Source organism: Stenotrophomonas sp. CFBP 13718 (assembly GCF_014842145.1).
Classification (GTDB): Bacteria; Pseudomonadota; Gammaproteobacteria; order Xanthomonadales; family Xanthomonadaceae; genus Stenotrophomonas.
The window spans coordinates 342,482-457,824 of record NZ_JACYVC010000002.1; the positions used below are offsets into that span (position 1 = coordinate 342,482).

Here is a 115,343-nt window from a genome sequence, read left to right on the forward strand (position 1 = left end):
GGCTTCATCGAAGGGCGTCCGGTCAATGCAGACGAAGAGTCTTATTACGATACGCCGCTGATTTCGCCGCTTCGGCAGCCGTTCTACCAGCACTGTGTGCTCGCCCTGCGCCGCGGTTGCGAGCTCGTTGGCGAACGCGGACTGCCGCTGATGGGAACGGGTGACTGGAACGATGGCATGAACCGCGTAGGCGATGCAGGGCGCGGCGAAAGCGTGTGGCTGGGCTTCTTCCTGTTCGACACGCTGCAGCGCTTCGTCGGCCTCGCCCATGCCCGCGGTGATCAAGCCTTCGCGGACTACTGCAGCACGCAGGCACAGCGCCTGCACGATGCCCTGCAGGCCCATGCATGGGATGGCCAGTGGTACCGCCGTGCGTGGTTTGACGATGGCACGCCACTGGGTTCCACACAGAGCGATGAATGTCGGATCGATTCCATTTCGCAGAGCTGGTCAGTGCTGTCCGGTGCGGCGGATCCGCAGCGTGCCGACACCGCGATGGCCTCCTTGGCGGAACATCTGGTGGATCGCGATGCCGCGCTGGTGAAGCTGCTGGATCCGCCCTTCGACAGGACATCCACCGATCCGGGCTACATCCGCGGCTACGTGCCCGGCGTTCGCGAAAATGGCGGCCAGTACACCCATGCCGCGGTGTGGGCGGCCATGGCCTTCGCGCAGCAGGGCAACGCACGGATGGCCTGGTCGTTGGCCGACATGATCAATCCCATCCACCATGCCGTGGATGCCGAGGCGCTGGCGATCTACAAAGTGGAGCCCTACGTCCTGGCGGCCGATGTCTACGCGGTTGCCCCGCATACGGGCCGCGGCGGCTGGACCTGGTACACCGGCTCGGCCGGCTGGATGTACCGGCTGCTGACCGAGTCACTGCTCGGCCTGCAGCGCGAAGGAAATCAGTTGCTGCTGGCGCCCTGCCTGCCTGCGGCATGGACGCACTACACCCTGCGCTATCGCTTTGGCGGCAGCCTGTATGTGATTCGGATTGAACAAAGCGAAGATGCGACCACGCAGCTCCTACTTGACGGCATCATGCAGTCCGACCTGCGCATCGGGCTGCTTGATGATGGCGCTGTGCATGACGCCACGCTGCATTGGTGGCGCCCCGCTGCGGATGTTGGGTGAGCCCGCAACTGCAGCGGAGCGGATTGCATATCACCACGGCTGGCCCATCGTGATGATCTGACAGGGACCGGCACTGTAGTGGGTGACGTTGCCCGTGACGCTGCCGGTGATGGTGGTGCTGCCATTGGCGGATGTGCTTGTGATCACGGTCCTTTCACCGGACGTGTTACCCATCACGACGGTGTTTCTGGACGTATTGCTGACGCGTACCTGCACACGCTGCGCAAGGGCCTGCAGAATCGTCTCCAGCGGGGATGCTGGAGGTGGCTGTGGGCCAGGTTGCAGCCTCGCCTGCAGCGGGTGCGGTGGGTGCGGCGTGCTGTAGACGATGCGGGAAGCGCCTTCGATCCGTCCCGTCCGTGCAGTCGAGTGCATATACAGGGTCACCGGTGCCTCGAACACCAGTTGCCCGTCCACGCGCGAGTTGGCCCCGATGACCACGCGCGGCAGGTGCTGCATTTCGTTGACTGGGCGCTGCAGGTGGAGGTCACCATGAACATGGGATCCCCCTGTCACGGTCACATCGCCGCCCACGAAAGCGAGTCCGCCTTTGACATCGGTGCCGCGCAGCACGATGTTACCGCCGACCGACGCCACACGCCCCTTGATCCGGCATCCATGTTCTGCACGGATGTCGCCTGTGGTGGACTCCACCTGTGCTTCAACGTTCACGTTGAAGCCAAGCGTGATATCACCGCACGCCGTATTTACACTTCGTAACCGTACTCCATTGCCGACCACCACGTTGCCGTTGGTGCTGTGGACAGATCCCACTTCGGCATCGCCGTTGATGTGGACATTCCCATTGGTCGAGACCGTCCTGTCGACGACCGCGCGGTTGGCAATCTTGACGTTGCCGTTCGTCGATTTCAACAGGCCGTAGCGTCGCTCCGGCTGGATACGAATATCATCAGAGATACTGCGAATACCGGGTACCGGCTCATCGCGCAGGGGTAATCTGCGGGCGTTACCCGCAGTCGCAGAACCGTTGTTTGATGCGTACATGCGCGTGCTCCTGAGGCAAATGACAGGGTGCCGCCGCGGCGTGCGCCGCAACTACGCCTCACCTTAGCGGCGCCCACGCAGCCTGCCTGCCAGGAATGTGGCATTGCCGGCACACCCTCCCCACTCCGCTAGCCGCGCACGATATCCACGAACGCGCGCAGCGCCGAGGTCATCTGCCGCTGCCGTGGGTAATACAGCACGAACCCCGGAAAGGGCGGACTCCAGTCTTCGAGCATGCTCACCAGCTGGCCCGAGTCCAGCCATGGCCGCGCGGCGTCTTCCAGCACGTAGGCGATCCCCAGTCCATCCAGCACGGCGCGCACGATGGTGGTCTGCTCACTCAAGGTCAGTCGACCCTGCACATCGATCTCGAAGGTCTCTGCGCCCTGTTCGAACTGCCACTTGTAGAGGTGCCCGCTGGCGAAGCGGAATCGCACGCACTGGTGCTGCAGCAGATCGCGCGGGTGCAGGGGCGCGCCGTGCACGGCCAGATAGGCGGGCGACGCGACGATCATGCCGCGCAGCGGTGGCCCCAGGGGCACGGCCACCATGTCTTCCGGCACGAACTCGTGCAGGCGGACGCCCGCATCGAAGCCCTGCGCCACGATATCCACCAGACCGTCGTTTTCAGTCACCTCGATGCGCACGTCCGGATGCGCCTGCAGGAAACGGCTGAGGCGTGGACTGAGCTGTGTCGGCACGGCGGCCCGTGCGGCATTGATGCGCAGCAGGCCGGCCGGGGTGGCGCGGAACTGGTTCATTTCCTCCAGCGCGTCACTCACCTGCCCCAAGGCGGGTTGCAGGCGCTCCATCAACCGCTGCCCGGCTTCGGTGAGCGATACGCTGCGGGTGGTGCGGTGGAACAGCCCTACGCCCAGCCGCTCCTCCAGCGCGCGGATGGCGTAGCTGACCGCCGACGTGGACAGCGCCAGTTCGGCCCCGGCACGGCGGAAGCTGCAGTGCCGGGCCACGGCGGCGAAGGCCGCGAGGTGGGTCAGGTTATCGGTTGCCATTGTGCAGTGCGCCTTGATGAATCATCCCGATCAACGGCCTATGTCGCCCGCCCGAGCCGGCGTATTGTAAAGCGCCTTTCCATAAACCCTGCCAAGGATCCCCCATGTCCCTCGCCAAATCCTACGCCGTGCATTCCAACACCGCGCCGCTGGTGCCGTTCTCCTTCGAGCGCCGCGCCGTCGCCGCCGGTGATGTGCGCATCGAGATCCTGTACAGCGGCATCTGCCATTCCGACCTCCACCAGGCCCGCGACGACTGGGGCGGCGCCAATTACCCGATGGTCCCCGGCCACGAAATCATCGGCAAGGTGGTGGAAGTCGGTGCCGACGTCACCACGCTGAAGGTCGGCGACTTCGCCGGCGTCGGCTGCATGGTCGATTCCTGCCGCCACTGCGACGCCTGCAACCACGATCTGGAGCAGTACTGCGCCGAGGGAGCGACCTTCACCTACAACGGTACCGACCGTAAGACCGGCGAAGCCACCCAGGGCGGCTACTCGGACCACATCGTGGTCGAACAGCGCTTCGTGGTGAAGGTATCGGAGAAGCTGGACCTGAAGGCCGCCGCCCCCCTGCTGTGCGCCGGCATCACGACCTATTCCCCGCTGCGTCACTTCAAGGTCGGCCCGGGCCAGAAGGTCGGCGTGATCGGTCTGGGTGGCCTCGGCCACATGGGCGTGAAGTTCGCCAAGGCACTGGGCGCACGCGTGGTGATGATTACCACCACCCCGGAAAAGGGCGCTGATGCCACGCGCCTGGGCGCTGATGAGGTACTGGTGTCGCGTGATCCGGAGCAGATGAAGGCGCATGCCGGCAGCTTCGATTTCCTGCTCAACACCATCCCGGTCGGCCATGACACCAACCCGTACATGGGCCTGCTCAAGCGCGATGCCACCATGTGTCTGGTTGGCGTGCTGACCGAGCTGGACCCGCCGCTGACCGGCGTGAGCGTGATCTTCGGCCGCAAGCACCTGACCGGTTCGGCGATCGGCGGCATGGCCGAAACGCAGGAGATGATGGATTTCTGCGCCGAGCACGGCATCGTCAGCGACGTCGAAGTGATCAACATCCAGGACGTCAACGAAGCATGGGAGCGGATGGCGAAGAACGACGTGCGCTACCGCTTCGTGATCGACATGGCCTCGATCAAGGGCTGATCATTGCAGCGAACGGCTGAGCCCCTCGTGGTGGCCGCGTAGAACCTTCTACGATTTGGGCCGGGCGGTGGGACTGGTCGGGGGACGCGCACAAGTACATCCATGTAGCGCTCGTTTCGCGCCATCCATGGCGCTCAACGCCCCCGCCCAGCCCCGCCGCCCGGCCCTGCCGGAATTCTGCGGCGGCCCCCCACGGAAAAGAAAAAGAAAAGCAGATCGGTAGCGCCGACCCATGGTCGGCGGAATGTTTCAGGCAACGGCCCGCTGCGCTCGCCGACCATGGGTCGGCGCTACCGCTTTTCCTTCTTCTTACGTGGCGGGACGCAGACAGTCTGTCAGGGCCGGGCGGGAGGGATTGGTGGGGGCGTTGAGCGCCATGGATGGCGTGAAACGAGGCCCGCATGGATGCGGTTTTTGCCGTCCCCCACCAAGCCCTCCCGCCCGGCCCGATCCCAGCAATCCGCTTCCAGCGACCCACCACGAGGGGCTTCACCGTTCGCAGCAATCAGTACGCGAACTCGCGGAACACGTGGTCTACATCCCCGTTCCAGCGGCCATGGAACAGCGCCAGCTTGCGTTCGGCCGGCGTCAAGCCGGACTCGACGATTTCCTGCAGCACATCCAGGTAATGGCTTTCGTCCATGCCGTCGGCGTTCAACGCCGCACGACGCTTCAGCCCACCCACCGCAATCTTGACCGCTTCGCGCGACAGGTCGCGCACGGTGCCGTTGCGGAACGGCAGGTTCATCGCATGCCGCGGCACGCCGTCGCGCAGTGCATGGCGCTCCACCAGCGTGAAGTCACGCACCAGATCCCATGCGGCATCCAGTGCTTCATCGTCATACAGCAGGCCTACCCAGAACGCAGGCAGCGCACACAGGCGGCTCCAAGGACCACCGTCCGCGCCGCGCATCTCCAGATACTTCTTCAACCGCACTTCCGGGAACGCGGTGGTCATGTGGTCCGCCCAGTCGGTCAGCGTCGGCAGCTGGCCCGGCAGCACCGGCAGCTTGCCGGCCATGAAGTCGCGGAAGCTCTGTCCGCTGGCATCGTGGTACACGCCATCGCGGTAAGAGAAGTACATCGGCACATCAAGCAGGTAATCGACGTAGCGCTCGTAACCGAACCCGTCGTCGAACACGAAATCCAGCATGCCGGTGCGGTCCGCATCGGTATCGGTCCAGATCTGCGAGCGGTAGCTGAGGAAGCCGTTGGGCTTTCCCTCGGTGAACGGCGAATCGGCAAACAGCGCAGTGGCGATCGGCTGTAGGGCCAGCGACACACGGAACTTTTTCACCATGTCCGCCTCAGTGGCGTAATCCAGGTTGACCTGCACCGTGCAGGTGCGCGTCATCATGTCCAGGCCGAGCGAACCGACCTTGGGCATGTAGTTCTTCATGATCTGGTAGCGGCCTTTGGGCATCCACGGCATTTCGTCGCGTGCCCACTTCGGCTGGAATCCCATGCCGAGGAAACCCAGCTGCAGTTCACCGGCGACCTGGGCCACCTCGTTCAGATGGGTGCCGGTTTCCACGCAGGTGTGGTGGATGGTTTCCACCGCGGCGCCGGACAGTTCCAGCTGGCCAGCGGGCTCCAGCGTCACCGATGCGCCATCGCGCAGCAGGGCGATGGTGCGGCCCTGTTCCTGCACGGCCTCCCAGCCGAATCGCTGCAGGCCCTGCAGCAGCGCCTCGATGCCGCGCTCGCCATCGAAGGTCGGTGCACGCAGGTCGTCCAGGCGGAAGCCGAACTTTTCATGCTCGGTGCCGATGCGCCAGGCGCTGCGCGGCTTTTCTCCCGAGGCAATCACTTCCACCAGCTGCGAACGATCGGTAATGGGCGTCTGCGCGACGTGGCTGGGGCTCGACAAGGGACAGGACTCGCTGGTGGGGTGGCCGATGGAATGGGGCTGCCGCCCCTTCATCACAAGGGCGCACTATAGCGTGCGGCCTGCCCGCGTCACGCCTCCGTGACGGACTTCAGCATCCCACCCGCGGGGGCTTGACCCTCGTACACTGGCCCGATGACACCCGCGCTTGCCGACCTTGCCGACCTTGCCGATTGCGACAGCAGCGACGTGCTGGCCGACATGGCCAGCCTGGCCGACTGCGCCCGCGCGGAGGGCTACGCCTGCATCACCGCCCTGCGCGAACACGGTGCACGGTCGGTGGAGATCCCCGCGCCGCAGTTCGCGATCCTGCTGGAGGGCGAAAAGCGCGTCCGCACCGCCAGCCAGTCACTGCGCTTCGTGCCGGGCGACATCTTCCTGATCACCCGTCGCTGCCGGATCGATGTGGTCAACGTGCCCGATGCCCGCAGCGGCCGCTATGTCAGTGCGATCGTGCCGTTCTGCGATGAGGCCCTGACGGCTGCACGCACGTTGTGGAATGAGCCGCTGCCTGCCGCAGGCGAGGTACTGGTCCGCTTGCCGTTGCAGGAACACCGCACGCTGCTGCGACGCTGGCGTCAGTCGCTGCAGGATGGCCACTACAGCGATGCACGGCTGGCCTTGGCGACGTTCGCGATGGCGCTCACGCGGCAGGGCCACGGCAGTCTGCTGCTGCCACCGCAACCGTCGCTGGCCGAACAGGTGCGCGACCGCATCGCCGCCGAGCCCGCGCGTGACTGGCCATCGCATGAGGTGGAAGCAGCCCTCGGCCTGAGCGGCGCCACCCTGCGCCGACGGTTGGCGGCCGATGGCACCAGCCTGCGGCAGCTGCTGATCGAGGCCCGTCTGGCCCACGCCATGGGGCTGCTGTACACCACCCGCTTGCCGTTGAAGTCGGTGGCAGCGCGCGTCGGCTACCGCTCGCTGCCCAGCTTCAGCAAACGCTTCGTCGAGCGTTACGGCCTGCAGCCGGCAGACATCGGCCGCGCTTGACGTTGCCGCGAGCGTTGCACGCACCAGCTTGAGCGCATCGCGCACACGACGCACGCCACGATGACGGCATGCGGCCATCGCCGCGCCATCGAGAACCCCCCATGCCCGTCTTCCCTTTATCCCGTGCCGTCCTGCTCGCACTGGCCTCGCTGCCGTTCAGCGCGCTGGCCGCCCCCCACTCCCCTGCCCCGACCGAACAGGTCGCCGGCGTTTACCACCACCGCATCGGCCAGTTGCAGGTCACGGCCCTGTTCGACGGTGTGGTGGCCCTGGGCCGCCAGGAACTCACCGGCATTGATCCCGCCACGGTGACCCGGGCACTGGAGGGGCGCTTCGTACCCGAAAGCACGAAGGGCCTGCAGACCGCGGTCAACGCCTTCCTGATCCGCGACGGTGGCCGCCTGACGCTGGTGGACGCGGGTACCGCCGACTGCTTCGGGCCCGGCCTGGGGCAGGTGCTCGGCAACCTCCGCGCGGCCGGTGTGGATCCGTCCGATGTGGACGACGTACTGCTCACCCACGCCCATCCTGACCACCTGTGCGGGATTCTCGATGCACAGGGCAAGGTCGCCTATCCCAACGCGACGGTGTGGCTGTCACAGGCTGATGCGGATTACTGGTTGGACCCCGCCAGCGACGCCACCGCACCCCAAGGCGTGCGCTTCGCCTTCGCGCTGGCACGCAAGGCAGCGGCACCCTACCAGGCCAGCAAGCACCTGCGCACGTTCGTGCCGGGACAGCCACTGCCGGGGCACGCCGTCGCGCTGGATACGCACGGCCATACGCCGGGCCACGTGTCCTACCGGTTCGACAGCGAGGGCGAGTCCCTGCTGGTGTGGGGCGATGTGCTGCATTACCACGCCGTCCAGTTCGCCTATCCACAGGCGTCTTTCGAAGCAGACAGCGACCGCCAGGCGGCCGTCGACAGCAGGCGCGCCATGCTGCAACAGGCCGCGGATGGAAAATGGTGGGTCGCGGGCGCCCACCTGCCCTTCCCGGGCCTGGGTCACGTTCGCAGCGAGCGCGGGGCATACGCGTGGGTGCCCGCGGAGTTCTCGCCGCTCTGACCGGGGTGAGGGCCGCGGGCCCGGTGGGAACCGCGCGCCCGGTGGGAATTGCGGCAGGTGGGCATCGCGCGGTAGTGCCGACTTCAGTCGGCACCGGGTTTCCACAGCCGACTGAAGTCGGCTCTACCCCGTCATTGCCGTCGGCTTACAGGCCCAGCCAGCCGCCGATGATGCCGCGCGCTTCATCCACGCCCAGCCGGCTTTCGCCGGAGAACACCTGCACGCCGACGGTATCGCCGAAGGCCTCGTGCAGCTCTTTCTTGACCTTGTTCAGCGAGATCATCTGCTGGCTGCGGCTGAGCTTGTCCGCCTTGGTCAGCAGCGCGTGCGCCGGCAGGCCACGCTGTACGGCATAGGTCAGCATCTGCCGGTCGTATTCCTTCAGCGGGTGACGGATGTCCATCACCACCACCAGCCCGCGCAGCGCCTGGCGGGTGCGGAAGTACTGGTCGATGAAGGCCTGCCAGTGCGCCTGAAGGTCCAGCGGCACCTTGGCATAGCCATAACCGGGAAGATCGACCAGATGGGCGGCAGGGGTGACCTGGAAGAACACCAACTGCTGGGTCCGGCCGGGGGTTTTGGACACCCGGGCCAGCGCGTTCTGGCGGGTAAGGGCGTTCAGGGCGCTGGATTTACCGGCGTTTGAGCGGCCGGCAAAGGCCACTTCGGCCCCCTCGTCAGGCGGCAATTGCCGCATGTTGTGGGCCGAAACGAAGTAATGCGCGCGTTCGATGAGAAGAGACATGCCCATAGGATCGCATGTTGCGACGCCGCGCGCCCGGGGAGCGATTGACCGTAGCGTGAAGCGGCGCTGATAATCAGGTGTATCCGGGCGGAGGGCCTGGCCGGACCAAAACGGAGCTTTAGCATGCGCCACGCTCGCGTTCTTGCCGTTTCCGTACTTGCTGTCTCCGTTCTGGCCGCCGCCGCTTGGGCGCAGACCAGCATCACACCGCTGCCCGACAACGGGCCGATTCAGACCGCGTCGCTGGAAATCGACTTCAGCAAGACCACGTGGGGCGACGCCAAAGCGGGACAGGGAAAGGCGGCTGCCTGCGCGGCCTGCCATGGCGTTGACGGCAACGCCAGCATCGAGATGTATCCCAGCATCGCGGGCCAGAGCGAGCGCTACAGCGCCCAGCAGATGGCCCTGATCGCCACCGGCCAGCGCACCTCCGGTGCCTCGGTGGCGATGGTGCCCTTCGTCAAGGACCTGACCGCGCAGGACATGCGCGATATCGGCGCCTACTTCGCTACGCAGAAGGCGGGTGCCGGCATCGCCGACGACGGCGCGGTCGCCGAGGGCCCCTACAAGGGGCTGAAGTTCTATGAGATCGGCCAGCAACTGTATCGCGGCGGCGATGTCGCGCGCGGACTGCCGGCGTGCATGGCCTGCCACGGCCCGACCGGCGCGGGCAATCCCGGCCCGGCCTATCCGCATATCGGCGGCCAGCACGCCAGCTATGTCGCGCGGCGCCTGCAGGAATACCAGGCTGGGCGCACCGGCGAGACCGACAAGGCCCACTTCCAGATCATGGCAACCATCGCTGCCAAGCTGACCGAGCAGGAGATCCAGGCCTTGGGCAGCTACCTGCAGGGCCTGCATGACCGGGCCGACGATGTGGCCGCGCAGGGTGCACCGCTCGCCGCTCCCTGATGACCGCCTGGCCGCTGCGGTATCCCCCGCGGCGGCCGCCTGAGGTATGTTCATCTCCGCGCCGGCACACCGCTGGCGATCGTTCCTTTGGAGATGTGTGTCGATGAGGTTGATTCCCCGTCTGTTGCTGTCCCTGCTGGCGCTGGCGCCGCTGGCCCTGTCCGCCGCGCCCGCCGCCACCACTGCGACCGACCTGCAGGAAGGTCGCGATTACGAGCTCATCGCCCAGCCCGGCCCCTTCCAGCCGCTGGCCGGCAAGATCGAAGTGGCCGAAGTGTTCGGCTATACCTGTTCGCATTGCGCGCATTTCGAACCGCAGCTGGTCGCCTGGGTCGCCAAACTGCCCAAGGACGTCCGGTTCACCCCGGTCCCGGCTGCGTTCGGTGGCCCGTGGGACACCTGGGCGGCTGCCTACTACGCCGCTGACCAGCTGGGCGTCGCCAAGCGCAGCCACAGCGCCGTGTTCAAGGCGCTGCACGAAGACCGCAGCCTGCCGATGCAGAACGTATCGCCGGAAGAGCTGGCCACCTTCTACGCGCAGTACGGCGTGAACGAAGCCGCCTACGTGGCGGCGCTGAAGAGCGATGCGGTGCAGGCGAAGGTAAAGGCAGCGCGCGAGTTCGCCCTGCGCACCAAGACCCCCGGTACGCCGACGCTGATCATCAACGGCCAGTATCTGGTCAAGGGCACCAGCGCCGCCGACCAGCTGCGCATCACCTCGGCACTGATCGCCCGGGCACGCAACGGCAAGGCCCGCTGAACCACACACCACCCACACGCGGAGGCAATGCCCCTGCGTGTCATCATTCGTTCCTGGCCGACGCACGCCGTCGGCTTCAACCATGGCTGGAGAAGCTTTGATGAAGACCCGTTTCGCCCTGACCCTGCTGGCCCTGCTGCCCCTCCTTGCCGCCTGCAAGGCGGACGATGGCTCGGCCAACGTGACCGCGCCGACCGAGACCGCCGCCACCGCCACACCGGCTGCCGATACCGCCGCAGCAGCCAACAGCGAACAGGCTGCAGGCACCGAGCAGGCCGCTGGCAGCGAGGCAGCCCCTGTGGCGGCCGATGCGCCCATGCGCCTGACCGGCCCGGAGCCGGTCGCAGGCACCGATTACATCGTGATCGAGAATGGCCAGCCCTTCCAGCCGGTCGCAGGGAAGGTCGAGGTGGTGGAGATCTTCGGCTTCGTCTGCCCCGCGTGCGCTGCGTTCCAGCCGCTGGTCGGGCCGTGGAAAGCCGGTCTGCCGGGTGATGTGAACTTCCTCTACGTGCCGGCGATGTTCGGTGGCACCTGGGACGACTACGCGCGTGCGTTCTATGCAGCGCAGACCCTGGGCGTGGAAGAGAAGACCCATGACGCGCTGTATTCCGCCATCCACACCGAGCAGACCCTGAAGGGTGAGCGCGGTCGCGATTCGGTCGAGGACATTGCCGGTTTCTACGCCAAGCACGGCGTTGATGCCAAGCAGTTCACCGCCGCCATGAGCAGCTTCGCGGTCAATGCCAAGACCAATGCCGCCAAGCAGTTCGCCCAGCGCAGCAAGATCTCCGGCACCCCGTCGCTCATCATCAACGGCAAGTATCTGGTGAAGGGCAACTCCTTCCAGGATTACCTGCGCATCGCCGACCATCTGATCGCGCGCGAGCGTGCGGCCAAGGCCGGCAACTGATCCCGGCACAGCGCATCCCGACGTGAACTCCCCCCACGCACGTACCCTGCGTCTGTTGACGGCCAACATCCAGGCCGGCTCCAGCACCCGCCGCTACAGTGACTATGTGACCCGCAGCTGGTCGCATGCACTGCCGGCCGGGCGCAAGCGGAGCAGCCTGGATGCCATCGCCACGCTGGCGCGTGGGCACGACATCGTCGGCCTGCAGGAAGCGGACCCGGGCAGCCTGCGCTCGGGCTTCACCAACCAGACGCATTACCTCGCCCAGCAGGCCGGCTTCAATTACTGGAGCCACCAGCCGAACCGGCGCATGGGCGGGGTGGCGTCGTCGGCCAACGGGCTGCTCAGCAGGCTGGAGCCGGTAGAAGTGCAGGACCACGCCCTGCCCGGCCGGATAGGCGGGCGCGGCGTGCTGCTGGCGAAGTTCGGCGATGGGGCCGAGGGACTGGCCGTGGCAGTGGCACACCTGTCGCTGGGTGCCGGCTCGCGTCTGGCGCAACTCTCGTTCATCGCCGACATGCTGTCCGACCACCCCAACGCCGTGCTGATGGGCGACTTCAATTGCCTGGCCGAGCGGCCGGAAATGCAGGTGCTGTACCAGAAGACCACCCTGCAGCCCCCCGGCTGCGTGGTGCCGACCTTCCCCAGCTGGCGCCCCGACCGCGCCATCGACCACATCCTGGTCAGCAGCAACCTGCAACAGCGCAGTGTCGAAGCGGTACCCGCCGCGTTCTCCGATCACCTGGCCCTGGCCATGGAGATCGAAGTCCCCGCCAGCGCCCTCCGCTGAAAAAAGGGGACGGAGGGGATTAAGTCGTTTTTGGCATGCAGGCAGGCCAAAAACGACTTAATCCCCTCCGTCCCCTTTTTTATCTATTGATGATGCGAATCACTCCCATTATCATGGCGCATCGTGACCGCGCAGGACCGTGCGGGACTGCGACAGCTCGCCCCCCACTCTCCGCTCCGCCCGGCCACCAGGGATTCCCGGCCAGGCGCTTGTAGCGACCTGCCTGGTTGAAGCCGATGACCCGTTCTGCCCCCCTCACCCTGCATCGCCTGCCGCAGGCGCTGCTGGTCGCCCTGTGCACCCTCGCTGCCGCACCTGCGTTTGCCCAGCAGGGTGTCGCACCCGACGGCGCCAGCCCCTCGGCGACCACCCTCGACGGCGTGGTGGTCAAGGGCGAGCGGGCCGAAGGTTATTCGGTGCGCCGCACGTCGGCCGGCACCCGCTTCTCGCTGGCGCCGCGCGAGATTCCGCAGTCGATCAGCATCATCAGCCACCAGCGCATCGAAGATCAGAACCTGGATGACATCCTCGACGTGCTGGCCAACACCACCGGCGTCAGCAGCACCCAGTCCGATACCGAGCGCACCGAGTTCTACGCGCGCGGCTTCTACATCGACAGCTACCAGTTCGACGGCCTGCCCACGCAGATGGTGCAGAACTGGAGCTATGGAGATTCCGGCCTGGATCTGGCCCTGTACGACCGTGTGGAAGTGGTGCGCGGCGCGACCGGCCTGCTGACCGGCGCCGGCAATCCGTCGGCCTCGGTGAACCTGATCCGCAAGCATGCCGACAGCGCCGAGCTGGCCGGCAGCGTGTCGGTCAACGTCGGCAGCTGGGGCCGCACCCGCACCACGGTGGACGTGGGCAGTGCGTTGAATGCCAGCGGCACGGTGCGCGGTCGAGTGATCGGCAGCTACCTGGATACCGAATCGCAGATGGACCGCTACAACCAGCACAAGACGCTGGGCTACGCCGTCATCGATGCCGACCTGACCCCGGACACCCTGCTCAGCGTGGGCTACGACTACCAGCAGAAGCGTGCCAACGGCGCGACCTGGGGTGGCTTCCCGATGCTGTTCTCCGACGGCAGCCCGACGCCGTTCGACGAATCGTTCAGCGCCAACCCGGGCTGGACCTACTGGGACACCACCAGCAAGCGTCTGTTCGCGACCCTGGAACATGCGTTCGCCAACGACTGGAAGGTCAAGCTCGGCGCTACGCATGACACCACCAAGGCCGACGACAAGCTGTTCTACCCCGCCTACAACGACTGGACCACGGGCGCCTCGCTGCTGGACAAGAATACCGGTGCCGGCGTCACGCCCTCGGCCGGTTTCTACAACACCGAGCGCAAGGTCAACGCGGTGGACGGCTTCGTGGAAGGTCCGTTCCAACTGTTCGGTCGCGAGCACCAGTTCATGGCCGGCCTGAGCTACAACAAGCGCGAGTTCGCCAACTACGGCGACTACCAGGTCGGCTGGGCGCCACTGGACAACTACCTGGCGGGCGTCGGCAATTTCCCGGAACCCAACTGGGCTGCCACCCTGCCGTTGCAGAGCGAAGGCACCATTACCCAGAAGGCCGGCTACGCGGCTACCCGTCTGTCGCTTGCCGATCCGCTGAAGCTGATCCTCGGCGCGCGCTACACCGACTGGGAGAGCACAGGCGAAGGGGCCGACCGCTCGCACAAGGTCACCACCCCGTACGCGGGCCTGGTGTTCGACCTCAACGATACCTACTCCACGTACGCCAGCTACACCGAAATCTTCCAGCCGCAGACCGCACGCGACCGCAGCGGCAGCTACCTGGATCCGGTGGACGGCAAGAGCTATGAGATCGGCGTCAAGGGCGCGTGGTTCGACAACCGCCTGAACGCCTCGGTCGCGACCTTCCGTATCGAGCAGGACAACGTGGCACAGGTCACCAGCGAGCTGATCCCGAGCCGCCCGGGCGAGTTTGCGTACATCGCTGCACGCGGTACGGTCAGCCGTGGCTTCGAGCTGGAGCTCAACGGCGAACTGACACCGGGCTGGAATGCCACCTTCGGTGCGTCGCGCTACGTGGCCAAGGACATCAACGACGCCGACATCAACACCAACCTGCCGCAGACCACGATCAAGCTGTTCACCAGCTACACCCCGCAGTCGCTGACCGCACTGACTGTCGGCGGCGGTGCAAACTGGCAGAACCGCATCTACTATCCGGTGCCCGCCTACGGTCGTATCGAGCAGGAGGGCTATGCGCTGGTCAGCGCGTTCGTGCGCTACCGCATCTCGCCGGAGTTCAGCGTGCAGGCCAACCTCAACAACCTGCTGGACAAGCAGTACCTGTCGCAGATCAACGGCTACGGTGCGTTCGGCGACGGTCGCAATGGCTCGCTGACGTTTACCTACAACTTCTGAGTTTCGTTGACTGAAGGAGGTCGGATCCCGCTCGATGGCGAGTGGGATCCGGCCTTTTTGTCTACAGTCGCTGGTTGGACCGCGCGACTGGATCGTGCGGCGGTAAATTCGACTTGAATCACCCACGCTTGCGTAGACGCTATCGGCGTCCGAGTCAAGGCCGACCTATCCAGCAACCATCATCGCAGCAGCAAAATCGACCAAGGTGCCGACGCTAGTCAGGGCAAGCAATGCTCTGGAACCGCTCAAGGTTGGTCACCTCATGACACTGGTGGGCGGCATGCAATCTGCACCCTGTAGCCTCACAGTGCGGACACAGGATCTTCCCGGGTAGTCGGCCACCTGCAGAGCACTTTCCTTCCCCCTACTGAATCAAGTACAGAGCCGCCGCCAAAGCTCGTTGTCGCATTCGGCCACTTCTTAGTCCACGTGCGCTGAAGGCAATGAGCCATAGGCCAGAAGCCAGGGTGATGCGCCCGCGAACGCGGCACACGTAGCTTCCTCGGATGAGCGAAACTCGCAAGACCGTGTTGGCGAAACGTGAGCTCATCAGCGCTGTGCGAGGAGGACAATCACGCCCATGTCACTCGCGAATCAGGCTAAAAAATCTGCACAACCTGTGCGCGTTACTGAGTGTGCATTCTGCGATTTTGATCACGGAACGGCCGTGTCAGTTGGAACAAAGAATCAGGCGCAACGATTTGTTGCTTACCTAGCGCAGGCTCAAGATGAAGAAGCTCATCCTCATCATCGCAGCGTTGCTGATAACGCCGACAATCCCGAACGCAGCAACCGCTCAGGAACCCGGCCGACCCGACATTGTCATCTGCAATGGGTGCCCATTCCCCCGTCAGGCCGCGATCAACACCCAATCGTCGGGCTTGAAGCTGGTCGTCGACTTCAGCCTGGCAAAACTGTATGCCTTTCAGATCGAGTACGACAGGGAAAGGAGACTCTGGTTGGCGTTCCCTCAACAGGTTCCCGAGCCCATCACAGCCGCGTTCTATAGGGTCATGGATTCAACTGCAGCTAATTCCATCGAGCAGAGCAACCGAGACCAAAGCAAACGCGATAGAAAACAGAACGGGGGTCCGCTTGTCACACTCCACCCCGACAATCCTGGAAATTCCAACAACATACGATTTCCAGAGGCCTACAGAGGCCTCAATGCCTACGACATCGTCGACTCCGCATCATCAAGGTCCAGACTGGGTCAGAACCTGGCCTTGGAGCTGGCAGGAGCAACCGGGAGTAGTCCAAACTGGAACTCCATCGCCCTGTCGCTACAACAAGCCGCTCTGTCATTCGGATCGATCTACGGAAGCGGGACGATAACCATCCGAATCACATGGCGTGATGGGTCCACCACCGTTTACACGATCACGGCAGCCAACGTCGCCGAGGCCAGTTATGCTCAGGGCCAGAGCAGGGACGCGAGCGGCAACATGGTCCCCGATCAGTCCATCACTGTGCCCGCCACAGCCCCCGCCTACGCAGGGTCCTACTATTTCGGACAGGCAAACGATCGTGCCCGCTGGAGCAGAAGTGCATCTTACTTCGGCGTCCCGGTAAGCGGCGGGAGTTCCGCAGGGCATCGAATGTCGTGCTCGTGGGACGGCCGCACCGTTACGTGCAAAGCGTTGTAGCAACAGTGCAATCAGCAAGCGGGCGGGGAGGCTGTGCTCTCCCCGCCCGACTCGTCGGTCGTTCAGAACCGCAGATCCGCCCTCGCATACCAGAAGCGGCCACGCGGGATGTCATACGTGGACGCGTCATAACCGTTCAACGAGCACGACAGGCAGATCGGTGGATCCTTGTCGAACACGTTGTTCAACCCCAGGCTCAGCTGCAGGCCCTTCATCCAGTCGACCTTGTAACCCACCTGCATGTCATGGAAGGTGGTCGCCGACAGCTCATTCGTGCCCTCGGCCTGGTTGCCGCAGATGGGGAACGCCACGGCATCGCCACACTGTTCGGTCAGCTTGCTGATATGGCGCACCGTCCATGAAGCGTTCCAGTTGTCCAGCGCCCACGACACGCTGGCGTTGCTGGTCCATTCCGGGATTGAACTATCGGCGACTTCCACGCCCGGTTCCTGCGGCTGCCGCTGCCCGGCTGCACCGAGTGCCTCGTAGCGTCCGACGAAAGTGTTCTGCCAGCCCAGCTTGAACTGCCCCATGTCGGTCTGCGGCAGGGTGTAGAACAGGTCCACATCCCAGCCATCGGTCTTGATCGAACCGAGGTTGGTCAGCCGGTTGTTGAAGCTGCTGATCGCACCGGTATTGGCACGGGTGATGCCACTGCAGTACAGCGGGTCCAGCGAATCCACGCACAGGTCCAGCTGGGTCTGCGCGTTGATGGCTTGAATCGCGCCTTCGATCGTGTGGCGATAGAATGTCACCTCCACATCAAAGCGCTCCGACCACTCGGTGTTGTTAGCGAACCAAGGGCTCCACACGAAGCCGGCGCTGAAGCTGCGCGAGTGCTCCGGATCCAGCTCAAGGTTGCCGCCGGTGGTGACCGAAATCTGCGAGTTCGCCGACTGGAAGCCGGTCGGCACGCCCAACGCCGCGCAGTTGGCAGCATTACCGCGCGGTGCATCGCCGCCCAGCCCGATGGAGCACGGATCGAAGATTTCCAGATCGCCGCGTGCCGCCGAACCGTACAGCTCGCCGATGGACGGTGCACGGAAACCTTCGGCATAACTGGTGCGCAGCACGAAGTCATCGGTCACCTGCCAGCGCAGGCCGTATTTCGGCGTGAACTCGCCGCCGAAGGTGGAGTAGTCCGAGTAACGTCCGGCCAGGCTCAGATCCAGCTTCTCACCCAGCGCGCTCTTGGCGAAGATCGGGATGCTCAGCTCGAGGTAGGCTTCGTTGACGTCGTAGGAACCGGATGTCGGCAGAGACGGAACACCGTTGTAATGGCCGATCACGGTCAGCGGGTCAGGCTGGTAGGAGCCCTCGTACTTGCGGTACTCGTAGCCTGTCGCGAAGGCCACCGGACCGGCAGGCAAGGTGAAGAGCTCGCTGGACAGGTTGGCGGTAAACAGGCTCAGCTCATTCTGGCTGCGGTCACGCACCACCGGCTGGATCCACTGCAGCATGGCCGGGGTAATGCTACCTTCACCACTGAAAATATCCAGTGGTACGCAACCCGGAGTCGCCGCGCAGATTGCCGGATCGCCGAGCGCGAGATTTACGTTGTAGATGTTGTAGCTACCGTAGTTGGTCTGTTCGGCCTTGTTCTTGCTGTACATGCCGTTCACGTCCCAGAACCAGCTCCGATCAGCCGCCTCGAAGTCGCCAACCAATCCCGTTGCTACGTAGCGGGTGTTGACCTCCTGTTCGAACACACGCGCGCCACCTTCCACCGGACGACGGCCGATGAACTGCATGTTTCCCGAGGAAATCAGATCGAAGCCGAACGGGTTGAAGGGATTCAGCGCCGACACGGTGATGTTGTCCGCCAGTGGATTTCCCGTGCCTGCGTTCGGTCCCAGACCCAGAGGTTCGGGCGCCGCCTGGTTCGTGGACTCGCGGCGATTTCCCAGTGCCTTGACGTACCACTGTACGTTGTCACTGATGTCAAACCGGAACTGCCCGAACACGCCCTTTCGCTCTGAGGGGGTCAACAGCAGGTTGTACTCGGCATAGTTGAAACGGTCCGAACTGCTGAAGCAATGGTAGTCGTCTGCACGGCTGCACCCTGCGCTGCCGTCATAGCGGGGTGCACCGGCGCCGACGTTGGGGACCAGATCTTGCACGGCGCCCGTGTTGGGATCGACGAACTGAAATCGCCCTTGGGGAATGCTCCCACTCCCGAACGAGAGTCCGGTGCCCGGCTTGGGCAAGCGCGACTGCTCCCGCGTATTGGCATACACCGGATCCTGCTTCGTATAACTGGCCCCCAGGAACAGGCTGTAGCGGTCCCCCTGCGTACCCCAGGCCAGGTCCACGCCCTTCTGCGCGCCATCGCCTTTGCTGTACTCACCGTAGTTCATCGTCACCTGCGCGCCATCGAAATTGCGGCGGGTGATGATGTTGACCACGCCGGCAATGGCGTCGGATCCGTACAACGACGAGGCACCGTCTTCCAGCACCTCGATGCGTTCCACAATGGCCAGCGGAATGGTGTTCAGGTCGGTTGCAGACCCCACGCCGGAGGCCGACGATTCGTTGACCCAGCGGATGCCATCGACCAGCACCAGCACGCGCTTGGCGCCCAGATGACGCAGATCCACCTGCGCCGAGCCCGCCCCCACCCCGCTGCCATCCGGCGGGAAACCGAAATTGCCGGACGAATTGAACTTCGCGTTGAGCGCCGACCCGGAACCGGTCAGCTGCTGCAGCACCTCGCCGATGGAGGTCAGGCCGGTGCGTTCGATTTCAGTGCGCGTGAGGGTCTGGATAGGCAGGTGGCCCTCCACTTCGGCCCGCTTGATGCGCGAGCCGGTGACCTCGACACGATCCAGGTCGGTGGCGACCCGCGGCGTCTCCTGTGCCATGACCATGGCCGATGACATCAATCCTACGCACAGCGATACAGCGACCGCCAAGGGGCGGCAATGCAGATTGTTCATTCGCTTCTCTCTCTCCAGATGGGCGGGCAAATCAACTGCTGGGATCACACAGCGTCCTAGTTGTAAACAAGTTGTAAAACGGGTGAAGTGATCCACGCCTCGCTTTCACCTGGATTGCACAAAGCCGAATGCGCATGAGCGGTCGCTGCAAACGCCCGTTGAAGTGCCTGCATGCAGCGTGTGCGAAACTGAATTCAGCCTTCCACCGCTATGCTGGGACCATGACTCGACATCCTTGCCCTGCCCTGTCCCTGCTCGCCGTGGCCACCTTGCTGTGTGCCGTTGTACCGAGCGCTTCCGCCCAATCCAGCGACGCCCAGCGCGCCCAACTGAAGGCGGCCATCGCCGATGCCGAGCGCGGCCAGTTCAACGCGGCCCAAGCCGGCACGCTCAGCCGCAACCCGGCGTATGGGTGGCTGGAGTACGCGAACCTGCGGCGCAACATCGAAACGGTCAGCAACGACCAGGCGCAGTCGTTCCTCAAACGCTATGACGGCCAAGCCGTGGCCACGACCTTCCGCGGCGTATGGCTGCCCGCTGTAGCGCGCCGCCAGGACTGGGCGACCCTGCTCGCCAACTGGGCGCCCACCGAGAACACCGGGCTGCGCTGTGCGCAGCTGAGCGCCCGCCAAGCCACCGGCAAGATCGACGCACAGTGGACCAGTGAAGCGCAGGAACTGTGGCGCAAGAACGGCAAGGCGCTGCCCGATGGCTGCGATGCCGTGTTCACCGCGCTGCAGGCACAGGGCGGGCTGAGCGATGCACTGCGCTGGGAACGGATCGATGCGGCGGCCGATGCCCAGCAGCCGGCGGTGATGCGCAGTGCGGCCCGTGGCATGCCCGCGGCCGATCTGGCGCTGGCTACCGACTACGCCGCGTTCGTCGATTCCCCCAATGCGAAGGCACTGAACTGGCCACGCAACGAGCGCAGCAAACGCATCGCCACCGATGGCCTGGAAAAGCTGGCGAAAGCCAACCCGGACGCCACCGAGCAACAGTTGCCGCAGTATGCGCAGGCGCTGGGGCTGAGTGCGGAGCAGCAGGCGCAGGTGCGGTACCAGATCGCCCTGTGGACGGTGGCGTCGTACCTGCCCGATTCGGCGCGTCGCCTCAATGCGGTGCCCGATTCGGCCTATGACGAACGCCTGCACGAATGGCGCGTACGTGAAGCGATGTCACGCGGTGACTGGCCGGCGACGTTGGCCGCCATCCGCAAGATGGGCCCGACCCAGCGTGCGGACTCGCGCTGGACCTACTTCGAAGCACGCATGCTGGAGAAAACGGGACAGGCCGCGCAGGCCAAGGCCGTGTTCGCGCGTGCCGCCAGCTCGCCGACCTTCCATGGCTTCCTGGCCGCCGACAAGCTGCAGCAGCCCTACATGCTGTGCCCCTGGAAGCCCAACGACAGTGCCTCGGCGCGTGCCGCCGTGTCGCGCGACCCGGCCATCGTGCGGGCCATGGAGCTGTACCGCATCGACCGCGCCAGTTGGGCAACGGCCGAATGGAACAGCGCGCTGGCCAAGTTCGATGACACCCAGCGCCGACTGGCGGTGGAAGTGGCACAGGAAAACGGGTGGTTCGACCGGGCCGTGTTCTCGCTGGGCAAGCAGCCCGACGAGCAGCGCCTGTATCACCTGCGCTTCCCGCTGCACCACGATGGCAGCATCCGCCGCGAGGCATCGCGCAACGCAATCGATCCCGCCTGGGTGGCGGCCGAGATCCGCGCCGAGAGCATCTTCAGCCCGAACGCACGCTCTCCCGCCAATGCGATGGGCCTGATGCAGGTGCTGCCCGCCACCGGCGCAGCGGTCGCCAAGAGCATCGGACTGACCAATTACGGCGGCGCGTCGAGCCTGTACGACCCGGACACCAACATCGCCATCGGCACTGCGTACCTGCGCCAGCTGATGAACAAGTACGACGGCCTGCCCTACGTCACGATCGCCGCCTACAACGCAGGCCCCACGCCCACCGCGCGTTGGCAGGGCCAGCGGCCCGGCTTCGATCCTGACCTGTGGATCGAGACCATCAGCTACAAGGAAACCCGCGAGTACGTCGCCCGCGTGCTGGCCTTCAGCGTGATCTACGACTGGCGTCTCAATGGCGATGCGCTGCCGCTCAGTGATCGATTGATGGGCAAGCTGGTGGACACCCGCAAGAAGTTCACCTGCACCGCTGCAGCGGGTTCCAAGGCGGATTGATCGCGCCGCACGCCGCGATGACCGATAGCGCCGAGCCCTGCTCGGCGAGCGCAGCGGAAAACACCCACAGCGGAAGCGTAACGGCCAGCAGCCGTCACTACCTTCGCCGAACCCGCCGTATCATGGGGTCATGAAGATCTATCTCGTCGGCGGCGCGGTGCGCGACCGCCTGCTGCAACGTCCCGCCGGTGACCGGGACTGGGTGGTCGTCGGTGCCACGCCGGCCGACATGCAGGCCCAGGGCTACCGTGCCGTGGGCCGCGACTTCCCCGTATTCCTGCACCCTGACAGTGCGGAGGAGTACGCGCTCGCCCGCACCGAACGCAAATCCGGGCGCGGCTACCGCGGCTTCGTGGTCGATGCCGATCCATCGGTGACGCTGGAAGAAGACCTGCTACGCCGCGATTTCACCATCAACGCAATTGCCTGCGATGAAGACAGCGGCACGCTGGTCGACCCCTATGGCGGTGTGCGTGACATCGAGCAGCGCGTGCTCCGCCACGTTGGCCCGGCCTTCGTCGAAGATCCGCTGCGCGTGCTGCGTGCCGCGCGCTTCATGGCGCGCTTCGCCCCCCTGGGCTTCAGCGTGGCGGAAGAGACCATGGCGCTGATGCGCGAGGTCGCGGCCAGTGGGGAACTGGATGCCCTCGTGCCGGAACGCGTATGGCAGGAACTACGTCGTGCGCTGGCGTGCGAGCGCCCTTCCGCGTTCCTGCGCACCCTGCACGATGCCCATGCGCTGGGCCCGATCCTGCCCGAGCTGGAGGCCCTGTACGGTGTCCCGCAGCGCGCGGAATACCATCCTGAAGTAGACACCGGAGTGCATCAGGAAATGGTCAGCGACATGGCCGCCCGGTTGGCACCCGGCGATGACCTGGTCGGTTTCGCGGCGCTGACCCATGACCTGGGAAAAGGCCTGACGCCACCGGAAGAATGGCCGCGCCACATCATGCACGAACAGCGCGGCGTCAAGCCGCTGAAGGCCCTGTGTGCACGCCTGAAGATCCCCGCCGAGCACCAGCAACTGGCCGAAGCGGTGTGCCGCGAGCACCTCAATGTGCACCGCATCGACGAGCTGCGCGATGCCACGGTACTGGAGCTGCTGGGTCGCTGCGATACGCTGCGGCGGCCCGAACGCATCGCCCGCATCGCGCTGTGCTGCGAAGCGGACAAACGCGGGCGACTGGGCTTCGAGGACAGCGATTACCCCCAAGGGGAGACGCTGAAGCGGCTTCACCGTGCCGCGCTGTCGGTGCAGGCCCGCGACCTCGACACCACCGACCTGCAGGGCCCCGCCATCGGCCAGGCCCTTGCCAGGGCGCGCATCACCGCGATCGCGGCGGCGCGCCGGCGCTGACTCAGCGCGCCTCGCCGCGGGTGAACGCGTCGGCGCGCTGCTTCAACTGGGTGACCGCATCGGGGATCATCTCCATGCCGATGTCGTAGCCCGGGTTCAGCACGATGCCCACGCCATCGGAGATAGCGCTCAGCAACCAGCGCATTTCCACCTGCAGCGCATTCTCGAACTGCGGCAACTGCTCACTCCAGGCGCTGGCACGTTCGACGGCGGAGAAGATCGCGAACATCGGCTCATCGCCTTCACTGGTCAGCACCAGCGGGTTGATCGACTCATCCCAGTCGGCGTCCGGGCCGACCGGCTTGTCCAGCAGCACGAAGACCTGGTCCGCCAGCAGGCTGTCCAGGAATTCCGGGGCCTGCAGCGTTCCGTCCTGGGCCTGCAGCAGTCGCACTTCCAGCTCGTTCAGTGGTTCAAAGGGGGCTTCGGCTTCCACGGTTACTCCTGCTTGCGTGCGGTCACGCGTGATCGTTGCCGCAACTTTAGCAGGCCGTGACGTTGTCATCCTGTGGAACAACGCAACCAATACCCCGGGCGTGGGGATCTGGCCGTGGGGATCTGGCCGTGGGGACTTGGTCGCGGGGATTAGGTCGTGTGGACCTGGTCGCGGGGATCTGGTCGCGGGGACCTGGTAGAGCCGACTTCAGTCGGCTGCTGTTGCGATGCGCGCAGGCGCAGCCGACTGAAGTCGGCTCTACCGGATAGGCGCTCTACCGGAGATTCCGTGGGCAGGAACCCGCCCTACCAGTCAAACCGCAGGCCGATGTTGCCCTCCACGCTCTTCCTTTCGCGGTTGCGGTCTTCCAGGTCGCGGGTGTAATCCGCGACCGCATACGCGCTCACGTTGCGGTTGAAGCGCCCGACCACGCCCACACCGACGTCCCATGCGCTGGTCTGCTGCCCGGACACGATGCGGTTGCTGCCGAAGTCGACGCGGTCATCGCCGTCCAGGGTCTTCCAGTAATTGAGCTTGAAGTACGGCTGCCAGCCGTTGTCCGCCAGTCCGTAATCGCCGGCAATACGCAGGCCGATGCGGCCGGTCCACGCGGTGTCCGCACCGAAACCGATCGCCGCCACCGCATCCGCTGCGTCGTCCAGCGATTGCCGCTGCCAGATCACCTGCAGTTGCGGCTCCAGCCACCAGGCTGATTGACCGAACCGCAGCAGCGGCTTGCCGGCCTCAAGCGAGGCACTGGTGCCGTCGCCGCGTACGTCGATGCCCAGCCCGCGCGTGGACCACGCCTCACCGCGGTAGCGGCTCTGCATCACCACCGCGTCCAGATAGCCGCCGGCAGATCCCACACCGGTCCAGCTCAGCCCAACGTGCTTGTCGTCCAACCGTGTCTGGCCAACCTGGACGTTCTCCCACCCGAGTGCGAGTCCGGTGATGCGGCCCGTGGCGCGGGTGCGCCCGACGAACACGCCCCACTGGCCGCGGAAGGTTTCGTCGCCACTGGCATACAGATCGATACCCGCCTGCAGGCCCTGCAGGTCACCGTCAAAGCCGGTCAGCGCGTCGCCGTTCCAGTGCTGCTCTTCGCTGCTGCCGATCAACCGGCCCCATGCGCCACGCGCCGCACCCTGACCCACCAGCAACCGCTGCTCACCCTGCCGCTCGTGGAAGGTACCCAGCGAGGCCTGGGACACCGTACGCAGCAGCGACGGCACCACCGCGTAGGCCGGCGTCTCAAGCCTGTAGATGGGCGTGACGGCAGCCTGCGAAGGGCGCGCGCCTGGCGTAGGCGGCAAGGCCAGCGGACCGGGAACCACGGCCACCTCATCCGGCACCACCGGCGGCGTCTCCAGAACCGGAGGCGGTACCGGCTCGGGCTCTGCGGGTGCCGGTGGCGGCGCAGGTTCCGGCGCGACCGGATCCGGATCCGGCGTGCCCGGATCCACCGGGACATCCGGCGGCGGTGGCGGTGCGGGCGGCAACACCGGTGGCGGTGTACCGATCGGTTCCGGCGGCGGCGGCTCGGGCAGCGGGGGCGTCACCGGCGGCGGCGCAGGTGCGGGATCTGCACTCGCCACGATGGTGGATCGCAGGTACCAGTTCTCACCTGTCCCGGCATTCACCCCGCCCTTGAACAGGAAGTACTCATACGCGCCGACAGACAACGGGCTGAACAGCGCGAAGGCATCGGCCGTGGTCGTTGCGCCATTGCTTGCCTGCACCAGCAGGATGCCATCGGACACGGTCGCCGCGCCACTACCACCGGCATTGAATACGCCGATGCCGGTCGTGCCGCTGGCGGTGCCACCGGACACCACCAGGCGGTCGCTGGCCGAACTGTCATCGCCCAGCACCGTATTGAGATACAGGCCGCCGCCGTTCCCGGTGTAATTGCCGTTGACGGTGAACACATCACCGGCGACGTCATTGCTGCTCATGTCGAGGCGTCCGGCGTTGATCACCGTCGCCAGTGCTCCCGCCGTGAAGGCAGAAATGCCGTTCGCACCGCTACCGAACAACGCACTGGTCGGATCGATATCCAGCGTACCGGTTGTCGTGCCGATGTCCCCCAGCACCAGCGTGCCATCGAAGGTCAGCTGGCTGTCGTTGCGCAGCGCGATGCTCTCCCAACCGGCGTAGCGCGCCACGGCGGTGCTCTTGACGTTGTCCATCACCAGCGCATCCACGCCGACGCCGCCCTCAAGACGCGGGACCGCACCGAGGTGGGATTCGTTGAGGTTCGCCAAGCGCGCGGTGTCATTGCCCTCGCCCATGTCGATCAGGTCATGCACCACCCCGCCACCGCTCCAGTCCAGCGTATCGTTGCCCACGCTCATGCGGATCTCGCCGCGCACGGTGCCACCGGTGAGGGTCACGCTGTCATCGCCACCACTGACGCTGATGTTGCCGCCGATATAGCCGTCGGACAGGATGATCGTGTCGCGTCCAAAGCCGGTCACCAGGTTGCCGTCGATGGTGCCGCCGGACATGTCGAAGACGTTGTTGTCGAGCTTCATGTTGACCCGTCCGATGCGCCCACCGGTCATCTCGGCGTAGTCGCCGTCCTCGAACGCACCGATGATGCGGCCGCCGGTCATGCGGAAGGAGTCGTAGTTGTCACCCTGCAGCAAGGCGCCGAGGGTGCCGTCGGTCATCAGGAAGTTGTCGGTGCCGTTGCCCTGCTGCACCGTCCCGGTGACGCTGCCACCGCTGATCTGCAGGCTGTCCACACCGTCGCCCTGGTCCAGCGAGGCCAGCGTGCCCGCGCTCAGCACTGCGGTGTCTTCGCCCGCGCCCTGCGTAGTAGCACCATTGACCACGCCACCTTGCACCTCCAGCCGATCGTTGCCGGCGCCCTGTGCAAGGGCCCCGGTGAGGGTCCCGCCGGCACGCAGAATCGCCGTATCGTTGCCCGCACCCTGGTCCACGCTGCCGTCGATGCGCCCGGACAGATCCAGCAGGTCATCGCCGGCACCGAGCACGACATTGCCGGTTACCAGGCCTGCATTGATGAAGTCCAGCGCGCCCCCGCCGGTAGCCGCTATCGCGGTGCCGTCGGCCTGGATGACACCGGTGCCGGTGTTGACTACACGGTTGCGTCCGGTGCTGTTGTTGAACCCGATCGCCGCCGCGTTGGTGGCGGTGAGGGAGCCGCTGTTGCTCAGCACATTACCCACGCCGGCGAAGCTGACCGCGCTGGCATTGCCGACCACGACGCCTGCCCCCGATTGCACCTCCACCGTGCGGCCGTCGTCGGGCCCGCCATCGCCGCTGCCCACCGTCGAGGTCCATGGATTCGGCACAGTGGCATCGCAGACCGTGGTGGTACCCGTCGTCACGCAGTTGGCACCTGCAGGAAGCGCTGCCACCAGCAACGCCGTACCGGCGAACGCGCGCCGTGTCAGCAGAGAAGCTATGCACAGGAAGAGGGGCGATCGCGCGGAACGTTGCATAGGACGTCTCCAACGGGGGAATGAACGAGCTACGAGGAACGTGGCAGTGCCGATGAATCTGAGTTCACATACGTGGACCCTACGTGTCAGGGCCCTGCAGCCGTCGATGACCGCTCAGTACCTTTACGGACCTTAAACTGGGGCCTGATATGCATGGACACTGTGAAAACCGTCAACGCTCACGCGCCGCGCACACGCGTGAATCACTTCATATCTTGACGTAGATGTGTCGACGATCCAGCCACCACGCCACGACCCACCACGCCCCCACGAAACCACACGCGACGAGCAGCGAGGCCAACGCGGGCTGCGTGGGCAACGCATCACGCATCAGTTGCCATGCACGTGCCCAAGCACCCGTAGCGCCCAATACGACCGACAGCACGGATGCCCCCAGATACACCGTGATCGCGTTCACGCCGAACCGCCGTCCCACGGCCGGCCAGCCTCGCCGGTCCACCAGCATGTGGGCGATCAGCAACAGCAGCGTCGCGAGCCCACCGCTCCACAGAACGTAGGTCGGCGTCCACAACGCTTTGTTGAAGGGCAGTGCGCCCGCTCCGGCGACGCCCAGCGCCGCGCTGGCCAACCCCACTGCCAGCAAGGCACCGTGGCGACCCGATCGCAACAGGCCACCGGCGATCACGCCCAGCAAGGTAGTCGCCAACGCACCCATGCTGCTCAGCAGCCCCTCCGGATCGTGGCCCCGCCCGCTGTCGGGATGCCACTGGTACACCCATGGTGCGAACAGCGCAGTATCGAGTCGGCTGGCCGGATCCAGCAGGGGCTGCAGCGTATCCGCGGCAAGCAGCAGCGCCGCATACACCGCCAGCAGCAGCACCAGCGCGATCCACTGCACGGTCGGCCGCGCGAACACCACCAGCACCCCCACCAGCGCGGAGCACAGGGCGATCCGCTGCAGCACGCCCCACAGGCGGTAATGCGGCAGGTCCAGCAGCCACCACGCCAGCGCATGCAGCAAGGCACCAGCGAGCAGGATGCGCGCTGCACGTTGCAGCACGCCACGCACCAACGCGGGACGCGCCGCCGGCAGCGCCGCACGTGGCACCACGCTGAAGGCCATCGACACGCCGACGAGGAAAAGGAAGAACGGGAAGATCAGATCGGTGGGCGTGCACCCGTCCCACTGCGCATGCAGCAGCGGCGCATAGACGTGGTCCCAGCTGCCCGGATTGTTGACCACCAGCATCGCCGCCACGGTGAGGCCCCGCAGCGCGTCGATGGACGCAAGGCGCAGGCCCGCGCCGGTGCTCATGCGGCCTCGTACTGCCCGGCGATCCAGGTCCCACGCACCTGCAGCGCATCATCCAGCACCACCAGGTCGGCCTGGAATCCTTCCGCGATATGCCCCATCCGATCATCCACGTTGAGGAACTGCGCCGGATAGGTGGATGCCATGCGGGCCGCTTCGGCCAATGGCTGGCCCAGCAGTTGCACCGTATTGCGCACGGCCGTCGCCATGTCCAGCGCAGACCCCGCAAGCGAGCCCGCTGCATTGCGGACGACACCTTCGATGGCGGTGATGGTTTCGCCGTACAGGACGTAGCTGGGGTCGGCCGCGCCCACCGGCGGCATGGCATCGGTGACCAGCAGCAGGCGCCCACGTGGCTTCGCAGCCAGCGCGACACGCAGGCTGCCCGGGTGCACGTGCACCCCGTCGACGATGATGCCGACCCAACTGTCGCGGTCTTCCAGTGCCGCCCCGACCGCACCGGGTTCGCGCCCCTGCAGCGGTGACATCGCGTTGTACAGATGGGTGAAGCCGCGGATGCCGGCATCCAGCCCGGCACGCACTTCTTCGTAGCTGGCGGCGGTATGCCCGGCGGCGACGATCACCCCGCGCTCCACCAGCGCGCGGATGGTCTCCAGCGGCACCCTCTCCGGGGCAAGCGTCAGCAGGGTCACGCCATTGTCCAGCGAGGCGGCCAAGGCGATTTCATCGGCATCGGGCACGCGGAATTTGCTGGCGTCATGGGTGCCCTTGCGCGCCGGTGCGATGTACGGGCCTTCCAGGTGGATGCCGAGTACGCCTGGCACCGCCTGCGCAATGGCGTCATGCGTGGCCGCGATCGCTGCACGCATCACCTCCAGGTCATCACTGATCAGCGTGGGCAGCATCGCGGTGGTGCCGAAACGCCGGTGGGCTGCGGCAATCGTGCGCAGTGTCGCCACGTCCGGCGTGTTGTTGAACAACGCGCCGCCACCGCCGTTGACCTGCACGTCGATGAAACCGGGCAGCAGCCAGCCCCCTTGCAGGTCCACCTGCTCGCCGGCATGGCCAAGCGACGGTGCCGCGTCGGGCAACACGGCGGTGATGCGGCCCGCTTCCAGCACGAGGGCAAGGTCATCGCGGAACTCATCGCCCACCAGCATGCGGGCATTGCGCAGCACCTGTTTCATCAGACGGTCTCCGTGACCTTGTTCAGATGCGGCGGCAGGTCCGGGTTGTGCCCGCGGCGCAGCGCCAGTGCGTTGATCGCGCGGTAGAAACTCTGCACCGTGAGCAGCGGGGCGCACAGGGGATGCGGTGCTGCCGCGACCGGCAACTCGCCGCCGGCACCGGCCAACCAGACCTGCGCGCCACGCGCGGCGAATTCATCGGCCACCGCACGCGTACCGGCGCCGGTCTCGTCAGGCTGGGCAAAGGCCAACACCGGGAAGCCAGGGCCGACCAACGCCATCGGGCCATGCTTGACCTCGGCCGAGCTGTAGGCCTCTGCATGCAGCCCGCAGGTCTCCTTGAATTTCAACGCCGCTTCCTGCGCCGCGCCCAGGCCCAGGCCGCGCCCCAGCACGAACAGATTGCTGGCTTCCACCAGGCCATCAGTCACCGCACTCCAGTCCGCCTGCCAGGCGCTGCGCAGTGCATCCGGCAATGCCTGCAGTGCTGCCCGCAGCGCGCTGTCCTGCTTCCAGTACGCTGCCAGCTGCAGCAGCGCGGCCAGCGAGGCCAGATAGCTCTTGGTGGCCGCAACACTGCGCTCGGCGCCGGCATGCAGCGGGATCACTGTATCGGCCAGCTGCGCCAGCGGTGAATCCTCCACGTTGACCAGCGCCACCACCCGCGCGCCTGCGGCCTTGGCCGCTTCCGCGTTGCGCAGCAGGTCCGGACTCTTACCGGACTGCGAGATCACGATGAACAGTGCGCCGCGCAGCTGCAACGGCGCAGCGTACACCGACCCGACCGACGGCGAGGCAGAAGCCACCACCACCCCCAGCTGGGTTTCCAGCAGGTACTTGCCGTAGGTAGCCGCATGATCCGAGCTTCCGCGCGCGCAGGTCACCACGAATGGCGGAGGCGACTGGCGCAGGCTGGCAGCCAGCGACTCCATCACGCCATGGTTGCGCGCGAACTGGGCGGCGATGACTTCCGCCGCTTCAGCGGCTTCACGGTACATCAGGGTGTCGGCAGGTGCGGGCAGCGTCATGACGGTACTCAGGGAGGATCGGAAGGAAGGGTGCGTGTTGCCGACGGACGCATCGGCGCAGTGGATCCGCGCACCACCAGCTGCGGCACGAAGCCCTGGTTGTGCAGCGGTGACGGCGTGTCGTCGTAGGCGTCGCTGCGCAGTTGCGCGATCAACAGGCGCGCGGCGTGGCGGGCGATGTCCTCGGTTGCCTGTTTGGCCGTGGTCAGCGGCGGCCACGACTGCCGCGAGAACGGACTGTCTTCGAAACCGGCGATCGACAGGTCGTAAGGCACGTTCATGCCAGCCGACTTTGCAGCGGCAAGCACGCCGGCCGCGATTTCGTCGTTGGAGCCGAAGATCGCCGTCGGCGGTTCACGCAGCGCCAGCAGCCGCCGAGCACCGCGGAATCCGTCGTCGAAGGTGTAATCGCCCTGCACCACCAGATGCTTGTCCACGGTCATGCCGTAGTCCTTCAGTGCGGCTTCGTAGCCGGCGTGCCGCTCCACCGAGGACCGGTGCGAACTGCCACCCCAAAGGAAGCCGATGCGCTGGTGGCCCAGCTGGATCAGGTGCTCGGTCACCTCATAGGCCGCTTCGCGGTCGTCGACGAACACGCATGCGCCATCGGCCGGGTCTTCGGTGGCCGCGATGATGCGCACCAGCTTGATGCCACGCGCGGTCAGTGCCTGCACCAGGTCGCGGCGCTCGGACATCGGGGCAGTCAGCACCAGTCCGGCCAGCCGCGAACGCGCCACCCAGTCCGCCAGCTCCTCGGCAAGCATCGGCGAGCTGGAGTCGCAGGGATGGATCTGCAGGCCGAAGCCGGTTTCCCGGCACGCCGCCAGCACGCCGTTCTGTACGCCGATGATGTGGTACGGATTGGGGTTGTCGTAGACCAGCCCGACCACGAAGGTCGTGCCGCTGCGCAGGTTGCGTGCCGACGGATCGGGCTCGTAGTCCAGTTCCGCCACGGCGCGCAGCACGCGCGCACGGGTGGCCTGCATCACCGATGGTTCGTTGTTGATGACACGCGATACGGTCTTCAGCGAAACCTTCGCCTTTTCGGCGACGTCCTTGATGGTCGCTCTGCGCATTGCCGTTCCCCGCGGTTGGTCTGGTGCGTCCATGATCGCCGATCAGGCCGCATCGCGCGGCAGGCCGGCGCGATGGCCGATCACCGAGTAGAACAGGATGTACAGGTAGCACGGCACCATCAGCAGCAGGAACACCAGCTGGAAGTCCGCATGCTGCTTCAGCACCGCGAATGCCTGCGGGATGATCGCGCCGCCGGCGATACCCATCACCAGCAGCGCCGATCCGGTTTCCGTGAAGCGTCCCAACCCACGGATGGCGAGCGGGAAGATGGCCGGCCACATCATGGCGTTGGCGAACCCGAGCAGGGCCACGAAGGCCACCGAGGCATAGCCGTGGGTGAAGTAGGCCCCCAGGCAGAACAGCACGCCCAGGCAGGCGGAGATGCTCAGGTAACGCGACTGCGAGACCACCTTGGGAATCAGCAGCAGGCCAACCACATAGCCCACCAGCATCGCGCCCAGGGTGAGCGAGGTGAACATCTTGGTCTGGTCCAGCGGCAGGTCGAAGCTGTGGCCGTAGGTGCCGATGGCATCACCGGCCATCACCTCCACGCCCACGTAGACGAACAGGCACAGCACGCCCAGCCACAGGTGCGGGAACTGGAAAATGCTGCTGCGCTCCACGCCGCCCTTGCCGGCGGGACTGGCATTGGCTTCAGCGGTCTTCAGCTCGGGCAGCGGCGAGAACAGCACGGCCACCGCCAGCACCACCAGCAGCGCCGCCATGCCCAGGTAAGGCGCATGGATCTTCGCAGCGAACTCGTTGAGCAAGGTCGCCCGGGTCGCTGCGTCCGCCTGTTCCACCGCAGTGGACAGATCCCCTATCCCATGCAGCACCAAAGTGCCGATCAGCAGCGGGGCCAGCATGCCCGCGATCTTGTTGCAGATGCCCATCATCGCGATGCGTCGCGCGGCCGTTTCGATCGGCCCGAGGATGCTGATGTAGGGATTGATCGCAGTCTGCAGCAGCGCCAGGCCACTGCCGATCACGAACAGGCCGCCCAGCGCACCGGGATACCAGCGCTGCGTGGCGAACTCGCCGAACAAGGCGGCGCCGGCCGCCATCACCAGCAGGCTCAGGCTCAGTCCCTTCTTCATGCCGGTGCGGCGCAGGATCCACGACGACGGCAGGGCGAGGAAGAAGTACGACAGATAGAACACCATCAGCACCAGGAACGCGCCGACTTCGTCCAGCTCGAAGGCCAGCTTGACGAAGGTGATCAGCGGCCCGTTGAGCCAGGTGAAGAAACCGATCAGGAAGAACAGGACGCCGACGATGGCGATGGAGGTCGTGACGCTGGTACGTGCAGGTGCAGCGGGGACAGCGGACATCGGCAAGGCTCCTGCTGCGACGCCGCGGTCTGCGTCGTCGACGAATGGCTGGGAACAACGTTGTCACATTCTTTCGACGAGCGCGGGGGATTTGTCAACTTGCTCGCGCTGCTGTCACCCCGGATGCTGCAGCGCCACATGCGACACAGGATTTCGATCTGAATACGTAGAAGGCCCTGTGCCACTGATGTGGAAGGCGCTTCTCCCGCCGCTGCTTGCCAGCAATGTAATCGTTTCCGGTCAAAACAATCTCTTGCAGCGCAGCAACGAAATATTCACAGGTTCGTTGACATCGTTGTCAACAGAGCGCCATATTCCGCTTCAACCGCGGGTCATTCTCGATCCGCACCCTGCAGGAGCCCGCGTGACCGCTGCCAGCCATCCCGCCCCCGCCCACGTGCTGTCCAGCGCTGCGCCGAGCTTCCTGGCCGCAGATGTCGGCGGAACCCATGTACGGGTGGCCCGCGTGCAGGCCAGCGGCGACGACGCCCATCCGGTCCGTCTGCTGGATTACCGCAAGTACCGCAACGTCGACCATCCGGGACTGGCTGCCATTCTTTCGGATTTCCTCGGCGACAGCACCCGCCCCGCTCATTGCGTTGTGGCCACTGCGGGTTACGCCCGCGAAGACGGCACGGTGATCACCGCCAATGTGCCGTGGCCGCTGTCGGCCCGCCAGCTCGAGACCGATACCGGCGTGCAGCACGTACATATCGTCAACGATTTCGAAGCCGTCGCCCATGCCGCCGCCCAGGTGGATGCCAGTGGCGTGCTTCACCTGTGTGGACCCGAAAGCGCGCCGCGCGGACCGACCCTGGTGGTCGGGCCCGGCACCGGGCTGGGTGCGGCGCTCTGGATCCCCACGGCCCATGGTCCGGTGGTCCTGGCCACTGAGGCCGGACAGGCCAGCCTTGCCACCAGCGATGAACTGGAAATGGCGATCCTGCGCCACATGCTGCGCGCACGGTCGCATGTGTCGGTGGAACACGCCCTGTCAGGTCCCGGACTGATCAACCTCTATACCGCGGTGTGCGCCGTGGAAGGCCAGCCCGCCACACTGCGCACGCCCGACGCCGTGACAGCCGCTGCGGTGGCGGGCACCGATGCGCAGGCACGCAGGGCGCTCGAAGTCTTCTGTGGACTGCTCGGCAGCACCATCGGTGACATGGCCCTGCTGTATGGCGCCCACGGCGGGGTTTACCTCGCCGGCGGCATCCTGCCGCAGATCCGCGATTTCCTGCGCGCCAGCACCTTCGTCGCGCGCTATCTCAACAAGGGTCCGATGAGCGAAGCGCTGCAACGGATCCCGGTGAAGGTGGTCGAGCACGGCCAGCTGGGCGTGATCGGCGCCGCCAGCTGGTACCTGGGCCAGCAATCCCGCTGACCGCTGCAGCGCGCGCAGGCGCGTGCAGGCAGCACCGAACATGCAGCACCGGAACACGCCGTACGCACCACCCGGACTACCCGATCACGCCGGCCGCGGCGCGATCGCACGACAGCAGCAACCACGCGCCGACGAGGCGAACATCGAGTGATGAGGAGAGACATCATGAATACCCGCAAGTCCGTACTTTCGGCCGCCGTCGTCAGTTGCCTGGCCTTCGCCGCCCATGCCCAGCAGACCCCGCAGGACCTCGACACGATCACCGTGGTCGGCATCCGTGCCAGCCTGGAGAAATCGCTCGACACCAAGCGCAACAACGTAGGCATCTCCGAAGCGATCACCGCCGAGGACATCGGCAAGTTCCCCAGCACGAACGTCGCTGAAGCGCTGTCGCAGATCCCGGGCGTGACCCTGGACCGCCGCTTCGGCCAGGGCGAGCGGGTCAGCATCGATGGCACCGATCCCAGCCTCAACCTGTCCTTCCTGGATGGCCACCCCGTCGCGCAGGCAATCTGGCTGTACGGCGAGCAGCCCAATCGCGGCTTCGATTACACCCTGTTGTCGCCGCAGATCCTCGGCCGTGCGGAGATCATCAAATCGTCCGAAGCACGCCTGACCGAAGGCAGCCTGGGCGGCACCGTGTTGATGCACACGCGCCAGCCGCTGGACCTGAAGAAGAATGAAGTCGCCGCTTCGGTGGGCTACAGCTACAGCCAGCAGGCCAGCGAGGGCAAGCCGAACGCGGCAGCACTCTACAGCTGGAAGACCGATGACGAGACCTTCGGCATCGCGGTATCCGCGCAGCACTATGAAGAAGCCGTCGACCGCCAGGGCACCGAAGTGTTCGGCTACGCCAAGGCCAGCAGCTTCCCCAACGCCACCGGTGTGGCGCCGGACGTGGACGTGCCCAACTCCATCAACGCGGCGTGGTTCCAGCAGGAACGCAAGCGCGACAGTGCCGTGGTGAACCTGCAGTTCAAGCCGAACGAAGACCTGGAGTTCAACCTCAGCGGTCTGTACATCAAGGAGAACTTCGACAACTACAACCAGTCGATGTACTCCTTCCTGACCTGGAACGATGGCACGCGCAACGCGGTCGATACGCTGGGCGGCGTGCGCAACGGGGTCGCCACCACGGGCCATTCCGGGGCCAACAGCGATCTCACCAGCGGCACGGTCATCTATGACAACAACGTGCGCGAATCCGAAGTCACCACCAAGGGCCTGGACCTGCGCGGTGCCTGGAAAGGCGAGACCTGGGGTGTCAGCGGCCAGGCGGGACAGAGCAAGTCCGAGAACAAGAACCTGGCGCAGTACTTCATCGAGCCCGTCTACAACGGGGCCTACGGCTGGAGCCTGGACAAGGGGCTGAGCTTCGATGATCCCGCCGCTGCACGCGACCCGGCCAACTGGGGCGCACCCGGCGGCTGGCTCGGCAACAACGGCGTGTTCGCCACCGAAAGCAAGGACACCTACGCGCAGCTGGACTTCAATGTGCAGTTCGACAGCATCTTCAACCAGCTGCAGTTCGGCGTACGCCACGGCAAGCATGAAGAGAACTTCGAGCTCAACGTGTATGGCGGCGTGCGTACCGGCAACCTGGTCGACGTCGGCACGATCGGCCTGACTGACATCCAGGGCTTCGGTGATGACCAGGCTCGCCACATCCAGGTCGGCCGTGACAACGTGCTCGCCTGGGTCAAGGGCAGCCCGCTGGACTTCGCCAATCCGGATCCGTCCAGCTACCTCAACAACAGCTGGGCCCTGGAGCAGACCAACAACGCAGCCTATGCTCAGTTGAACTTCTCCAACGGTCCGATGCGCGGCAACGTCGGCGTGCGCTACGTCGACTCCAAGACCCAGGGCAGCGGCTTCGTCTACGGCGGCACCCCCACGCTGACCGACCTGGACAGCAAGTGGCAGACGCAGACGAAGAAGGAAGACTTCGTCCTGCCCTCGCTGAGCGTGGCCTGGGATACCGACAGCGACTGGGTGTTCCGCTTCTCCGCCGCGAAGGTGATCGCCTGGGCGCCGTACAACCAGATGGTCAACAACACCTTCCTCAACGACACCCAGCTGACCGGCTCCGGCGGCAATGCTGCACTGTCGCCGTACGAATCCTGGAACTTCAACGTATCGGCGGAGTACTACTACGCGCCGCAGGCGGTCGCTGCGTGGTCGGTGTTCTACAAGAAGATCGACAACTACATCGACACCTCCGCCACCATCGAGCGCCAGTACAACTCGATCCGCGATACCTCGCCCACCACCTGGGCCAGCGTGGTTGGCACCAACGGCTGCACCGTGGATGGCTACTGCGATTACAGCATCCAGCGTCCGCGCAATGCCGGCAGCGGCCACGTCAAGGGCTTCAACCTCAGCCTGCAGCAGCCGTTCGGCGACAGCGGCTTCGGCCTGACCGCCAACTACACCTATGCCAACGGCGAGAACAACAGCGGCGATCCGCTGCCCTACCAGTCGCGCAACTCGATTGCCTTCAGCCCGTACTTCGAGAAAGGCCCGCTCAACGCACGCCTGACCTACAACTGGCGTGACAGCTACCTGGCCGGTGGCTACGTCGCGGGTGCGGCACCGGCAAGCGTGGACGACTACGCCGAACTGGGCGCCAGCATCGGCTATACGTTCAACGACAACTGGTCGCTCAACGTGGACGCGCAGAACCTGCTGGACGAGACCTACTTCCAGTACCTCGGCGACAAGGAGCACCTGGCGGGCAAGTACAAGAGCGGCCGCCGCTACATGGCGACCGTGCACTTCAAGTTCTAAGCTGACGTTGTTCCCTCGCAACGGGCCCGGTCATCCGGGCCCGTTGCATGAGGGGGTTTGGAAAAACGGCGACGCCCCGCAGGTCGCCCTTCACAGGAGTCTGTTCTGATGCGTCTGGTATCCCTGGCACCGCTGCTGCTGAGCATGGCGTTCGCGCCGCTGGCTCTGGCCAACGACCCACCCGCGATCGACAACGCACCCGGCCCGCAACTGCGCAGCGGCAGCGTGATGGTCATCCCCGCCCCGGCGCAGGTGCATCGCACCACCGGCGAGGGCTTCACGATCACCGCCGCGACGTCCCTGCAGGCCGAGGGAACCGCCGCACGGCGCGTGGCCGCGCAGTTCGCTGATCTGCTTGCACGCAGTGGTGGCCCCACGCTGGTGCCGGGGAAGGTCACCGCCCAAGGCGGCGTGCGCTTTGTGCTGGACCGCAGCGCCCCGGCCACGCGTCTGCCGGCGACACCGGATGAGCGCTATGTACTGGAATCCACGGCCCGCGGCATCACCGTGCGGGCGACCAGCGAAGCCGGCCTGTTCTATGGCGCCACTACGCTCGCGCAGCTCGCCACCGGTGGCAGCAACGGGTTGGTGCCACCGGTGCGTATCGAGGATGCCCCCCGTTTCACCTGGCGTGGCTTGATGCTCGATTCGGCGCGCCATTTCCAGAGCCTGGACGAGATCAAGCAGGTGCTTGATGCAATGGCCGCGCACAAGCTCAACACCTTCCACTGGCATCTCACCGATGACCAGGGCTGGCGCATGGAGATCAAGCGCTACCCGAAGCTGACCGAAGTCGGCAGCTGCCGGATTCCGGCCGGCGACGGCGGACGCGATGCGGTCACCGGCGCCCCCCGTCCTTACTGCGGCTTCTATACCCAGCAGCAGATCCGCGAGGTCATCGCCTACGCCGCGGCGCTGCACATCCAGGTGATCCCGGAGATCGACGTGCCGGGGCATGCGACGGCCGCCATCGCCGCGTATCCGGAACTGGGCGTACTGGACACCCCGCTGCAGCCGTTGAGCGAATGGGGCGTGTTCCCGAATCTGTTCAACACCGAGGAGAGCACCTTCGTCTTCCTGGAAAACGTGCTGGAGGAAGTGATCGATCTCTTCCCGGCGGCCTATGTGCACGTCGGCGGCGATGAGGCCGTAAAGGATCAATGGATCGCTTCGGCACGCGTCCAGCAGCGCATGAAGGAACTGGGGGCGACCGATGAAATGCAGATGCAGAGCCATCTGATCAAACGCCTGGAGACCTTCCTGGAACAGCACGACCGCCGATTGATCGGCTGGGATGAGATTCTCGAAGGCGGGCTGCCGCCGCAGGCCACGGTGATGTCCTGGCGTGGCACCGAAGGGGGATTGAAGGCGGCCAGCGAAGGCCACGATGTGGTGATGTCGCCGGTCACCGACATGTACATGGACTACCTGCAGACGGCATCGCCCAACGAACCACCGGGTCGGCCCCTGCTGACCACGCTGGCACGCACCTACGCTTTCGAACCGGTCCCGGCCACGCTGGCGGCGGACAAGCAGCACCATATCCTGGGCCTGCAGGCCAACATGTTCACCGAGCACACGCGCACCCATGCGCGCCTGCAGCACAACCTGTTCCCGCGCCTGGCCGCCGTTGCCGAAACCGGCTGGAGCCCGGTGCAGCAACGTGATTTCCGCGACTTCCTGGCCCGTCTGCCCGCACAGCTGCAGCGCTACCGCGCGTGGGGGCTGGCCTATGCGCAGACGCCCTTCGAGGTGGCGGTGGACCACCAGGACGACCGCCGTACCGGCAGCGTGCAGGTCCGCCTGGCAAATCCACTGGGCTACGAGGTGCGCTATCGCACCGATGGCCAGCCGGTCACCGCCGACGCGACGCTGTACACATCGCCGCTGCAGGCCACCGTACCGGTCACCGTGCAGGCGGCTGCTTTCTTCAACGGCCAGCCGCTCGCGGCTGCACCGACCCAGGCGGCCTACACCGCCCGATCGCTGCTGACCCGCCGCGATGATGAACTGCTGACCTGCCCGGGCCCCGGACAGCTGCTGCTGCGGCTGGAAGATGATGGTCCGGCCGATGGCCCGCGCGCCGTGTTCAACGTCAACATCTTCAATCCATGCTGGCGCTGGGCCGATGCAGACCTCACCGGTATCCGCACGCTGAAGGTCCGCGCCGGCCGCATCCCGTACTACTTCCAACTGGCCCACGACGAACCGCAGCGAAAGTTCGAGGCGGCCACGCGCCCACACGGCGAGATGAAGATCCGTCGCGGCGACTGCAGCGGGCCGGCGCTTGCCGAAGTCCCGTTGCCCGCCAATCTGGGCGCCGATGGATTCATCACCCTGGAAGCCGCGTTGCCCAAGCGACTCACCGGCAAGGGCGATCTGTGCATCAACTTCACCGGCGACACCCGTCCGGCGATGTGGGTGCTGGACGAAGTAACTCTGGCCGAATGACGGCAAGCCAGTAGCGCTGCGGCGTAGCTTGATCGCTACGCCACAATGGCACTTTCGGCCTGCGCATTCGCGGCAAGCGCTGACAGATGATGCAGTCCACTTCATCCAGGCTGTTGGAGCGGCATTTCCGCCGCTCCAACACGCTGGAAAAGACAATGAACAAGACCATCCTCGGCACGCTGCTGCTTGCCTGTGTATCCACGTTCAGTGCGGTGGGCAGCGCTGAGGCAGCAGAGACCAGAATGCTGTACGGCACCGCCTACGGTCCGTATCTCCATTATTACGACGTCGTCAACCAGGCCAAGCTGCAGGCCTGGGCAGAATGCGATTCCTTGTCCGGCACAACGACCGACTTCTTCACGATCGAAGATGCCGTCCGCGATGGCGAGAATGTCACCATCACCATTTCCCAAGGCTGCGTGATCTGAGCCAGCAACGGGAGGAGGCGGACGCTGCCAGCGTCCGCCTCAGCCGCGCAGGCGCAGCAGCAGGTCGCGCCACGGTGTCAACGCCGTGGCCACGCCGGCCAGTACGCCGATCGTGTTGGCCAGCGCATCGGCCGGATCGGCCATGCGGGTCTGGGTCAACGCGCCTTGAGCAATCTCGATAGCCACGCCCATCAGCACCAGGGCCGCGCCTACCCACGTCAGTGCACGTCCCCGCTGAAACAGCTGCACCGCGCTGCCCGCCAGCAGGAAATACGCCAGGAAGTGCTCCACCTTGTCACTGCCCTGCGGCAGCGCCAGCGGAGGCGGCGGAATCAGGCAGACCACGATCACCGTCAGCACGGCGGCCAACCAGGCAGCCAGCCAGAAACGGGGATGGCGCAGCGGCTTGAGCCACGGCTTGCTCACAGCCGCCAGCTCAGGTCACCCAGTTCAAAGGCGGGTTCGAAGTCGATGTCCCGTTGCAGGCCGATGACCTGGAAACGTTCGCCCATCCCGCTCGGCAAGGTGAGCTTTTTCACTTCCTCGCGCAGCTGCACGCGCCCCACTTCGTCGGTACGTTCGTCGGCCAGGGTCAGCACCTGATCCAACCCATTGCCGAGCAGAAAACTGGCCTGGCTGCAGTAACCGGCGAGATCGAAACCCGCATGCAGGCCCGCCTCGGCCATGGCGGTGAAGTCCACCGACGCGGTGATGTCCTGCAGCCCGGGCCACAGGTAGACATCGTTGTGAACATGGTGGCGGTAGAAGGCGCGAACCGTTCCATCGTCCCGCTCGGGCAGGTAATACTCACGCCGGGTGTAGCCATAATCCACGAACAACATCGCGCCGCGTTGCAAGCCGCCGGCCACCGCCTGCAGCCAGTAGGGCAGCTGCGGTAACAGTTCGGACCGGTAGCCTTCGGCGAAGGGGGCATCGAGGTAGCGCTCCAGGTGCCGCACGGCACCGCTGAGCAGCATGTCGGCCGGTTGCGCGCCGCGTATGAACTGCCCGTCCGCATCCAGCTGCACCGTTTCCTCATGCACCTCGCCATCGCGGATCAGGAAGCGCGGTGTGGGCAGCGCATCGATGACTTCGTTGGCGAACACCACGCCTTCCCAGTCGTCATCGAAGGGGCGGTCCAGCCATTCCACCCGGCTACCGATGTCCGCTGGGAGATTCTGTTGCAGGCGCTCACGCTGGCGCTGGCGCAGGTCTGCACTGGGTTCCAGGATGGCGTAGCGCGCCGGTAATGCCTGCAGCTCCGCCAGCCGCAGCAGCACGGCTTCGGCAAACGCGCCGCTGCCGCCACCGAGTTCGAGCAGGCGTGCCTGCGGGCCCAACTGACCCAGCACCGGGGCCAGCGCATTGGCGACCGTGGCGGCGAACAGCCCGCCCATTTCGGCGGCCGTGGTGAAGTCGCCACTGGCGCCGAATTTGCTGGCACCGGCGCTGTAGTACCCCCAGCCCGGTGCATACAGGCACAGCTCCATGAAACGCGAGAAGGGCATCGCCCCGCCCTGCGCGCGGATCTCTTCGCGCAGCGCGGCGGCCAGTTGTTCGCTGTGGGCCAGGGCATCGGCTTCGGGCAGGGGGATCGTGGACTGCATGGCGTCTTCAATTGCGGTGACAATGGTGCACAGGATAGCCGAGCCGTGGAGTACCCGATGACCGACACCGCCCCCGTTGCCCTGATCACCGGCAGCGCACGCCGCATTGGTGCGGCCATTGCCAGTCACCTGCACCAGTCGGGGTATCGGGTGGTCCTGCATGCGCATCGTTCCAGTGACGAACTGCAGCAGCTGGCGTTCGCGTTCGAACTGGCGCGTCCGGGCAGCGTGCTGGCGCTGCAGGCCGACCTGCGCGATGCCGAGGCGTTGCCGGATCTGGTGGAGCAGGCCGTGGCCCATTTCGGGCGGCTCGACGCGCTGGTCAACAATGCCTCCACGTTCTTCCCGACCCCGCTGGGGCAGATCACAGCGGAGGCCATCGACGAACTGTACGCAGTGAACGCACGGGCACCGCTGCTGCTCGGCCAGGCGGCTGCGCCACACCTGCGCCGCAGCTTGGGCTGCATCGTCAACCTGACCGACCTGCACGCCACCGATCCGATGCGCGACCATCCGGCCTACAGCATGGCAAAGGCCGCGCTGGAGATGGCCACGCGCTCGCTGGCGCTGGAGCTGGCGCCGAAGGTGCGGGTCAACGCCGTGGCGCCTGGCGCGATCCTGTGGCCGGAGAGCGGCAAGGATGATTTTGCCCGTGAAGCCCTGCTGGCGCGCACGCCCCTGGCCCGGATCGGCACGGTTGAAGAAATCGCCGAAGCCGTTCGCTGGCTGATTGCCGATGCGGGTTTCGTCACCGGGCACACGCTGCGGCTGGATGGCGGGCGCACCCTATCCTGAGTCACCGCTGTCGGTAGCGCCGAGCCGTGCTCGGCGAGCGCACAGCGCGGCCTGGGTCAGGCATCGCGATGACGGACGGCATCCGCCGAGCGTGGCTCGGCGCTACAGCGAGCGCACAGCGCGGCCTCGGTCAGGCATCGCGGTGACGGACGGCATCCGCCGAGCGTGGCTCGGCGCTACAGCACACGCACAGCGCGGCCTGGGTCAGGCATCGCGGTGGCGGATGGCATCCGCCGAGCGTGGCTCGGCGCTACAGCGAGCGCGCAGCGCGGCCTGGGTCAGCCCCCGCGGTGACGGACGGGAGCCCGTCGAGCGCAGCATCACCCTTCGGCGTCGGAACCCAGTTCCACGACATCAAACGCTTCGTCGTATTGCCGGTGGGCACGCCACAGGGCGGCCAGGGTCAGGCCACTGACCGGGTCAACGAAGGTCGGCGCGATATCGGCCAGCGGCTTCATCACGAAGGCATGCTTGAGTTCAGGCCGCGGAATGCGCAGATGGCCCGGGCCCTCGACGATCAGGTCGCCGTAGAACACCACATCGATGTCCAGCGTCCGGTCGGAAAACCGCGGTCCGCTGCGATCACGCCCGTGTTCGTCTTCCAGCGCATGGGCCCATGCATCCAGCGCATCCAGGTCCAGGTCGGTATCGATCGCCACCGCATTGTTGATGAAAGCAGGCCCATCAAAGCCCACGGCCGCCATCCGGTAGGCGGGCGACACGGTAATGTTGCCGAAACGTGCGGCCAGGGCCGCGACAGCGGCATGCAGGTGGCGGCGGGGCTGGATGTTGCTGCCCAGGCTCAGTAGCACGGTGGTCATGCGATCCATCAGAGGGAGGGGGGGAGATAATGCCGTCGTAACGGCAGTACCCTTACCATTGGACCGCACTTGATGGGGCGATGCCAATGACTTATTGCGTCGGAATCGAGGTGGACGAGGGCCTGGTCTTCGCCGCCGACACGCGTACCAACGCATCGGTTGACGATGTCCGCATACATCGCAAGCTGCATGTCTTCGACTATCCGGGCCAAGCGGTTTTCGTGCTGATGGCTGCCGGCAACCTCGCCACCACGCAGTTGCTGGTGTCGCGCCTGCAACGGGATGTGGAGGAACAGCGCGAGCCCAACCTGCGCAGCCTGCGCCACCTGTTCGAAGTCGCCGAGTACGTCGGCGCCCTGCTGGTGGACAGCCAGGTGAAGTGCCGCGACGTGGAGCATGGGCACGATGGGGTCAATACCCAGGCGACGCTGATCCTTGGCGGGCAGATCGCCGGCGAGGGACCAGGCCTGTACATGGTGTATCCCTTGGGAAATGCGATATCGGCTTCGCCTGAAACGCCCTACCTGCAGATCGGCGAATCCAAGTACGGCAAACCGATCCTGGACCGCATCATCCGGCCTCATACCCGGCTGGATGACGCAGCGCGGACAGCCGTGGTTTCCCTGGATTCCACCATCCGTTCCAATCTTTCGGTCGGCCTGCCCCTGGACCTGACGCTGATCCGCCGCGATGAACTGCACATCGGCGGGCAGTTGCGTCTGAGCGGCGACTCGCCCTTGTATGCGGACATCCATCACAACTGGGCGCACCGACTGGAGCAGGCGGTCGCCGCCTTGCCGCGGTTCCCCTGGGAACAGCAGATGTAGCGACGCGGCGGTGCGCGCCGGACGTGCTTGGCGCTACGTCGTCAATGCCGTTGCCACGGAGTGGAAGACCTGCTGCATGTCCAGCGGCTTGCGCAGCACGTGCACGTCAACGCCCTCGGCAACGGACAATTCGGCGTCATCGCCTTCATCAAGCATCAGCAGCGCCGTGCCTTGGAATCCCTGCGCGGCGAGTTCGGCCAGCAGTGCATGGGCAGGCAGCAACGCAGCGCCCCCATCCAGGATGGCCAGCGCCGGCATCGCATTGGCCTGCAGCATCCGCAGCGCAGCGGCGCCATCGGAAGCGAGGTGCAACAGATAGCCTTGGCTGGACAACGCATTCCCCAACAAAGACAAGCGGGTCGCCTCGCCATCCACCACCAGGACGGCGGGGCCAGTACCGCGCACTGCGGGCGGATGGGACACCTGATCCGCTTCGGACGGATCACTGAGGGGCAGGTGCAGGTCAAAGCGAGTGCCCTGCCCCGCCACGCTGGTGACCTCGATACGCCCTCCGCAGCTTTCGATGATCCGCTTGCACGACGTTAGCCCCAGGCCGGTACCGTCGGGCTTGGTGGTGAAGAAAGGACTGAACAACTGGGCGAGCGTCCCGGCATCCATGCCGATGCCTTCGTCGGTGACCGTAATGCACAACCAGAAGCGGCCCTCATGGCGCCCCGTGCGCTCGGCGCGAAGCCCCAGCCGTCCCCCGTGCGGCATGGCCTGCAGCGCATTCAACGCGAGGTTGAGCAGCACCTGCTGCAGTTCGGTGAAGTTGCCCTCCACCGTCAGGTCGAGGTCGTCCTGCCGCACCTCCAGTGATACGGCCGCAGGCAGGCTGCCTCGCAGCAGCAGTTGCACCGCCTCGAACAAGTGACCCACCGGTACCCGCTCGCTGGGCTTGCGTGACCCCCGCACGAACGACAGCATCGATTCGGCCATTTCGTGGCCACGGCGCCCGCACTCGGCGATGACATCGGCCATGTGTCGCAGTTGCGGATCGTCGGTGCGGGCCTTCAGCAGCTCCGGCATGATCAGCAGGGGCTGCAGGATGTTGCGCAGGTCGTGGCTGAGCCCTGCCGCCAGCAGCGAAAGACTCTCCAGGCGCTGCGCGCGCATCAACTCGCCTTCCACCCGCACCCGGTCGCTTTCGGTACGCGCATCGCGCACGGCGCGCGACACTGCCGCCGGCAAGCGAGCAGGCTGGTGCTTGAGAATGTAGTCGTTGGCCCCCCGTTGCAGTGCAGCCACCGCCGCCTCTTCGCCGGTGGTGCTGGTCAGGAACAGGAACGGCAAGGCGGGCTGGACCTGTCGCACCACGTCCAAGGCACGGAAGCCGGAAAAACCGGCCATGGTCAGCTCCGCGAGCACGACATCGGGCTGGAAGTCCTGCAGCGCGCCCAGCAACTGCGCTTCTTCCTCCACCCGCTGGAAGCTGGCCCGCATGCCGGCGGCGAGGATCTGTGCAATGACGCGGTCCGCATCCTCAGGCATGTCTTCGACCAGCAGGATGCGCAGATCGCCTGTTTCAGCCGCTTTTACTGCCATGGTGTCACCTGGCCTCCCTAGGCCGATCCCCTATCCCACTCCACGTCGCCGCCCCTCGCGTGCCCGCCGCCCCACCCGGCGGTTCGCGTGAAGCCACTATAGTCCAGGGTGACGGCGTCCGTGCAAGACCTACCCGGGTCAGCCGTGCGACTTGCGCAGGGTCTGGTCAGCTTGCCGCCAGCTGAGTGCGGCGCGCGATGAGGGTGTGGCTTGGGGGCTGCCTGCAGCCTGCGGTCCGGACATGTTGAAAATGGAACTGCCGAAGGTCCAATAGGCCATCGAACCCAGTGCGGCCAGTGTGGTCACCGCGACAAGTGCCCGCCGCCAGTTGACGCGGCTGGCTCCGTTCACCGGGACGGTTGCGCTGGGCATCGCCAGCGGGGCGTTGCCAGCATCCACCAGCAGCAGCCGATGCTCCGTCGGTTGAGTGCGCGACACCGACGGCGGCGCACTGTTCGCCGAGCCAACTGCCGACCCTGTGGAAACGACAAGCTTCATCACGACGTCCAATCAGCGAAACAGCCGATCATTTGACCAAGCGTCGGCTGGCCCGGCCAGCGTCAACAACGACAAAGGCGCCTTGAAGGCGCCTTTGTCATGAAGCAGGTTCAGCCACTCGGGAGACGGCTTACTTCATCGGGGTTGCAGCAACTTTCAGCTGCGCCGCATCCACGCGGGTCACGCCCTTGATGTTCTTGGCGGTGGCCACGGCCTTGTCGTGCTCGGCCTTGTTGGCCACGTTGCCGCTCAGGCTCACCACACCATTGACGGTGGTGACGCTGATATCGGTAGCCGGAACGTTGCTGCTGACCGCCAGGTCACCCTTCACCTTGGTGGTGATCCAGGTATCGGTTACCGGCTCGTTGGAGTCATGGCGATCTGCATGGGTCTTGTCGTGGCCGGCATGCATGTCCTTCTTGTCCTGATCATTGGCCATCGCCAGCGGCGCTGCCAGCAGCATGCCCAGGCCGATGGTCGCGGTGAGCAGTTTCGAGTTCGTCTTCATGGTGCGGTCCTCCTCGTTGGTGGGTGAAGTGTCCCGTAATGGGCGTCCAGCCCGTGTGCGGGCGCCGTCATGCCGGGGTGAACCACCGCGCCGCCAGCGACGACCGTTCATGTTTCATCCTCGGCGCCGGGGCCGTTACGCTGGGCATCCCCCCCATGAAGGAACCGCCATGGCGATCGACCTCCAGCTTGCTTTGATCGGCTACGGCCTCGCCGGACGGGTGTTCCATGCCCCGTTGATCCAGCACACACCGGGGTTGGCGCTGCACAGCGTGGTCAGCTCGCGACGCGATGAACTGCGGCGACACTTCACCGACGTGCACGTGCGTGCGCAACCGTCCGATGTGTTCGACGATCCCGCCGTGGATGCGGTGGTGATCGCCACGCCCAATGACCAGCATGCCCCGCTGGCCATCGCCGCCCTGCGCGCCGGCAAGCACGTTCTGGTGGACAAGCCCTTCGCGCTGGATGTGGCGCAGGCCGAGGCCGTACTGCGCGCGGCAGAGGAGGCGGAGCGCTGTGTCACCGTGTTCCAGAACCGTCGCTTCGACGCGGATTTTCTGACGCTGAAGGCGGTGCTGGACAGTGGCCAGCTGGGCGACGTCGCCGAATGTCATTCGCATTTCGATCGCTTCCGGCCGCAGGTACGTGACCGCTGGCGCGAGCGCGATCTCCCTGGCGGTGGCCTATGGTATGACCTGGGTCCGCACCTGTTGGATCAGGTGGTGCAGCTGTTCGGCTGGCCACAGGCCATTACCGCGGACCTGGACTGCCAGCGCGCGGCTGGCAGCATCGACTACCTGCATGCCGTGCTGCACTACCCGCGCATGCGCGCCATCGTGCATGCCGGCTCGCTGGTCAGCGTCCCCTCGCCGCGCTTCACCGTGCATGGCAGCGCGGGCAGCTGGATCAAGCACGGGCTGGACGTGCAGGAAGCGCAACTGGCTGCGGGAAAGGCGCCCGGGGCGCCGGGCTGGGGGCTGGATCCCCACCATGGCGAGCACAGCTGGGTGGATGGCGAAGGCAACCTGCAGCACCGTACCGTGGACAACCTGCCCGGTGACTACCGCCGGATCTACGCCGCCTTTGCGGCAGCGGTCCGCGGCGATGCAACGGCCGAGGTCCCCCCACGGCAGGCGCTGCAGCTGATGCAACTATTGGATGTGGGCAGGCGCAGCGCCGCCGAGGGCCGCACCATCCGGCTGGAACCTGCAGGGTAGCGCCGAGCCACGCTCGGCGGCGTTTCGGGGTGCGCCGTGGATCCGCCGCGCAGGGCGCGGCGCTACCTCGCGGATCAGCTTTTCTTGATGGCGTGCCCGCCGAACTCGTTGCGCATCGCCGACAACAGACGGTCACTGAAACTGTTCGACTGCCGCGAACGCAGGCGCTCGAGCAGGGCCAGGGTGATGACCGGCGCGGGCACGTCCAGCGCGATGGCCTCGGCGACCGTCCAGCGTCCTTCGCCGGAGTCTTCGACGTAGGGAGCGATACCGTCCAACGACGGATTTGCCTGCAGGGCCTTCGCGCTCAGATCCAGCAGCCACGAGCGCACCACGCTGCCATGGCGCCACACCTCGGCCACCTGGGCCAGGTCCAGCTCCAACGCTTCCTTGCGCTCCATCAAGGCGAAGCCCTCCGCATAGGCCTGCATCATTCCGTACTCGATGCCGTTGTGGATCATCTTGGTGTAATGCCCCGCCCCGCTGGGCCCCACGCGTGCCCAGCCCTTGTCGGCGGCGGGTGCCAACGTCTGGAAGATCGGCGCCAACGTTTCTGCTGTTGCGGCATCGCCGCCGATCATCAGGCTGTAGCCTTCCTGCAATCCCCACACGCCGCCGCTGGTGCCGCAGTCCAGATAGAAGATGTCATCGTCGGCCAGCGAACGGGCACGGCGGATGGAATCCTGATAGTTGGAATTGCCCCCGTCGATCACCACGTCGCCCTCGGCAAGGTGAGGCACCAACTGCGCCAACGTCTGGTCCACGGTATCGCCGGCCGGCACCATCAGCCACACCACGCGCGGTACCGGCAACGCCGCCACGGCCGCGGCCAGCGAATCGAACACCGCCATGCCCGTTTCCGCTGCGCGCGCACGTGCCGCTTCCATCGGATCGTGGCCGACGACGCGGTGGCCACCCTGCTGCAGACGCTGGGCCATGTTGGCCCCCATCCGGCCCAGGCCGATCATTGCAATATCCATCTGTTTCACCTTTGCGTTGGGGGACCGGGGCGGGGTGCGCCCTGCGATCCGGAATCAGAAGTCAGGCTGCCTGGCATGCCGGTCACCGCGCAGTGGCGCAACTGCGCCTGCTGCCAGCGCCGATACAGCGAGGTGTGCAGTGTGTGCATCGTCAGCTCCACGGTGAACGGCGTCCGCGGATTACGGTCCAGCAGGCGCGCGATATGGAAGCCGATGGGTTTTATACCGCGCGGGTGGACGAAGATCAGGAACTGCCGGTAGAACGGATCGTCCAGCAGGGCGTCCATGCGCGCTACCAGCGCGGCTTCGTCCGCGGTCAGCGACGCGCGCAGCGACGGATCGCGCTCCGCCAGCAGGCGCTCGAAGAAGCGCACGCCGCGTCGGGGTATCTGCCCGGACAGCGCCCACAGCGCCTGGTTGCGCTCGTCATACCAGCCCAGTCCGCCGTGCACACGCAGCGCCTCGGCGGCCTCGGCACCCACGTCCACCACGATGAAGTTCTCGGCCTGGTTGTTGAGGTCATCCAGCGTGTCGCGGCCGAAGGCATGGGTGATGTAGCCCGGCGCGCCCATGAACGCCTGTCGCCCCATCGCCGCGGTCCGCACCGCTTTGCCATCCGCGAACGGTTCAGTGGCCTGGCGGCCGAGCAGGATGCTGTCGGTGTCGTGCAGGCCAACGAAGGTGCCAATGCTCACCTCGCCCGCAGTGAACGCCTGATCGAAGCCTGCATCGCCATGCAGTTCGCGCTGTGTCGCCAGCTGGGCCACCTGGCGGCCAACCCCGCATTCGCTGCGTACCGCACCGTGGTAGAAGGCGTCCATTGCCGCGCTGTTGCGGGCAACAGGCTGGTAGCCACGGCCGAAGCTGCGCGTGCGCTCCCACCCCTGGTCAGCCGCCCCCCGCAGACCGAAACCGATCCAGCCCAGTTGGAGGCCGGAGAACCGGTAGCCTTCATTGTCTTCAAGCGCGTGGGCCGCCTGCCTCGCGGCGTCACCCACGCGCATCGCATAGGCGCACAGCGTGGCGGGATCGTCCAGAAGCTGTTGCATGAGGGCCGTCCGCGAGGGCGGGTCCAACTGCAGGGGCAGGACCACCTGGAGGTCACCGTGGGCGCGTGCGTCCTGCAGGTCAGCACGTGTGCAGACCGGCCCGCCCTGTACGACAGGCGTGCTGATCGACGCATCCGTGAAGCGCCATCCCAGCCGCTCCAGCAGCCCCTGCATGCAGTCCGCAGGCACGGGCGCAGCGATCGCCGGCATGGCCAGCAACACGCCCAGCAGGCTCGCTACTGCGCGCATGCTCAGCGCAGTCCGTCGTCCACCGTGTCGGCCGGCGGCGACGGCGTGGCGGCCGCAGGGGCGGTCACCGGCAGGTACTGCTGCAGGCGCTGGAAGAAACGACCGTAGAAATCGCCATCCTGCACCGTACTGCTGGCTACTTTGACCAGCGAATCATCATTGCTGCCGAAAGGCAGCGACACCGAGCCCAAGGCACCCACGCCCACGCTGGCCGAGGTCGGGCTTTTCTTGAGTGCATAGCGATCCTGCACCGCGCTGACGAAGACCAGTGCCTGGTCGGCACGCGGCGCGCAGGATATCCGCAGGACCAGCTGCTCGTGGTCATCATCGCGCGGTTGGAAGTTCTTGCTGCCTTCCACGGCAGTGTTGTCGGCACGCGCGATCGCATACCCCTGGCTGAGCAACGTGCGGCGCGCCGCTTCGCAGGCTTCGCCGGGGGATCCATCGACGGTACGGGAGTACATGTCGCCGGAATCGAACGACTCGCGCAGCAGCATGCTGTCAGCCGCACGACCGCCACCGCAGGCGCTGAGCGTCAGCGTAGTGAGGGCAGCGAGGAACGGAAGGCAGGGGCGCATGGGAACTCCGGGCAGATCCATCGGCATGAGGGTAGCCGGGTGCCTGTTGGCGTGAGGTCAGGGATGCCGGGGGAAAGGCCCTTTCGCGGTGGCGAAAGGGCCCCTGGTTCACTACTCAGTCTGCCCAGCGGCCAGCACCGGTGGACTGCGGCAGCACCTGGGCCGACAGCGGGCGGTCCACTTCCAGCAGATTCACGGCATCGGCCAGGATCGAAGCAGACTCGCGCAGCAGCGGGTCCGGGCGCTTCTCGGCGGCCTTTTCGCGTGCGGCATCCTTGACGATGTCGCGCTCGTTGCCGGTCAGGCCGTCATCGTTGCTGTCATCGGCCAGCGGATCCAGATCCAGCCCGAGCTCCTTGCGTACCGCCTGGCGGTCCGTGCGCTGCTTGTCCTGGCGTTCACGCTCGGTGCGACGCTCCGCTTCGTTCAGCGAGATGTACTTCTTCGCCTTCTCCGCACGGAACTGCTCGACATCTTCGTTCCACCACTGGAACTCCTTGTCGGCCGCGATGCGCGTGTCATGGCGGGTTTCCAGCTTCGGCAGCAACGGACCAAAATTGCCGTACTGGGTATGCGGCACGGCGGCGATGCGGGTCCACGGCAACGCGTTGTCGTAGGTGCTTTCGCCGTACTCGCTGGCATCCACGCTGGCCGGGAAAGCCAGATCCGGCACCACGCCCTTGTGCTGCGTGCTGCTGCCGCTGACGCGGAAGAACTGGGCGATGGTCAGTTTCACCTGGCCGAAGCGCTGGCTGTCGCCACTCGGCCAACGATCCAGGTCGACGATGTTCTGCACCGTGCCCTTGCCGAAGGTTGTTTCACCGATCACCAGCCCGCGGCCGTAATCCTGGATGGCGCCGGCGAAGATCTCCGACGCCGAGGCCGAGCCGCGGTTGATCAACACCGCCAGCGGGCCGTCCCACGCCACCACTTCACTGCGGTCGCTGTTGACGGTGACGCGGCCACCCGACTCACGCACCTGCACCACCGGGCCCTGTTCAATGAACAGACCGGTGAGCTCGATCGCTTCGTCCAGCGAACCACCGCCGTTGTTGCGCAGGTCCAGCACCACACCATCCAGCTTGTCGGTCTTGAAGCCGGCCAGCAGCTTGGCGACGTCGCGGGTGGCGGAGGCGTAGTCGGTCGCGTTGCGACGGCGTCCTTCGAAATCCTGATAGAACGTGGGCAGCTTGATGACGCCGACCTTGCGCGCGGGCTCGCCGTCCTTGCCCGGGATGGTCAGGGTTTCGCCCTTGGCAGCCTGTTCGGCCAGGCGCACCTTCTGGCGCGTCAGCACCAGCGTGTGGTGCTTGCCGTCCACGCCCTCTTCGGCCGGGATGAACTCCAACCGCACCTGGGTGTCCTTGCTGCCGCGGATCTTGGCGACCACGTCGTCGATACGCCAGCCGATCACATCTTCGATCGGACCCGAGGTGCCCTGGCCGACGCCGACGATGCGGTCACCGGGCTTGAGCTTGCCATTCACTGCAGCCGGGCCGCCGGCAATGATCTCGCGGATCACCACCATGTCGTCCTGGCGCTGCAGCTGCGCGCCGATGCCTTCCAGCGACAGCGACATCGCCTGGTTGAAGTTCTCGGCCGTGCGCGGGGTGAAGTAATCGGTATGCGGGTCGACGGCACTGGTATAGGCGTTGAGGAAGAACTGGAACACGTCCTCGCCCTTCAGCTCGCCCACCGACTTTTCCAGCGTGGCGTAACGCTTGTCCAGCGTGGTGCGGATCTCATCCGGCTTCTTGCCGGCCAGCTTCAGTCGCAGCCAGTCATTCTTGACCGACTTGCGCCACAGCTCGTCCAGCTCGGCGTCACTGGCCGCCCACGGCACATCCTTGCGGTCGTACTCGAACCGCTCGTCGGTGCTGAAATCAGGCTCGCGCTTGAGCAGGCTGCGGGCATAGCCCACGCGCTGCGCAACGCGCTGCTTGTACACCGCGAACACCTGGAAAGCCGGCTCCAGCTCGCCGCCCCGGATGGCCGTGGCGATGCCCGCCTCGAACGGGGCGAATTTCGCCACGTCCGCCTGGGTGAAGAACTGCTTGCCGCCGTCCAGCGACTCCAGGTAGCGCTTGAATACGTCCTTGGACGTGGCTTCGTCGAGCGCACGCGGCCGATAGGCGTACCGGCTGTCGGAGAGCAGCCCATACACAAGCTTGGAGGTGGTCGCCTGATCGGCCGTGGCCGCCGACGGCAGCGCGGGGGCATCCGCCTGCGCGGCCAGCGACAACGGGGCAGTCAGTGCCAGGGCAATCAGGAATACGGGGGCTTTGAATTTCATGGAGTTGCTCAGGGCACCTTGCCGAAAGGAAGACTGCGTGCATTTCAGACACCACGACAGTGCCGAAAGTTGCGCGCTTTGTCACCCGCGTTCATGCAACGCGGATTTCCAGCGTAGACCGGTGCCTGTAGCAAATTGTGAACGAGCGGCTTTTCCGCGAACGGCCCGCTGCGCACGCCGACCAGGGGTCGCTGAGCTCCGGTAACGCCGACCCAGGGTCGGCGAGCAATCCCTGGTAGCGCCGACCCATGGTCGGCGAGCGCAGCGGCGCAGAGCGTCAGGCGACGCCAGCGCCCTTGGCCTGCACGTCGGCGTGGTACGACGAGCGCACCATCGGGCCGGACGCCACATGGCTGAATCCCAGCGCGTAGCCGTAGTCTTCCAGCGCCTTGTAGTCCTCCGGCGTCCAGTACTTCAGCACCGGATGGTGGTGGGCGGTCGGCTGCAGGTACTGGCCGATGGTGATCATGTCCACGTCGTGCGCACGCAGGTCACGCATTGTGGCCTTGATCTGCTCGAACTCTTCGCCCAGCCCCAGCATGATGCCGCTCTTGGTCGGCACGCCCGGATGCTGCGCCTTGAAGTTCTTCAGCAGGGTCAGCGACCACTGGTAGTCCGCACCCGGCCGCACGTTGCGGTACAGGTCCGGCACCGTCTCGATGTTGTGGTTGAACACATCCGGCGGGTTCTGCGCCAGGATCTCCAACGCGCGCTCCATGCGGCCCTTGCCCCGGAAGTCCGGGGTCAGCACTTCGATACGGGTGCCCGGGGATTTCGCGCGGATGGCGGTGATGCAATCCACAAAGTGCTGGGCACCACCGTCGCGCAGGTCATCGCGATCAACGCTGGTCACCACTACATACTTCAACCCCATGTCGGCCACGGTCTGGCCCAGGGTCGCCGGTTCACTGGCATCGGGCGGCTTCGGCCGGCCATGCGCCACGTCGCAGAACGAGCAGCGTCGGGTGCAGACCTCGCCCAGGATCATGAACGTGGCCGTGCCATGGCTGAAGCACTCGTGGATGTTCGGGCAACTGGCTTCTTCGCAGACCGTCACCAGACGGTTCTCACGCAGCTTGGCCTTCAGGTTCTGCACGGCATTGCCCGAAGGAATGCGCACACGGATCCACGACGGCTTGCGCAGCACCGGGGCATCGGCGAACTGCACCGGCGAGCGGTTGATCTTGTCGCCGCCCAGCTGTTTGACGCCTGCCTGCAGGGGCGCGGCGGCGGGAGCGGGTTCGCCCTGCAGCATCTGCAGGGGAATGGAGCGGGCAGTCTGTTCGGTCATGATGTTCCCGGCGGCAACGCGGCCGCATGGTGTCAGTTCAAGTCAAGCGGACAAATCGGGCAGGTCCGGCGTCGGCTGCAGCAGCAGGCCGAACTGGCGGGCCAGCTGGTCCAGCAGCACCGGCGTGACGGCGGCCAGGCCGGACGGACCCCCCAAGTCTACCATCGTGGTCACCCGCAGCCCTTCGTAGCCACAGGGGTTGATGCGGTGGAACGGCTCCAGATCCATGGCGACATTGAAGGCCAGGCCATGGAACGTGCAGCCACGCCGCACGCGGATACCCAGCGCAGCGACCTTCGCCCCGCCAACGTACACACCGGGGGCGCCGTCCCGGCGCTCGGCGCCGATGTTCCACTCGCCCAGCGTATCGATGATGGCCTGTTCGATCCGGCACACATAGTCGCGCACGCCGATGCCCAGCCGCGGCAGTCGCAACAGCGGGTAGACCACGATCTGGCCGGGGCCGTGATAGGTCACCTGCCCGCCGCGGTCCACCTGCACTACCGGGATGTCGCCGGGGGCCAGCACATGTTCGGGTTTGCCGGCCTGGCCGAGGGTGAACACCGGATCGTGCTCGACCACCCACAGCTCATCCAGGGTGTCGTCGCTTCGTTCGTCGGTGAAACGCTGCATTGCGCGCCACACCGGCTCGTACGCTTGGCGGCCGAGATCACGGACGATGGCAGGCTGCGGCCGACGGCCAGCGGCCGTCACTACCGCCGTTGGCGCTAGATCGTCCACTTTACTTCCGGGTGCTCGCGCAGCACCTCGTGGGCCAGGTCGTACTGGGCGCGGTCGCGGGCGGCGAACGCCATGCGCACGGACACGTACTTGCCGTTGGACGAGTGTTTCCAGCTGATCTGTTCGGTCAGCACCTCGATGCCGGCCGCAAGCAACAGCCTGGGGAGTTCCACTTCAAGACCGGAGTTGGCCGGGCCCATGGCGCTGAGCTCGAACGTGCCGGGAAACTGGAAGCCGTGTTCGGGATTGTCGGATTTGATTTCCATCCGCCCATTATCGGGCTGGTGAAGATCAAACCCAAGGGGGGCGATGAACCCCGCTGCGTTCGCCGGGCGAGGCGCGGCGCTACCGATATCCTGGGTAGCGCCGACCCATGGTCGGCGAGCGCAGCGGGCGTTCGGCAGGTGACTGCCCTTACTTGGCCAGCTGCATCAAGGTCGAATTGACCCAGCCCTTGTTGCCCATTTCATCTTCCACTTCCCACATGGTGCCTTCCTTGACGCCGGTCGGGTACAGCAGCATGCCCGGCTCCAGGTCGCGTACCGACGCGCCGGTGCCCTTCGCATTGGCCAGCAGACGACCGGCTTTCAGCATGGTCACCGCCTGGCTGCTGTTGGCAGCGGACGCGTTCTCCGGCAGGCCACCCAGCTCGGCCACCATGTTGGTGTACGCCTGCAGGTAGGCCAAGGTGATCACCTGGCCGAGCTCCGTGTTGGCATAACCGCCCACGCCCATCGCGCCGATGCCGCCGCCGCCGAACAGGCCGCCACTGGCGCCCCAGCCGAGGTCGGTCTTCTTGGAATTGCCCTCGACGATGGCGACCTGCTCGGACGAACGCACATCGGTCAGGGTCAGGGTGACGTCGGCCGTCTTGCTACGGAAGTTCAGCCCACCCACCACCGCGCCCGCCTTGCCGCCGATCAGCCCACCCAGCAGGCCGCCGATGGCGTTGCCGCTGGCATTGTTGTTCTGCGAGATCAGGTCCGGCACCAGGACATAGTCGGCAGCGCGGATCTGGCCCTTGCCGATGTTCGAGCGGCCACGCAGCTCGCCTTCCGACGCCAGCGCGCGTTCGGCCTGTGCGGCGGCCATGCCCACGCCGCGGTCCACCAGGGTGAAGCACTTGGACTTGTTGACGAATACTTTGATCAGCTTGGACGGCGCCGGCAGCTGCTGGCCGGTCCACCAGTTCACCGTGTCCTCCGGTTCGATCACCGAGATCGAGCCGAGCGGCTTGCTGCAGACCGGAATCTGCGCCTGTCCCTGCTTGCCCTGTTCCTGGGCGGAGGTGCGGCTGGACGCGAAGCTGTCCCGCAGACCGGCAGACGCCGGGGCACTGACAGCCATCAGGCCGACGCCCAGCACGGCGGTGACCACGAGGGTGGCGAACGAATTCTGTTGGGTCATTTCTGTTGTCCAGCGCTCTGGCCCGTTGCGGGCAAAGCGCAATCCATTGGGTTGAGAGAGGCCGGTGGCGGCAGGCCAGGATCCTTGAAAGCGCCGGGGCGCCGGCGCAGAGGATAAGACACCGCCTGCCCAACGGCAACCTCAGCTGAACGCCGGCCCGAGGGGTCGGGGCACAGAACAGAGCAATGCATGTGACGTCATCGACCTGCCTTCACATAGGCGATACCGTGAATGCGCGAGAAACGACAAAAATCCATCTTGGAATCCCATGCACCCAACGCGCATTGCAGCAGCTATCGGACTGACCGGCCTGCTGGCCGTGGCCCTCCCCCTCCACGCCGCCGAACAGTGCAGCCAGAGCGCGTTGGCTGACCATCCCCCGCAGATCAACTTCCGCGTGGACAACGACCTGCTCGGCGGTGCCGACCAGGATCAGGGATATACCAACGGGGCGCAGATCACCTTTGTCTCGCCGAATCTGGTCGACTTCACCAACGACCCGTGCCTGCCGCGCATGGCGCGCTGGGTGAACCGCCATCTGGAGGCCCTGCACCCGGGCGAGTTCGAACAGCAGAACATGATCTTCAGCGTCGCCCAGGGCATTTTCACCCCGACCGACTTCACCCGCCGCGACGTGATCGAAGATGACCGCCCGTATGCCGGCGTGTTGGTCGGCAGCTTCGGCTACAACGCCCGCAGCGGGAACTACCTGCAGACCACCCAGTTTACCTTCGGCGTGGTCGGGCCCTGGGCGCAGGGCAAGGAAGTACAGGACGCCGTGCATGACCTGCTGGACGACGACAAATTCCAGGGCTGGGACAACCAACTGCACAACGAACCCGTGCTGATGCTCACCCACGAGCGGATGAACCGCTGGCCGCGCGATGCCACGGACAATGCCAGCGGCTGGGGCTGGGACGCGATCAGCCATTACGGCGGCGCCGTCGGCAACCTGGCCACCCACCTGAACGCGGGCGGCGAAGTGCGCTTCGGCTGGAAGCTGCCCGATGACTTCGGCAGCACCCCGCTACGCCCGGCCGGTGAAAACACCTCACCGTCGCGTGGCGGCCGGCCGAGTGGCTGGTCATGGCATCTGTTCGCCACCACTGACGCGGCGTGGGTGATCCGCGATATCACCTTGGACGGCAACACCTTCCGCAACAGCCACAGCGTCGACAAGAAGCACGTGGTCGCACAGGGCGGCTACGGCGTGGCCGTGATGCGGGGCCGCTGGAAATTCGCCGTGGCGCGTTACCACAGCACCAAGGAATTCGACGGCCAGCGGCAGTCGCCGATCTTCGGCAGCTTCACCATCAGCCGCAGCTTGTAACCGGCGCCGATCCACGCCGATCCACGATCCGCCGACCACGGCTCGGCGCCACGTGCCGCCCCACCGGTAGCGCCGAGCCATGCTCGGCGAGCGCAGCAGCGAGGCGGCGCTCAGTCGCGGCGTGACAGCCGACGCAACGGCCTGCGCCGCAGCGAGCGCCGACGACGGCGTGCAGTGAACTCCTCGGCAAACACCAAAGTGAAGCGGCAGACGAACTGAAGTACGGGTGTGATCCTGTTCATGACCTGATCGTTGCAATCAGCCCAGCAAGCGCCCATCAGACCGGTCGTCTTTGCTTGGCGGCGCCGCCGCACTCACCTGCGATCTCTTGATCGCAGGTGAGCCGGCATGCTGCGGTCTTACCAGCCGAAACCCGCACCGAAGCCGACCGACGCATCGTCTCCGCTCAAGGCGCCGCCCAGCGTCACCGTCGCACGATCACTCAGCGCACGCTGGTAACCCACCGACAGCGCCGATTCACCGCCCTGAAAGCCCACACCCACGCCGACCCGATTGTCGGTGCGCACGCCGGCGGCGCTGGTGGCCATGTTGAGCATGGCCGCGCTCATCGCACCCTGTCGATCAATGCGACGGTCCATGTTGCGCAGGCGGCCATCCACTTCACCGCGCAGCCCTTCAAAGCTGTCGTTGAGCGCACCCACTTTTCCATCGGTGTAACTATTGGCCGAGGCCACGCCGCGGTCCAGTTGGCCCTTGTTGACCCCATCGGTGTCTGCGGTACCCTCGGCCACATGGGTCAACTGACGCTCGTTGCCAGCGCTGCCCACCGATACCGAGTTTGGCCGGTCAGCCACCGAGCCTTTGCCCAAGGCGACTGAATTGTCCGCAGTGGCCACCGCGCCATCGCCCAAGGCCACCGCGCCCGCACCACTGGCCACTGCCCCGGTGCCGATCACTGCAGAGGGCGTCGGCGTGGCAGAAGTAGACACTGCTACTTCTGCTGCCGATGCCGCCGCGGACGGTGTGCGTGCCGCTGACGACCCCGCTGACGATGCCGCATCCAGCGTGCCGACACGCGCCGGTCCGGCACCCGCCACGCGCTGATCGATCTCGCTGACCTTGCGGTCCAGCGCACCCAATGCGTCGCCCACGTTGTGATAGGCGCTGTTCTGGATCGAATAGGTTGGTGCGACGAACGCACCCTGCAGGCCCACGCTGGCACCCCCGCCGAGCAGGCTGGCGGTATTAGCCAGTGCCCGGAACATCTGCCCACCGTTGATCGCCTGCATGCTGCCGGCAGCGACTTGACCATCGGCTAGATTATTGACGATGGTGCCACGGGTGCCACCCAAGCGTGCGCTCGCCAGGCTGGTGTCGTCGTAGGTCACCGCACTGAGAAGCGTGCCGCTGGCCGGATCCAGCACGCCTGCTGCCTTCAGCTGGGCGATGGTGACCGCCTCGTCATCCTGTAGGCCATTGGCCAACCCGCCAAGACGGCGCCTGCCTGCCGTGCCGGCAATGTTGACCCGGTCACCGCCCTTCGCCGTGGCAACATCCACGCTACCGCGCGCGGCGTCGAAGGACACCAGGCCGAAATCACCGTTTTCCAGTTTGCCTACCCGCTCGTTGGTAGCGAACAGCTGCGAACCATTCACTGCATCGGTGCTGCCCGATGACAGCGCACCGGCGGCCAGGTTGACGATGCGGCGCTGAAGACCGGTCCCGGCGTTGCCCACCGATACGGTGTTGGCCTGATCGGCCAGGCTGGATGCGCCCAGTGCCACACTGTTGGTGGCCAACTGGGTCGACACCGTGGCGCCGGTGCCCAGGGCGAGCGATCCATCCGCAGTGACAGAGCTGTCGCGACCGATAGCGACCGCGCCATTGGGGGTAATCCTGCCGAAGCCGGCCCTTGCGCCCTCACCGATCGCGATGCCACCGGCATAGGTCACCAGGCTGTTGGCGCCGATGGCCACCGCGCCCCTGGCGTTGTACGCGGTACCGGCGTTGGCGCCGTCGCCGATCGCCACGCCACCGGTGGCGAACGCCGTGTGTGCGCCCACCGGCGCCACGCCGTTGATCGGCGCACCGAAGGCAATGTATTCAGAACCGGTTGCGGTGCTCACTGCGGCGTTGAGCTGCCGCAGGTTCACCGCATCGGTGGCGGCAGCGCCGTCGGCCAGCCCGCTGATCCGGTGGTTGGTGAAATTGGCCGCTGAATTGAACGTGGCCGGCCCTTCGATAGCGACGCCCGCGTTGCCGCGCAGCAGCAACCGCCCGTCAGTGAATCCCTGTACGAGAGAACTGGACTGGAAGGAGCCGTTGGATCCGATGGCACCGGAGCCGTTGGCCAGCGCGAAGGAAAAGTACCCACCACAGGCCGAGGCGCTGTTGGTGCCGGCATGCGTCCATAGCCGGCCGCTGCCACCCAGGGCCCCGTTGGGGCACAGCGACAGCGTGCCGCCCGTGGGGATCACCTGCGCCGATGCAGCACCGGGAACAAGAGCCGCCAATGGCGGCAGCGCCAACACCACACTGATGGCCAGCCGACGCTGTACACGGGACAGCTGCCAGTGCGCGCGCGATGCAGCACGGATGCTGCGGGAGGGGGAATGTTCGATCAAGGGGCAGCCTCTAGGCGCCAGCGCACTGTCGATGGACGGCGCGCTGAGGGAAAATGGAGAGGGATGAGTATCGGGCGGTGAATTTCCGGCCCCCATCGGACGGGTCCCACACTGTTGTAGAACAAAAAAAATGGCCCGCGATCCAAGGATCGCGGGCCATCACGTCACAGCAGCATCAAGCCTGCCGTGCGGTCATCGCACTTGCTTACCAGCTGAAACCGGCACCGGCCGACACGCTCTGGTCGCTGCCACTGAAGGCACCACCCAGCGAGACCGAGACGTTCTTCTTCTCGCCCAGGATGCGCTGGTAACCCACGGCCAGTGCACTGCGGCCGTTCTGCGAGCCGATACCGGCACCGACGCGGTTGTCACCGTTCAGGCCTGCGGTATTGATGGCCATACCGGCGTATGCAGCGCTGATTGCGCCCATGCGGTCGATACGCTTGTCAACGGCCTGGAAGCGGCTGTTGCTCCAGTCACGCTCGGCAGCGAAGCGGTCATCCATCTGCTTCAGGTTGACCGCATCGGTCGGACGCGTACCAGCGGCCACGTTGCCGATGACGCGCTCTGCACCCGGGGCACCGACAGACACTTCGCGCTCACGGTCAGCGATGGAGCCGCTACCGATGGCCACCGAGTCCTTGCCGGCCGCCGAGGAACCGCCGCCGATGGCGACTGCACCGTCGCCGCCCGCTGCACCGGCACCACCCGGGGTACCGTCGCCGATCACGATCGAACCTGCACCCTCACCGGCACCGATCATGCCTTCACCCGGGGCCGGACCCGGACCCGCACCCTGGCCCGGACCGCCGATCGAACCGTCGCCCACGCCACGTTCGATGGTGCCCACGCGGCCATCCAGTGCAGACCACTTCGATTCCCAATCGGCATTCATCTGGAACAGCTGGCCACCGTTGATGGCTTCCATGCTGCCCGCGCCGATCAGACCATTGCCGACATTGCCGAGCACCGTACCTCTGCTGCCGCCCAAGGTGGCACGAGCCAGGCTCATGTCGTCGTACACCACCGCACCCAGTGCTTCGCCATCCCGATCAACCAGGCCAGAGGCCCTCAGCTGTGCGATGGTCGCCGCGTCGGTGTCGGCCATGCCATTTTCCACACCGCTCAGACGACGCGGCCCTGCAGCGCCACCCACGTTGACCACCGTACCGCCGGTGGCCGCTGCGATGCTGACATCGCCGGTAGACAGGTCCTGCTTCACCAGGCCCGCGGTGCCGTTGGACAGGTCCTGCACGACGGTGTTGAGGTTGGTGATATCACCTTCGTTGGTGGTAACGCGACCATCCAGGTTGGTGATGTCGTTCTCGTTGACAGCCACACGGTCATTGGTCGTCTTCAGCTGCGAACCGTTCACCGCATCGGTGCTGGTGTCGGTCAGGTCGCCAGCGGCCACGCCGGTCAGCTTGCGGTCACCGCTGCTGCCGGCGAAGTTGACCGCAGCACCACCGGTGGACTTGCCTACGGTCAGTTCTGCATCCGTACCGGCCTGCTGCACCAGACCCACGGTGCCATCGGCCAGCCCGTCCAGACGGGTGTTGATGGTGGTGATGTTGCCTTCGTTGGTCGTGGTGCGGCCATCGATGTTGGTGAGGGCATCACCGACGTTGTTGTACTCAGTGCCAGCAGCGCCAATCCTGTAGGTCGGGCCGGTGATGGTGCCGTCCGGGTTGACGGTTGCATTGCCACCCAGGCCAGCCGTCACATCCTTCAGCTGGGCGATGTTGGCCGCATCGTTTTCGGCCATGCCGCGGGCCACGCCGCTCAGCGTGCGATCCACATCATTGCCGGCGAAGTTCACCTTGGTGCCATCCTTGCCGGTGGCCACGTTGACCGTGCCGGTGGAATCGTCGTAGGTCACCAGACCTTCGGTGCCGCCGATCAGGCCGTCCATGCGCTTGTCCACCGCCTTGAAGCCTTCACCCACGCCGGTGTAGTCCCTGCCACCGATGTTGTAGACCGGCTTGGTGATGGTGCCATCTGTGCCGACTGCGGAATTGCCACCCAGGCTATCAGCCACGCTCTGGGCGGTGCCGTACAGCTGCGAACCGTTGATTGCTTCGTTGCTGGCGGCACCTACCGTGCCGGCGGCAACACCGATCAGCTTGCGGTCATCGCTGGTGCCGGCGAAGTTGACGGCAGCGCCACCGGTGTCCTTGCCCACGGTCAGTTCTGCATCCGCATCGACCTGCTGCACCAGACCGGCCGTGCCGTTGTTGAGCTTGCTGATGGCGGTCGTGTTGCCGTCAATACTGGTCGTGTTGTTAGTGGTGCGGCCATCAATGTTGGTGAGGGCATCGCCGACGTTGTTGTAAACGTTGCTGCCCACGCTGTAGCTCGGCGCGGTCACCACACCAGTGATGGGATCGATGGCCGCACTGCCGCCCAGTGCAGCTGCGACGCCGCTGCTGATCGCACCCACGCGCGCGGTCTGGGTGGTGATGCGGCCGTTGGTGGTGTTCAACTGCGAGCCGTTGATGGCCTGCGTGCTGCCTGCGGCCACACTGCCGTTGGCCACACCCGAGACGACGCGTGATGCCCCGCCCTGACCGGCGAAGCTGACCGAACCGCCGCTGATGTCCTTTGCGACCTGCACCGTCTCGCTGTCCACGTCGTAGCTGACCAAGCCGACGCCGGCGGCCATGCCGCTGACACGCGTATCCAGATCACCCAGCGCACCGCCGACATTGTTGTAGATCGTGCCGTCCTTGAAGGCATAGTTCGGGCCGGTGACAACGCCGGCGGCGTTGATATTCGCGCCGCCGCCAAGACCGGCAATGACCGGGGTCAGCTGGCTGACGTTGACGGCATCGGTCGCAGCGGTGCCGGCGCCCATGTTGACGATCTTGCGCTGCGCGGCTGCAGTGCCTACCGAGACGGTGTTGGCGACGTCTGCCAGTGAGCCTGCACCCAATGCCACGGCACCCGCTGCGGTGGCCGAGCTGGCGCTACCGATCGCGACGCCGTTCGGTGCGTTCTGCACGCTGCCGAGAATAGCGACTGCGTTGGCGGAGTTCAGGACCGGAGTTGCATACGCACTAGCAGTACCGCCTTGCGGCGTAACAACAAAAGCACCGCTGCTACCGGCATCGACCTCTACGAAATTGTTACCCAGCAGGATTGAGCTGGCGCCTGCATTCCGGAGCTGGGACCCGATTGCGATAGCGTCAGCCGCACTTGCTGTCGAGGCATCGCCGATCGCAATGGCGTCATTCAAACTCGCGTTGGCCCCATTGCCGATACCAATGGCGCGATCCCCCCCAGCGGAGGCTGCGAGGCCCATCGCTACGGAATTCAGGCCTGCTGCGGAGGCGGTGACACCGGCTGCAGTAGAGCCGTCACCCGTAGCGAGGGCGGAAAAACCTAGTGCGGTTGAACTGACGGCAGTTGCTTGACTGTTGCGGCCGAGAGCAACGGAATTGGCCCCCGATGCCGAGGGAGCGGTGGAACCGTTGACGCGGGGATCGCCGAAGGCCAGATTGTCCTCAAGTGTCCCAAGCTGCTGGGTGCCGATGCCGCCTGACATGGTTGTCGTCGAAGACGACTCCTCGCAACGCAGGCCGTCGGCCGAGACCGCTTCGTTCACCGCGCACTGCAGCGCAGTCGGCGAGTCGGCAGCCAGTGCGGCACCGGCCGGCATCACCAGGGCAACGGCCATGGCGGCGGCAAGGCGGGTGCGGCTCTTCTTGCCGCGCGATGCGGTCAGCTCGGAGGCCACGGCCCACGTCCCGGTAGAAAGATTGAAGATCAGTTTGTAGACAGCATTCATGAGGGTTTTCCCGATGAGTGCGCGACGGGATCCGTCGTGCTGGTGACTGCGATGGCGTTATCTGAGTTCCGGGTTTCCGGAATTACGCCATCGTTCTCTTTCGGGTGTTTTGACCCCATCGGTCCGGTCCTAGAACGCCGCCACGCTCCCGTTCCCTACGGATTCGTATGGGTTTCCAGCAGCAGCGGGGCTGGGACTCATACGCCCATGGTGGGGGCGTGTAGCGCGCTGGCAGCCGAATCCGCCAGACAGCGCGCAGCGTGCAGCAGACCGTCGATCTCACACGCACCCAGTTGCTGATCAAGCTCGGCTTCGCTGGCGGTCAGCTGAGCGGCGTGCAGCAGGCGCAGCACGCTGGCCAGGCTGTGCAGGCAGCGGCTGGCGCTGGCCAGGTCGTTGCAGCGGCCCGCGTTCAGTCGATTCTCCGCCCACGGCGATCCGTTGGCGCAGCGGTCCGGCTTCATCTGCTGCAATTGGGCCAGCAGCGCAGGCTGGGGCGTTGGCGCGGCGGCCTCGGCCAGCTTGGCGGCGATGCGCTCGATGTGGGCCGGCGATAGCGTGTTGGCGGCGTCGCCGATCAGGGCGTGCAAGCGTGCATTGGCGGACTGGCGTTCAAGCATGCAGGGATACCTCGCAGTGCGTGCGGGCCACCTGCCGGAATGCAAGGTGGCGGACGGTGCGGGTTGGCATACCGGTGAGCGTGTCGCCACAGAAAGACATACCGGCGGGATCCCGGGATCCCCCACGCACCGTCCGCCGCAGACGCGGAAGTCGGTGCATTCTGCTCAATGCTTTGCGTGCATCAAGTCTGTGACAACAAAACGCTCTTACAGGATGCCAATCCCGGCTGGTGCGGTTGCAACCAGCCTGCACAGCGTGCGGGTGCTTGGACGAAAGCGTCTATCAGGCAACCTGTAAAGAGTGCGGTAGCGCCGCGCCGTGCTCGGCGGAATTGGTCCGCCAACGGCCCGCTGCGCTCGCCGACCATGGGTCGGCGCTACCGGTTACCGGGCGCCATGGCCTGGTAGAGCCGACTTCAGTCGGCTGCATGGGCCAGTCCCTCGTAGAGCCGACTTCAGTCGGCTGGCGGGAAGCAGCCGACTGAAGTCGGCTCTACCCTGGGTTAGCGCCATGGTCTGCGCCACGGCTTGACGGCCAGCGGCCGTCGCTAGCGGATTATTCGGATTCCCACCACATCCAGAAGCTGTCCCACAGGCGCTTGAAGAAGCCAGCTTCTTCAACAGCAGCGATCGCAACCAGCGGCGCCTGCGCGACGACCTTGCCATCCAGGGTCACCTTCAGCGTGCCGATCTGCTGGCCGGCAGTGAACGGCGCCGTCAGGCTCTTGGGCACGTCGATGCTCGGCTTCAGATCGTTGTAGCGACCACGCGGCAGGCTGACCAGCATCGGCTGCGCAACACCCAACTGCACGTTGTCGACCTTGCCCTTCCACACCTTGTGCTCGGCCACGACCTTGCCCGGTTCATACAGGCGGTGAGTCTCGAAGAAGCGGAAGCCCCAGTTGAGCAGGGCCAGGCTGTCATCGGCACGCTGCTTTTCCGACGCGCCGCCCAGCACCACTGCGATCAGGCGCTGGTCACCGCGCTGCGCTGAACTCATCAGGCAGTAACCGGCCGCCGAGGTATGGCCGGTCTTGATGCCATCCACCGTGCCGTCGCGCCACAGCAGCAGGTTGCGGTTGGGCTGCTTGATGTTGCCCACGGTGAATTCCTTCACCTTGTTGTAGGCGTACGTTTCCGGGTAGTCGCGCACGAAAGCGCGGCCCAGCAGGGCCAGATCGTGTGCGGTGCTGTGATGACCTTCGGCGGTCAGGCCGTGCGCATTGACGAAGTGCGAGTTCTTCATGCCGATCTTGGCGGCATAGCTGTTCATCAGCGAGGCGAAGGCTTCTTCGCTGCCGGCCACGTGTTCGGCCAGGGCGATCGCGGCATCGTTGCCGGACTGGATCGCCATGCCCTTTTCCATGTCTTCCAGACGCGCCGTCTGGTTGACCGGGAAGCCGCTGTAGCTGCCATCCGTGCCCGCGCCGCCTTCGCGCCAGGCGCGCTCGCTCATCATCACCTGATCGTCCGGCTTGACCTTGCCGTTCTTCACTTCGGCCGCGACGACATAGCTGGTCATCACCTTGGTGATGCTGGCCGGCGCCAACTGGGCGTCGACGTTCTCACCGGCGAGGATCTGGCCGGAGGCGTAATCCATCAGGATCCAGGCCTTGGACACGCTGGGCACCGGTGCGGGCGGCGTGGCGACGGTAGTCGGCGCAGTGGCCGCTGCCGGGGCAGCCGGCGTCGGCAGCGCGGTCTGGGCATGGGCCAGACCGACCACCAGGGTGGCGGCCAGCGCGGTGGCAGCGAAACGGAATTTCATGGGACTGCAGACTCCTGGAGCGGCCGGAATACGGCTGGATAGGCGAGATGGTGAACGCGAACGCCATTGTAGGCGGTCACGGCGCGGGCGCGGCAGGCGGCGGTCGCCTGCCGCTGCCGATCATTCCTTGACGATCTGCGGTGCGCCGAACCCCAGACCGGCGATGCGGCCAGCGAGTTCCGTGGCATTGGCGTGATCGTTGGCGGGTACGCGCAGGCGCCAGAGCGTGCGGCCCCCGGCGGCGATATCGCTGATGGTCGCGCCGACGATGCCGGCAGCGGTGAGCTGGCCCTGGGCGCGGGTGGCGTTGTCACGGCTGGCGAAACTGGCGACCTGCAGCAGCACGTTGCCCAGCACCTGCTGGGACAGCGTGGCGGTCGAGGTTGACTTGGCGGCGACGGCGGGGCCCGGTTGACGGGGGGCTGCCGTCAATGCCGCTGCGGGGGACTTATCAGGTTGACGGCCGGCGACCGTCGCTACCGGGGTAGTCGGCTTGCCGGTGGCGACGCGCACGTTGTTGTCGCGCATCCAGCGGTCGAAATTGTCGGCCGATCCGGGCTTCGCACTGTCGGCAACGCGGTAGCGGTAGGCCTCCGGGCCGGTCGGCGGCTTGCCCGCGACGGCAGCGGTGCGCGGTGCGGGCGCTGCGATGGCGGCGGCGGCGGCGGCAACAGGGGCCGACGCCGGTGGCAGACGGTTGACCAGGCTGTCGATGGCCGACGGTGCGGCATCAGCGGCAGCGACCATCGTGGTGGCGCGGCGCTCGGCACGGGTGGGCTTGGCGCTGGCCAACAGATTGCCCTCACCCGGCTGCAGCGCACTGACTTCCACATTGCCCGTGCCGCGCTGGGTGATGCCCAATCGCACGGCTGCGGCGTAACTCAGGTCGATCACCCGGCCGTCGTGGAAGGGGCCGCGGTCGTTCACCCGCACGATCACCGACTCGCCGTTGTCCAGGTTCGTCACGCGCGCGAAGCTGGGCAGCGGCAACGTCTTGTGGGCGGCGGTGAACTGGTACATGTCATAGACCTCCCGGTTGGAGGTCAGGCGGCCATGGAACTTGGCACCGTAGTAAGAAGCCGTGCCTTTTTCCGCATAGCCCTTGGTGCTGTCCATCACCTTGTACTGCTTGCCCAGCACTTCATACGGCGTCTTGTTGCCGATCGGCGAGCGCGCCAGATCCTGCACTTCCGGCTCCGGGATGCACGCTACGTTGGGAATGTACGTCGGGGTGGTGTCTTTCACCCCCGGCTTGTACAGACCGCCGGCGGTGTAGTTTCCGCGCGTGGCCAGATCCTCCGCCGCCGCTGCATACGGCGAGCCATCAGGGCAGTGGGCCGGTCGGCTGCTGCCCTTGCCCTGCACGACGGTGCCGGGTGGCTTGCCCGGACCGATGGCGGTTCCGCCGGGTTTCTTGGGCGCGCTGCTGCATGCGGCCAGCGCAAGGATCAACGCTCCGGGGACCCACCATCTGATGTTCATGCCGGCGGCAACTCCTGTCCTGCGATGGCCTGCGACAGCTGGAATACCGCCATCGCGTACATTTTGGAGATGTTGTAACGGGTGATGGCGTAATAGTTCTGGAAGCCCAGCCAGTACTGTTTGCCGGTGCTGCCTTCAAGCGTGATCGGCGTGGCGGTCGCGCCCGGCTGCACCGCGCCGACCGGCTGATAACCGCGTGCGGCCAGATCCTGCAGCGACCAGGTGGGCTTCCACTCGGTCGGATTGAACTCTTCGCGGCCGGTGGCCAGCGTAGCCGGCACCGCTACTTGCCCGCCGCGCACCCAGCCGCCCTTCTTGACGAAGTAATTGGCGATGGACGAGAACACGTCGTCGTAGCTGTTGAACAGGTCACGGCGACCATCGCCGTTGCCGTCCACTGCGTAATCCAGATAGCTGGACGGCATGAACTGGCCCATGCCCATGGCACCGGCATAACTGCCTTTCAGCGTCGTGATGTCGAGCTTTTCATCACGTGCGAGAACGAACGCCTTGGCCAATTCGTCGCGGAAGAACAGCTCGCGCCGCACCTCGCGTTCGAGCTTGGCGGGATCGCCGCTGCGCGGGTAATAGAAGGCCAGTGTGTAGAGCGCATCGAGCACCCGGTGGTTGCCGGTGTTGCCGCCATAGCTGGTTTCCACGCCGATGATGGCCACGATCACCTCGGCCGGCACGCCCGTGCGCTGCTGCACGCGCATCAGCTCATCCCGATGTTCGGCCAGGAACTTCTTTCCGCCGTCGATGCGTGCCTGGCTGATGAAGATCGGCCGGTACTCGTTCCACGGCTTGACCCGTTCTGCCGGACGCGACATCGCCGCAATGATCGTCGGACGCACCTGCGCCTGGTCGAGCACGCTGGCGATATAGGCAGGATCAAGTTTGTGCGCGGCAGCGGTATCGCGGATGAAATTGGCGCGCGCGACGTCGAACGGGACGGGCGTCAGGTCGACCGGCGGTGCGGTAGCCGCAGCGGCCTCGGGCGCGGCTTCCGCCGGTCCCTTGGTGTGTCCGCTGGCCGGTTCATGCGGCGCAACGGTGGCCTGCGAAGGCGATGGAGGACTCGACGGCTGAGTCGCGCAAGCGACCAGGCCGAGGGTGAGCATGCAGGCCAGAGTACGTCGGATCATCGCCGCAGGTTAGCAGGTCATGGATGAAATAAAACCCCTAAGACCATGAATAGCAAAGGATTGATTAAGTGAGTCAACCTTTGTAAATCCTGCGTGAAAAAAGCAGTGACAACAAACCGGTTGCGCCCCCATCCCCCTACGGGCGCAACCGGCCTGCCGGACCATGCGATTGGGCCGCCTGCATCTCCCCAGAGCAGGTGGCTAACGTGCGGTCTTGCTGCTCCTGTCCGCAGGTCGGCGCTAGATGAACGCGCCCTGCATGACAGGCCGCCATTGTGCAGGGGGTTTGCGACAAATCCATTGATCAAAATCAAAAATTCGTTAAGAAGTGTGATCTAGAGCAGATTTGATGTGTGAAATCTTCACGACGCCTTGCTGGGGTAGAGCTGACTTCAGTCGGCTGCACTTCCGCGCCCGGTCCGGCAAGCCGACTGAAGTCGGCTCTACCTCGGATGCCCTTCAACGCTCGGCCTGGTAGAGCCGACTTCAGTCGGCTGGGCTTCACGCGCGTAGCCTGGTAGAGCCGACTTCAGTCGGCTGGGCTTCACGCGCGTGGTGAGAGAAGCCGACTGAAGTCGGCTCTACCGTGGCTGCGCTTCACGCGCGTGGTGAGGCAAGCCGACTGAAGTCGGCTCTACCGCGCCGGCTCTACCGCGTCGGCTCTATCGGTAGCCGCCGTGAACCGGGTTGTGACTGCGTACGGCCATCACCAGACCGAAGCCTGCCAGCAAGGATACCGCCGAGGTGCCGCCGTAGCTGATCAGGGGCATGGGTACGCCCACCACGGGCAACAGGCCGGAAATCATGCCGCCGTTGACCAGTACGTAGACGAAGAAGGCCAGGCCGGTGGCGCCGGCCAGCAGGCGCGAGTAGGAATCCCGCGACTGTCCGGCGATCCACAGGCAACGCCCGATCACCACCAGATACAGCGCCAGCACCAGCGCGACGCCCATCCAGCCGAACTCTTCGCTCAGCACCGAAAATGCGAAGTCCGTCGTCTGCTCCGGGATGAAGTTCAGGTGCGACTGCGAGCCCTGGCCCCAGCCCTTGCCCTCCAGGCCACCCGATCCAATGGCGATCTTCGACTGGATGATGTTCCAGCCCGCGCCCAGCGCATCCATCTCCGGGTCGAGGAACATCATGATGCGGTCTTTCTGGTACGGCATCAGCAGCCAGAACCAGGCGACCGGTGCGACCGCGGCGATGCCGCCCACGCCCAGCCCGACCCACCACCACGGCAGGCCGGCCAGCAGCAGCACGAACACGCCGCTGGCGGCGATCAGCACGGCGGTGCCGAAGTCCGGCTGCAGCATCACCGCCGCCGTCGGTGCGCCGATGATCAGCAGGCTGACCAGCACCGTCGTGAAACGGGGCGGCAACGGCATGCGGTGCAGGTACCAGGCCACCATCATCGGCAGGCTGACCTTCAGCAGTTCGGCCGGCTGCAGGTAGAAGAGCTTGAGGTCCAGCCATTGCCGGCCGTACTTGCCGGTACCGATCGCGAACACCGCCAGCAGCGGGATCATCGAAATGGCGTAGATCATCGGCGTCACCGAGCGGATGCGCAGGATCGGCACGCGTGATATGCCCCACATGGCCGCCAGGCCAACGGCGAAGCGTGCGCCCTGGGCGAAGACCAGCCCGTCGCCACCCGCGCTTTTCAGCGTGGCGAGACCGATCAGCATCAGTGCGCCCAAGGCGGCACACAGCATCCAGTCCAGCGTGCTGAAGAAGCGCACCAGCATGTCGCCGGCCCAGCGCAGGAAATCCTTCATCGGGCGGGCTCCGAGGGGGGTATCCGCCGAGCATGGCTCGGCGCTACCGGGGTGGCGGGCTCCGAGGGGGGCGTCCGCCGAGCATGGCTCGGCGCTACCGGGGTGGCAGGCTCCGAGGGGGCTGCTCGCCGCGCAGGGCTCGGCGCTACCGGGGCGGGTTCAGTCGGTGGCGCCGCGCCCTGCCCGGCGGGCACTGCCTGCGGGGACGGCAGACCGACCTGCACCGGCAGATCACCGGCCGCCAGCGCCGCGGCTTCTCCGTTCGCGCGCGCTGCGTTGTCTTCGTTATCGAACACGGTGCCGCCGAACGCCACGCTGCCACGCTCTACATCCAGCGGCAGCACGCCCTCCGGCATCTTGCCCAGCAGCCACGCATCAAAGACCTTGCGCGCGATCGGGGCCGCCGCCGACCCGCCGTAGCCGCCGCCTTCCACCGCCACGGCGATAGCGATCACCGGATTGTCGGCCGGCGCGAAGCCGACGAACAAAGAGCGGTGGCGCAGGTGCAGCGGCAGGCTGCGCGGATCCACCGCGGCGGTGCCCTTGCGGCTGATCACCTGCGCGGTGCCGGTCTTTCCCGCCATCACATACGACGCGCCGGCCGCCATGCGCGCGCCACTGCCACCTGGCTGCATGGTGGCCATCATGCCTTCGCGCACGGCCTGCACGTTGTTTGGATTCGGGCTGATCGGTTTGGTTTCGCTGGGCGGCGTGATGGTCCAGTCACTATCGAAGCCATCGCGCTGCTGCATCACCAGGTGCGGCGTGCGCAGCTGGCCGCTGGCGATGCCGCTTACCCCGTGCGCCAGTTGCAGCGGCGTCACCTTCCAATCGCCCTGGCCGATGCTGACGTTCACCGTGTCGCCGGGGTACCAGCGCTCTTTGCGCGATTTCATCTTGTACGCCGGCGACGGCAGGATGCCCCCGATCTCGCCGGTCAGGTCGATGCCGGTCGGTGCCCCGAAGCCGTAATAGCCCATGTAGTGGTCGAAGCGCTCGATACCAAGATCCAACGCCAATCGGTAGTAGTACGTGTTGACCGACTGTGCGATGGACTTGCGCAGATCGGTCCAGCCATGGCCACCGCGGTTGGCGTCGCCCCAGCCGCGACTGGTGCCGGGCAGGTAGAACATGCCCGTCGACAGCACTTTGTCTTCCGGCCGGCGCACGCCGGCATCCAGCCCGGCCAGTGCGATCAACGGCTTCAGCGTGGAGCCCGGTGCCACACCGCCCAGCACCAGCCGGTTGAACTGCGGGCGTGAGGGATTATCGTTGAGCGCGCGGAAGTCGGCGTGCGATATCCCGTTGACGAACAGATTGGCGTCATACGAAGGCAGGCTGACCATCGCCAGCACTTCGCCGGTACGCGGATCCATCGCCACCGCCGCGCCTTCCTGCACGCCGAAGGCAGCCACCATGGCCCGCTGCAGGTCGGCATCGATGGACAGCCGCAGGTCGGTGCCCGACTGGGCGGCCACGCGGCCGACCGTACGGATCGCCCGCCCCTGCACATTGGTTTCCACCTGTTCGTAGCCGACCTTGCCGCGCAGCTGCTGTTCGTAATAACGCTCCAGCCCGGACTTGCCGATATGGGTCAGCGCGGCATTGCCCTCGCCGAGCATTTCCAGGTCTTTGTCATCCACCCGGCCCACGTAGCCGATCACATGCGCGAACAGGTCGCCAAAGGGATAGCGGCGGGTCAGGTAGGGCTCCAGCTCGACCCCGGGGAAGCGCCAGCGGTCCACCGCGAAGCGCGCCATTTCTTCTTCGCTGACGCGCAGCTTCAGGGTCACCGGCAGGAAGCTGCGACGCGCCTTGCGCGAACGGTTGAAGGCCTCGATTTCTTCCTCGCTCAGCGGGAAGATTTTCGCCAGCCCGGCCAAGGTGGCGTCCATGTCCTTGACCTTGTCCGGGGTGACGTCCAGACGGAAGGCCGGCACGTTCTCGGCCAGCAGGCGGCCATTGCGGTCGTAGATCATCCCGCGACCGGGCACCACCGGACGGGGCTTGATGCGGTTGGCATCCGAGCGCGTGGTGTAGATCTCGTGGTCCAGCACCTGCAGCTTGAAGTACCACGCGCCCAGCCCGCCCAGGCACAGCACCACGGCCAGGAAACCGAGCACCGCGCGACGGCGGAACTGCTCGGCCTCGGCGTGCGGATTCTTGACCGGGCGGCGGGTGCTCATATCGGCATGCCCATCTCAGCGACCGCGCCGTCCGAAACGCACCGCGTCCAGCAGCACGAATACCAGCGGCCACAACGCCATACCCAGCAACGGGGCCCACCAATAGGCCCACGGCAGGGTCGGCTCGCCGACCACGATGTGCACCACGGCGCTGACGATGCGGTCGTTGAACAGCAGGCCGCCGATGGCGAGGATCTGCTGCGACATCGGGAAGAACCGGATGCGCGCACGGAAGCGTTGCAGGATGAAAGCCAGGATCACCAGGCGCAGCGCCTGCTCGCCCAGCACGCCGCCATAGAGGAAATCGGCGACGACGCCGCTGGCGAAGGCCACGCCCAGCCCGACCCGTTCAGGCGCTTCAATGACCCAGTAAGCCAGCACCAGGGCCAGCCAGTAAGGGCGCAATGGCTGCAGGAACGGTGGCAACGGCAGCAAGCCCAGCATCAGGGCGGCGATCACGCTGACCGGCAGCACCCAGCGGTTGTCGCGCAGGCGGCTCACGGGCGTGTCTCCGTCGTGGGGGCGGTCGGTGGTGACGATGCGTTGCCTGGTAGTGACGGCCGCTGGCCGTCAGCCGTCGTGGCTGCGTCGGTGGGTGCTCGCCGAGCATCGCTCGGCGCTACCGAAGCCGCGTCCGTGTTGACCGGGGGCGGCGGCGGGATGCGGATCGGCGAACCGGGCCGCAGCAGCAGCACGTCGCGGCCGCGATCCAGCGCGGCGGCCGGCTTCAGTTCGCCCACCAGGAAGGCGTGGGTGTCATCCGGGCGCAGCGCCGCGATGGTGCCGACCGGGAATCCCACCGGGAACCGTCCGCCCAGTCCAGAGGTGACGATCTCATCGCCCACTTCCACCCCGGCACTCAGCGGAATGTCACGCAGCTCCAGCGTGTCGCCACGGCCATAGACGATCAGCCGCACGCCGTTGCGCGCCACCGTCACCGGCACCGCATGGTCCGGGTCGGTCAGCAGCAGCACGGTGGAGGTGCTGCCGGTCACACTGATCACCTGCCCCATCAGGCCGCCGGCATCGATCACCGCCTGACCTACGTGCACGCCCTCACGGGTGCCAGCCGCCAGTACCAGGCGCTGTTTCACCGGGTCCAGGTCGATATCGAGGATCGGCGCCAGCTGCACATCCAACCCGCTGCGCTCGGCGACGTTCAACAGTTCACGCAACTGCGCGTTGTCCAGCGCAGCGGTCTGCAGCCGGGTCAGCCGCGCATTCGCCACCAGCAGGCTGTTGCGCAGCTGCCGGTTCTCCGCCACCAGCTGGCCATGGCTGGCCGCGTTGTCGCGCACCTGGTTGCCCAGCCGCCCGGGCAGGCCCGCCAGGTTCCACGCCGGCTGCACCAGCACATTGGCCTGCTCGCGCAGGCGCGCCAGCCAGCCCGCCTGGTCGTCCAGCACGATCAGGGTGATCGCCAGCACCAGGTAGGTGAGCAGCCGCAGCGGGCTCGCGGCATCGCCGGAGCGGGAAGCAATGGGGGGTCCGGCGTAGGGCGGCACGATGCAGCTTCAGCAGAAAAGAATCGGGAAGGAAACACGACGGCGCCCCGCCGGTGCCGGTCTGCCATGCAGGCAGGCCGTACGCCGGAAGGGCGCGGCGCTCACGACAAGCCGGCCGGGCTTACTCCGGCGCAAAGAACTCGTTGCCGTGCATGTCCACCAGTTCCAGCGCGCGACCGCCACCGCGGGCCACGCAGGTCAGCGGATCATCGGCCACCTGCACGTGCAGGCCGGTTTCTTCAGAGATCAGGCGATCCATGTCGCGCAGCAACGCACCACCACCGGTGAGCACGATGCCGCGCTCGGCGACGTCGGCGCACAGCTCCGGCGGCGTCTGCTCCAGCGCCAGTTTGACCGCGCTGACGATGCCCGACAGCGGCTCGTGCAGCGCTTCAAGCACTTCGTTGGAGGTGATCTTGATCATCTTCGGCACGCCCTCGGCGAGGTTGCGGCCGGAGATCTCCATCTCGATCACTTCCGCCTGCGGGTAGGCGCAACCCAGCTCCACCTTGATGCGCTCGGCGGTGGCTTCACCAATCAGCATGCCGTGGTTACGACGCACGTAATTGGTGATGGACTCATCGAAGCGGTCGCCGCCGATACGGACCGAGGCCGAGTAGACGATGCCGTTCAGCGAGATCACGGCGACTTCGGTGGTGCCGCCGCCGATGTCGATGACCATCGAACCCCGCGCTTCGGTCACCGGCATGCCGGCGCCGATCGCGGCCGCCATCGGCTCTTCGATCAGGAACACATCACGCGCACCGGCCTCTTCGGCCGATTCCTTGATGGCGCGACGCTCCACCTGGGTGGAGCCGGCCGGCACGCACACCAGCACGCGCGGGCTCGGGCGCAGGAAGCGCGACTTGTGCACCTTCTTGATGAAGTGTTTGAGCATCGCCTCGGTGTAGGTGAAATCGGCGATGACGCCGTCCTTCATCGGGCGGATGGTGGTGATATGGCCCGGTGTACGGCCCAGCATCTGCTTGGCCTCGGTGCCCACTGCGGCCACCGATCGGGTGCCTCCGATGGCACGGTCCTGGCGCACGGCGACCACGGACGGCTCGTTCAGCACGATTCCCTGCCCGCGCACGTAGATGAGGGTATTGGCCGTGCCCAGATCGATGGACAGGTCATTGGAGAACATGCCGCGGAGTTTCTTGAACATCGAGGAAGTGATCCTGAGGAGGTGCGCTGCCTCTGCCTGGAGTGGCGGAATATGGGCAGAAATCGAGACGTGCAAGCCTAGCAACCCGCCCCCCTGCGAGCAAGGACATATCCAGCTGAACCCGCGTATTCAGAGGCTTTCGGCTGGATTGGTACAGGTTTGGCGACCATCGTACTCCTCGCCGCTGCCGCGTGGTGCCACAGCAGACGACAGCGCGCCCCGCACGGTCCGGCGCTACCCTTACGCCGCTCCAGCCGGTAACCTTTGCGCCGTCGGGCGCCCACGGGCGCCGTTTGCCTGCCCGCCCTGCGGCACGCACTCCACCCATTCCCGCATAGGCTTACATCGATGTCCGCTTTGATCTGTGGTTCTCTTGCCTTCGACACCATCATGGTGTTCCCGGACCAGTTCAAGAATCACATCCTGCCGGACAAGGTGCACATCCTGAATGTGTCGTTCCTGGTGCCGCGCATGCGCCGCGAGTTCGGCGGCTGCGCCGGCAACATCGCCTACAACCTGCACCTGCTGGGCGGCGACCCGATCCCGATGGGCACGGTGGGCACCGATTTCGGCCCCTATCGTGAACATTTCGATGCACTGGGCATCGACCTGTCCCGGGTACGCGTAATCGACGAGCTGTTCACCCCGCAGGCCTTCATCACCACCGACCACGACAACAACCAGATCACCGCCTTCCATCCCGGCGCGATGATGCGTTCGTATGAGAACCACGTGCGCGACGTGCCGGGCGTCAGCCTGGGCCTGGTCGGCCCGGATGGCCGCGAAGGCATGATCCAGAACGCGCTGGAGTTCCACGAAGACGGCGTGCCCTTCATCTTCGATCCCGGCCAGGCCATGCCGCTGTTCAACGGTCCGGAGCTGCGCACGTTCATCGAGCAGGCGGATTACGTGGTGGTCAACGATTACGAGTCGAACCTGCTGCAGGAACGCACCGGCTGGGACGAGAAGGAAATCGTCAGCCGCGTACAGGCCTACATCACCACGCGCGGCCCCAAGGGTGCGGTCATCCACACCCCTGAAAAGAGCTACGACATCCCGCCGGCGCACGAACGCCGCGTAGTGGACCCGACCGGTTGCGGCGACGCCTTCCGTGCCGGCCTGATCTACGGCATCCAGAAGGGCTTCGACTGGCTGACCATCGGCCGCATGGGCAACCTGATGGGCGCGCTGAAGGTGGAGCACCCGGGCACGCAGAACCAGCGTTTCACCTTCGACGAGTTCAACGAGCAGTTCAAGCAGCAGTTCGGTTACGCACTGAACGTCTGAAGCCGAGGGACGCTGCGCCGCATTCGCCTGGTAGCGCCGAGCCATGCTCGGCGAGCGCAGCGGCAGCCCCCGTTTCCCGGGTAGAGCCGACTTAAGTCGGCTGACAGCAATCGCGAACCCCCAAGGTAGAGCCGACTTCAGTCGGCTGGCAGTGATCATGCACCGCAGCCGACTGAAGTCGGCTCTACCTCCACGCGTTACCGCGTCATGTGTGCTGCCGCCACGCCGACTGCAGCGCCGCGCAGTCCGCGAAACGCCAGTCTGCCATCCCAGGCCATGGGTCACCCGGTGTATTGACCAGCACCGTCTGCGTGCCCGCAGCACGTCCCGCCGCCAGGTCCATGCGGTGATCCCCCACCATCGCCACCTGTGCCGCTTCGACACCCCAGCGCTGCAGGTGGTACACGATGCCGGCCGGCGACGGCTTGGGTTCGGCCTCATCGCGGCCGATGATGTGATCATCGGCGAACAGATCGGCCACCCCGATCGCCTCCAAGGTCAGCTTGGCCACCGCATGATCATTGCGAGTGAGGATTCCGAGCTCGCAGCCACTCCCGTGCATCGCGCGCAGTAACGCCACCGCGCCGATGGCCGCCTGCGCGCCCAGCGCCAGCTCACGCTCATGATCGAAAAGCCAGGCGCGCTTGGCCCGCTCATCCTCGTCGGGCAGTGCAACCAGATGCTCGATGATGTCTTCATGCGCGGCTATGTCCAGCGCGCGCTTGATGGCGGCGAAATCGTGCACGGCCACGGTCAGCGTGCCGTCCAGGTCGAATATCCAATGACGCACGCCCGAAAGAACGGCATGGCCGGCCGGCGGCATCGGCTGCATCATTTCCACGGCATCTGGCTCGCATCCAGGCCGCCGGTTTCAAAGACGGCCGTGCGCGTACCGCCGGCCTTCACCGGGAACTCGATGCTGATTGCCTTGGCCTGACGCGCCAGCTTCCACAGCGCGGCGTTGTCGGTGATGAACATGGCGATCGCCTCATCGGTATCCGGACGCCACGCGGCCATCGCGCGCGGGGTTCCACCGTCCACGCTGACCTGCACCTTGCAGCCGCCGGGGCAACGGAAATCACCAGCCTGCAGCACCAGGTACGCATGCCGTTTCCACTCGGGATGATCGCGGAAGACCAACTGCACCGGCTTGGGGCCACTTCCGTCGACGTCGACGCGCTCCTTGCCGTAGATCGATGCGGACCGCTGCGTTCCCTTGGTGCCAACGGGAATCTGGTTGTACTGCCACAGCGCCTGCATCCGGCGCAGGTCGCGCGCTTCGTCGGCCTTGGCCTTCACGTCAGCGAATCCCGCTTCGATGCGAGCAGCCGCGGCCGTTCCTTTGTAGACATCCAGCAATGACCCGCCGTGGATGCGGGCCCGCTCCCATTCCTGCGCTGCCACGGCGGTGTCGTACTGCTTGGCCACCTCGTCGGCCTTGGTTTCCTTCTGCGCCTGGGCGGCGGCGGCCGCCGCCTGCTGCGCCTGGCGCTCGGCCTCCGGGTCGCTACAGGCGACCAGCGCCAGCGCGCAGGTGGCAACGAGAATCAGGTGTTTCATGCAGGCTCCGCGTGTGGTCGTTGAACCCCTACTGTAGAGCCGACTTCAGTCGGCTGCATCTCCTGCCCCGGTAGAGCCGACTTCAGTCGGCTGCATCTCCCGCCCTGGTAGAGCCGACTTCAGTCGGCTGCAGGCAAGCCGACTGAAGTCGGCTCTACCGGTCGAACGATCCAACGATCCAACGATCCAACGATCCACCGATCCACCGATCCAACGATCCAACGATCCAACGTTCCACCGATCCACCGTCCACCCGTCCAACCGTGCACCGTTCGACCGATCCCCCGTCCACCATCCACCGGCCGCCGATCCACCCGTCCACCCGTCGAACGATCCACCGTCCACCGATCCACCGGCCGCGGATCCAACGATCCACCTGGCCACCTGCCCGTTCCCTGCCGCGTTACCGCACTTGCCGCCACCACTGGGTGGATGGCGCCGGTGCACCGATATCCAACCGCTCGCCCATCTGCGGTGCCGTCAGCACCACACCCTGTTCCTGCGCCAGCGCGGTGATGCGCTCGAAGGGTTCCGTCCACGGATGCAGCGCCAGGTCGAAGGTGCCGTTGTGGATCGGCATCATCACCTTGCCGCGGACATCCAGATGCGCCTGGAGACTCTGTTCGGGCTGCATGTGCACGTCGGCCCAGTCGGCGTCGTAAGCGCCGGTCTCGACGAGCGTCAGGTCGAACGGACCGTACCGTTCGCCGATCTGGGCGAAGCCGTCGAAGTAGCCGCTGTCACCACTGAAGAAAATGCGCTTGCGTCCACTGTCGATCACCCACGACGCCCACAACGTGCGGTTGCCATCGGACACGCCACGACCGGAGAAATGCTGTGCCGGCGTGGCAGCGATCTTCAGACCGTGCACCTGGGTCTCCTGCCACCAGTCCAGCTGCTGGATCTTGTCGGCGGGCACGCCCCACGCCCGCAATCGATCCCCCACACCCAGCGCGGTGATGAAGTGGTCGACCTTCGGCGCCAGCGCACGGATGGCATCGTGGTCCAGGTGGTCGTAGTGGTCATGGGAAATGATCACGCCGGTCAGCGGCGGCAACGCTTCAATATCAAGCGGTGGCGCATGGAAGCGCTTGGGTCCCATGAACGACATCGGCGAGGCGCGCTCGGAAAAAACCGGGTCGGTCAGCCAGAAATGACCATCCAACTTCATCAGCACGGTGGAGTGTCCCAGCCGCCACAGACTGTCGTCCGGCGCGTCCAGCAGGTCCTGGCGGGTCAACGCATGCACCGGAATCGGTGCGGGCGGGGTGGCATCCTTGGGCTTGTCCACCATGAAGCGCCAGAGCACCCCCAGGGTGCCGACGAATCCCAGCGACGACTTGCCCGCGGGATTGTGGAAGCGTCCATCCTGGTACTGGGGAGATTCTTCGTAGGAAGCGGCAGGACGCGCGCCGCAGGTCAGCAGGCCAAGTGTCATGGCGATCAATACCGTAGAAATGAGGAGGAAGCGCGGCAGGCGACGGGTCATTCGGGCTTGCCCTGAAAAGTACACCGAAGAGTCTACTTCTATTTCGTTGGAAGTAAACTGAACGGTGTAAAATATCGGTATGAGTGCCGATACCCGCCCTACCCGCCTGACCGACCGCAAGCGCGCCGCCATCCTCGCGGCGGCCGTGACGGAGTTCCGCAGCTTCGGGTTCGCGGCCACCAGCATGGACCGGATCGCTGCCACGGCAGAGGTGTCCAAGCGAACGGTCTATAACCACTTCGCCAGCAAGGACGAGCTGTTCACCGCCATCCTGTTGCAGCTGTGGGAGGCCAGCCAAGACCTGGATGCGCCGGACTACGCACCAGCCCAGCCGCTTCGTCCGCAACTGCTGGGATTCGCCGCAAGGAAGATGCGGCTGATGGCCGATGAGAGTTTCATCGACCTGTCGCGGGTGGCGATCGCCGAACTGGTGCATGCCCCGGAGCGCGCGCGGGCGATGATGGAACGGCTGGCGGAGAAAGAAGAAGGGCTGACCGCCTGGATGCGGGCGGCACAAGCGGATGGTCGGCTGCGCACACTGCCCTCGCCGGCTGAAGCCGCGCATCAGCTGCAAGGCATGCTGAAGGCGTTTGCGTTCTGGCCGCAGGTGGCAATGGGGCAGGCGCCGCTGGCACCGGAAGCGCAGCAGCGATTGATGGAAGAGTGCGTGGACATGTTCCTGGCGCTGAACGCACTGGAACATACGTCGGTCTAGCCCCGAGCGGCGCAGGAGGTTGGCATTGGTAGAGCCGACTTCAGTCGGCTGGCGGCAGGAAGCCGACTGAAGTCGGCTCTACCAAGCAGCGACAGCGAGAGCAACAGCGACAGCAACAGCGACAGCGACAGCGACAGCGACAGCAACAGCAACAGCAACGACAGTTACAGCGAGAGCAACCGCGATCGCGAAGGCAACCGGAACCGCGAAGGCCAAGACGACACAACGGCAACGGCAACGGCACGGCAGCAGCGACCGCTACCGCAATCACGAAGGCAGCGGCGATGGCACCAGCAACCGCGCCCGTTCCAGCAAGAGCGGGTGCCGACCGACGTCAGCACCCGCTTTCGGTGTTACTGGGCTTCGGCCTTGGACAGCATGTCCTGCACCGAGCCGGTGGTGATCGGGTGGTAGCCCGGCTTGGCCTTTTCAAAGGCAGCCTTGGCAATCTCCAGACCTTCCGGCGTCTTCACCAGTTCGGCGTAGATCGGCATGATCAGCTTGCGACGGCCCACCCGCTCGATGAACTCGGCGGCGGCCGGAGTCGCCTCAGCGTAGCCACTGCGGATCGCCAGCGGGTACCAGCGCATGGCGATTTCACCGTTCGGCGTACCGGTGAACTTGAAGGCACGGTCCAGCGCGGTGAGCTTGTCCAGCGGCTGCTTCGCGCCCAGTCCGTCGATGAAACGCACCCATTCCTGCGTGCTCCATTCAGCGGTCAGCTGGTTGGTGGGCAGCTTGCCGGTACCTTCCCACGCAATGCGCGCGGTATCGACATTGCTGAAGTTGCGCGACTGCGCCTTGGCCGCGAATGCCGGGATGCCCGGCTCGTCGAGCCATGCCTTCAGTTCGGCATCCGTCACTGCGCCGGGCTTCTTGTCGAGCAGGTTCTTCTTCAGATAGTCGACGAACTGATCGGTGTTCGCGCTCTGGAAGGCATGGTCGTTGAACCAGCCACGCAGGAAGGGATCGAACACCTCGCGGCCGAAGCGCTGTTCCAGGAACTCCAGGAACCAGGACCCCTTTACATAGGCAACCTGGCTCAGCGCCTCGTCCGGGTCACGTTCGTTCAGCGGCGGCAGGGCCAGCGCCTGATCGGCCGGGCTCATGTCCTTCACCTCGGCCAACAGGTCGGTCTGGTCGATCTGCCGCTCCATCTCGGCCATTTCCTTGCCATACAGCGCTTCGGTGATGCGACCCTGCACGTAGGTGGTGAAGCCTTCGTTGAGCCAGATGTCCTTCCAGCTGGCGTTGGTCACCAGGTTGCCCGACCAACTGTGCGCCAGTTCGTGGGCGACCAGCGAGACCAGCGACTTGTCGCCCACGATCACGGTCGGGGTGGCGAAGGTCAGGCGCGGGTTTTCCATGCCGCCGAACGGGAACGACGGCGGCAGCACCAGCATGTCGTAGCGGCCCCAGCGGTACTCGCCGTACAGCTTTTCGGCGGCGCCGATCATCTTCTCGGTGTCTTCGAACTCCTTCGCTGCCTTGCCGACCATGGTCGGTTCAGCCCACACACCGGAGCGGCCGGAGATCGGCTCGAACACCAGGTCACCCGCAGCGATCGCCAGCAGGTAGGAAGGAATCGGCTGCGGCATCTTGAAGGTGTAATCACCGTCACGCGCGGCCTTGGGGTCGTTGTCGGCGCTCATCAGCACCATCACGTCCGGGCGCGAGACCACGTGCGCGCTGTAGGTGAAGCGAACGCTCGGCGTGTCCTGCAGCGGCACCCACGAGCGCGCGTGGATCGCCTGCGACTGGCTGAACATGAAGGGCAGCTTCTTGCCTTCGGTCATCGACGGCGCCAGCCACTGCAGGCCCGAGGCCGTCGGAGCGGTGTGGTAGCTGATCTCGACCTTGGTCGGCTGCGTGGGGGTTTCGATGGTCAGCTTGCTGCCGAACACCTTGTCCACGGGCGCCAGCACGAACGGCAGCGGGCTGCGCGCGCCATCGGCCGCGATGGCCTCGACCTTGGCGACGGCCAGCTCACGCGTGTCCAGCACCAGCTGCTTGGCGTCCTTGTTCTTCCACTCCAGCGTGTAGGTCGCGGTGCCACCGATCTGCTTGCTGTCGAAATCCAGCTTCAGGTCGAGGGCGATGTCCTTGATGACGACCTTGTCCGGCTCGGCATAGGAGCTTTCGTCGTGGCTGCGGTTTTCAGCGTTCACGGGGGCAGCCGGCGCACTCTGCGCGGGGGGAGTGGCGACCGGCGCGGCGGTCTCCTGGGAGCAGCCGGCGGCGAGGGCCACGGCCAGCGGAAGGAGCAGGAACGGGGTACGCATGCATCGAGACCGTTTCAGGGGTAAAGGCTGATTTTACCCCTGTTCCGCCCTTGGTAGCGCCGAAGGTAGCGGCAGGAGCCGCTGCCAACGTCGCTTGCGACGGCCCGGAGGGTGCCGGTCAGGACGACCGGCATAGCAACGCTCGGCGGGATCCCGCACGCCGAGCATGGCTCGGCGCTACCGGGTTACAGCTTGTAACCGGAGTGGATCGAGACGATGCCCGCCGACAGGTTCTTGTAGTGGCAGCGTTCGAATCCGGCCTCACTCATCATCGCCTTCAGCGCATCCTGTGGCGGGTGCTTGCGGATGCTTTCGGCCAGGTACTGATAGCTGTCCGAATCGCGCGCGAACAGACGGCCCAGCTTCGGCAGCACCTTGAACGAGTGGAAGTCGTAGATCGGCTTGAACCAGTCCAGTGTGACCTCGGAAAACTCCAGCACGCGTGCCTGCCCGCCTACTTTCAGCACGCGATGCATCTCGCGCAGCGCCGCATCTTTATCGGTCACGTTGCGCAGCCCGAACGCGATGGTCACCAGGTCGAAGCTGGCATCCGGGAACGGCAGGGCTTCTGCATTGCACTGCACGTAGTCCAACCCGGCCACCAGGCCGCGGTTGGTCAAGCGATCACGGCCCACCGACAGCATGCCGGCGTTGATGTCGCCCACCACGACCGCACCGTCCGTGCCGACCCGCTCCTTCAGCAGCGCGGCAATGTCACCGGTACCGCCGGCCAGATCCAGCACGCGGTCACCGGGCTTCACCTGCGCGGTGGCCACGTAGTAGCGCTTCCAGACCCGATGCACGCCCAGGCTCATCAGGTCATTCATCAGGTCGTAGTTGCGCGCGACCGAGGTGAAGACCTGGCCGACCAGCTTCTGCTTGTCCTTTGCATCGACATCGCGGAAGCCGAAATGGGTAGTTCCGGACTTGTAGGGGGATTCGCTCATGGATGGATTATCGCACCGCGCGGAGCCGGCGGCACCCCCTGCCCGTATCATGACCCTTTGAATTCACGGAGACCCCCATGATCACCACGCCCGACTACCACGCCCTGCTGCAGACCGCCCTCGCCGAAGCCCGCCAGGGCATGGCCGAAGGCGGCGTGCCCATCGGCGCGGCCCTGTATCACAACGACGGTCGGCTGCTGGGCTGTGGCCACAACCGCCGGGTGCAGGAAGGCGACCCCTCCGTGCACGGCGAGACCGATGCGTTCCGCAAGGCCGGCCGCCAGCGCGGCTACAAGAACACGATCATGGTCACCACCCTGGCCCCCTGCTGGTACTGCAGCGGGCTGGTCCGCCAGTTCAACATCGGCACCGTGGTGGTGGGCGAGTCGCGCACTTTCCAGGGCGGCATCGACTGGCTGCGCGAGAGCGGCGTCAACGTGATCGACCTGGACAGCCAGGAGTGTGTCGATCTGCTGGGCGCATTCATCGAACGTCATCCGGAGATCTGGGACGAAGACATCGGCGAGTAAGCGGGACTCGCTGAATATTTCAGCCTTGGCATGGCGACCACGACCTTGGAACGCCGATTGCACACAGCAATGACGCTGCGTGCACTGGCCGATAGCGATGATCGGGACTCCCCCACCCCCACATCATCAGAAGAAGTAGCAGCCATGCGCGCAGATGTACCCAATGTCCCTCCGGTCATCGACGTGGAGGCAGAGCTGAACCACTGGCGCCAGCGACACGCCGAAGGCGCCATGGGCCCGGGCTCTTTCGGCCATTTTGTCCCGTGGATCAAGTTTGCCTGTGACTCGCTGATCACCCACCCCCGCGCCACCAACGAGCAGCGCGAGGATGCGTTCCAGACCCAGTACGCCCTGCAGATCATGCCGCGCCTGACAGAAGCACAGGCCCGCGCCTTCATTGAACAGGTATGGGACCACGTCTATGTGGCCAGCATGGTCCGCACTGATGATCGTCCGCGCCTGATCGCCTGATCAGCGCGCTCACGCGGCGGCCTGCGGTCATCTGAAACGGCCACCGGGGGGGCGATGGCCGTTCATCTGGACGAGGGATCTGCGCGCAGCCGGGTGAATGGGCAAACGGTTGAAGGGGGCAGCCGACTGAAGTCGGCTCTACCCGGTCGGCGTTAGTTACCTTCCTGATTCGCGCCAGCCGCCACCCAGCACTTTGTACAACGTGATCCGGTTTGCCTGCTGTGCCAACGCGGTCTGCAGCTGGCTCTGCTGTGCGCTGTAGGCGGTACGCCGCGCGTCCAGCAGCGTGACGAAGCTGTCCAGCCCGGCGTCGTAGCGCGCCTGCGACAAGCGTTCGGCCTGCGTCGCGGCCTCCACCAGTCCACGCTGCGAATCGGCCTGGGCATCCAGGCTGGTGCTCAGCGCCAGCGCATCGGCGGTTTCGCGGAAGCCGACCTGGATCGCCTTCTCATACTCGGCCAAGGCGATGTCACGGTCCGCTTCGGCCACGGCCAACCCGGCACGCAACCGGCCGCCCTGGAAGATCGGCAGGCTGATCGTCGGCAGGAAGCTCCACATCCGCGTGCCGCTGTCGAACAACCCCGACAGTTCGTCGGACCGGCTCCCCAGCGTGCCGGTCAGGCGGATGCTGGGAAAGAACGCTGCACGTGCCGCACCGATGTTGGCGTTGCCCGCCAGCAAGGTGTGCTCGGCCGCCATGATGTCCGGGCGGCGCAGCAGCACATCACTGGGCAGGTCCGCCGGCGGCGGCGCCAGGGCCAGCAGCTGCAGTTCGTTGTTGCCGGACGGCAGCAACGCGGCGTCCACCGGCCCACCGATCAGCAGTGACAAGGCATTGCGGTCCTGCTCGACCTGACCGCGCAGGCGCGCGGCATCGGTGCGGGCGGTTTCCACCAGCGTACGGGTCTGGGCCAGCTCCAGCGCCGAGCTGCCGCCGCGCTCGAAACGCGCCTGCGCCAGCCGCAGCGAATCTTCGTGGCTGGCCAGCGTGGCTTCGGAGATGCGCAGCTGTTCGCTGTCGGCACCGAAGGTCAGCCAGGCCGTGGCGGTTTCCGCGACCAGGCTCAACTGCGCATTGCGCCGGTTGGCGGCCACCGCGAAGTACTGCTGCAGTGCCGCCTCGCTGAGGTTGCGCACACGTCCGAACAGATCGAGCTCGAACTCGGTGATGCCCAGCCCGGCCGTGAACTGCTCACTGACCGGCATGTCACCGCCGATGCGCTCCATCTGCCCCTGCACCGCGAGCCCGGGTACGCGGTCGGCGCGCTGGATGCGGTACTGGCCGCGGGCACGTTCGACATTCAGCACGGCCACACGCAGATCGCGGTTGTTGTCCAGCGCCTGGGTGATGACGTCCTGCAGACGCGCATCGGTAAAGAAGTCACGCCAGCCCAGCGCGGCGACGTCGGTGGCCCGGCCCTGGCCCGCTTCGATCGGCCACTGCGCGGGTATGGCGGGCGCCACGTCGGTGCGCTCAGGCACCAACGTGGCACAGCTGGTCAGGCCGAGGCTGGCCACCAGGGCCAGCAGCAAGGGGATCTGCTTCATGGGGTCTCACTCGATTGCGGCGCGTTGCGCAGCTTGCGGTTGAACACGCGCTGCACGACGACGAAGAACAGCGGGATGAAGAACACGCCCAGCAAGGTGCCGGCGAGCATGCCGCCCAGCACACCGGTGCCGATCGCGCGCTGCGCACCCGAGCCGGCGCCGGAGGCGATGGCCAGCGGCAGAACGCCCAGGCCGAATGCCAGCGAGGTCATGATGATCGGACGCAAGCGATCGCGCACGGCGTGCATGGTGGCCTCGATCAGTCCGGCGCCCTTCTCCAGGTTGTCCTTGGCGAATTCCACGATCAGGATGGCGTTCTTCGATGTCAGGCCCACCGTGGTCAGCATCGCCACCTGGAAGTAGATGTCACGCTCCAGCCCGAGCAGCGTGTTGGCCAGCACGGCACCGAGGATGCCCAGCGGCGCGACCATCAGCACCGAGGTCGGCACGCTCCAGCTTTCGTACAACGCAGCGAGGCACAGGAACACGATCAGCAGCGACAGCGAGTACAGCAGCGGGGTCTGCGAGCCGGCCTGACGCTCCTGATAGGACAGCGCGGTCCACTCGATCTCGTAGCCCGGCGGCAGATCCTTGGCGATGCGCTCGATCTCGTTCATGGCATCGCCCGATGCCACGCCCGTGGCCGGTTCACCTTGGATTTCCATGGCCGACACGCCGTTGTAGCGCTCCAGCCGCGGCGAACCGAAGTCCCAGCGCTTGGACGCGAAGGCACTGAACGGCACCATCTCGCCGGCCGCATTCTTCACCGACCACACGTTGAAGTCGTCCGGATTCATGCGGAAGTCCGCATCGGACTGCACGTACACGCGCTTGACCCGGCCACGGTCGATGAAGTCATCGATGTAGCTGCTGCCCCACGCGGTGGCCAACGTGTTGTTGATGGACGTCATGTTCAGGCCCAGCGCATTGGCCTTTTCCACGTCCACGTCGATGCGCAGCTGCGGGGTGTCTTCCTGGCCGTTCGGTCGCACGTTGGCCAGCAGCTTGCTCTGCCCGGCGGCACCCAGCAGCTGGTTGCGCGCGTTGAGCAGGGCCTCGTGCCCCTGGCCACTGTTGTCCTTCAGGAAGAAGGTGTAACCCGAGCCGATACCCAGTTCCGGCATGGCCGGCGGCGGGAACGCGAAAATGAAAGCGTCCTTGATACCGCTCAGTGCGCCCATCGCACGGCCGGTAACGGCCTCCACGCTCTGCTCCGAACCGCGATCCTTCCAGTCCTTCAGCTTGACGAAGGCCATGCCCGCGTTCTGGCCCATGCCGGCGAAGCTGAAGCCCTGGATGGCGAAGATCGATTCGATCGCTTCGCCTTCGTTCTCCAGGAAGTGGTTTTCCAGCTTGGCCATCGCCTCCAGCGTGCGCTCCTGGGTGGAGCCCACCGGCGTCTGCACCAGCGCCATCATGATGCCCTGGTCTTCGTTGGGCAGGAACGAGCTGGGCAGGCGCATGAACAACAGCACCATCACCAGCGACAGCGCCGCGAACACGCCCATGAAACGCCACGGGCGGGAAATGATGCCCTTGACGCCACGCTGGTACTTTTCGCTGGACTTGTCGAAGCCGCGGTTGAAGCCACCGAAGAAGCGACCCGACCAGCCCTTGTGGGCGACGTGATGCTCGCCCTTTTTCAGCGGCTTGAGCATGGTGGCGCACAGCGCCGGCGTGAGCACGATCGCGACCAGCACCGACAGCGCCATCGCCGAAACAATCGTGGCCGAGAACTGCCGGTAGATCACTCCGGTGGCACCGCCCATGAAGGCCATCGGCACGAACACCGCCGACAGCACCAGGCCGATGCCCACCAGCGCGCCGGTGATCTGGGTCATTGATTTGCGCGTGGCCTCCAGCGGCGACAGGCCCTCTTCGGCCATGATGCGCTCGACGTTCTCCACCACCACGATGGCATCATCGACCAGCAGGCCGATCGCCAGCACCATCGCGAACATCGTCAGCATGTTGACCGAGAACCCCAACACCGACAGCACGCCGAACGTGCCGAGCAGCACCACCGGTACGGCGATGGTCGGGATCAACGTGGCGCGGAAGTTCTGCAGGAACAGGTACATCACCACGAACACCAGCACGATCGCTTCGATCAGCGTCTTGATCACGCCCTTGATCGACACCTGCACGAACGGGGTGGTGTCATACGGCACCACCGATTCCAGGCCGGCCGGGAAGGTCGCCTTCATGTCCTCCAGTGCCGCGCGCACGCCATTGGCGGTATCCAGCGCGTTGGCGCCGGTGGCCAGGGTGATGGCGATGCCGGTGGACGGCTTGCCGTTGTACCGGGTGACGAAGTCGTAGCTTTCCGCGCCGAGTTCCACACGGGCCACGTCGCCCAGGCGCAGCTCGCTGCCATCGGTGCCGCCACGCACCAGGATGTTGCGGAACTGCTCCGGCGTCTGCAGGCGATCCTGCGCGTTGATGGTGGCGTTGAGCTGCTGGCCCTTCACCGACGGCGCACCGCCCAGCTGGCCGATCGCCACCTGGGCGTTCTGTGCGGTGATCGCTGCGGTGACTTCATCCACCGACAGCTTGTAGGTGTGCAGCTTGTTGGGATCCAGCCAGATGCGCATGGCGTACTTGCCGCCGAACACCTGGATGTTGCCCACGCCCGGCACGCGGCTGAGCGGGTCGACCACGTTGGAGCCCACGAAATCGGAGATGTCGTTGGCGTCCATGCTGTTGTCATTGGACACAAAGCCCAGCACCTGCAGGAAGCCGCTGCTGGACTTGGCCACGTTGATGCCCTGCCGCTGCACTTCCTGCGGCAACAGGGGCATCGCCAACTGCAGCTTGTTCTGCACCTGCACCTGGGCGATGTCTGGATTGGTCCCGGATTCGAAGGTCAGGGTGATGGTGGCCTGGCCGTTGGCCGAGCTGTTGGACGAGAAATAGATCAGCCCGTCGAGGCCTTTCATGTTCTGCTCGATGATCTGCGTCACCGAGTCTTCCACCACCTTCGCCGACGCACCGGGATACGTGGCGGAGATCTCGACGGCCGGCGGGGCCACTTCCGGATACATGGACACCGGCAAGGTGGTTACCGCCAGCGCACCGGCAAGCATGATGATGATCGCGATCACCCACGCAAAGATGGGTCGATCAATGAAGAAACGTGCCATGGGGTTCTCCGCTTACTGCGCGTCGGTGCCGGCCGGAGCCTGGGCGGGTGCAGCGGCGTCGGGGGACGCGGCGGCCGGATCTGCGGCGGCCGGTGCAGCCGCGGGCTTGCCATCTGCCGGCTTTACCGGTTCGCTGCCCTTTTCGGTGGCCTGCACCGGCATGTCCGGGCCGATCTTCTGCAGGCCCTCCACGATCACCTTGTCGCCTGCCTGCAGGCCATCCTCGACCAGCCACTTGTCACCCAGCGCGCGGCTGACCTTCACCGGACGCACTTCCACCTTGTTGTCCTTGTTGACCACCATGGCACTGGTATCGCCCTTGGCGTCACGGGCGATGCCCTGCATCGGGACCAGCAGTGCGCCATCACGCACTCCGCCGCCGATCACCGCGCGCACGTACATGCCCGGCATCAGTACGCCATCCGGGTTGTCCACCTTCACCCGCAGGCCGTAGCTGCCGGTGGTCGGGTCCACGCTGACTTCGGAGAATTCCAGCGTGCCCTTGTGCTCGAACGGCGTGCCATCATCGAGCAGGATGCTGACAGGCAGGCTCTGGTTGTCCTGCAGGCGGCCGGCCGCCAGCTCGCGCCGCAACTGCAGCAGTTCGGCGGCAGACTGGGTCAGATCGACATAGATGGGATCCAGCTGCTGCACCGTTGCCAGTGCCTCGGGCTGAGCGGCGCTCACCAATGCCCCTTGGGTGACACTGGACTTGCCGATGCGGCCGCTGATCGGCGCGGTGATCCGCGCATAGCCCAATGTCACGTTGGCCGCATCCAGCGATGCTTTTGCCGCGCCGACATCTGCCTCGGCCTGCTTCTGCGCGGCGACCGCGTTCTCCAGATCCTGCTTGCTGACCGCATCCACCTTGGCCAGCTCATTGATGCGAGCGGCGCTCAAGCGCGAGGCGTTGGCGGTCGCCTCCGCACGTGCCAGCTGGGCGCGGGCATTGTTGGCCTGCGCGCGGTAGCTGGCATCGTCGATCTGATACAGCGGCTGGCCTTCGGTCACCATGCTGCCTTCGGTGAACAATCGCTTGCCGACCAGGCCATTGACCTGCGGCCGCACTTCAGCAACCAGGAATGCATTGGTGCGCCCCGGCAACTCCCGGGTCAGCGATACCGATTCGGCTTTCAGGGTAACCACGGTCACTTGCCCGGGTCCTTGCTGCGGCGGTTGGTCATCACCGCCACCGCAGGCGGCAACGACCGCGGCGATGGCCAGCGAAAGCGCGATGGGGCGAACACGAGTCAGAAACATGGGGAGGGTCTCGATAGCAGGGAGTCTGTAGCGCCGAGCCACGCTCGGCGGCCCTCTCCTCGGACGCCCCCATTCAGGAAGCGAGCCAAAAGCGACGGCAATCATGGGCAGGAAATATACATACATGACTGTTTGTTTGTAAAGGGCTACACTTCGTTGACGTTTCGCACGCATTCTGAGCAATGGCCCGAAAGACCAAAGAGGAAACCCAGGCGACCCGCGAAGGCATCCTCGACGCCGCCGAAGTCTGTTTTCATGAGCATGGGGTGGCGCGGACAACGCTGGAGATGATCGGCGCCCGCGCCGGCTATACCCGCGGCGCGGTCTACTGGCACTTCAAGAACAAGATCGACGTCCTGGCGGCAGTGATCGAACGGGTCCGCCTGCCCTTCATGCAGGAACTCGACCGCGCGGCGACAGAAAGCCGCGACACGCCGGTGCTGGACCTGCGTTCGGTAATATTGGGTTCGTTGAATGACCTTGCCGCCGATCCGCGCCTGCGCAACACGATGGAGATCATGCTGCGCAGCGACACCTCGGCCGACAGCAAGGTGCTGGCTGACCTGCAGCAGGCCGGATTCCGAGATGGGCTCGAACGCATGGCGCGCGCCTTGCGGCGGGCCGAGCAACTGGGTCAACTGAAAGCCGGCGCGAACCCCGAGGTGGCCGCGCGGATGCTGCACGCCACGGTGCTGGGCGTGTTGCATGGGGCGATGGTGGAGCCGGATCTGATGGATATCCGCCGCGATGGGATGCTGGCGTTGGACATGACGCTGAGCGCGTATGTCCGCGATGGCGTATTCCAGACGGGAAGCGAGCCGAACCCGCCGTAAGCGGCCCGCCCCCCGACTGCCCGGGTTCCGCCACCTACTCCCTCATCCGGCGTCGGGATCCACACACTGCGCTGCAATCAGGTCGGCCGGCTGCGCTTCTTGCAGGGCGTACGCAATCACGCATTGCTCGCCGGGCTTCGCGCCCCAGCGTACGGTCAATCGACCGCTCGGTTCGATTCCGCGCACCCACAGGCGACTGGCCTGCCCGACGACGCCGACAACCTCCCCGGCTTCGTTGTAGACGTCCAGCCCAAAGGGCAACGGCTGCCCGTCCGCCCTTGGCGCCTCAATCAGCGCGCTGCGGCCACTGCTGGTGGGGATCACCAGCCTGACGACCGCACCGGCTGTTGGCACGCCGATCACCGAAGCGGTTTTCAGCTCCACGTCCATCGACAGTCCCTTGGGATCGATGGTCACTTCGTTGCGACGGAACGGCGTCATGTAGGGAACCACCGCGTAGCCGTCCGCGTTGGTCCTCACCCCGACGGTACTGTCCAGCGCGATGTCGGCCGCATCGGGAACATGCACCAGGGCGACCGTATCACCGAGCTGCTGGGAGAAGGTCACGCCGTCACCGTGGACGATGACGCCGCCCGTAGCGCCGAGACTCAGTCCATCGCTGCCTGCCGAGTGCGTATAGCCCGCACTGAGGCTGGCCACGGACGTCTGGTAGTTCACGCCGGTGTCGTAGCTGCTGCCCTGTCCACGATACTGGCTGGCCGTTACGTTGTAGCTGCCCTGGTTGCGATCGCCGAAGTTGCCATTGATGCCCGCGCGTGCATCATCGCGGCCACTGTTGCGCCTGTTGGCCGCCAGCGTCATCCGCGGCGCGCTGGTGCGCGCACCCAACGGGATGCTCATGTTGAAGTTGATGCTGTTGCCTTCCCGGCCTGTCCCGCCACCCAGGCTGCGCTCCGTGCTTCGCTGGAGGGCAATGCTGTAGGTGGCAGGCCCCAGCCGATCGGAGTACCCGACAGAGAAGGCACTTCGCCTCTGGCGCTGGTCCCAGTAGTCCACGCTGCTGGCACTGACATACAGCAGGCCGGAACGTTCACCCAGGCGCTGGTTGAGATTCAGGTCGAGCCGCGCGCGTTGCTGCGCGGGTGGCGTCCACTCACGGCGTTCATCAACGTACTGGCGAAGCCGTGCGGCATCGGCCAGCGATACATAGCCGGCAGTTGAATAACGATACGCTGCCATCGAAAGGTTGGTGCCGCTGGTTGCGATGTCCTTGCTGTAGGCCAACCGGAACGACTGCCCGCTCATCCTGCCGGGCGCATCCGCCAGTGCGCCACGCAGATCGGCTCGTGCAAAGGTCACGTCACCGGAGAATGCACCCGCCGCTGTGTTCAGGGCAGCGCCAAGCAGCACGGCCTGGTAGCCGTCGCTGGCGGTGGCGCCGGTAAAGCCGGTCACCCGATTGCTCAACCCCTTGCGCAGGGTTGCTTCGAGCAGACGTGGCCTTTCACGCAGCGCCCTGTCCTGCAGCACGCCCACCGTCAGGCTGAAGCGCTGCTGGCCTGCGCGCAACAGCTGCGGAACCGACGCAAAGGGCACCACGAAGCGCTGCACGCGGCCATCGTTCTCGGTGATCTCCACGTCCAGATCGCCGGCGTACGCCGTGCCGTACAGATCGTTGATTTCGAACGGACCTGCGGCGACATTGGCCTGGTAGAGCACGCGATCGCGTTGCCGGATCACCACCCGCGCATTGCTCTGCGCCACACCACGCACCACCGGCGCGTAGTCGCGGAGCGAATCGGGCAACATGCGCGGATCGGTGCTGATGGAGAGACCGCGGAACGACACCCCGTCAAACACGTCGCCACGGGTGCTGGCCTCGCCCGCTGTCAGCTCCACGCCCAGAGCAGCGATCGATCGCTCCGCGTAAGAGCGCCCAGCGCGATATCCCGTTCGCGGCCCACTACCCTGTGACAGGAAACCATCATGCCGCAGACGCCATGCGCCGACGTTCAACCCTGCATTGAGCATGACGCTGGTGGATTGGCTGTCGTAGCCGCGGTTCTGGATGCGTTGATGGCTTACGCTGTAACCGACCAAGGCGGCGGTAATGCCGTCGTCCCACAGCTCCTGCGGAACCCAACCACGCGGATCCCGCGCGAGGTAGGCCTGTGGGATGTCGATATCCAGCACCTGTTCGCCCACATCGAAACGCGCAGCCGCCTGCGGGATGTAGAGCGACAAGGGATCGCAGAACACCGTGTCCGGCAATGGCCGCACCTCCTCTGCCAGGCCGTCAACGTCGGACACCTGCCCGGCCGCCGGCACGCGCGCCAGCTCCAGGCCCAGCACCTGCACCAGCGCGGGCGTGAAACACAGGGCAAGGCTACCGTCATGCAGCGCGCGCAGTTCCACCTCACGGCGGGCCACCACGGTGCCATTGACGCGTATGTCGGCGCTGTAGGTCCCCGGCAACGCATCACCCCGCTCAAAGCGGGTCAGGTCGAGCGCACCCGCCTGGGTTCCCTGCAGGAACTGCGGATTGAACTCCACGTTGGGAGCGGCCATGACCGCCACCGGCAACAGGGACGCAACCACCGCGGATGCCAGGCGGCAGGGCCGGCTGGAGAGCAGTGACGTTGGGCAACGCAGGAACATCAATGAAACTCCAATAGGCGCATGCGCACCGCCGTGACCCATCGGGGCAGGCAGGTGCAAGGAAACTCTTCAGCGTGGATCAGCGCGCGGAGGTCGCTCAGTCCTCCAGTGCGACCGACTGGCCCACGTTGCCGCCTTGGTCGTTGATCCAGTCGAACTGCACGTTGCCGCCGACCGGGCGTGCGTTCAGCCCCTGCACGGCAAACACCTGGGTTGCCAGCGGCTCGATCATCCGCGGGTCGTCCACCGGATGGTCCGTGCCCTGTATGCGCAGCGCGAGCCTGCTCAAGTGCACGTAATACGGCGTCGGGTTTCGAGCCTGCAGCGCCCAGCCCTCCCCATCGGGAACCAGCGACCACTGCAGTTTCTGCGCGGAAGACATCACGTCCGCCAGCCCCTTCGGCCGGTAGATCAGCTTGATCCGCGTGCGCAGGCTGAACTGCAGAAAATTACCGGTGGGTACTTCGTCGGCCTGGGGAGCGGGCGGGATATCCAGTACGTTGAGCCAGTAAAGGCTTTCGCGATCCTGCGGCATCGGCGTACCGGTGAACTGGAGGCGCAGCACCTGGCTCTTACCCGGGTCCAACCGGAATACGGGTGGCCGCAGCACGAACGGTGTCTTCACCGTCTCCGGCGCAGCCTGTTTGTCACCATCATCGGTCCATGCCTGTACAAGCGACGCACGCTTGCCGACGTTTTCCAGTCGTACCGATATCTCGCGCGCAGCGCCGGGAAATATCTGCCGCGTGCCATGCACGATGACCTGCGCAGCGGCCGGGATACCGGCGAGCAGCGAAGAGGCTAGCGCAAGGCAGGTCAGTCCCGTACGGAACAGGCTCATGAATCATTACTCCGGGGAGGGTTGCCACGAACGGACGGGGCGCTGAGGCCCCGTCCGCTACAACGGGCGGGTCAACAGATCAGTTGTAGTCCAGCGTGTACTGCAACGAAGCGGAGACGTCGCCCGCACCGGCCGCTTCACTCGCGTAGTACTCACCCTCGAAACCCAGCGTGGCCACGCCTGCAGCGAAGGGGACGCGTGGGGAGATCCACGGTGTGGAGCTCAGGAAGATCGGCGCACCGGTCGCGTCACGCAGTTGGATCTGCACGTTTTCCGCACCGCCGGCCGCGGTGTTGTCCAGGCGCCCGTTGGTTATCGCGTCGGTGTGATTCGGGTTCAGCTCCAACGCAACGCCGGTGCCGATCTCGCACGGGGTGCCGGTGCTGCCGATCTGGATCTGGAAGGGCTTGTGGCCCGCCGTTGCGCCCGCGGCGGCAAGCGAACCGGTGGACACCGTCGCCAGTGCGATTGTCGGGTTGAGGGTCGTGCCGCCGTTGCCCGGGAAGGTCACTTCACAGGTGGATGCGGTCACTTCACCGGTGAACGTGATAGTGCCGGACTGGGCGTACGCCGATGACGAAGCGCCAATGGCCAGCACGGCCAACAGAGCAATGGAAATTTTTTTCATGGGTGTAAGTGTTCCTTCATGGGTGGTTGTAGTTTTCTGCAACACGGCGCGATGTCCTCCTGCGCTTGGCCAACGTTATGCAGCACTCGCATCGCGATTAATCGGACATGGACCAAACGCCTTTTTTAAAGTCCCTTTTTGAAACTTACACAGCTTTCTTCAAGGCATAGGAGACAGTCATGTGTCGGCCGCGACGCAGCCCTGCGCCTTCGCAGGAACGCCTGTCCGGCATGCCGACCGCAGCGAGCTTCATGGATACGAAATGGTGTACTGAAGCGGCGCCTGGAATATCCCTGGCGTGGCATCCCCGCCGTCGGCGTAGTACTCGGCAAACAGCCGGAACTCCACGGCACCACCGATCGAGGATGACGGAGCGAGGGCCATGCCGCCGGTCAGGTCGATGGGCGCCCCCAACGACGTCGTCAGGCCAACCACCGCGCTGGTGCCGCCGCCCACTCCGATTCCGGTAGTGCGCATGCGGCCGTTGAGCAGGCTGTCACTGCGGTCGACATTCAGCGTGAGGTTCGCACCACTGTTGGAGCAGATCGGATCGGATCCGCTGAGTGTCAGGACCACAGGTGTGTTACCGGCACTTTGTCCGGCCAGCAACGAGGTGCTGGCGACCGTGGGCAAGGGGATGGTGGGATTGTTACCGACCAGACCGTTGAAGGAGACGTCACAGGTCGTGGAGGTGACACTGCCGCTGAAAGCGATGGTGCCGCTCTGTGCGCTCGCGGTTGATGCCCAGCCCAGCAGGGCGAACATCGCAGGCAGCACGGTTGACGATCTACGCATGGTGTTGTCCTTGGTTCTACAGTAATGGAAGCGCCGAAAAGCGCATGCGCTTCTCGACCTCCCATCGTCGGACGACCTCACGGCTGACAGCCTAGTACGCGGCCGAGTGGAGACCGGGTGTTATCGAACCCCCGGCTTACGTCACGCACCCGCATTGAACTGCACCACAGCGCGCGGCACCTCGTGCCGACCGTCGGCACGGTGAAGCGAGACCTCGACGCCGTTCATGTCACCGGTGCAATAAAAAAGGCGCCCTCTCGGGCGCCTGTCGGAGCATTGCGGGATCCTTCTTCCGTCAGCGGTAGATCAGGTCGTACTGCACCGACGTAGACACCAATCCGCCACCCGCCGATCCGGTGGCGTAGTACTCGGCGGCATAGTTGAGAATCACGAAGCCGGTCATCGGGGGAATTATCCGCACCTGCGAGTTGGCGCCCGTGCGCAGGTTGATGTCGGCGCCGCCATCGTTGAGATTGATCAAGACCACATCTACGCGCTCCGCTGATCCGACGTTGTCCAGTCGGCCTTGTGCATTGACGTTGCCGCTGTCGTGGAACGCGATCTGAACGCTGCTCGCATGGCAGGGCTGCAGGTCGCTGCCAACCTGCACCCGCCAACCGCGTCGACCGGCACGCGCACCGGCCCGGGCAAGATCACGTGCTGCGGCACTGGGCAGGGTCAACCCACCTTCAGCGCTGCCACTCCCGTTGATCGAGACCGCACAGGTGGTCAGCCGTTGGTTTTCGCGGGCCGACGCCAATGCCGACGGTGCGTAACTGTATCCAACAGCCATCAGCGCCATTGCCATGGCGAAGGCTTGAGTGTTCATGCAATGCATCCGATACACGCCCCGGGAAGGGCGTTGCTGGCCGCAGCGTAGCCGATGCCTGCGCACTCCCCCCATCAGACCAGACGCATAACCCATCTGCAGGAAGACCGCCTTTCAGCGGTCTCCTGATCAGAGGATATAGCGACTGAGGTCAGGATCCTTGACCAGCTCTCCCAGATGCGTGTCCACGTAGATGGTATCGATCTCCAAGGTCTCACCATCGCGATCCGGCGCCTCATAGCTCAGTGAATCCAGCAGGCGCTCCAGCACGGTGTGCAAGCGACGCGCGCCGATGTTTTCCTGGCGCTCGTTCACCAGGAACGCAATCTCCGCGAGCCGGTCGATCGCCTCTTCGGTGAAAGTGACCTTGACGCCCTCCGTCAGCAACAGCGCTTCATACTGTTTGGTCAGCGCGGCCTTGGGTTCGGTGAGAATGCGCACGAAATCGGCCTTGGTCAGTGCACCCAGCTCCACCCGGATCGGAAAACGCCCCTGCAGTTCCGGGATCAGGTCACTGGGCTTGGCCAGGTGGAAGGCACCGGAGGCGATGAACAGGATATGGTCGGTCTTCACCGTGCCATATTTGGTGGACACGTTGGAGCCTTCCACCAACGGCAGCAGGTCACGCTGCACGCCTTCGCGGGACACATCACCACCGCCCACGTTGTCGCCCCGCTTGGCCACCTTGTCGATCTCGTCGATGAACACGATGCCATGCTGTTCGCAGGCGTCGATCGCGGCGGCACGTACGTCGTCTTCGTTGACCAGCTTGGCGGCCTCTTCTTCCTGCAACAGCGGGCGCGCGGCCTTGATGGTCAGCGTACGCTTGTTGGACTTTGCCCCTCCGAGGTTGGCAAACATGGATTTCAGCTGCTGGCCCATCTCCTCCATGCCCGGCGGCGTCATGATGTCCATGCTGACGTTGGCGGCGATCTCCAGTTCGATCTCGCGTTCGTCCAGCTCGCCATTGCGCAGCATGCGGCGGAACTTGATGCGCGTTTCATTATCCTGCGCAGACGGCTCGTTGCGCGCGGCTTCCGGATCAAACCCAATGCCGCCGCTGCGACGCGGCAGCAGCGCATCCAGGATGCGGTCTTCGGCGCGCTCTTCGGCCTGCGTGCGGACACGCACCTTGGCCTGCTCGCGGTACAGCTTCACGGCCGTGTCGGCCAAGTCGCGGATGATCTGCTCGACATCCTTGCCGACGTAGCCCACTTCGGTGAAGCGCGTGGCCTCGACCTTGACGAACGGCGCGTTGGCCAAGGTCGCCAGGCGGCGGGCGATTTCGGTCTTGCCAACGCCGGTCGGGCCGATCATCAGGATGTTCTTCGGCATGACCTCGTTGCGCAGGCTTTCCTCCAACTGCATGCGGCGCCAGCGGTTGCGCAGCGCAATGGCTACGGCGCGCTTGGCATCGTGCTGACCGACGATGTGGCGGTCCAGTTCCTGCACGATCTCGCGCGGAGTCATGGAAGCGGAGGTGTGTTCGAATTTCTGCGACATGGGGTGCTCACCAATGAGGATTGCCGACTGAAGTCGGCATTACCAGAACGGTTGCCGACCGAGGTCGGCACCAGCGGAACGATTGCCGACTGAAGTCGGCGCTACCCGGTGGAATCAGAGCTCTTCCACAACCACGTTGCGGTTGGTGTAGATGCAGATGTCACCGGCAATACCGATCGCCTCGCTGGCGATGGTGCGTGCATCCAGTTCGGTATGCGCCATCAGGGCACGCGCAGCCGACAACGCATACGAGCCGCCGGAGCCGATGGCGATGATGCCGTCTTCCGGCTCGATCACATCGCCGGTGCCGCTGATGATCAACGAGGTTTCCTTGTCGGCCACCGCGAGCAGCGCTTCGAGCTTGCCCAGTCGGCGTTCGGTCCGCCAATCCTTGGCGAGCTCTACGGCGGCACGCTGCAGCTGGCCATGTTTCTCCAGCTTGGCCTCGAACAGTTCGAACAACGTAAAGGCATCGGCAGCGGCACCTGCAAAGCCGGCCAGCACCTGCCCGTCGCGGCCAAGGCGACGCACCTTGCGTGCGTTGCCCTTCATCACCGTGTGGCCAAGGGTCACCTGGCCGTCGCCGGCTATTGCCACGTGCTCGCCACGACGGACGCAGACGATGGTGGTGGCGTGGAAAACTGTGGGGTTCTGGCTGGGGTCCATGGGGCCTCCGGAATACTGTCAGAGGAACATGGGGACAGCAGCAGCTGCCATCAAGCCGCTGTGGTGGGTCGCGGTTCATCGCCTGGCCGCGACGCCCCCCGGTCAGGGGTATTCCAGCAGGTAATTCACCTGCGAGCGGACCGTGCTCGGTTGCGCTGCGCCCGTCGCATAGTAGCTGGCAAACCAGGACATGACACCGATCCCGTTGTCATCCATGAGCACGATCAACGAGTTCTCGTTACTGGCCAGATTCACGTCCTGGCGCTGCTCGTTGGTCACCACGATATTCACGTTGGACGCCTTGCCGTAATTGTCCAGCCGGCCCGCCGCGTTGGTATAGCCAGCATCGCGGAACAGCGCGCGGACAGAGGTCTGGTCGCAGGGATGCTCGCCGGATCCTACTATCAGATGGAAGGGAATGGGCGTGCCGCGCCGCCCTGCAGCCGATAGGGACCGGTGCGCGATGGAAGGCAGCATCACCGTCATGTTGGGACCGGCAATCGGGACAGCCAATGGCTGCACCACGCAGGTGGGCCGGTTCACGCTGCCAGTGAACGACAACGTGCCGTGCTGAGCATGGGCCACATTTCCCAGGCCGGTAAGCGCCAAGGACAGCCATGCACCCATTTTCCTGCCCATCCACCCGCTCCATATCCATTGATCTCCTCCGGCGCCCGCTGCGTGCGCTCACGCGGAGGCGTGGAGGTGGACGGAGAGCATGGGGCCAGGTGGCTTCCGCGACAGCCCATCAAAGCGATCGCCGCAACTATTGGGGTGGATCACGTCTGAATCCGACCGTGTTCAACTGTTATCGCTTTGGTTTCGCTGCTTTTGACGCTTGGCGCGCGGGTGCGCTGCGTCATACACCTTGGCCAGGTGCTGGAAATCCAGGTGGGTATAGATCTGCGTTGTCGCGATATCGGCGTGGCCGAGCAGTTCCTGCACCCCGCGCAGATCACCGGACGATTCCAGGATATGGCTGGCGAAACTGTGGCGCAGCATGTGCGGGTGCACATGCTTGAACAGCCCCTGGCGCTGCGCCAGCTGCTTGATCCGCACCTGTACGGCACGCTGGCTGATCGGCCCGTTGCGTCCGGGAAACACCGGCGCGGCAGGGGCATCGGGCGTTTCCATCCGCCACGCCTGCAGTGCGTCGCGCGCAGGACGACCAAAGGGCACCCGGCGTTGGCGGTTGCCCTTGCCCAGCACGGTGACCAGCCCACTGGCGAAATCAAGATCCCGCCAGGTGAGTCCGCACAGCTCGCTCAACCGCAACCCGGAGGAATAGAACAGTTCAAGCAGCGCGCGATCACGACGGCCGAGCTCGCCGTCGGTCGGCAGCTCCACCAGTTGCACCGCCTCATCGGCATCGAGTACCTGCGGCAGGCGGCGCGGCGCGCGCGGTGCTTTCAACCCGGTGGTCGGATCCACCGTCAGGCGGCCATGCTTCATCTGCCACGCATAGTAGCCACGGCAGGCTGACAGACGGCGCTGCAGGCTGGTGGCGGACAATCCACGTCGATGCTCATCGGCGATGAAGCCGCGCATCTGCTCGCCATCCAGGGCATCCACGGACACATCACGTGCATGCGCCCACTGCTGCAGCGCGGCCAGGTCACGCCGATAGGCGTCCAGCGTGTGGGCCGACATGCGTCGCTCCACCGTCATGTACTGCAGGAACGGCTGGACGGCATCCATTGCGGCGGTCAGGCCGGTTTGAACCGATGCAGTGCCACGACCAACGCCTCGCCCATCATGCGCAGGAACAAGGTGCCCATGCCCGGATAGAAGCGATTGCCATCATGGCTGCCCACGGCGATGAGTCCAACGCCCGGCAAGGGCAGCAAGGCGGTGGTCTGTATTTCTTCAGCGCGTGCGCCGTACAGCACCGCGTTCTTTTCCGGCTGCAGGCGCCCACATAGCGGCTCACCGTCCTTCAGGCAGTCGCGGAACGGGCCGAGCAGCGGACTGTCGGCGGGAATGATCTGCAGCCACGGCGCCTGCTCCAGTCCTGCCACGGGCGTGTGCATCACCAGACGCACCAGATCGCCGTCGAAATCTTCTTCCAGCGATGCCGCCATCGCCCGCAGCGTATCGGCCACCGTGGATTGTTTCATCAGCGCAAGCGTCAACTGCTGGGTACGCACGGCAAGCCGTTCGTTGACCTGTGCGGTGTGGCCGAGATCGGCCAGGCGGCGCGACAGTTCGCGGTTCTTGTCGCGCAGCACGTCCAGCTGGTAGCTGGCCAGTGACGCAGTGGGGCCGTCGTCACGCGGCACCACCAGGGTCAGCGCCAGGTCCGGGAACTGCTTGAGGAAACCCGGATGGCGCCGCAGCCAGGAGGCGACCTCATGCGCAGCGATCTTTTCGGTGGTTCCGGTCATGCACTCCACTCCCCTTCGAAAACGAATGCGGCCGGACCGGACATGAAGACCGGCTGGCCCTCGCCGGCCCACTGGATGCGCAGGTCGCCGCCGGGCAGGCTGATGCGGGCACTGGACGTGAGCCGTCCGCGTTGCATCAGTGAAACCGCCGCCGCGCAGGCGCCACTGCCACACGCCAGGGTCTCGCCCACGCCGCGCTCGTACACACGCAAGCGCGCGTGGTCCGGCTCAAGCACCTGGGCGAAGCTGACGTTGACCGACTCCGGGAACGACGCATGGTGCTGCAGCGAGTGGCCCAGCCGTTCCACCGGGGCCGCATCGACCAGGCCGACTTCGATGACCGCGTGCGGGTTGCCCATCGACACCGCACCGAAGCGGACGGTCTCTCCCTGCAGCGGCAGCAGGTACTCGCCGCGCGGATGTGCAAAACCGATCAGCGGAATCTGCGCCGGCTCGAACACCGGCACGCCCATCTCCACTGAATAATCGCCATCGGCCAGCCTGCGCACCGGGTGCGTCGCCAGGGGACTGTCGATGGTGAACGCGTCCTCGCCGGTGTCACCGTTGCGGACCAGCCACGCCGCCACGCAGCGTGCACCGTTGCCACATTGCTGCGAGGTGGATCCATCGGCGTTCCAGATACGGTACGACGCCACGGAGGCCGCCGCGCGCGGCGCCTCGATCGTGATGATCTGGTCGCAGCCCACGCCGGTGTGGCGGTCCGCCATCTGTGCGGCCAGCTGCGGTGACGGCGGCAACGCCCCATTGCGCAGGTCCAGCATCACGAAGTCGTTGCCTGCGCCGTGCATCTTGCTGAAACGCAGGCGGTTGCCTGCTGCCTCAGTCATTGCTGCCGCCGGTGGTGTCATCGATAGGCGATGCGACCGGGTCGGGCACGATGCTGGGATTGCCCGCATCGGTGGGCTGGGTGGCCGGCGGCGTGGCGTCGTCGGTGGCCGGGGCATCGACCGGCTCGACCACTTCTTCCACCGGTACCGGCTTCTGCGGCAGCACCAATGGGCCCTTGTTGCCGCAGGCGCTGAGGAACAGCAGCGCGCACGCTGCCAGCGGAATCACGATGAGGTGTCGGCGGGAATTCTTCATGCGCCGAGTGTAGCGCCGAGCCATGCCCGGCGTCGCCCATCCGGGTCATGCGGCGCGTGGCGGATTCATGGTCCGGCAGGGGGCAGCGGGCGGCTCCACAGCCAGAGGCACACCACGGCCATGCTGCCGATGGAAAACCACTTGACCCAGGCGATCGGCACGCACCACAGCATGATCCCGGCACACACGGCCATGGTGATCGTCGCCATCCATTTGCCGTACCGGCTGACCGCTCCGTGTGCCTGCCAGTTGCCGATGGCCGGACCGAAACGGGGGTGCTGCAGCAGCCAGTGGTGCAGCCGCTCCGAACCTCGCGAGGCGGCCCATGCCGAGATCAGGATGAACACGGTAGTCGGCAGGCCCGGCACGAAGATGCCGACGATGCCGGTGCCCAGGCTGGCATAGGCCAGCAGCCACCACGCCCACTTGAAGCGCACCCGGCGTACAGGTACCGGGTCTGCGACGACGGCAGGACGATCAGGCGGGTTCATGCCGACAAGGATACCGGTAGTGACGGCCGTCGGCCGTCACTGACCTGCGGACGGCCAGCGGCCGTCACGACCGGCGGCCCGGTCAGGGACTGGACACATCCAGCTGGTCCAGCACGAACGCATACGATTCAGCCAGCTCCTTGTAGCGCTGGAATCGACCGGACTTGCCGCCGTGGCCGGCTTCCATGTTGGTGCGGAACACGATCGGGTAAGAACCGGTGTTGTCGTCGCGCAGCTTGGCCACCCACTTGGCCGGCTCCCAGTACTGCACCTGCGAATCCCACAGTCCCGTGCCCACGAACAATGCCGGGTACGCCTGCTTCACCACGTTGTCGTACGGCGAGTACTTCAGCATGTAGTCGTAGAACGGCTTCTTCTCCGGGTTGCCCCACTCGTCGTACTCGTTGGTGGTGAGCGGAATGGTCGGGTCGAGCATGGTAGTCACCACATCGACGAACGGCACCTGCGCCACCATCACCCGATAGTCCTGCGGCGCCTGGTTGGCCACCGCGCCCATCAACAGGCCACCGGCACTGCCACCGGACGCCGCGACGCGATCCTTGGCGGCCCAGCCCTGCTGCACCAGCCCACGGGTGACATCGATGAAGTCGTTGAAGGTGTTCTGCTTCTTCAGCAGCTTGCCGTCCTCATACCAGTCACGGCCCATTTCCTGGCCGCCACGGATGTGCGCGATGGCATACACCACGCCACGATCGAGCAAGCTGACAGCGGTCTGGTTGAAGTACGGGTCCATCGACATGCCATAGCTGCCGTAGGCGTACTGGAACAGCGCCGCCGTGCCGTCTTTCTTGAAGCCCTTGCGGTACACCAGCGACACCGGCACCTTCACCCCGTCGCGGGCGGTGATCCACACGCGGTCGGTCTCATACTTCGACGCGTCGTAGCCGATCACCGGCTGCTGCTTGAGCTGGCGACGCTCGCCGGTCTGCGTGTTGATCTCGAACACCGTGGTCGGCGTGGTCATCGAGGTATACGCATAGCGCAGCCACGGCGTGTCGGCCTCGGTGTTGTCATCCAACCCCATGGAGTACGCCGGCTCATCGGCCTTTACGTAATCCGTGCGGCCATCCTTGAACAGCAGGCGGATGCGCTCCAGGCCCTCGGAACGCTCGGCGATGGCGCTGAAGCCATCGAACAGCTCGAAGCCTTCGATGTAGACCGCCGGGTCATGCGCGATCCAGTCCTTCCACTGCGCGCGCGAGGTCGCGTCGGTGGGCGCGGTGACCAGCTTGAAGTTCTTCGCCCCGTCATTGGTGCGGATCACCCAGCGGCCGTCGAAGTGGTCCGCATCGTATTCCACCTCGCGATGGCGCGGCGCGAGCACGGTGAACGTGGTCGGATCGCTGGCTGGCGCGTAGCGCTCTTCGGAGGTGACCGTGCTGTGCAGCCCGATGGTGATGAAGCGGTCGTCGCGGGTGCGACCGATGCCCATGTAGAAGCTGTCGTCCTTCTCTTCGTACAACACCACGTCGGCGCTGGCCGGCGTACCCAGCACGTGCTTCTTCACCCGCACGGTGAGCAGCGTTTCCGGATCGTTCTCCACGTACAGCACCGTGCGGTTGTCATCAGCCCACACCACGTTGCCCGACGAACCGGTGATGACGTCGTCGAGCACCTTGCCGGTGCGCAGATCCTTGAAGCGGATGACGTACTGACGGCGGCCCACGTCATCGTCGGCCCAGGCCAGCAGCTGGTTGTCCTGGCTGACTTCCATCGTGCCGACGCTGAAATAGCCCTTGCCGGCCGCCATCTGGTTCACGTCCAGCAGGACCTCCTCGGCGGCCTGCATGTCGCCCTTGCGCCGCGCATGGATCGGATAGTCCTGGCCGGTCTCGAAGCGGCTGTAGTACCAATAGCCGCGCTCGCGTGCCGGTACGCTGGAATCATCCTGTTTGATGCGGGCGACGATTTCCTTGTACAGCGTGTCCTGCAGCGGCTTGAGCGGTGCCACGACCTGGTCGGTGTAGGCATTCTCGGCCTGCAGATAGGCCAGCATCGCCTTGTCTTCGCGCTTGTCGTCGCGCATCCAGTAATAGTCGTCGTTGCGGGTCGCACCGAACGGGGCCTTGACCACGTGCGGTCGCTTTTCGGCATCCGGCGGGACAGGCGGGGTGGCAGCGGTGGCGGTCGTGGTCATCAGGCTCGCAAGCAACAGGCAGAGAGTAGTCTTCAAGAGGTGTGGCTCCGTACGGAAGATGCAAGGGGGCCAGATCCGTCTCCCCCCGTTGCAGCGATATGACCGCAGATCGGCGCGCAGGACAAGCCTGCCGTTGGTCACCGGCGTACCATGCGGGGCATGAGCACCCTGCCCTCTTCCCCCGCTGCGGGTCCGGCTTACAGCCGGCGCAGTCATGAAATCGCGCCCTTCCACGTGATGTCCCTGCTGGCCCGTGCACAGGCGCTGGAACAGGCGGGCCACGATGTGATCCACCTGGAAATCGGCGAGCCGGACTTCACCACGGCCGCGCCGGTGGTGCAGGCAGGCCAGGCCGCGCTGGCCGCCGGCCACACCCGCTACACCGCAGCACGCGGCCTGCCGGCACTGCGCCACGCCATCGCAGGGCACTACCGCAGCCGGTACGCGCTGGACATCGACCCGGAACGGATCCTGATAACACCGGGCGGATCCGGCGCGCTGCTGTTGGCCAGCAGCCTGCTGGTGGATCCGGGCCGGCACTGGCTGCTGGCCGATCCAGGCTATCCCTGCAACCGCCATTTCCTGCGCCTGGTGGAAGGGGCCGCGCACCTGGTGCCGGTCGGATCGGGCACGGCGTACCAGCTCACACCGGACCTGGTGGCGCAGCACTGGACGACCGACAGCGTCGGCGCCCTGGTCGCCTCGCCCGCGAATCCGACGGGTACCGTGCTGTCGGCCGAGGAACTGGCGGCGTTGTCGCACTCGCTGCACACACGCGGTGGCCACCTGGTGGTGGACGAGATCTACCACGGCCTGACGTACGGACTCGATGCGCCCAGCGTGTTGCAGGTTGACGACTCGGCCTTCGTGCTGAACAGTTTCTCCAAGTACTACGGCATGACCGGGTGGCGACTGGGCTGGCTGGTCGCCCCGCCGGCCGCCGTGCCGGAACTGGAGAAGCTGGCCCAGAATCTCTACATCAGCGCATCCAGCATCGCCCAGCACGCTGCCCTCGCCTGCTTCACCGATGAAGCGACGGCGATCTTCGAACAACGCCGCGAGGCATTCCGGGAGCGTCGCGACTTCCTGCTGCCTGCGTTGCGCTCGCTGGGTTTCCGCATCGACGTTGAGCCGCAGGGGGCGTTTTATCTCTACGCCGACGTCAGCGCGTTCACCGACGACGCGCAGGCGTTCTGCGCGCACTTCCTGGAGACCGAGCACGTGGCGATTACCCCCGGCCTGGACTTCGGCTCGCATCGCGCCACGCAGCACGTACGCCTGGCCTATACCCAGGAAATTCCGCGGCTGCAGGAAGCAGTGAAACGCATCGCACGCGGGCTGAAGACGTTCACGGGCTGACACATGCCCGATGCCCGCGGGAGCTCCGACAGAATCCGCCGAGCACGGCTCGGCGCTACCGTCGCGTGTAGCGCACGAAACGAAACCCATACGGGTGGCGCGCATCCGCTGCGTGCAATTCACTTTCTGCTTCCTGCCACACCGCCGGATCAACCTCCGGAAAATGCGTATCCGCAGGCACCTCGGCCTCTACCCAGGTCAGGTACAGCGTGTCGGCCTGACCGATCAGCAGCCGGTAAATCTCACCGCCGCCGATCACACACAGTTCGGCAGCCGCTTCGTCACCGGCCACGGCCAACGCCTCATCCAACGATGCGACCGCGCGCATGCCCTCGAACGGGACCTCGCCACGACGCGTGAGCACCAGATTGGTCCGGCCGGGCAGTGCACGGCCGAGCGATTCGGCGGTCTTGCGCCCCATCAGCACCGGCTTGCCCACGGTCAGCGCCTTGAAGTGTTTCAGGTCGTCCGGCAGGTGCCACGGCAGCGCATTGCCTCGGCCAATACCGCGATTGCGGTCCAGCGCAGCAATCAACGAAAGCCGTACCGCCGTCATACCGCGACCGGCGCCTTGATCGCCGGGTGCGGATCGTACCCGTCGATGCGGATGTCATCGAAGCGGAAGCCGAACAGGTCGGTCACCTCGGGATTGAGCCACAACGTGGGCAGCGGACGGGGCGCGCGGGCAAGCTGCTCGCGGGCCTGATCGTAGTGATTGGAGTACAGATGCGCATCACCCAGCGTGTGCACGAAGTCGCCCACCCCCAGGCCGGTGGCCTGCGCCACCATGTGCGTCAGCAGCGCATAGCTGGCGATATTGAAGGGCACGCCAAGGAAGATGTCACCGCTGCGCTGGTACAGCTGGCAGCTGAGCTTCCCGTCCACCACGTAGAACTGGAACAGGTTGTGGCACGGCATCAGCGCCATCTGCGAGAGCTCGCCCACATTCCATGCGCTCACCACCAACCGCCGTGAATCCGGGTTGCGCTTGATCTCGTCCACCAGCCACTGCATCTGGTCGATGCTGCTGCCATCGGCCGTCGCCCAACTGCGCCACTGCTTGCCGTAGATCGGCCCGAGGTTGCCGTTCTCGTCGGCCCACTCGTCCCAGATCCGTACCTGGTTGTCTTTCAGGTAGCCGATATTGGTGTCGCCCTGCAGGAACCACAGCAGCTCATGGATGATCGAACGCAGGTGCAGTTTCTTGGTGGTGACCAGCGGGAACCCCTGGTTCAGATCAAAGCGCATCTGCCAGCCGAACACGCTGCGCGTGCCGGTACCGGTGCGGTCACTCTTTTCGGTACCGTGCTCCAGCACATGCGACAACAGATCCAGGTAGGCTTTCATGCCTTGGCCCCGGCAGAGACCGCAGGCAGCACCGGCTGCAGCACCGGCGCACGCCGCGACAACCACAGCAGCACCAGGCCGAGCGCTACCAAGGGAAGGCTGAGGATCTGCCCGCGGGTAAGCCAGTCGAAGGCCACGTAGACGCCGTTGTCAGGCATGCGGACGAACTCCACGGCGAAGCGGAACAGGCCGTACATCAGCGCGAACAGTCCGGAAATCAGATAGCGGTTGCGCGGCTTGGCCGACACCATCCACAGCACGACAAACATCACCAGCCCTTCCAGGAAGGCTTCGTACAGCTGCGAGGGATGGCGTGCGTACTGGTTCAACGCACCGGCGGCGAACTCTGCCTTCAGCGCCGCCGTGTCCAGCTGTGCCAGCGGTGCGGGCAGGCCGGTCGGGAAGACCACGCCCCAGCTGCCATCGGTGAACTTGCCCCACAGCTCATCGCCGATGAAGTTGCCGATGCGACCGAATCCGAGACCCAGCGGGACAAGCGGCGCGACGAAATCCATGGTGTCGAAAAAGTGCAGGCGGTGCCGGCGCGACCACCACCAGCTGGCGCCCAGCACACCCAGCAGGCCCCCGTGGAAGCTCATGCCGCCATCCCACACCTTGAGCAGCAGCAGGGGATTGGCCAGGAAGTCACTCAGCGCATAGAACAGCATGTAGCCCACGCGCCCGCCCACCACTACGCCGAGCATCCCGTAGAACAGCAGGTCGGAGAAGCCATCGGTGTTCACCCCCGGCAGGCGGCCGGCGGCGATGCGGCGCTTGCCCAGCCACCAGGCCGACGCGAAGCCAAGCAGGTACATGATGCCGTACCAGTGCACCTGGATCGGCCCCAGCGAAATGGCGATGGGGTCGATGTCGTGGAAATAGATCATGGGCAGCGCCTTGCAGAGATCGGGGTATTTTAGCGCCTGTGCTCAGCCAAGAATCTGCGGCGTGTCGGGCAGCGCATCTTCGTGTGACCGCATGGACGGCGGAAAGTGCCCGGCCAGCAGGTCCGATACCTCGTTGATCGCCAGCACCAGCGCGGCTTCCGGATCACCGCCCTGCAGGCCCGCACGCAGGTGCGCGCAGATCGCCTGCCACTGCGTCTCCGCCACGCGCCCCTGCAGGCCACGGTCGGCGACGATCTCGATGGCGTGGTCGGCGAGCAGCAGGTAGATCAGCACGCCGTTGTTGGCGGCGGTATCCCAGGTGCGCAGGTGCGAGAACGCACACTCGGCCGCCTGCCGTGGCGTCACCTGGCGCCACAGCGCGGCGAGGGGCAGATCCGCCTCCACGGCGAACATCACCTGACCGCCATGGCGCCGCTCGCCTGCTGCGATCGCGTCGGTGATCGCCTGCAACGTCGCGGCAGGAAAGGTGCGTCGCACCGAGGGAGACGCCACATGGCGCAGAGTACGCGCGATCATCACCATCCTCCCGAAGCGCCGCCGCCGCCAGAGCGGCCACCACCGCCACCCCAGCCACCGCCACCACCGAACCCACCGCCGCCGCCAAATCCACCGCCGCCGCCCCAACTGCCGCCGCCCCAACCGCCCCCGCCAGCGAAGCGCCCGGGGTGGCCGGAAGTGACGGCCATCAGCAGACCGACCAGACCGGCGATGCCGCTGGCCAGCAGCAATGAGGTGAACAGGAAAGCGGCCAACGCCGCCCCGCCTCCGGCAATCAGCCCGCGCACCGGGCGCGGCAGCCGACCCAGCACGGCGCGCAGGAACGAGCCGACGAAGAAACCAATCACCACCGCGACGATCCAGCCATCGCCCCCGTTTCCACTCTGCTGGGCACGATGGCCACTGACGGGTGCCGGAAGCGGCTCTCCTTCAATGAGCCGCGCCAGCACCCCGGAAGCCTCGGTGATGCCACCTGCGTAATCCCCCGCGCGGAACGCAGGCACCAGATATTCCTGGATCACCCGGTTGGCGACAGCATCGGGAATCGCCCCCTCGAGCCCGTAACCTGGCTCGATACGCACGCGCTTGTCATCCTTTGCCACGACCAGCAGCACCCCATCGTCCACGCCCTTGCGACCCACCTGCCACTGGTCGAAGACCCGGGTGGTGTACTGGGCGATGTCTTCCGGCTGCGTGGTCGGCACGATCAGCACCTGCAACTGGCTGCCCTTGCGCTGCTGCAGCGCCGTGGCCTGCTGCACCAGTTGCTGGGTGCGGGCCGCGTCCAGTGTGCCGGTGGTATCGACCACCGGCGAGTCCAGCGCGGGAATCGGCGCCAGTTCCTGAGCGTGCACGCTGCCCAGCGGCAGCCAACACAGCAGCACCAGCAGCAGCGTGGTCAGGCGCATCGATCAGCTGCCCGGCTGCGGAGCAGGCTGTGCTGCCGGCTGGCGATTACCGAACTTCACTTCCGGCGCGTTGGAAATCTGCGCTTCGTTCTCCACGGTGAAGTTGGGCTTGGTCTTGTAGCCGAAGATCTTCGCGGTGATCACCTGCGGGAACGAACGGATATAGGTGTTGTAGTCCTGTACCTGCTGGATGTAGCGGCCGCGCGCGACGGTGATCCGGTTCTCGGTGCCTTCCAGCTGCGCCTGCAGGTCGCGGAAGTTCGCATCGGACTTCAGCACGGGATAGTTTTCCGTTACCACCAGCAGTCGGGACAACGCGCTGCCAAGCTCGCCCTGGGCCTGCTGGAACTGGCGCAACGAGGCCTCGTCATCTGCGTTCACGTTGACCTGGCCCACCCGCGCGCGGGCGTTGGTGACCTCGGTGAGCACCGTGCGTTCCTGGTCGGCGAAGCCTTGGACCGTGTTGACCAGATTGGGCACCAGGTCGGCGCGACGCTTGTACTGGTTGAGCACTTCGGACCAGCTGGCCTTCACCGACTCATCCTTCTGCTGGATGGCGTTGTAGCCACAGCCGGACAACAGGGCGGTCAGCAGGAGCAGCGGGATGAGGCGGGTCAACAGGCGCATGGCCGGGCTCCACGGAGGTTGCGGGAAGCGGGAGCATGCCACGACGGAAGTTAATGCCGTGCTGCGATGGTCGAACGGGTGAGACCCCCTCGCGGCTGGCGCTGACAGCGGGTTACGAGCTTGGGGCCGGGCGGTGGGACGGCGCGGGGGACGGCAAAAACTGCGTCCTGCGTGCCTCGTTTCGCGCCATCCATGGCGGGGTCCACGTCATCGCATTCGCGCTGCCGCTCCCACGCTTTGCTTCGCAAACCGTGGGCCCCCGTCTCACCAGACCCACACCCCGCCCCTTCGCGGCCGCCCCTGACTCAGGGGCTCCCTCCACCCGACGAGTTACTGCCATCGGTAGCGCCGAGCCGTGCTCGGCGAAATGTTACCGCCAACGGCCCGCTGCGCTCGCCGACCATGGGTCGGCGCTACCAAGGCACCGCCATGAACCTGTCGAAGGCGGGGCGGGGTGGGTTGGCGGGGGCGTTGAGCGCCATGGATGGCGCGAAACGAGGCCCGCAGGAGCGGCCTTTGCCGTCCCCCGCCAACCCACCCCGGCCCGCCGTCCCGCGGCTGTTGCCGTTGACGTTGACCTTGCTTCAAAAAGCAGGTGCCGGGCCGTTGGCCCGGCAACCTCTTTACCAGTTACCGGCACCCGGCACGTTGTGTTGCACCGCGCGGCGGCGCATCAGCAGGTTCAGCCACTCCACCAGCACCGAGAACCCCATCGCCGCGTAGATGTACGGCTTGGGTACGTGCACATCCATGCCATCCAGGATCAACACCGCACCGATCAGCAGGATGAAGGCCAACGCGAGCATCTTCACCGTCGGGTTGGCATCGATGAAACGACCCAGCGGGTTGGCGGCCAGCAACATGACGGCCACCGACAGCAGGATCGCCGCCACCATCACCGGCACATGGTCGGCAATGCCGACGGCGGTGATGACCGAATCCAGCGAGAACACGATATCGATGATTGCGATCTGCAGGATCACCATGCCGAACACGGCCGAGGCCTTGGTCGTGGTGGGATCTTCGTCTTCCCCGCCGGTGATCAGTTCGCGGATCTCCATGCCGCCCTTGATGATCAGGAACAGGCCACCCAGGATCAGCACGAGATCGCGGATGGAGATGCCCATGCCGGCCACCGTGAACAGGTTGGCCTCCATGTGCGCCAGATACGCCAGGGACACCAGGAGCAGGATGCGGGTGATGCAGGCCACCGCGATGCCGAGCTTGCGCGCGAAGGGACGGCGCTCTTCCGGCAGCTTGCTGACGGCAATCGAGATGAACACCAGGTTGTCGATACCCAGCACGATTTCCAGCGCACTCAAGGTGAGCAGGGTCAACCAGACGTTCGGATCGGAGAGCAGTTCAAGATACATGGGGGGAGTCTTCGAGAAGGCAGGAAAGGGTCAGAACAGCCGGGGAACCAGGATCATCCCCCAGCACAGCAGTACATTCACCAGCAGCACGAACACCGCCGCCGAGCCCATGTCCTTGGCACGACCGGCCAGTTCGTGGATCTCGGGACCATAGCGTTCGATCACCGCTTCAATGGCGGAGTTCAGCAGCTCCATGGCCAGCACCAGCAGCAGCGAGCCGATCATCAGCACGCGCTCGACCGGGCTGTCGCCCAGCCACAGGGCCAGGGGGGCCAGCACCAACAGCAGGCATGCCTCCAGCCGGAACGAGGACTCGTGCAGCCAGGCGGCGCGTAGCCCCTGCCACGACCAGCGTGCCGCCTGCAGCATGCGCCGCGGCCCGCGCGGCATGTGTCCGAACTGGTCAGCCATGCAGCGCACCCCGTGCAGATGCACAGGCAATCAGGTCGCAACGCGGCAACCGCAGGGGCAGGAAGCGGACGATCATGGAAAACCAAGGTAGGCAGCAGGGCGCTATTTTGCCATAAGGCCGCGTGGGGCACGGGCGCGGCGAAGCGTGCGCGACGGCGGTCCCGTTATCATGCAAGGCTGCAACCCGTTGGAGCCCCTGATGAAAACCCGTCGCCGCCCACTGCTGCTTGCCCTGGCCCTCGGCCTGTCCACCACCGGCCTGGCCCATGCTTTGTCTCCCCCTGCACCGCCGCAGGTGCCCGAGCAGGTGTCCAACGTGGCCTGGGCCACCGACATGACCGAGTTCAGCAAGAACGACGCCGCGTCGCCCCCACCGCGCGGCGGCATCGAGTTCATCGGCAGCTCGTCGATCCGCATGTGGGAATCGCTGGCCGCGGACTTTCCCGGTAAACCGGTGTTCAATCGCGGCTTCGGCGGGTCCGAAGTGCGGGACAGCACCTGGTACGCCAATCGCATTGTCATCCCGTATGCGCCGTGCAAAGTGTTCCTGTATGCCGGCGACAACGATCTGAACAGTGGCCGCACCCCCGTGCAGGTGCGCGATGACGTGGTGGCCTTCGTGCAGCGTGTGCACGAGGCCCTGCCGAAGACCACGGTGGAGTACCTGTCGATCAAGCCCAGTCCGTCACGCGCGCACCTGCTGCCGGGCATCAACCAGGCCAACACATTGATCCGCGAGGCACTGTCTGCGCTGCCCAACACGGGCTACACGGACATCTACACGCCCATGCTGGGCGCTGATGGAAAGCCGGATCCGGCGCTGTTCCGCGAGGACATGTTGCACATGACGCCGGCTGGCTACGCGATCTGGACGAAGGCGATCGCACCGAAGGTACAGTGCGATGGCGTGTCCGGTTGATCCGGTAGCGCCGAGCCGTGCTCGGCGAAATCCGGCAGGCCGCTGCAAACCCAACCCCGCCGCGCTGCGCGCACGCAGAGCGTGGCGCGGCGCTACCGTGATCGTGCGCTGACAGTTCGAGAGGCCCGGGGCGACCGGTAGCGCCGAGCCGTGCTCGGCGAAATCCAGCAGGGCGCTGCAAACCCAACCCCGCCGCGCTGCGCGCTCGCCGAGCGTGGCGCGGCGCTACCGTGATCGTGCGCTGACAGTTCGAGAGGCCCGGGGAGACCGGTAGCGCCGAGCCGTGCTCGGCGGAATCCAGCAGGCCGCTGCAAACCCAACCCCGCCGCGCTGCGCGCTCGCCGAGCGTGGCTCGGCGCTACCGTTCGGCAGCCCGCGACAGTGTCTTGCCGCGGCCGACTCAGCGGAAAATGATGGTGCCTTCGGTGCCCTTGCCGGGTTCGCTGGTCAGTATCACTTTCCAGCCGAAGCGGTCGCACAGGCGGCGGACGATCGACAGGCCCAGGCCGGTCCCCTGCGGGCGATCAGGCTCGGCGCGATAGAACGGCTCGAAGGCCTTCGCCAGCGCTTCGGGTGACATGCCGATGCCCGTGTCGCGTACCCGCACACGGTCCTGTTCGACAAACACGTCCACGCGGCCTTCGTCGGTGTAGTTGCAGGCGTTGCGCACCAGGTTGCTGATCACCACCTGCAGCACGCGCGGTGGACCATGCAGCTCGACCACACCGGGCGTATGCAACTCCACATGCACCGGCCGATCAACCATCAGCTCGGTGGCCGTATCCACTTCATGGCGCACCACCTCGCTGACGTCGAACATCTCCAACTGCGGATCGACGTCGGCTTCGCGCGCCAGGATCAGGAAGGCATCGATCACCGCCTCCATTTCGCGCCCAGCGCGCTGGATCCGCTGCAGGCTGCGCAGTTGGCGCGGCGAGGCGGTTTCATCGGCGAGTGCCATGTCGCTGGCGACCCGGATGACGGTCAGCGGCGTTCGCAGTTCGTGGCTGGCATCGCGGGTGAAGTTGCGCTCGCGCGCCACGTTTTCGGTCACCCTGCTGGCCAACGAATGCAGTGCAGCCGCCAGCTGGCGGGTCTCGCCCTGCATGTCGGCGGGCAGTTTCTGCGGATCCAGATCACTGGCCTGGGGCTTACCCGGATCCCAACGCGATACACGACGGGCCAGCCAGTTCACCGGCGACACCAGACGCTTGGAGGCCCGGTAGGTCACCCAGCTGGCGCCGTACACGGCGAGCAGGGTCAACAGAACCGGCACGATGCCGAACCAGAATGCCAACAACTCCGCGCGGGAGCGCAGGAACACCAGATACAGCCGCCCCTGCGGCTGCACATCCACCCAGACCAGCTGATCATCCCGGCGCAGCTCATGGAAGCCGGCCGGCAGGTCACGCAGGT

96 protein-coding genes (2 of these 96 running past the window's edge) are annotated in these 115,343 nt (G+C 65.6%); 27 read left to right on the forward strand and 69 right to left on the reverse strand.

What is annotated here, in order from left to right; genetic code table 11:
* A protein-coding gene (locus IFT58_RS05045) for a glucoamylase family protein (RefSeq protein WP_192094180.1) crosses the window boundary here: on the forward strand, nucleotides 1-1,137 show its 3' end. Its footprint begins 7,437 nt before the window's first position; the window shows 1,137 of its 8,574 coding nt (coding positions 7,438-8,574); its start codon lies beyond the left edge, outside the window; it ends in the stop codon at nucleotides 1,135-1,137.
* Between the two features lie 30 nt (nucleotides 1,138-1,167).
* Here IFT58_RS05045 and IFT58_RS05050 read toward each other — a convergent pair whose 3' ends face one another.
* Together IFT58_RS05050 and IFT58_RS05055 are read right to left on the reverse strand one after the other, a co-directional pair.
* Entirely contained in the window at nucleotides 1,168-2,142 is a 975-nt protein-coding gene (locus IFT58_RS05050; RefSeq protein WP_192094076.1) for a hypothetical protein, read from the reverse strand.
* 128 nt (nucleotides 2,143-2,270) lie between these two features.
* Nucleotides 2,271-3,155, reverse strand: a complete 885-nt coding sequence (locus tag IFT58_RS05055) for a LysR family transcriptional regulator (RefSeq protein ID WP_192094077.1) — start codon at nucleotides 3,153-3,155, stop codon at nucleotides 2,271-2,273.
* A 104-nt stretch (nucleotides 3,156-3,259) separates the two neighbouring features.
* Between IFT58_RS05055 and IFT58_RS05060 the strand changes: the two genes are divergently transcribed.
* Nucleotides 3,260-4,312: an NAD(P)-dependent alcohol dehydrogenase gene (locus IFT58_RS05060; RefSeq protein WP_192094078.1), complete on the forward strand. Its 1,053-nt coding sequence runs from the start codon at nucleotides 3,260-3,262 to the stop codon at nucleotides 4,310-4,312.
* 505 nt (nucleotides 4,313-4,817) lie between these two features.
* On the opposite strand, the gene IFT58_RS05065 is transcribed toward IFT58_RS05060, so the two are convergent.
* Nucleotides 4,818-6,182 (reverse strand): glutamate--cysteine ligase, encoded by a 1,365-nt coding sequence (locus tag IFT58_RS05065; RefSeq protein WP_188326192.1) that lies wholly within the window; start codon nucleotides 6,180-6,182, stop codon nucleotides 4,818-4,820.
* Nucleotides 6,183-6,335: 153 nt separating this feature from the next.
* Between IFT58_RS05065 and IFT58_RS05070 the strand changes: the two genes are divergently transcribed.
* Both IFT58_RS05070 and IFT58_RS05075 read left to right on the forward strand, forming a co-directional pair.
* A complete protein-coding gene (locus IFT58_RS05070; RefSeq protein WP_192094079.1) occupies nucleotides 6,336-7,193 on the forward strand; it encodes an AraC family transcriptional regulator in 858 nt (285 codons plus the stop codon).
* 101 nt (nucleotides 7,194-7,294) lie between these two features.
* The gene (locus IFT58_RS05075) at nucleotides 7,295-8,260 is read left to right on the forward strand and encodes an MBL fold metallo-hydrolase (protein ID WP_192094080.1); all 966 of its coding nucleotides are present in this window, start codon (nucleotides 7,295-7,297) and stop codon (nucleotides 8,258-8,260) included.
* A 145-nt stretch (nucleotides 8,261-8,405) separates the two neighbouring features.
* Here the strand turns inward: IFT58_RS05075 and yihA are convergent, their stop codons facing one another.
* Entirely contained in the window at nucleotides 8,406-9,005 is a 600-nt protein-coding gene (gene yihA, locus IFT58_RS05080) for a ribosome biogenesis GTP-binding protein YihA/YsxC (protein WP_188326189.1), read from the reverse strand.
* A gap of 123 nt (nucleotides 9,006-9,128) precedes the next feature.
* Here yihA and IFT58_RS05085 point away from each other — a divergent pair, with 123 nt between their 5' ends.
* The 6 genes from IFT58_RS05085 (at nucleotide 9,129) to IFT58_RS05110 (ending at nucleotide 16,428) form a co-directional block, all read left to right on the forward strand.
* On the forward strand, nucleotides 9,129-9,917 hold the full coding sequence (locus IFT58_RS05085; RefSeq protein WP_188326188.1) for a c-type cytochrome: 789 nt from the start codon (nucleotides 9,129-9,131) through the stop codon (nucleotides 9,915-9,917).
* A gap of 103 nt (nucleotides 9,918-10,020) precedes the next feature.
* Nucleotides 10,021-10,677, forward strand: coding sequence for a thiol:disulfide interchange protein DsbA/DsbL (locus tag IFT58_RS05090; protein ID WP_192094081.1), 657 nt, complete (start codon nucleotides 10,021-10,023; stop codon nucleotides 10,675-10,677).
* A 100-nt stretch (nucleotides 10,678-10,777) separates the two neighbouring features.
* On the forward strand, nucleotides 10,778-11,590 hold the full coding sequence (locus IFT58_RS05095; RefSeq protein ID WP_192094082.1) for a thiol:disulfide interchange protein DsbA/DsbL: 813 nt from the start codon (nucleotides 10,778-10,780) through the stop codon (nucleotides 11,588-11,590).
* Between the two features lie 52 nt (nucleotides 11,591-11,642).
* Nucleotides 11,643-12,380 (forward strand): endonuclease/exonuclease/phosphatase family protein, encoded by a 738-nt coding sequence (locus IFT58_RS05100; RefSeq protein WP_192081356.1) that lies wholly within the window; start codon nucleotides 11,643-11,645, stop codon nucleotides 12,378-12,380.
* 236 nt (nucleotides 12,381-12,616) lie between these two features.
* Entirely contained in the window at nucleotides 12,617-14,782 is a 2,166-nt protein-coding gene (gene fhuE / locus IFT58_RS05105; protein WP_192094083.1) for a ferric-rhodotorulic acid/ferric-coprogen receptor FhuE, read from the forward strand.
* A 728-nt stretch (nucleotides 14,783-15,510) separates the two neighbouring features.
* Nucleotides 15,511-16,428 carry a hypothetical protein gene (locus IFT58_RS05110; RefSeq protein ID WP_192094084.1) on the forward strand — a complete coding sequence of 306 codons (918 nt, stop codon included), beginning with the start codon at nucleotides 15,511-15,513 and terminating at the stop codon, nucleotides 16,426-16,428.
* A gap of 62 nt (nucleotides 16,429-16,490) precedes the next feature.
* Here the strand turns inward: IFT58_RS05110 and IFT58_RS05115 are convergent, their stop codons facing one another.
* A complete protein-coding gene (locus IFT58_RS05115; protein WP_192094085.1) occupies nucleotides 16,491-19,364 on the reverse strand; it encodes a TonB-dependent receptor in 2,874 nt (957 codons plus the stop codon).
* Nucleotides 19,365-19,585: 221 nt separating this feature from the next.
* On the opposite strand from IFT58_RS05115, the gene IFT58_RS05120 reads away from it, so the two are divergent.
* Both IFT58_RS05120 and IFT58_RS05125 read left to right on the forward strand, forming a co-directional pair.
* Nucleotides 19,586-21,565 (forward strand): transglycosylase SLT domain-containing protein, encoded by a 1,980-nt coding sequence (locus tag IFT58_RS05120; protein WP_192094086.1) that lies wholly within the window; start codon nucleotides 19,586-19,588, stop codon nucleotides 21,563-21,565.
* 130 nt (nucleotides 21,566-21,695) lie between these two features.
* Entirely contained in the window at nucleotides 21,696-22,922 is a 1,227-nt protein-coding gene (locus IFT58_RS05125; RefSeq protein WP_192094087.1) for a multifunctional CCA addition/repair protein, read from the forward strand.
* Between the two features lies 1 nt (nucleotide 22,923).
* On the opposite strand, the gene IFT58_RS05130 is transcribed toward IFT58_RS05125, so the two are convergent.
* From IFT58_RS05130 to IFT58_RS05160, 7 genes are all read right to left on the reverse strand, one after another.
* Nucleotides 22,924-23,358, reverse strand: coding sequence for an SseB family protein (locus IFT58_RS05130; protein ID WP_188326181.1), 435 nt, complete (start codon nucleotides 23,356-23,358; stop codon nucleotides 22,924-22,926).
* Between the two features lie 305 nt (nucleotides 23,359-23,663).
* Nucleotides 23,664-26,714 carry an autotransporter outer membrane beta-barrel domain-containing protein gene (locus IFT58_RS05135; RefSeq protein ID WP_342029534.1) on the reverse strand — a complete coding sequence of 1,017 codons (3,051 nt, stop codon included), beginning with the start codon at nucleotides 26,712-26,714 and terminating at the stop codon, nucleotides 23,664-23,666.
* A 322-nt stretch (nucleotides 26,715-27,036) separates the two neighbouring features.
* Nucleotides 27,037-28,104, reverse strand: a complete 1,068-nt coding sequence (locus IFT58_RS05140; protein ID WP_192081265.1) for a heparan-alpha-glucosaminide N-acetyltransferase domain-containing protein — start codon at nucleotides 28,102-28,104, stop codon at nucleotides 27,037-27,039.
* Entirely contained in the window at nucleotides 28,101-29,249 is a 1,149-nt protein-coding gene (nagA, locus tag IFT58_RS05145; protein ID WP_192081264.1) for an N-acetylglucosamine-6-phosphate deacetylase, read from the reverse strand. The genes IFT58_RS05140 and nagA overlap by 4 nt, the downstream gene beginning before the upstream one ends.
* Nucleotides 29,249-30,277 (reverse strand): SIS domain-containing protein, encoded by a 1,029-nt coding sequence (locus IFT58_RS05150; protein ID WP_192081263.1) that lies wholly within the window; start codon nucleotides 30,275-30,277, stop codon nucleotides 29,249-29,251. Before IFT58_RS05150 ends, nagA begins: the two co-directional genes overlap by 1 nt.
* Nucleotides 30,278-30,285: 8 nt before the next feature.
* On the reverse strand, nucleotides 30,286-31,353 hold the full coding sequence (locus tag IFT58_RS05155; protein WP_188326176.1) for a LacI family DNA-binding transcriptional regulator: 1,068 nt from the start codon (nucleotides 31,351-31,353) through the stop codon (nucleotides 30,286-30,288).
* Nucleotides 31,354-31,395: 42 nt separating this feature from the next.
* A complete protein-coding gene (locus IFT58_RS05160; protein ID WP_188326175.1) occupies nucleotides 31,396-32,685 on the reverse strand; it encodes a sugar MFS transporter in 1,290 nt (429 codons plus the stop codon).
* 364 nt (nucleotides 32,686-33,049) lie between these two features.
* Here IFT58_RS05160 and IFT58_RS05165 point away from each other — a divergent pair, with 364 nt between their 5' ends.
* The 4 genes from IFT58_RS05165 to IFT58_RS05180 all read left to right on the forward strand — a co-directional run bounded on the left by IFT58_RS05165 (nucleotide 33,050) and on the right by IFT58_RS05180 (nucleotide 39,735).
* Complete coding sequence (locus IFT58_RS05165) at nucleotides 33,050-34,069, forward strand: glucokinase family protein (RefSeq protein ID WP_188326174.1); 1,020 nt, start codon at nucleotides 33,050-33,052, stop codon at nucleotides 34,067-34,069.
* A gap of 165 nt (nucleotides 34,070-34,234) precedes the next feature.
* Nucleotides 34,235-36,856 (forward strand): TonB-dependent receptor, encoded by a 2,622-nt coding sequence (locus IFT58_RS05170; protein ID WP_192081261.1) that lies wholly within the window; start codon nucleotides 34,235-34,237, stop codon nucleotides 36,854-36,856.
* 108 nt (nucleotides 36,857-36,964) lie between these two features.
* Nucleotides 36,965-39,307, forward strand: coding sequence for a family 20 glycosylhydrolase (locus IFT58_RS05175; protein WP_192081260.1), 2,343 nt, complete (start codon nucleotides 36,965-36,967; stop codon nucleotides 39,305-39,307).
* Between the two features lie 155 nt (nucleotides 39,308-39,462).
* Entirely contained in the window at nucleotides 39,463-39,735 is a 273-nt protein-coding gene (locus IFT58_RS05180; RefSeq protein ID WP_188326171.1) for a hypothetical protein, read from the forward strand.
* A gap of 39 nt (nucleotides 39,736-39,774) precedes the next feature.
* Here IFT58_RS05180 and IFT58_RS05185 read toward each other — a convergent pair whose 3' ends face one another.
* Nucleotides 39,775-40,170, reverse strand: coding sequence for a VanZ family protein (locus IFT58_RS05185; RefSeq protein ID WP_192081355.1), 396 nt, complete (start codon nucleotides 40,168-40,170; stop codon nucleotides 39,775-39,777).
* Nucleotides 40,158-41,342, reverse strand: a complete 1,185-nt coding sequence (locus tag IFT58_RS05190) for an SAM-dependent methyltransferase (RefSeq protein ID WP_192081259.1) — start codon at nucleotides 41,340-41,342, stop codon at nucleotides 40,158-40,160. Before IFT58_RS05190 ends, IFT58_RS05185 begins: the two co-directional genes overlap by 13 nt.
* A gap of 57 nt (nucleotides 41,343-41,399) precedes the next feature.
* Here IFT58_RS05190 and IFT58_RS05195 point away from each other — a divergent pair, with 57 nt between their 5' ends.
* The gene (locus tag IFT58_RS05195) at nucleotides 41,400-42,137 is read left to right on the forward strand and encodes a pteridine reductase (RefSeq protein WP_188326168.1); all 738 of its coding nucleotides are present in this window, start codon (nucleotides 41,400-41,402) and stop codon (nucleotides 42,135-42,137) included.
* A 320-nt stretch (nucleotides 42,138-42,457) separates the two neighbouring features.
* Here IFT58_RS05195 and folK read toward each other — a convergent pair whose 3' ends face one another.
* Nucleotides 42,458-42,958, reverse strand: a complete 501-nt coding sequence (gene folK, locus IFT58_RS05200) for a 2-amino-4-hydroxy-6-hydroxymethyldihydropteridine diphosphokinase (protein ID WP_192081257.1) — start codon at nucleotides 42,956-42,958, stop codon at nucleotides 42,458-42,460.
* A gap of 86 nt (nucleotides 42,959-43,044) precedes the next feature.
* On the opposite strand from folK, the gene IFT58_RS05205 reads away from it, so the two are divergent.
* Complete coding sequence (locus tag IFT58_RS05205) at nucleotides 43,045-43,785, forward strand: 20S proteasome subunit A/B (RefSeq protein ID WP_192094089.1); 741 nt, start codon at nucleotides 43,045-43,047, stop codon at nucleotides 43,783-43,785.
* A gap of 33 nt (nucleotides 43,786-43,818) precedes the next feature.
* On the opposite strand, the gene IFT58_RS05210 is transcribed toward IFT58_RS05205, so the two are convergent.
* From IFT58_RS05210 to IFT58_RS05220, 3 genes are all read right to left on the reverse strand, one after another.
* Nucleotides 43,819-45,330 carry an ATP-binding protein gene (locus tag IFT58_RS05210; protein WP_192094090.1) on the reverse strand — a complete coding sequence of 504 codons (1,512 nt, stop codon included), beginning with the start codon at nucleotides 45,328-45,330 and terminating at the stop codon, nucleotides 43,819-43,821.
* 138 nt (nucleotides 45,331-45,468) lie between these two features.
* Entirely contained in the window at nucleotides 45,469-45,828 is a 360-nt protein-coding gene (locus IFT58_RS05215; RefSeq protein WP_192081255.1) for a hypothetical protein, read from the reverse strand.
* A 130-nt stretch (nucleotides 45,829-45,958) separates the two neighbouring features.
* Entirely contained in the window at nucleotides 45,959-46,336 is a 378-nt protein-coding gene (locus tag IFT58_RS05220) for a BON domain-containing protein (RefSeq protein WP_188326163.1), read from the reverse strand.
* Between the two features lie 169 nt (nucleotides 46,337-46,505).
* Here IFT58_RS05220 and IFT58_RS05225 point away from each other — a divergent pair, with 169 nt between their 5' ends.
* The gene (locus IFT58_RS05225) at nucleotides 46,506-47,555 is read left to right on the forward strand and encodes an oxidoreductase (RefSeq protein ID WP_192094091.1); all 1,050 of its coding nucleotides are present in this window, start codon (nucleotides 46,506-46,508) and stop codon (nucleotides 47,553-47,555) included.
* A gap of 74 nt (nucleotides 47,556-47,629) precedes the next feature.
* Here the strand turns inward: IFT58_RS05225 and gnd are convergent, their stop codons facing one another.
* From gnd to IFT58_RS05265, 8 genes are all read right to left on the reverse strand, one after another.
* Complete coding sequence (gene gnd / locus IFT58_RS05230; RefSeq protein WP_188326161.1) at nucleotides 47,630-48,535, reverse strand: phosphogluconate dehydrogenase (NAD(+)-dependent, decarboxylating); 906 nt, start codon at nucleotides 48,533-48,535, stop codon at nucleotides 47,630-47,632.
* A gap of 5 nt (nucleotides 48,536-48,540) precedes the next feature.
* Complete coding sequence (locus IFT58_RS05235; RefSeq protein ID WP_192094092.1) at nucleotides 48,541-49,833, reverse strand: hypothetical protein; 1,293 nt, start codon at nucleotides 49,831-49,833, stop codon at nucleotides 48,541-48,543.
* Between the two features lie 2 nt (nucleotides 49,834-49,835).
* Nucleotides 49,836-50,411, reverse strand: coding sequence for a DUF2242 domain-containing protein (locus tag IFT58_RS05240; protein WP_192081252.1), 576 nt, complete (start codon nucleotides 50,409-50,411; stop codon nucleotides 49,836-49,838).
* A gap of 115 nt (nucleotides 50,412-50,526) precedes the next feature.
* Nucleotides 50,527-52,704 carry a carboxy terminal-processing peptidase gene (locus tag IFT58_RS05245; protein ID WP_192081251.1) on the reverse strand — a complete coding sequence of 726 codons (2,178 nt, stop codon included), beginning with the start codon at nucleotides 52,702-52,704 and terminating at the stop codon, nucleotides 50,527-50,529.
* 277 nt (nucleotides 52,705-52,981) lie between these two features.
* Entirely contained in the window at nucleotides 52,982-53,995 is a 1,014-nt protein-coding gene (lipA, locus tag IFT58_RS05250; RefSeq protein WP_188326157.1) for a lipoyl synthase, read from the reverse strand.
* 42 nt (nucleotides 53,996-54,037) lie between these two features.
* Nucleotides 54,038-54,709 (reverse strand): lipoyl(octanoyl) transferase LipB, encoded by a 672-nt coding sequence (lipB, locus tag IFT58_RS05255; protein ID WP_192094181.1) that lies wholly within the window; start codon nucleotides 54,707-54,709, stop codon nucleotides 54,038-54,040.
* Between the two features lie 14 nt (nucleotides 54,710-54,723).
* Nucleotides 54,724-55,002, reverse strand: coding sequence for a DUF493 family protein (locus IFT58_RS05260; protein WP_192081249.1), 279 nt, complete (start codon nucleotides 55,000-55,002; stop codon nucleotides 54,724-54,726).
* Nucleotides 55,003-55,150: 148 nt separating this feature from the next.
* A complete protein-coding gene (locus IFT58_RS05265; RefSeq protein WP_188326155.1) occupies nucleotides 55,151-56,143 on the reverse strand; it encodes a CsgG/HfaB family protein in 993 nt (330 codons plus the stop codon).
* Between the two features lie 268 nt (nucleotides 56,144-56,411).
* On the opposite strand from IFT58_RS05265, the gene IFT58_RS05270 reads away from it, so the two are divergent.
* Nucleotides 56,412-57,473, forward strand: coding sequence for a lipid A deacylase LpxR family protein (locus IFT58_RS05270; RefSeq protein ID WP_192094093.1), 1,062 nt, complete (start codon nucleotides 56,412-56,414; stop codon nucleotides 57,471-57,473).
* 110 nt (nucleotides 57,474-57,583) lie between these two features.
* Here IFT58_RS05270 and IFT58_RS18915 read toward each other — a convergent pair whose 3' ends face one another.
* From IFT58_RS18915 to IFT58_RS05325, 12 genes are all read right to left on the reverse strand, one after another.
* On the reverse strand, nucleotides 57,584-57,715 hold the full coding sequence (locus tag IFT58_RS18915; protein WP_274602800.1) for a hypothetical protein: 132 nt from the start codon (nucleotides 57,713-57,715) through the stop codon (nucleotides 57,584-57,586).
* A 117-nt stretch (nucleotides 57,716-57,832) separates the two neighbouring features.
* Nucleotides 57,833-60,058, reverse strand: coding sequence for a YadA-like family protein (locus tag IFT58_RS05275; RefSeq protein ID WP_192094094.1), 2,226 nt, complete (start codon nucleotides 60,056-60,058; stop codon nucleotides 57,833-57,835).
* A gap of 205 nt (nucleotides 60,059-60,263) precedes the next feature.
* The gene (locus IFT58_RS05280) at nucleotides 60,264-63,845 is read right to left on the reverse strand and encodes an ESPR-type extended signal peptide-containing protein (RefSeq protein WP_192094095.1); all 3,582 of its coding nucleotides are present in this window, start codon (nucleotides 63,843-63,845) and stop codon (nucleotides 60,264-60,266) included.
* Nucleotides 63,846-64,042: 197 nt separating this feature from the next.
* A complete protein-coding gene (locus tag IFT58_RS05285; RefSeq protein ID WP_192094096.1) occupies nucleotides 64,043-64,465 on the reverse strand; it encodes a hypothetical protein in 423 nt (140 codons plus the stop codon).
* A gap of 556 nt (nucleotides 64,466-65,021) precedes the next feature.
* Nucleotides 65,022-66,233 (reverse strand): D-alanyl-D-alanine carboxypeptidase family protein, encoded by a 1,212-nt coding sequence (locus IFT58_RS05290; RefSeq protein ID WP_188326150.1) that lies wholly within the window; start codon nucleotides 66,231-66,233, stop codon nucleotides 65,022-65,024.
* A gap of 120 nt (nucleotides 66,234-66,353) precedes the next feature.
* The gene (locus IFT58_RS05295; protein WP_192094097.1) at nucleotides 66,354-67,715 is read right to left on the reverse strand and encodes a septal ring lytic transglycosylase RlpA family protein; all 1,362 of its coding nucleotides are present in this window, start codon (nucleotides 67,713-67,715) and stop codon (nucleotides 66,354-66,356) included.
* Nucleotides 67,712-68,860, reverse strand: coding sequence for a lytic murein transglycosylase B (mltB, locus tag IFT58_RS05300; protein WP_192094098.1), 1,149 nt, complete (start codon nucleotides 68,858-68,860; stop codon nucleotides 67,712-67,714). Before mltB ends, IFT58_RS05295 begins: the two co-directional genes overlap by 4 nt.
* A gap of 662 nt (nucleotides 68,861-69,522) precedes the next feature.
* Entirely contained in the window at nucleotides 69,523-70,635 is a 1,113-nt protein-coding gene (rodA, locus tag IFT58_RS05305; protein WP_188326147.1) for a rod shape-determining protein RodA, read from the reverse strand.
* Nucleotides 70,632-72,821 (reverse strand): penicillin-binding protein 2, encoded by a 2,190-nt coding sequence (mrdA, locus tag IFT58_RS05310; RefSeq protein WP_192094099.1) that lies wholly within the window; start codon nucleotides 72,819-72,821, stop codon nucleotides 70,632-70,634. Before mrdA ends, rodA begins: the two co-directional genes overlap by 4 nt.
* Before the next feature lie 15 nt (nucleotides 72,822-72,836).
* On the reverse strand, nucleotides 72,837-73,322 hold the full coding sequence (gene mreD / locus IFT58_RS05315) for a rod shape-determining protein MreD (protein ID WP_188326145.1): 486 nt from the start codon (nucleotides 73,320-73,322) through the stop codon (nucleotides 72,837-72,839).
* Complete coding sequence (gene mreC / locus IFT58_RS05320) at nucleotides 73,319-74,326, reverse strand: rod shape-determining protein MreC (protein ID WP_192094100.1); 1,008 nt, start codon at nucleotides 74,324-74,326, stop codon at nucleotides 73,319-73,321. The genes mreD and mreC overlap by 4 nt, the downstream gene beginning before the upstream one ends.
* Nucleotides 74,327-74,447: 121 nt before the next feature.
* Nucleotides 74,448-75,494, reverse strand: coding sequence for a rod shape-determining protein (locus tag IFT58_RS05325; protein WP_188326144.1), 1,047 nt, complete (start codon nucleotides 75,492-75,494; stop codon nucleotides 74,448-74,450).
* 348 nt (nucleotides 75,495-75,842) lie between these two features.
* Between IFT58_RS05325 and IFT58_RS05330 the strand changes: the two genes are divergently transcribed.
* Nucleotides 75,843-76,781, forward strand: coding sequence for a carbohydrate kinase family protein (locus tag IFT58_RS05330; protein ID WP_192081238.1), 939 nt, complete (start codon nucleotides 75,843-75,845; stop codon nucleotides 76,779-76,781).
* Between the two features lie 205 nt (nucleotides 76,782-76,986).
* Here the strand turns inward: IFT58_RS05330 and IFT58_RS05335 are convergent, their stop codons facing one another.
* From IFT58_RS05335 to IFT58_RS05345, 3 genes are all read right to left on the reverse strand, one after another.
* Nucleotides 76,987-77,616, reverse strand: coding sequence for an HAD family hydrolase (locus IFT58_RS05335; RefSeq protein WP_249405110.1), 630 nt, complete (start codon nucleotides 77,614-77,616; stop codon nucleotides 76,987-76,989).
* On the reverse strand, nucleotides 77,613-78,341 hold the full coding sequence (locus IFT58_RS05340; protein WP_188326142.1) for a hypothetical protein: 729 nt from the start codon (nucleotides 78,339-78,341) through the stop codon (nucleotides 77,613-77,615). Before IFT58_RS05340 ends, IFT58_RS05335 begins: the two co-directional genes overlap by 4 nt.
* A 403-nt stretch (nucleotides 78,342-78,744) precedes the next feature.
* Nucleotides 78,745-79,779, reverse strand: a complete 1,035-nt coding sequence (locus IFT58_RS05345) for an MBL fold metallo-hydrolase (protein ID WP_188326141.1) — start codon at nucleotides 79,777-79,779, stop codon at nucleotides 78,745-78,747.
* Nucleotides 79,780-79,909: 130 nt separating this feature from the next.
* On the opposite strand from IFT58_RS05345, the gene IFT58_RS05350 reads away from it, so the two are divergent.
* Complete coding sequence (locus IFT58_RS05350) at nucleotides 79,910-80,545, forward strand: TetR/AcrR family transcriptional regulator (RefSeq protein WP_192081236.1); 636 nt, start codon at nucleotides 79,910-79,912, stop codon at nucleotides 80,543-80,545.
* 353 nt (nucleotides 80,546-80,898) lie between these two features.
* Here IFT58_RS05350 and IFT58_RS05355 read toward each other — a convergent pair whose 3' ends face one another.
* Together IFT58_RS05355 and ubiE are read right to left on the reverse strand one after the other, a co-directional pair.
* Nucleotides 80,899-82,827, reverse strand: coding sequence for a M1 family metallopeptidase (locus IFT58_RS05355; RefSeq protein WP_188326139.1), 1,929 nt, complete (start codon nucleotides 82,825-82,827; stop codon nucleotides 80,899-80,901).
* 185 nt (nucleotides 82,828-83,012) lie between these two features.
* Complete coding sequence (ubiE, locus tag IFT58_RS05360) at nucleotides 83,013-83,774, reverse strand: bifunctional demethylmenaquinone methyltransferase/2-methoxy-6-polyprenyl-1,4-benzoquinol methylase UbiE (protein ID WP_188326138.1); 762 nt, start codon at nucleotides 83,772-83,774, stop codon at nucleotides 83,013-83,015.
* A 77-nt stretch (nucleotides 83,775-83,851) separates the two neighbouring features.
* Here ubiE and IFT58_RS05365 point away from each other — a divergent pair, with 77 nt between their 5' ends.
* Together IFT58_RS05365 and IFT58_RS05370 are read left to right on the forward strand one after the other, a co-directional pair.
* The gene (locus tag IFT58_RS05365; RefSeq protein WP_188326137.1) at nucleotides 83,852-84,304 is read left to right on the forward strand and encodes a nucleoside deaminase; all 453 of its coding nucleotides are present in this window, start codon (nucleotides 83,852-83,854) and stop codon (nucleotides 84,302-84,304) included.
* Nucleotides 84,305-84,448: 144 nt separating this feature from the next.
* On the forward strand, nucleotides 84,449-84,775 hold the full coding sequence (locus IFT58_RS05370) for a hypothetical protein (RefSeq protein WP_188327183.1): 327 nt from the start codon (nucleotides 84,449-84,451) through the stop codon (nucleotides 84,773-84,775).
* Nucleotides 84,776-84,931: 156 nt separating this feature from the next.
* On the opposite strand, the gene IFT58_RS05375 is transcribed toward IFT58_RS05370, so the two are convergent.
* The 3 genes from IFT58_RS05375 to smeD are packed head-to-tail and all read right to left on the reverse strand — an operon-like array spanning nucleotide 84,932 to nucleotide 90,726.
* Nucleotides 84,932-86,323 carry an efflux transporter outer membrane subunit gene (locus tag IFT58_RS05375; protein ID WP_188326136.1) on the reverse strand — a complete coding sequence of 464 codons (1,392 nt, stop codon included), beginning with the start codon at nucleotides 86,321-86,323 and terminating at the stop codon, nucleotides 84,932-84,934.
* Nucleotides 86,320-89,466 carry a multidrug efflux RND transporter permease subunit SmeE gene (gene smeE / locus IFT58_RS05380; protein WP_192081234.1) on the reverse strand — a complete coding sequence of 1,049 codons (3,147 nt, stop codon included), beginning with the start codon at nucleotides 89,464-89,466 and terminating at the stop codon, nucleotides 86,320-86,322. Before smeE ends, IFT58_RS05375 begins: the two co-directional genes overlap by 4 nt.
* Nucleotides 89,467-89,478: 12 nt before the next feature.
* On the reverse strand, nucleotides 89,479-90,726 hold the full coding sequence (smeD, locus tag IFT58_RS05385) for a multidrug efflux RND transporter periplasmic adaptor subunit SmeD (RefSeq protein WP_192081233.1): 1,248 nt from the start codon (nucleotides 90,724-90,726) through the stop codon (nucleotides 89,479-89,481).
* A gap of 182 nt (nucleotides 90,727-90,908) precedes the next feature.
* Here smeD and IFT58_RS05390 point away from each other — a divergent pair, with 182 nt between their 5' ends.
* Nucleotides 90,909-91,559, forward strand: coding sequence for a TetR family transcriptional regulator (locus IFT58_RS05390; RefSeq protein WP_192081232.1), 651 nt, complete (start codon nucleotides 90,909-90,911; stop codon nucleotides 91,557-91,559).
* Between the two features lie 42 nt (nucleotides 91,560-91,601).
* Here the strand turns inward: IFT58_RS05390 and IFT58_RS05395 are convergent, their stop codons facing one another.
* From IFT58_RS05395 to IFT58_RS05460, 14 genes are all read right to left on the reverse strand, one after another.
* Nucleotides 91,602-94,088 (reverse strand): fimbria/pilus outer membrane usher protein, encoded by a 2,487-nt coding sequence (locus IFT58_RS05395; protein ID WP_249405595.1) that lies wholly within the window; start codon nucleotides 94,086-94,088, stop codon nucleotides 91,602-91,604.
* A 187-nt stretch (nucleotides 94,089-94,275) separates the two neighbouring features.
* On the reverse strand, nucleotides 94,276-95,019 hold the full coding sequence (locus tag IFT58_RS05400) for a fimbria/pilus periplasmic chaperone (RefSeq protein WP_192094103.1): 744 nt from the start codon (nucleotides 95,017-95,019) through the stop codon (nucleotides 94,276-94,278).
* 79 nt (nucleotides 95,020-95,098) lie between these two features.
* Nucleotides 95,099-95,647, reverse strand: a complete 549-nt coding sequence (locus IFT58_RS05405; protein ID WP_192094104.1) for a fimbrial protein — start codon at nucleotides 95,645-95,647, stop codon at nucleotides 95,099-95,101.
* A 249-nt stretch (nucleotides 95,648-95,896) separates the two neighbouring features.
* On the reverse strand, nucleotides 95,897-96,442 hold the full coding sequence (locus IFT58_RS05410) for a fimbrial protein (protein ID WP_192094105.1): 546 nt from the start codon (nucleotides 96,440-96,442) through the stop codon (nucleotides 95,897-95,899).
* 295 nt (nucleotides 96,443-96,737) lie between these two features.
* Nucleotides 96,738-97,271: a type 1 fimbrial protein gene (locus IFT58_RS05415; RefSeq protein ID WP_192081227.1), complete on the reverse strand. Its 534-nt coding sequence runs from the start codon at nucleotides 97,269-97,271 to the stop codon at nucleotides 96,738-96,740.
* A 129-nt stretch (nucleotides 97,272-97,400) separates the two neighbouring features.
* Entirely contained in the window at nucleotides 97,401-98,741 is a 1,341-nt protein-coding gene (hslU, locus tag IFT58_RS05420) for an ATP-dependent protease ATPase subunit HslU (protein ID WP_192094182.1), read from the reverse strand.
* A gap of 147 nt (nucleotides 98,742-98,888) precedes the next feature.
* The gene (hslV, locus tag IFT58_RS05425; protein ID WP_108758868.1) at nucleotides 98,889-99,440 is read right to left on the reverse strand and encodes an ATP-dependent protease subunit HslV; all 552 of its coding nucleotides are present in this window, start codon (nucleotides 99,438-99,440) and stop codon (nucleotides 98,889-98,891) included.
* A 102-nt stretch (nucleotides 99,441-99,542) separates the two neighbouring features.
* Nucleotides 99,543-100,079 (reverse strand): fimbrial protein, encoded by a 537-nt coding sequence (locus IFT58_RS05430; protein ID WP_192094106.1) that lies wholly within the window; start codon nucleotides 100,077-100,079, stop codon nucleotides 99,543-99,545.
* Between the two features lie 162 nt (nucleotides 100,080-100,241).
* On the reverse strand, nucleotides 100,242-101,138 hold the full coding sequence (gene xerC / locus IFT58_RS05435) for a tyrosine recombinase XerC (protein ID WP_192081225.1): 897 nt from the start codon (nucleotides 101,136-101,138) through the stop codon (nucleotides 100,242-100,244).
* Nucleotides 101,139-101,146: 8 nt separating this feature from the next.
* On the reverse strand, nucleotides 101,147-101,824 hold the full coding sequence (locus tag IFT58_RS05440) for a DUF484 family protein (protein ID WP_192094107.1): 678 nt from the start codon (nucleotides 101,822-101,824) through the stop codon (nucleotides 101,147-101,149).
* Nucleotides 101,821-102,672: a diaminopimelate epimerase gene (dapF, locus tag IFT58_RS05445; RefSeq protein ID WP_192094108.1), complete on the reverse strand. Its 852-nt coding sequence runs from the start codon at nucleotides 102,670-102,672 to the stop codon at nucleotides 101,821-101,823. Before dapF ends, IFT58_RS05440 begins: the two co-directional genes overlap by 4 nt.
* On the reverse strand, nucleotides 102,665-102,928 hold the full coding sequence (locus IFT58_RS05450; RefSeq protein ID WP_192094109.1) for a lipoprotein: 264 nt from the start codon (nucleotides 102,926-102,928) through the stop codon (nucleotides 102,665-102,667). The genes dapF and IFT58_RS05450 overlap by 8 nt, the downstream gene beginning before the upstream one ends.
* 65 nt (nucleotides 102,929-102,993) lie before the next feature.
* On the reverse strand, nucleotides 102,994-103,419 hold the full coding sequence (locus tag IFT58_RS05455; RefSeq protein WP_192094110.1) for a YbaN family protein: 426 nt from the start codon (nucleotides 103,417-103,419) through the stop codon (nucleotides 102,994-102,996).
* Nucleotides 103,420-103,501: 82 nt separating this feature from the next.
* Nucleotides 103,502-105,613 carry a S9 family peptidase gene (locus IFT58_RS05460; protein WP_192094111.1) on the reverse strand — a complete coding sequence of 704 codons (2,112 nt, stop codon included), beginning with the start codon at nucleotides 105,611-105,613 and terminating at the stop codon, nucleotides 103,502-103,504.
* Nucleotides 105,614-105,727: 114 nt separating this feature from the next.
* Between IFT58_RS05460 and IFT58_RS05465 the strand changes: the two genes are divergently transcribed.
* Complete coding sequence (locus IFT58_RS05465) at nucleotides 105,728-106,936, forward strand: pyridoxal phosphate-dependent aminotransferase (RefSeq protein ID WP_192094112.1); 1,209 nt, start codon at nucleotides 105,728-105,730, stop codon at nucleotides 106,934-106,936.
* Nucleotides 106,937-106,991: 55 nt separating this feature from the next.
* Here the strand turns inward: IFT58_RS05465 and IFT58_RS05470 are convergent, their stop codons facing one another.
* The 8 genes from IFT58_RS05470 to IFT58_RS05505 all read right to left on the reverse strand — a co-directional run bounded on the left by IFT58_RS05470 (nucleotide 106,992) and on the right by IFT58_RS05505 (nucleotide 113,008).
* Nucleotides 106,992-107,492 carry a dihydrofolate reductase gene (locus tag IFT58_RS05470; protein ID WP_192094113.1) on the reverse strand — a complete coding sequence of 167 codons (501 nt, stop codon included), beginning with the start codon at nucleotides 107,490-107,492 and terminating at the stop codon, nucleotides 106,992-106,994.
* Complete coding sequence (locus tag IFT58_RS05475) at nucleotides 107,489-108,283, reverse strand: thymidylate synthase (RefSeq protein ID WP_192094114.1); 795 nt, start codon at nucleotides 108,281-108,283, stop codon at nucleotides 107,489-107,491. Before IFT58_RS05475 ends, IFT58_RS05470 begins: the two co-directional genes overlap by 4 nt.
* Nucleotides 108,280-109,170 (reverse strand): prolipoprotein diacylglyceryl transferase, encoded by an 891-nt coding sequence (gene lgt, locus IFT58_RS05480; RefSeq protein ID WP_192094115.1) that lies wholly within the window; start codon nucleotides 109,168-109,170, stop codon nucleotides 108,280-108,282. The genes IFT58_RS05475 and lgt overlap by 4 nt, the downstream gene beginning before the upstream one ends.
* 42 nt (nucleotides 109,171-109,212) lie before the next feature.
* On the reverse strand, nucleotides 109,213-109,707 hold the full coding sequence (locus IFT58_RS05485) for a TPM domain-containing protein (RefSeq protein ID WP_192094116.1): 495 nt from the start codon (nucleotides 109,705-109,707) through the stop codon (nucleotides 109,213-109,215).
* The gene (locus tag IFT58_RS05490) at nucleotides 109,707-110,597 is read right to left on the reverse strand and encodes a TPM domain-containing protein (protein WP_192094117.1); all 891 of its coding nucleotides are present in this window, start codon (nucleotides 110,595-110,597) and stop codon (nucleotides 109,707-109,709) included. Before IFT58_RS05490 ends, IFT58_RS05485 begins: the two co-directional genes overlap by 1 nt.
* Before the next feature lie 3 nt (nucleotides 110,598-110,600).
* Nucleotides 110,601-111,224 carry a LemA family protein gene (locus tag IFT58_RS05495; protein ID WP_188326111.1) on the reverse strand — a complete coding sequence of 208 codons (624 nt, stop codon included), beginning with the start codon at nucleotides 111,222-111,224 and terminating at the stop codon, nucleotides 110,601-110,603.
* Nucleotides 111,225-111,847: 623 nt separating this feature from the next.
* Nucleotides 111,848-112,597: a TerC family protein gene (locus IFT58_RS05500; RefSeq protein WP_192081213.1), complete on the reverse strand. Its 750-nt coding sequence runs from the start codon at nucleotides 112,595-112,597 to the stop codon at nucleotides 111,848-111,850.
* A 30-nt stretch (nucleotides 112,598-112,627) separates the two neighbouring features.
* Nucleotides 112,628-113,008, reverse strand: a complete 381-nt coding sequence (locus IFT58_RS05505) for a diacylglycerol kinase (RefSeq protein WP_188326109.1) — start codon at nucleotides 113,006-113,008, stop codon at nucleotides 112,628-112,630.
* Between the two features lie 199 nt (nucleotides 113,009-113,207).
* Here IFT58_RS05505 and IFT58_RS05510 point away from each other — a divergent pair, with 199 nt between their 5' ends.
* Nucleotides 113,208-113,927, forward strand: coding sequence for an SGNH/GDSL hydrolase family protein (locus tag IFT58_RS05510; RefSeq protein ID WP_192081212.1), 720 nt, complete (start codon nucleotides 113,208-113,210; stop codon nucleotides 113,925-113,927).
* A 400-nt stretch (nucleotides 113,928-114,327) separates the two neighbouring features.
* Here IFT58_RS05510 and IFT58_RS05515 read toward each other — a convergent pair whose 3' ends face one another.
* Nucleotides 114,328-115,343, reverse strand: partial view of a HAMP domain-containing sensor histidine kinase gene (locus IFT58_RS05515; RefSeq protein WP_188326107.1) — the 3' portion only. Its footprint extends 256 nt past the window's final position; the window shows 1,016 of its 1,272 coding nt (coding positions 257-1,272); its start codon lies beyond the right edge, outside the window — the gene reads right to left on this strand; its stop codon occupies nucleotides 114,328-114,330.

Bases quoted from the DNA above. Each gene is read 5' to 3' on its own strand.
- IFT58_RS05050 (WP_192094076.1), bottom strand. From the start codon at position 2,142: ATGTACGCATCAAACAACGGTTCTGCGACTGCGGGTAACGCCCGCAGA.
- IFT58_RS05210 (WP_192094090.1), bottom strand. From the start codon at position 45,330: ATGGCAGTAAAAGCGGCTGAAACAGGCGATCTGCGCATCCTGCTGGTC.
- gnd (WP_188326161.1), bottom strand. From the start codon at position 48,535: ATGGATATTGCAATGATCGGCCTGGGCCGGATGGGGGCCAACATGGCC.
- ubiE (WP_188326138.1), bottom strand. From the start codon at position 83,774: ATGAGCGAATCCCCCTACAAGTCCGGAACTACCCATTTCGGCTTCCGC.
- IFT58_RS05090 (WP_192094081.1), top strand. From the start codon at position 10,021: ATGAGGTTGATTCCCCGTCTGTTGCTGTCCCTGCTGGCGCTGGCGCCG.
- mrdA (WP_192094099.1), bottom strand. From the start codon at position 72,821: ATGAGCACCCGCCGCCCGGTCAAGAATCCGCACGCCGAGGCCGAGCAG.
- IFT58_RS05365 (WP_188326137.1), top strand. From the start codon at position 83,852: ATGATCACCACGCCCGACTACCACGCCCTGCTGCAGACCGCCCTCGCC.
- IFT58_RS05240 (WP_192081252.1), bottom strand. From the start codon at position 50,411: ATGCGCCCCTGCCTTCCGTTCCTCGCTGCCCTCACTACGCTGACGCTC.
- IFT58_RS05415 (WP_192081227.1), bottom strand. From the start codon at position 97,271: ATGAACACTCAAGCCTTCGCCATGGCAATGGCGCTGATGGCTGTTGGA.
- IFT58_RS05335 (WP_249405110.1), bottom strand. From the start codon at position 77,616: ATGATGCAGCCGATGCCGCCGGCCGGCCATGCCGTTCTTTCGGGCGTG.
- hslU (WP_192094182.1), bottom strand. From the start codon at position 98,741: ATGACTCCGCGCGAGATCGTGCAGGAACTGGACCGCCACATCGTCGGT.
- IFT58_RS05205 (WP_192094089.1), top strand. From the start codon at position 43,045: ATGACTTATTGCGTCGGAATCGAGGTGGACGAGGGCCTGGTCTTCGCC.
- IFT58_RS05115 (WP_192094085.1), bottom strand. From the start codon at position 19,364: ATGAACAATCTGCATTGCCGCCCCTTGGCGGTCGCTGTATCGCTGTGC.
- IFT58_RS05345 (WP_188326141.1), bottom strand. From the start codon at position 79,779: ATGACACTTGGCCTGCTGACCTGCGGCGCGCGTCCTGCCGCTTCCTAC.
- IFT58_RS05375 (WP_188326136.1), bottom strand. From the start codon at position 86,323: ATGAAGCAGATCCCCTTGCTGCTGGCCCTGGTGGCCAGCCTCGGCCTG.
- IFT58_RS05260 (WP_192081249.1), bottom strand. From the start codon at position 55,002: ATGGAAATCAAATCCGACAATCCCGAACACGGCTTCCAGTTTCCCGGC.
- IFT58_RS05295 (WP_192094097.1), bottom strand. From the start codon at position 67,715: ATGAACATCAGATGGTGGGTCCCCGGAGCGTTGATCCTTGCGCTGGCC.
- IFT58_RS05270 (WP_192094093.1), top strand. From the start codon at position 56,412: ATGCACCCAACGCGCATTGCAGCAGCTATCGGACTGACCGGCCTGCTG.
- IFT58_RS05235 (WP_192094092.1), bottom strand. From the start codon at position 49,833: ATGCGCGCAGTAGCGAGCCTGCTGGGCGTGTTGCTGGCCATGCCGGCG.
- IFT58_RS05195 (WP_188326168.1), top strand. From the start codon at position 41,400: ATGACCGACACCGCCCCCGTTGCCCTGATCACCGGCAGCGCACGCCGC.
- smeD (WP_192081233.1), bottom strand. From the start codon at position 90,726: ATGTTTCTGACTCGTGTTCGCCCCATCGCGCTTTCGCTGGCCATCGCC.
- lgt (WP_192094115.1), bottom strand. From the start codon at position 109,170: ATGATCTATTTCCACGACATCGACCCCATCGCCATTTCGCTGGGGCCG.
- IFT58_RS05510 (WP_192081212.1), top strand. From the start codon at position 113,208: ATGAAAACCCGTCGCCGCCCACTGCTGCTTGCCCTGGCCCTCGGCCTG.
- IFT58_RS05070 (WP_192094079.1), top strand. From the start codon at position 6,336: ATGACACCCGCGCTTGCCGACCTTGCCGACCTTGCCGATTGCGACAGC.
- IFT58_RS05340 (WP_188326142.1), bottom strand. From the start codon at position 78,341: ATGAAACACCTGATTCTCGTTGCCACCTGCGCGCTGGCGCTGGTCGCC.
- lipA (WP_188326157.1), bottom strand. From the start codon at position 53,995: ATGACCGAACAGACTGCCCGCTCCATTCCCCTGCAGATGCTGCAGGGC.
- IFT58_RS05400 (WP_192094103.1), bottom strand. From the start codon at position 95,019: ATGAGCCTGTTCCGTACGGGACTGACCTGCCTTGCGCTAGCCTCTTCG.
- IFT58_RS05060 (WP_192094078.1), top strand. From the start codon at position 3,260: ATGTCCCTCGCCAAATCCTACGCCGTGCATTCCAACACCGCGCCGCTG.
- IFT58_RS05350 (WP_192081236.1), top strand. From the start codon at position 79,910: ATGAGTGCCGATACCCGCCCTACCCGCCTGACCGACCGCAAGCGCGCC.
- xerC (WP_192081225.1), bottom strand. From the start codon at position 101,138: ATGGATGCCGTCCAGCCGTTCCTGCAGTACATGACGGTGGAGCGACGC.
- IFT58_RS05395 (WP_249405595.1), bottom strand. From the start codon at position 94,088: ATGGCCGCTCCCAACGTGGAGTTCAATCCGCAGTTCCTGCAGGGAACC.
- IFT58_RS05495 (WP_188326111.1), bottom strand. From the start codon at position 111,224: ATGCGCCTGTTGACCCGCCTCATCCCGCTGCTCCTGCTGACCGCCCTG.
- nagA (WP_192081264.1), bottom strand. From the start codon at position 29,249: ATGAAACAGGTGCTGCGCAATGCCCGCATGCTGGTGGGCGATGAGTTC.
- IFT58_RS05330 (WP_192081238.1), top strand. From the start codon at position 75,843: ATGTCCGCTTTGATCTGTGGTTCTCTTGCCTTCGACACCATCATGGTG.
- dapF (WP_192094108.1), bottom strand. From the start codon at position 102,672: ATGACTGAGGCAGCAGGCAACCGCCTGCGTTTCAGCAAGATGCACGGC.
- IFT58_RS05500 (WP_192081213.1), bottom strand. From the start codon at position 112,597: ATGTATCTTGAACTGCTCTCCGATCCGAACGTCTGGTTGACCCTGCTC.
- IFT58_RS05220 (WP_188326163.1), bottom strand. From the start codon at position 46,336: ATGAAGACGAACTCGAAACTGCTCACCGCGACCATCGGCCTGGGCATG.
- IFT58_RS05170 (WP_192081261.1), top strand. From the start codon at position 34,235: ATGAATACCCGCAAGTCCGTACTTTCGGCCGCCGTCGTCAGTTGCCTG.
- fhuE (WP_192094083.1), top strand. From the start codon at position 12,617: ATGACCCGTTCTGCCCCCCTCACCCTGCATCGCCTGCCGCAGGCGCTG.
- IFT58_RS05085 (WP_188326188.1), top strand. From the start codon at position 9,129: ATGCGCCACGCTCGCGTTCTTGCCGTTTCCGTACTTGCTGTCTCCGTT.
- IFT58_RS05290 (WP_188326150.1), bottom strand. From the start codon at position 66,233: ATGAAATTCCGTTTCGCTGCCACCGCGCTGGCCGCCACCCTGGTGGTC.
- IFT58_RS05410 (WP_192094105.1), bottom strand. From the start codon at position 96,442: ATGCGTAGATCGTCAACCGTGCTGCCTGCGATGTTCGCCCTGCTGGGC.
- IFT58_RS05055 (WP_192094077.1), bottom strand. From the start codon at position 3,155: ATGGCAACCGATAACCTGACCCACCTCGCGGCCTTCGCCGCCGTGGCC.
- IFT58_RS05475 (WP_192094114.1), bottom strand. From the start codon at position 108,283: ATGAAAGCCTACCTGGATCTGTTGTCGCATGTGCTGGAGCACGGTACC.
- IFT58_RS05440 (WP_192094107.1), bottom strand. From the start codon at position 101,824: ATGACCGGAACCACCGAAAAGATCGCTGCGCATGAGGTCGCCTCCTGG.
- IFT58_RS05490 (WP_192094117.1), bottom strand. From the start codon at position 110,597: ATGCGCCTGACCACGCTGCTGCTGGTGCTGCTGTGTTGGCTGCCGCTG.
- IFT58_RS05465 (WP_192094112.1), top strand. From the start codon at position 105,728: ATGCGGGGCATGAGCACCCTGCCCTCTTCCCCCGCTGCGGGTCCGGCT.
- IFT58_RS05155 (WP_188326176.1), bottom strand. From the start codon at position 31,353: ATGCGCAGAGCGACCATCAAGGACGTCGCCGAAAAGGCGAAGGTTTCG.
- IFT58_RS18915 (WP_274602800.1), bottom strand. From the start codon at position 57,715: ATGAACAGGATCACACCCGTACTTCAGTTCGTCTGCCGCTTCACTTTG.
- IFT58_RS05285 (WP_192094096.1), bottom strand. From the start codon at position 64,465: ATGCTTGAACGCCAGTCCGCCAATGCACGCTTGCACGCCCTGATCGGC.
- mltB (WP_192094098.1), bottom strand. From the start codon at position 68,860: ATGATCCGACGTACTCTGGCCTGCATGCTCACCCTCGGCCTGGTCGCT.
- IFT58_RS05245 (WP_192081251.1), bottom strand. From the start codon at position 52,704: ATGAAATTCAAAGCCCCCGTATTCCTGATTGCCCTGGCACTGACTGCC.
- IFT58_RS05265 (WP_188326155.1), bottom strand. From the start codon at position 56,143: ATGACCCAACAGAATTCGTTCGCCACCCTCGTGGTCACCGCCGTGCTG.
- yihA (WP_188326189.1), bottom strand. From the start codon at position 9,005: ATGTCTCTTCTCATCGAACGCGCGCATTACTTCGTTTCGGCCCACAAC.
- IFT58_RS05175 (WP_192081260.1), top strand. From the start codon at position 36,965: ATGCGTCTGGTATCCCTGGCACCGCTGCTGCTGAGCATGGCGTTCGCG.
- IFT58_RS05470 (WP_192094113.1), bottom strand. From the start codon at position 107,492: ATGACGGCGGTACGGCTTTCGTTGATTGCTGCGCTGGACCGCAATCGC.
- IFT58_RS05180 (WP_188326171.1), top strand. From the start codon at position 39,463: ATGAACAAGACCATCCTCGGCACGCTGCTGCTTGCCTGTGTATCCACG.
- IFT58_RS05140 (WP_192081265.1), bottom strand. From the start codon at position 28,104: ATGAGCACCGGCGCGGGCCTGCGCCTTGCGTCCATCGACGCGCTGCGG.
- IFT58_RS05455 (WP_192094110.1), bottom strand. From the start codon at position 103,419: ATGAACCCGCCTGATCGTCCTGCCGTCGTCGCAGACCCGGTACCTGTA.
- IFT58_RS05430 (WP_192094106.1), bottom strand. From the start codon at position 100,079: ATGGGCAGGAAAATGGGTGCATGGCTGTCCTTGGCGCTTACCGGCCTG.
- IFT58_RS05095 (WP_192094082.1), top strand. From the start codon at position 10,778: ATGAAGACCCGTTTCGCCCTGACCCTGCTGGCCCTGCTGCCCCTCCTT.
- IFT58_RS05120 (WP_192094086.1), top strand. From the start codon at position 19,586: ATGACTCGACATCCTTGCCCTGCCCTGTCCCTGCTCGCCGTGGCCACC.
- IFT58_RS05225 (WP_192094091.1), top strand. From the start codon at position 46,506: ATGGCGATCGACCTCCAGCTTGCTTTGATCGGCTACGGCCTCGCCGGA.
- IFT58_RS05190 (WP_192081259.1), bottom strand. From the start codon at position 41,342: ATGCAGTCCACGATCCCCCTGCCCGAAGCCGATGCCCTGGCCCACAGC.
- IFT58_RS05405 (WP_192094104.1), bottom strand. From the start codon at position 95,647: ATGAAAAAAATTTCCATTGCTCTGTTGGCCGTGCTGGCCATTGGCGCT.
- IFT58_RS05150 (WP_192081263.1), bottom strand. From the start codon at position 30,277: ATGACGCTGCCCGCACCTGCCGACACCCTGATGTACCGTGAAGCCGCT.
- IFT58_RS05215 (WP_192081255.1), bottom strand. From the start codon at position 45,828: ATGAAGCTTGTCGTTTCCACAGGGTCGGCAGTTGGCTCGGCGAACAGT.
- folK (WP_192081257.1), bottom strand. From the start codon at position 42,958: ATGACCACCGTGCTACTGAGCCTGGGCAGCAACATCCAGCCCCGCCGC.
- IFT58_RS05325 (WP_188326144.1), bottom strand. From the start codon at position 75,494: ATGTTCAAGAAACTCCGCGGCATGTTCTCCAATGACCTGTCCATCGAT.
- IFT58_RS05485 (WP_192094116.1), bottom strand. From the start codon at position 109,707: ATGATCGCGCGTACTCTGCGCCATGTGGCGTCTCCCTCGGTGCGACGC.
- IFT58_RS05370 (WP_188327183.1), top strand. From the start codon at position 84,449: ATGCGCGCAGATGTACCCAATGTCCCTCCGGTCATCGACGTGGAGGCA.
- smeE (WP_192081234.1), bottom strand. From the start codon at position 89,466: ATGGCACGTTTCTTCATTGATCGACCCATCTTTGCGTGGGTGATCGCG.
- IFT58_RS05505 (WP_188326109.1), bottom strand. From the start codon at position 113,008: ATGGCTGACCAGTTCGGACACATGCCGCGCGGGCCGCGGCGCATGCTG.
- IFT58_RS05355 (WP_188326139.1), bottom strand. From the start codon at position 82,827: ATGCGTACCCCGTTCCTGCTCCTTCCGCTGGCCGTGGCCCTCGCCGCC.
- IFT58_RS05450 (WP_192094109.1), bottom strand. From the start codon at position 102,928: ATGAAGAATTCCCGCCGACACCTCATCGTGATTCCGCTGGCAGCGTGC.
- hslV (WP_108758868.1), bottom strand. From the start codon at position 99,440: ATGGACCCCAGCCAGAACCCCACAGTTTTCCACGCCACCACCATCGTC.
- IFT58_RS05075 (WP_192094080.1), top strand. From the start codon at position 7,295: ATGCCCGTCTTCCCTTTATCCCGTGCCGTCCTGCTCGCACTGGCCTCG.
- IFT58_RS05280 (WP_192094095.1), bottom strand. From the start codon at position 63,845: ATGAATGCTGTCTACAAACTGATCTTCAATCTTTCTACCGGGACGTGG.
- IFT58_RS05125 (WP_192094087.1), top strand. From the start codon at position 21,696: ATGAAGATCTATCTCGTCGGCGGCGCGGTGCGCGACCGCCTGCTGCAA.
- rodA (WP_188326147.1), bottom strand. From the start codon at position 70,635: ATGAAGGATTTCCTGCGCTGGGCCGGCGACATGCTGGTGCGCTTCTTC.
- IFT58_RS05390 (WP_192081232.1), top strand. From the start codon at position 90,909: ATGGCCCGAAAGACCAAAGAGGAAACCCAGGCGACCCGCGAAGGCATC.
- IFT58_RS05110 (WP_192094084.1), top strand. From the start codon at position 15,511: ATGAAGAAGCTCATCCTCATCATCGCAGCGTTGCTGATAACGCCGACA.
- IFT58_RS05160 (WP_188326175.1), bottom strand. From the start codon at position 32,685: ATGTCCGCTGTCCCCGCTGCACCTGCACGTACCAGCGTCACGACCTCC.